Below are 112,567 nucleotides of genomic sequence, written 5' to 3'. Positions count from 1 at the left end.
GGAGCCTAGGGGAGTCGAACCCCTGACCTCTTGCATGCCATGCAAGCGCTCTCCCAACTGAGCTAAGGCCCCTTCCGGGTACTGCCGAAGCAGTGGGCGGACGTTTATGAGACAGCGCGCACGAGTGCAAGAGCAAATTTAGAAATCTGCAAAAAACTATGCGCCGTCTCTCGCTACGAAAAAGGGCGGCCAGTGGCCGCCCCCGTATCGGATCAGTTTTCGTCTTCCGACGACATGTCCTTGATGTCGTCGAGCGAAACATCATCATTGCCGTCGTCATCATCGTCCAGCAGATCGTCATCCAGGTCGACGTCGACATTGTCGTCATCATCCAGAACCAGATCATCCTCGGATGCGTTTTCGCGCGCTTTCTTGGTTGCCGCATCTTCGGCATCGGCGGCGATCATCCGGCTCTTGCCGGTTTCAAGTTCCACGATCTCGCCCGTGTAGGGGCTGACGATCGGGTCTTTGTTCAGGTCATAAAACCGCTTACCGGTGGTCGGACAAACGCGCTTTACGCCCCATTCTTCCTTGGGCATGTCAAATCCCCTTGATATCAGGTGAGTCGTCTAAAAGATTCAGTTCACCTGCCACAGGCGGCGGGTGCTGTCAAAGCCTTTGCGCGGAAGAGGACGGGATATGGGGGAACACGCTTTGCCGGGCAGGCCGCCAGTGCCGCTGACGCTGCGCAAATCCGCGCGGGCGCGACGGATCAGTCTGCGGATTTCCCAATTGGACGGACGAGTTACCCTGACTTATCCAAACGGCGTGCCCGAGGTCGAGGCGTTGAACTTCGCGCGTAGCAAGGAAGATTGGATCCGCCAGAACCTGGCGGGTCAGCCCGAGAGGGAAGACGTACGCGTCGGCGGCCTGATCCCTGTCGAAGGCGTTGAACGCCGAATCGTCCTGGCAACCGGTCGGCGCGTTCAGTTGGGCGCGGACACGGTGGCTGTCCCGGCAGGGGCTGAGGGGCGTCGATTGGCCCGCTTCCTCAAAGAACTTGCGCGGGATCGTTTGAGCGAGGCCTGTGATGACTACGCCGCCATTCTGGGCCGGTCCTATACGACCCTGTCGTTGCGGGACACGCGGTCGCGCTGGGGGTCGTGCAGTTCCCACGGGGGGCTGATGTTCTCGTGGCGCTTGATTCTGGCTCCGCCCGAAGTTCTGCACTATGTCGCTGCGCATGAGGTGGCGCATCTGGCGGAGATGAACCACTCGCCGGCTTTTTGGGCGCAGGTGGAGCGTATTTTCGGTCCCTATGATACACCGCGTCGCTGGTTGAGGGACAACGGAGCCGTGTTACATCGCTTCCGATTTGACGGGCCAGCGAGTTGACGTCACCGAATTTTGTGATCACATGAGGCCATGATAACGACACGGCCCACGGATTCGAGCATCGCAACGCATGATCGGGTCTATCGCACCCTGAGATCGCGCATCCTGCACGGAGAGATTGCCCCAGGCGAGGCTTTGACACTCAGGGGAATCGGCAAGGAATTCGGGGTCTCGATGACGCCTGCGCGCGAAGCGGTGCGCCGACTGGCGGCTGAAGGGGCTTTATTTTTGTCGTCATCGGGGCGCGTCTCGACGCCTGAACTGACAAATGACCGGATCGAAGAGCTGGCCGCCTTGAGGGCGCTGCTGGAGGTTGAGCTGGCCAGCCGTGCCTTGCCTCGGGCGCATATGGCGCTGATCGATCGATTGCAAAGCATCAATATGAACGTCGCCGAGATGGTGACCAAGCGCGATGCGGTGGGCTATATCCGAACGAACCTAGAATTTCATCGGACGCTCTACCTGCGTGCGCAGGCGCCTGCAATGCTGGCCATGGCGGAAACTGTTTGGCTTCAGCTTGGGCCGACCATGCGTGCGCTCTATGGCCGTTTGCGGCGCACCGAGCCACCGCATTACCACAAGTTGATCATCGCTGCGCTGAAAGCGGGGGACGAGCCGGGCCTGCGCCTCGCGGTCCGCTCGGACGTGACACAAGGCTTGCGGTTGCTGGTTAGCTAGATCGTTTGCGTTTGATTTGAATCGAAATACGCTGCTTCTCCCCACGGTCGACGCGCATTTCGATGATCTTACCTAAAGTGAAACGCAAAATGCTCTAGGCGGCCAATTGCCGAACGGCATTTTTGGCGGTCACTGTGACCGGTCTTTCTGGTTTGCGCGCACGGACTGCGCTACGCTAAAGCAAATCACAAACCAGAGCAGATTTCAGTCATGATCAATAGACGCAGTTTTTCAATCGGCCTCAGTGCGGCGTTTTTGGCGGCGTGCAGTGATGCAACCACACCGGCGCGCGCGCCTGCATCCCGAATGCAGCCTGTTTCCAATGCGGGCTATGATGCCTGGGTGGCCGGTTTCAAATCCCGTGCTTCTTCGCAGGGCATCTCACAATCCACGTTGAACCGCGCGTTTCAGGGGGCAGGCTATCTGCCCGGCGTGATCGAACGAGACCGCAATCAGGTCGAGTTCAAACGCTCGCTTGAGGACTATCTGGCCATCGCCGCCTCGGATGAGCGGATCAGCACCGGCAAACAGATGCTGCAACGCCATAACGGTGTTCTGTCGCAGATTGAGGCGCAATATGGCGTCGACAAAGAGGTCGTCGTGGCCGTCTGGGGGCTGGAAAGCCGCTACGGAGCACGCCGCGGCGATGTGCCTGTGATCTCGGCAACCTCGACGCTGGCCTATGACGGGCGGCGCGGTGCGTTTTTCGAAAAGCAACTGATCGCGGCCTTGCAGATCATTCAGGCGGGCGACACCTCGGCGGACAACATGACCGGCAGCTGGGCGGGCGCGATGGGGCATACGCAGTTCATTCCGACCTCGTATCTGGCTTATGCGGTCGATTTCACCGGTGATGGGCGACGCGATATCTGGTCCGAGGATCCGTCGGACTCACTGGCTTCAACCGCGGCCTATCTGTCGCGCGCGGGTTGGGTGCGTGGTCAGCCCTGGGGCGGAGAGGTCGGCACCGTTTCCGGCACGCCCGTCGCGGTCTTGCAGCCGCAGGTTCCCGGCCCAAAGATCGCCGTGTTCCGCAATTTCAACGTGATCAAGCGCTATAACAACTCGGACAGCTACGCGATCGGTGTGGGCCATCTGTCCGACCGAATCGCCGGAGGTGGCCCGTTCAAGGCGTCGTTCGGACCGGATGAAACAGGGCTCACGCTGGAAGACCGCAAAGAGCTGCAACGCCGCCTGACTTCGGCCGGGTTCGATACAGAAGGCGCGGACGGCGTGATCGGCAAGAAATCCGAAGCCGCGATCAGCGGTTACCAGCGCGCCAATGGTTTGCCGGTTACCGGCAAGCCTTCGGTTGAGCTGTTGCGCCGGTTGGGCGGCTGACGGTTTACGCCGCCAGCCCTTTTGAACCGATATCCAGGAACTTCTGACGACGGTCCTTGATCAGGGCCGCCGCATCCTTACCGTCCAGCTCTTTCAGCATGGCGGCGATGGCGGCACGGACTGATTCAATCGCGGCCGGACGATCCCGATGGGCGCCGCCCTTGGGTTCGGTGATGATGCGGTCGCAGACGCCCAACTTGTAAAGGTCCTGCGCGGTCAGGCGCAGTGCTTCGGCGGCCTCGCGCATCTTCTCGGCATCTTTCCAAAGGATCGAGGCGCAGCCTTCGGGAGAAATCACCGAATAGACTGAATGCTCCAGCATCGCGACACGGTTCGCCGTTGCAAAGGCTACAGCCCCACCAGATCCACCTTCACCGATGATGACAGAAACCAGAGGCACGCCGATTTTCAGGCACATCTCGGTCGAACGTGCAATCGCCTCGGACTGGCCACGCTCTTCCGCGCCTTTGCCGGGATAGGCCCCGGCGGTGTCAATCAGGGTGACAACGGGCAGACCAAAGCGCCCGGCCATCTCCATCAGGCGGACCGCTTTGCGGTATCCTTCAGGGCGGGCCATTCCGAAATTCCGTTCGATCCGCGATTTGGTGTCAGAGCCTTTCTCATGCCCTATCACCATCACCGGCTGATCGTTGAATCGGGCCAGACCGCCGATCACGGCCAGATCGTCGGCAAAGTTGCGATCCCCGGCCAGCGGAGTGAACTCGGTGAAAAGCTCTTTTACATAGTCCTGACAATGGGGGCGCTCGGGGTGACGTGCGACCTGACATTTCCGCCAAGGGGTCAGATCGGCATACAGCTCATCCAGCAGCTTGGCGGCTTTGGCGTCCAGAGCTGAGGCTTCCTCGGCCACATCCATCTCTTCATTGGCGCGGGCCAGGGCGCGCAGCTCTTCTGCTTTGCCTTCGATCTCGGCCAGCGGTTTTTCGAAATCCAGATACTGGGTCATGACGCCTCTCAACGCGGAAGTTCCCTGCTATATGACGTGTGGTCGCTTGGGATGCAACTCAGCAAGATTTGTGAGAGCAGATTATGCGACCACGATTGGGCAGAGAAGGAAGGGAAGCCAAATGGCAACCAGTTACTAGGACCGCATCCTGCGGGTGCTGACCTTTATCCACGATCACCCCGATAGAGATCTGTCGCTGGATGCGCTGGCCGATGTCGCCGCGATGTCGCGGTTTCATTGGCACCGCGTGTTCCGCGCTTTGACAGGTGAGACCTGTGCTCAGGCGGTGCGTCGGATCAGGCTGCACCGTGCTGCGGTCCAGCTGGTCCGGTCAGACAACTCGATGTCGCAGGTTGCGCATTCCGTTGGCTACCCCAACCCGAACTCTTTCATCCGGGCCTTTACCGAGGCTTATGGCAGCAGCCCCGCGGCCTTTCGCAAAGCCGGTCAGTTTCTGCCAGCCCATCCAAACTTCAAAACCGGAGGATATCCGATGCATCCCGTGACCACCCGAACCGAACCCGCCCGCCGCGTGATCGCCTTGCCGCACAAAGGCGCATATTCCGAAATTGGCAAAAGCTTTGAAGCATTCGGCGCTTTGTGCGAGTCTCGTCAGCTTTGGCCGCAGGTTGGCCCTGTGGTTGGAATTTACTTCGACAGCCCAGATGAGGTGCCAGAGGATCAGTTGCGCAGCTATGCCGGGGCCGAATTCCGTGGGGAATGTACCCCCGATGGGATGGAGGACGTGCAGATCGCCGGGGGAAAGACGGCTGTGCTGACCTACAAGGGGCCCTATTCAGGCTTGGAGGCTGCCTACCACAGTCTGTTCGGGAATTGGTTGCCTGAGTCAGGGGAAGAGCCAGCAGATCAACCCTGTTACGAGATCTACCTCAACGATCCGCGCGATACTGCGCCAGAAGATCTAGTAACCGAGATCTGCCTGCCGCTGAAGTGATCAGCTCGGCCACAACACCGGATAGAGCGAGGCCACAAGCAGGGCTGCCATTGTCCAGTTGAACACCACCAACCGGCGCGGATTCGTCAGGACCCGCGCCATTTGCTGCCCCAGAACCGTCCAGGTGCTGACTGAGGGTAAGTTGACCGCTCCGAACACAAGCGCAACGATGATGATGACATTGAAGGTCTGCCCTGGCGCATAGGCCGTCGTCGCGGTCAGCGCCATCGCCCAGGCCTTTGGGTTGACCCATTGAAAGGCGGCGGCCTGTAAAAAGCTCATCGGCGTGCCCACCTCAGCGCCTTTCTCGGCCGGAGCGGCATGCGCGATTTTCCACGCCAGATACAACAGATACGCGACCGAGGCTGCCTTCAGCACCGTGTAGCTGACCGGGTATTGGTTGAAAACCTGCACCAGACCCGCGCCAACCAGCAGCACCATGAAGGTAAAACCAAGCCCGATTCCCAGCATATGAGGAATCGTGCGCCGAAAGCCGAAATTGGCACCAGATGCCATTAGCATCAAGTTGTTCGGTCCCGGCGTAATGGACGAGACGAAGGCAAACGCGATCAGGGCCAGAAGGATGTCGTAGGTCATGCGAGGGATGTTTACCGCAAATGGCACAAATGAAATTGCGTTATTGTGCGTAAATGACCTAGTTTGGCAACTAATGACTAAGATGGATCGTATAAACCGCGAAATATTGCGCGAACTCTCGACGGACGGGCGCATCAGCAATCTTGAGCTGGCAGATCGTGTCGGGCTATCTCCCTCGGCCTGTTTGCGTCGCGTGCAAGAGTTGGAGAAGGCCGGAGTCATCACCGGATACCGCGCTGTTCTGGACCCGACCGCGCTGGGTAAGGGTTTTGTCGCCTATATCGGCGTTGGTCTGGGAGAGCATACAAAGGCAGCTCAGGAAGGCTTTGAACGGGCCTTGCAACGCGCGCCCGAAGTGGTTGAATGCCACAATATCACCGGTACAATAGAATATCTGTTGCGCGTGGAATGCGCGGACCTTCCTTCGTACAAGATTTTTCACACCGATGTGCTGGGAACACTGCCCCATGTCACGTCGATCACGTCATATGTGGTCATGGGTTCGCCCAAGGATTTGCGGAGTTGATCGAAGGTTTACGTCTTATTGGACGGGAATTTGACTCTAATTCCGCAAAATGCTTCGGTGCGGCCTGATAGATATCATATGGGGGAGGCGACATGTTTTCGCGAACGGCACTAATCTCAACCCTTGCGGTCCTCGCAGGAACGGCAAGTCTCGCGGCGGAAACGGCTGAGCTTGCTCCGGTGCAGACCGATGTGAAGCCGGGCTTGAATGTGGTCTATGCAGAAGCGCCGAAAAAGATCAAAAGCCTCGAGCAGGCGCAGGAGTGGATTGATACGATCGGCGTCGCTGCCGACCCGGTGCCCGCCTTTGATTTTCGCGATACCGAAGATGGTGATCCGGTCATGACAGCCTCGCAGCCTTACAATGTCGCGGCGGAGATCACCGGGCTGATCAGGATTGACGAACCGGGTATGTACCAGTTTGAGGTCTATTCAAACGATGGTGCGGAAACAAAGTTGGGCGGCCAGACCATCGGGTACTACGATGGCACCCAACCCTGCGAAGGCAACGGTGTTACCGAAGTCGAAATCCCCGAGGCGGGGTGGTACGAGCTGACCACTTTGTATTTCCAAAAGGGCGGAAGCTCTTGCCTGATGATGAAATGGGGCAAGGACGGTCAGGACCTCGAATGGGTCCCGAACGATATCTTCGGACATAACTGAACCAGAACAAGGCACCGTATTGGTGCCTTGAACCGATTTGGCTTAGCCGTTCGCTGCAATCAATTCGGCTTGGGCTACGATGACCTCGGCCTGTTTGATCGACGCGATGTCGACCAGACGGCCCTTGTATACTGTCGCGCCTTCACCATTGGCTTTGGCCTGTTCCATCGCGGCCAGAATTTCGCGGGCCTCACAGACCGCCTCATCCGACGGGGTGAAGACCTGATTGGCCAGCGCGATCTGCTTGGGGTGGATCGCCCATTTGCCGACCATACCCAAAGTGGCCGAGCGTTTGGCTTGCGCGATATAGCCCTCATCGTCGCTGAAATCGCCAAAGGGCCCATCGACTGGCAGAACGCCATGGGTGCGGCACGCGGCGACGATGGCGGCCTGTGCCCAATGCCACGGGTCTGACCAGTGTTTCTCACCGTCGCGCAGCATGTAGTAGTTCTCTTGCGTGCCGCCGATCCCGGTGGTTTGCATGCCCATGGACGCCGCAAAGTCTGCAGCACCCAGGCTCATCGCCTGCATTCGGGGCGACGACGCGGCGATTTCCTCGACATGGGCAATGCCAGCCGCGGATTCGATGATGACTTCGAACGAGATCGGTTTGGTCCGACCCTTTGCGCGCTCGATTGCGGTGACCAGAGCGTCCACGGCGTAGACATCCGCTGCGCAGCCGACCTTGGGGATCATGATCTGGTCAAGGCGGTCTCCGGCCTGTTCCAGTAGGTCCACCACATCGCGGTACCAATAGGGCGTATCCAGCCCGTTGATCCGCACGGACATGTATTTGTTGCCCCAATCGACGGTGTTCAGCGCCTTGATGACATTGGCGCGGGCGACGTCCTTGTCAGAGGGTGCAACCGAATCCTCAAGATCCAGGTTAATCACATCCGCAGCTGAGGCCGCCATCTTCGGGAACAGCTTTGTGTTCGAGCCAGGGCCGAACAACTGGCAACGGTTTGGTCGCGCCGGAGCGGCGGGTTGGATGCGGAAACTCATCGGGACCTCGCAAGAGTAATGAAGTTACGTTTTGGTTCTCGTTCGAGATATTAAATTGCGCAATGCGGCGCAAGGGTCATTGTGCAGATGCGGCAATGCGCACGCAGCATTTCTTGCGCAAGGCGCAGTTCGCGGGTGCTTAAAGTTTGTTCATTTTAAAAACTTCGAAGAATTTTGCGACCAGACGTCAAAATGCGCGAAAAAATATTGGTAAGGGGATGTATGTAGTGAAAATTCGCGAAACGCTCGTTCACGTGGTTCTTTAGTTTGGCGCGGAATTAAAGGAGTGCGACGCAATGATCGAGACACCGTATCTGTTGTTTTTGGGCGATGCGCCCGACCAGTTGGCCGCCAAAGTTGCTATCGGCATCCGTGATTGGCGTCCGGAAAATGCTGTAGGCCAGTACCGCATGGAGGGCTGCAAGGCCGATCTGGGTATGACCGATATGACTTTGGCCGAGGCCAAAGAGGCCGGTGCAAAGACGCTGGTTATCGGTGTCGCCAACCGCGGCGGCGTGATCAGCGAGGCCTGGAAAACCGTTCTGATCGAGGCGCTCGAAATGGGCTATGACATCGCGTCGGGCCTGCACAACCTTTTGCGGGACGAAGGCGATCTGGTTGCGGCCGCTCAGACCCACGGCTGCACCCTGCACGATGTGCGCGTGCCGACCGTTGGATACCCCATCGCAAACGGCAAGAAACGCAGCGGCAAGCGTTGCCTGGCTGTAGGCACCGATTGCTCGGCGGGTAAGATGTATACGGCGATGTCGATGGATGCCGAGATGCGCAAGCGCGGCATGAAATCCACTTTCCGTGCCACTGGCCAGACCGGTATTTTGATCACCGGTCAAGGTGTTCCACTCGACGCGGTTGTCGCGGATTTCATGGCGGGTGCGGTCGAATACCTGACGCCCGACAATGATGAAGATCATTGGGATCACATTGAGGGGCAGGGCTCTTTGTATCACGTGTCCTATTCGGGCGTCACCATGGCGCTGGTCCATGGCGGTCAGCCCGATGCGTTGATCCTGTGCCATGAGCCGACCCGGACCCATATGCGCGGCCTGCCCGAGTATTCGCTGCCGACGCTGCAGCAGCTGCGCGACACCGCCCTGCCTCTGGCGCGGGTTGGCAATCCTGCCTGTCAGGTCGTTGGCGTCTCGGTCAACACCCAGCACCTGAGCGAGGATGAAGCCACGGCTTATCTGGCCAAGGTCGAGGAAGAGATGGGCCTGCCCACCACTGACCCTTATCGCTTTGGTGCGGGGAAACTGGTGGATGCTCTGTCCGCTCTGTGATCAAAGAAACCCGACGGAGGATCGCCTCAGGCGGGCGTATTTTTGAAAAGATGAAGGAGCAGGCGCGTGCAGGTTGAGGTCTCTCGTGATGTGTTTCGGCTGGCGCAGGTGTTTACCATCTCGCGCGGGTCGCGAACCGAAGCAAAGGTTCTGACGGTTCGAATTTCGGACGGAACCCATCAGGGCTGGGGCGAATGCGTGCCCTACGCGCGCTATGACGAAACGCTCGAGTCGGTCGAGGCTGAAATCGCCGCGCTGCCTGCCGAGTTCACGCGGCAATCGCTGATGGACCTGCTGCCCGCCGGGGCCGCGCGGAACGCTGTGGACTGCGCTCTTTGGGATATGGAGTGCAAGCGTGCGGGCAAGCGCGCTTGGGACCTGGGCGGTCTGCCGGTTCCGGGGCCTGAAATCACCGCCTATACCCTGTCTTTGGCGACGCCCGACGCGATGCAAAAGCAAGCAGCAGAAAACGCGCATCGCCCGCTTTTGAAGATCAAGCTGGGTACTCCGGACGACATGCCCCGGTTGGAGGCCGTGCGCGCGGGCGCGCCGAAATCCAAGATCATCGTTGATGCCAACGAAGGTTGGTCGGCTGAGGTCTATGCGGATTTGGCACCTCATCTGGTACGGTTGGGCGTGGAATTGGTCGAGCAGCCGTTGCCCGCAGGCCAGGATGACGCGCTGATCGGCATGGAGCGTCCGGTGCCTGTCTGTGCAGATGAATCCTGCCATGACCGGACCAGCCTGCCCAAACTAAAGGGCAAGTATGATGTGGTGAACATCAAGCTCGACAAGACCGGTGGTCTGACTGAGGCTTTGCTGCTGCGCGAGGCGGCGTTGGCCGAGGGCTACAAAGTCATGGTCGGTTGCATGGTCGGCAGCTCTCTGGCCATGGCCCCTGCGACATTGCTGGCGCAGGGTGCGATGGTGACAGACCTTGACGGCCCGCTTCTGTTGGCCGAAGACCGCACCAACCCGATGATTTTTGACGACGCCGGAGTTCATCCGCCCAGTGCGGCACTTTGGGGCTGAGGAGACAACACATGACCCGCACCGTTTACGTGAATGGCGAATACCTGCCCGAAACCGAGGCCAAGGTATCCATTTTTGACCGTGGTTTCCTGATGGCAGATGCCGTCTATGAGGTGACCAGCGTTCTGGATGGCAAGCTGATCGACTTTGAAGGCCACGCGGTGCGCCTAAAACGTTCTTTGGACGAGCTGCAGATGGCTGAGCCTTGCACCAAGGATGAACTGCTGGAGATCCACCGCAAGCTGGTCGAGTTGAACGAGATTGACGAAGGTCTGGTCTATCTGCAGGTCTCGCGCGGCAGCGATGGGGACCGGGATTTTGTGTTCCCCTCCGCCGAAACCAAGCCGACGCTGGTTCTGTTCACGCAGAACAAGCCGGGATTGGCGGATAGCCCTGCGGCGCAAAAAGGCGCCAAGATCATCTCGATCGAGGATATCCGCTGGGGACGTCGTGACATCAAGACCGTGCAGCTGCTCTACCCGTCGATGGGCAAGATGATGGCCAAGGCTGCCGGGTGTGATGATGCGTGGATGATCGAAGACGGTCATGTCACCGAGGGCACCAGCAACAATGCCTATTTCGTAAAGAACGGCAAGATCGTCACCCGCCCGCTGTCGAATGAGATCCTGCACGGTATCACCCGCAAGGCCGTTCTGCGCATGGCTGCCGAGGCGCAGATGGAGGTCGAGGAACGCTTGTTCACCATCGACGAAGCGAAAGAGGCTGATGAGGCTTTCACCACCTCGGCCAGCGCCTTTGTCATGCCAGTGGTTGAGATTGATGGCGTGGCGCTGGGCGATGGCACCCCCGGCCCAATCGCCAAACGCTTGCGCGAGATTTATCTTGACGAAAGCCGCAAAGCGGCCATTTAAGCGCCAGATCAGCCTAGTTTGAAATGCTATGGAAGTAGCCATTTTGGTTGGCCGCAAAATAGGCCAACCAAACCGACCAAAACCTTAGCGTCGCTTTAGTTGTTGTTCAGGTTTCCGACCCGATCCACGATTTTTGCACAGTCTTTTCGGCTCTGACGCGCGCATGACGCGTTCAGACGTGCGATGACATTCGCAATTGCAGACGGGTAGAGGATCGACGTCTCGGCAACGATCGCCTCGAACAGCGCCTGATACTGTCGGTGATTGTTCACGCTGTAGTAGAAGGCGCGCGGAAGATAGGCCCTTAGTTCATCCTGAAGTTCCTTGTCGCCTTCGAATTGATCGGGCAGTTCACGGCCAGCCAGAGGAAAGTCCTGAGGCTCTTCCCCCGGCGTCACATCGAAATGCAGATAGGCGTTTTCGACATAGCGCGGCAGTAGCTTGCCGAAGCTTGGGTTCTCACGGCGGCACGTGACCGTCTGGGCCAGACCACCGAATTTGTAGAACTCTTCATTAACCCATTCGGAATCCCGATACGCGATGACCGTGAAGTCCAACGACACAGGGCCGCTTGCGGATTCCGTGCCGGTCCCGATTTCAGCGGCCAAAGTGCCGACATATTCTGTACCTGCAGCATTCAGCGCGACGTCGCCCAAGCCAAAGACTTCGATCGCCTTTAGTGACCAGTTTGGACTGTTGGCCGCCCACTCGGATGGCTTGGCTTCATACTCTGCCTTGGGGGCCTTTATGTCGGGCAGGACACTGCGCACAAGGCCGCAGCCCGTCGAAACTTCGGAGGCGTAGCCGTCGTGAATGATTAGGCGGGGGTGAACGCGATCCTTGACCTGAGTAGTGTAGCCGCGTGCCTCCAACTGATCGAACCCTTCCCGCGTGTGCACGATACGCAGTTCCGACTGTGGATTAAACAGCACGAGCTTGTCATCGTCGGCTTCTTCAATCTGGAATGAGAACCCGATCCCAACTTCAGCCTCAGAGGTGCAAGCCAGATCTCGGCATCCGGTGTAGGAATGGTGGGTCACCACATCTGTAGTGTCACGGTCGCTAAAGGCACCGTTTGAAAGCTCACCCTCCAGCACCACGACACGGATCCCGTTGTGCGTTGTGCCTGTTAGATACCCGGACCGTCCCGGCGTAGGTTCAAGATTGTAGACGATTGTCATGCCGGGCAAGAAGGTGGCGACCCTGTTGGCCTCTTTCTCTGCGCCAGAGTAGCTCTTTTTGCCTCTGGGTTCATTGTTGCCGATATTGGACAGCGCGAATGTCCCGCCCACGACCCAGCGCCCTCCCTCCGGGATGCCGTTTGAGGTTGTTTGGGCAAAACCCGTTGAGACCGAGCAGGTTAGAGTGAGAGCATAGACTGTATTTTTAATCATAAAAAATCTCATTTCTATCGGAAATTCTGCGCTATTTCGTCTAATGAGGCGCCAAAAGTGGACGCGAATACATCCAGAGCGGCCTGATCAATGTCCTCGGGTTGCGCCCGCATCGTGTTGGTCAGGGTTTCTAGGCTTAGAAGGTTATCGAAATCTTGGTCTGGATAATGAATCCTAAGCTCGAGATAGATCGAATTGAGTTCGGTCAGGAGGGCCGAAAACTCGCTCTGACAGGTATCAACGTCGACACTGCGCAGGCTTCGTGCGCAGTCGGTGGACATGTAAGCCTTTGTGAACCGCGTGGTCAGCATGGTCAGCTGATCATTTCGAAACGTATTCAGCGCATCGCGTTTCGATGCCACTTCGATCCGGTTGTCCACCATGGCGATCAGAAATTGAGCGAAGAACACGATCACAAGGCCTGAAAGCAAGGCTTTGAAGGTGATCTCGACCAGGCTTTGAACAAGCGACTCTTTCTTTCCGGTCCAGAACGACATGTCCGACCCCTTTGCCAAGACAGGTTTTCGTCACGCAGCCAGTTATGCTGGGATTGACGATTGGGACTCAGGTTCAGCAGAGCTGATATCTTGGGTTGCAGGCTGACGCCGGGGCCGTTGATACAGCCGTTAATGCAATTGCAGTTATTAAAACCACTGCAAAACACGTGCAAAAATTCCACGTCATTTCACGCTCCATAACACATTAAACAATATGACAAAGTTATCGGAAATCGCTCGATTCGTCAATTTTGGCAGGTTTTGAGCGGTGTGTGCCGCGCTGATCGCCTCGCCGCCGAACCTGGATATGTCCGCCTTGCATAGCTGCTAGACCGTAACTGGCGTTGTTGGCCGCATGACCTCTTCCTATCTGCTTGCTGTATCCAAAAGGAACACAAAATTTGCCGGGGAATACGCCTCGGTCTGAAAGGAAAGAAAATGGCACATACTGCAACACTCACCCCCTCGACCTTCAATTTCGGCGCACGCGTTTCCGCACTTATTGAACGCATCAAAGTCGCGCGGGCTCGGGCTGCCGAATACCAGCGGACCTACGCCGAACTGCAGCGGCTCAGCAATCGCGAGCTGGACGATATCGGAGTCCGTCGCTGCGATATCGCCGATATTGCGCACAAGCACGCTTACTGCGCCTGAACTCCCCCACCACTCACACGTGAAGAGGCGTCCTGCGGGGCGTCTCTTTTGCGTTTGGCGGGCCACGCATCCACGCACCACTTGCAACGCGGGCCACAAAGCTGTAGAGCGCCCCGGTGGCATTGCGCCCACGAGAATCAAAACCAAGAAACGCCGTGTTTGGCCCATCACGCTTCGGGGTCACATCCGGCTTAGGAGAAGCGATATGAAACTGAACGAATTGCGCGATAACCCAGGCGCCGCACCGAAACGGACCCGCGTTGGCCGTGGTCCAGGCTCCGGTAAAGGTAAAATGGGTGGCCGTGGTATCAAAGGTCAGAAATCCCGTTCGGGTGTGGCCATCAACGGCTACGAAGGCGGCCAGATGCCGCTGTACCAACGTCTTCCCAAGCGTGGCTTCAACAAGCCGAACCGCAAGGAATTCGCCGTTATCAACCTGGGCCTGATCCAGAAATTCGTCGACGCCGGCAAGCTGGACGCCAAAGCTGCGATCACCGAGGACGCTCTGGTTGCCTCGGGTCTGGTTCGTCGCAAGCTGGACGGTATCCGCGTTCTGGCCAAAGGCGAGGTTAGCGCCAAACTGAACCTGGAAGTGACAGGTGCTTCGAAAGCTGCCGTTGAGGCAGTTGAAAAAGCGGGCGGCTCACTGACGGTCACAAAAGCTGCTGCGGCAGAGTAAGCGCTTGTGAGCGGGCGAAGACCCGCTTACATAGAGCACTAAGTTTTCCCAGACGCCGCCCGAGCCGGAAAACGGTTCTGGGCGGTGTTTTCATAAGAGAGACCGATTTATGGTATCAGCAGCAGAACAAATGGCAGCCAATACAAGCTGGTCTGCCCTTGGCAAAGCCACCGATCTGCGCAACCGCATCCTGTTTACACTGGGTTTGTTGATCGTTTATCGCCTGGGCACCTTCATTCCGGTGCCGGGAATCGACGGACAAGCTCTTCGTGAATTCATGGAGCAAGCGGGGCAAGGCATCGGCGGCATGGTTTCGATGTTCACCGGCGGGGCGCTGGGTCGAATGGGTATCTTTGCCCTCGGCATCATGCCCTATATCTCGGCCTCGATCATCGTGCAGCTGCTGACATCCATGGTTCCCGCGCTCGAGCAACTCAAGAAAGAGGGCGAGCAGGGGCGCAAGAAGATCAACCAGTACACTCGTTTCGGTACTGTGGCGCTGGCCACGGTGCAGGCCTATGGTCTGGCTGTTTCGCTGGAATCGGGCGATCTGGCGACCGATCCGGGCCTTTTCTTCCGCATGTCGACCATGATTACTCTGGTTGGCGGCACCATGTTCCTGATGTGGCTGGGTGAGCAGATCACCGCGCGCGGCATTGGCAACGGTATCTCTCTGATCATCTTCGTCGGCATCATCGCCGAGGTTCCGGCCGCTCTGGCGCAGTTCTTTGCCTCGGGTCGTTCGGGCGCAATCAGCCCAGCCGTGATCGTTGGTGTGATCCTTATGGTCATCGTCGTGATCACGTTTGTCGTGTTCATGGAGCGAGCCCTGCGCAAGATCCACATTCAATACCCGCGCCGTCAGGCTGGTATGAAAGTCTACGAAGGCGGCTCCAGCCACTTGCCGGTCAAGGTCAACCCGTCGGGCGTTATCCCTGCGATCTTTGCCAGCTCACTGCTGTTGCTGCCGGTGACGATCTCGACCTTCTCGTCGGGTGCGGCCAACGGTCCGGTCATGTCGTGGCTGCTGGCGAACTTTGGCCCCGGACAACCGCTCTATCTGCTGTTCTTCGCGTCGATGATCGTGTTCTTCGCGTATTTCTATACGTTCAACGTATCTTTCAAGCCGGATGACGTGGCCGACAACCTGAAAAAGCAGAACGGTTTTGTGCCTGGTATTCGCCCCGGCAAGAAAACCGCTGAGTATCTGGAATACGTGGTCAACCGCGTTCTGGTTCTGGGTTCGGCCTATCTCGCGCTGGTCTGTCTGCTACCAGAAATCGTTCGGAACCAGTTTGCCATCCCGTTCTACTTCGGTGGCACCTCGGTTCTGATTATCGTCTCTGTAACCATGGACACGATCCAACAGGTTCAGAGCCACCTACTGGCGCACCAATATGAAGGGCTTATCGAAAAGTCCCAACTGCGCGGCAAAGGCAAGAAACGCGGCAGAAAGGGAGCTGCTCGTCGATGAATATCATTCTGCTTGGCCCCCCGGGTGCCGGTAAAGGTACCCAGGCGCGTCATCTGGTCGAAACACGCGGTATGGTGCAGCTTAGCACTGGTGATATGCTGCGCGAGGCCAAGGATAGCGGCACCGAGATGGGCAACCGTGTGGCCGAGGTTATGGCCAAAGGGCAGCTTGTGACCGATGAGATCGTGATCGGTCTGATCCGTGAAAAGCTGGACGCAGGTGCAGAGGGCGGTTTCATCTTTGACGGCTTCCCGCGCACATTGGCACAGGCCGACGCGCTGGGTGAGTTGCTGGACAGCACCGGCAACAGCCTGGACGCCGTGATCGAGATGGAAGTCGACGATGCCGCTCTGGTCGAACGGATCACCGCGCGTTCGACATGTGGCGGCTGTGGCGAGGTCTACAACGACATCACCAAGCCGATTCCCGCAGACGGCAAATGCTCCAATTGCGGCAAAGAGAATGACTTCAAGCGCCGCGCGGATGACAATGAGGAAAGCCTCAAGACCCGCTTGATGGAGTACTACAAGAAAACCTCGCCGCTGATCGGCTACTATTATGCCAAGGGTCAACTGACCAAGATCAACGGACTGGGCGAAATCGAAGAGGTTCAGGGCGCAATCGAAGCTGCCCTAAGGTAACACATCTTGACAATTGAATGCGTGCGTTTGACGAGGTATCACTTCGGACAACGCGCGCATTTTTTGTTGGGAGATAGCTATGAGCCTTTCGCTTAAATCGCTCGCGATGACGTCCGCTCTGACTATGGCAGCAATCGGTGCTTGTGCAGAACCGACGCCGGTGACCATCGACAACTTTGTCCGTGCGGCGACAGATATCGAATTTCGGAAGTACCTGGCGCAGTCCGGCGGCGTCAACACGCTGTTTCATATGCGTGAGCCGACACCGCTGGATATGCAGCCGACGATCCGCATGAATCGGGATACGCTCTATAGCATGGCCGTCGTCGATATCTCGGACGGCGCTGTGCTGACCGTGCCGGAGACGGGGGATCGCTATGTCTCGGTGCAGGTGGTCAATCAGGATCACTACGTTAACGATGTGTTTCTGGGCGGCGGCACCTATGAGCTGACGGTCGAGCAGTTCGATACGCCCTATGTTGCACTGTTGTTTCGGTACCTCGTCGACTCGGAGGACCCGGCAGACATAGCCGCAGTGACTGGGTTGCAGGACAGGGTCACGCTGCAGGCCAATTCCGCGCGTCCTTTCGACGAAGCGCATTACGACAAGGCTGCTTTTGATGAGGTGTTGGGCGCCGCGTTGGAGCTTGCCCGTTTCTCGCCAGACAGTACTGGCACATTCGGTTCGAAAGAGGCGGTTGACCCTGTGCGCCACCTGCTGGGAACAGCGTTCGGTTGGGGTGGCTTGCCAGAGGCGCAGGCCTTCTATCTGAACGTCGAACCGGGGCTGGAGCTGGGGGCGTACAAACTAGAAGTTCCCGCCGAAGTTCCAGTTGGCGCGTTCTGGTCGGTCAGCCTGTATAACGCGGCGGGGTTCTTTGAAGAGAACGATCTGGGTGTCTACGTGATCAACTCGGTGACGGGCGACAGCAACCCGGATGGCTCGATGACGGTGCATTTCGGTAGATGTGAAGACGGCCGTGTGAATTGCCTGCCGATCATGGAGGGATGGAACTATACCGTGCGTCTCTACCAACCCGCGCTCGAAGTGATCGACGGGACCTGGACCTTCCCTGAAATTGAGCTTGCGGAGTGAATTCGGGATCAATATGCGATCTGCGCTTGACGCGCGGGTCGCGCGACACTAATTGACGCTATCTCGGAAGAGAATCGAATTGTGCGCGGGTATTCCGTTCACATGATCATATCATAAAATGCTGAGCCCTCTGGCGACACTGCCACGGTTAGGCGTTGTGAAAAAAGGTTCTGGAGTTACGGAACCGCAACGAAAAGGAAAGTGACACGTGGCACGTATTGCCGGCGTAAACATCCCGACTGCAAAGCGGGTACCAATCGCCCTCACATATATCACCGGAATCGGCAACACCTCGGCCAAAGCGATCTGCGAAGCCGTGGGCATTGAAGCGACCCGTCGCGTCAACGAACTGTCCGACGCCGAAGTTCTGAAGATCCGCGAATTCATCGACGAGAACTTCACCGTCGAAGGTGACCTGCGTCGTGAAGTTCAGATGAACGTCAAGCGTCTGATGGATCTGGGCTGCTATCGCGGTCTGCGTCACCGCCGCAACCTGCCGGTTCGCGGTCAGCGCACCCACACCAACGCTCGTACCCGCAAAGGCCCCGCAAAGGCCATCGCTGGTAAGAAGAAATAAGGGAGGGTCTGACTGATGGCACGTGACAAGACTCGCGTTAAGCGCAAAGAGCGTAAGAACATCGCATCGGGCGTCGCCCATGTGAACTCGACCTTCAACAACACCAAGATCCTGATCTCGGACGTACAGGGCAACGCCATCTCGTGGTCGTCTGCCGGTACCATGGGCTTCAAAGGGTCGCGGAAATCGACGCCTTATGCGGCTCAGATGGCTGCAGAAGATGCAGGCAAAAAGGCGCAGGAACATGGCGTCAAGACGCTGGAAGTCGAAGTTCAGGGCCCCGGTTCGGGTCGTGAATCGGCTCTGCGTGCGCTGGCTGCCGTGGGCTTCAACATCACGTCGATCCGCGACGTGACTCCGATCGCTCACAACGGCTGCCGCCCGCCGAAGCGCCGCCGCGTCTAAGCGATTTCGAATTCAGCTGGGGCTGCGTTTTTGCGCGGCCCCAGCATGTCATTTTGAACCTCGGGCGTCTGCACCTTGTTGGTCATGGGGCGCGGACAGGAATGGAGGGATTACATGATCCACAAGAATTGGGCAGAATTGATCAAGCCGACCCAGCTGGACGGCAAGCCGGGCAACGACCCTGCGCGTCAGGCAACCCTGGTTGCTGAACCGCTGGAGCGTGGCTTTGGTCTGACACTGGGCAACGCTTTGCGCCGCGTCCTGATGAGCTCGCTGCAAGGTGCGGCCATCACCAGCGTTCAAATCGACAATGTCCTGCACGAGTTCTCCTCGGTTGCGGGCGTACGTGAAGACGTCACCGACATCATCCTGAACCTCAAAGGCGTGTCGCTGCGCATGGAAGTCGAAGGCCCCAAGCGCCTGTCGATCAATGCCAAAGGCCCCGCAGTTGTGACCGCTGGTGACATCAGCGAAAGCGCTGGCATTGAGGTCCTGAACCGCGATCACGTCATCTGCCACCTGGACGATGGCGCCGACCTGTTCATGGAGCTGACCGTCAACACCGGCAAGGGTTACGTCTCGGCTGAGAAGAACAAGCCGGAAGATGCACCCATCGGCCTGATCCCGATCGACGCGATCTACTCGCCGGTCAAAAAGGTTGCCTATGACGTTCAGCCGACCCGTGAAGGTCAGGTTCTGGACTATGACAAGCTGACCCTGAAGATCGAAACCGACGGTTCGATCACGCCGGAAGACGCGCTGGCCTATGCCGCTCGTATCCTGCAGGACCAGCTGTCGATCTTCGTCAACTTCGACGAGCCGGAATCGGCTGGCCGCCAGGACGAAGACGATGGTCTGGAGTTCAACCCGCTGCTGCTGAAGAAAGTCGACGAGCTGGAGCTGTCGGTCCGTTCGGCAAACTGCCTGAAGAACGACAACATCGTTTACATCGGCGATCTGATCCAGAAGACCGAAGCCGAGATGCTACGCACCCCGAACTTTGGCCGCAAGTCGCTGAACGAGATCAAAGAAGTGCTGTCCGGCATGGGTCTGCACCTCGGCATGGATGTCGAGGATTGGCCGCCCGACAACATCGAAGATCTGGCGAAGAAATTCGAAGACGCGTTCTAAGCGCGTCTTCACAAATGCCCGGGCTTCCGGGGACTGTATGGGCACTTCCGCCCCAAGGAGAGCCGCTGACACGCATCGCCGGCCAGACAAAGCAAAACGCAAGATAGGAACTGAAAAATGCGTCACGCACGTGGTTACCGCCGCCTGAACCGTACTCATGAGCACCGCAAGGCTCTGTTTGCCAACATGGCTGGCTCGCTCATTGAGCATGAGCAAATCAAAACAACTCTGCCCAAGGCAAAAGAACTGCGCCCGATCATCGAAAAGCTGGTCACTCTGGGCAAGCGCGGCGACCTGCACGCCCGTCGTCAGGCCGCAGCACAGCTGAAAGAAGACAAGGACGTCGCAAAGCTGTTCGAAGTTCTGGGCCCCCGCTATGCCGAGCGTCAGGGCGGTTATGTCCGTATCCTGAAAGCTGGCTTCCGCTATGGCGACATGGCTCCGATGGCGATCATCGAATTCGTTGATCGTGACGTCGACGCCAAAGGCGCAGCTGACAAAGCTCGCGTTGCAGCCGAAGAGGCCGCAGAAGAATAAGAAAGCCTATAGCTTTCAAAAAGAACCCCGTGTCCTCGACGCGGGGTTTTTCTTTGCGCAGTTGCAAATTGCTTGCATCGGCGCGACCAAAAATAGGCTTTCTCACACGGCGACCAGCTTACCGTCTTGCAATTCCAGCCTGTCCGGAGCCAGCGCATCGCGAAATGCAGGAGAATGGCTAACCAGAAGGATAGCCTGAGGCAGCGACTGCAGGATTTCGAGCAACCGCGCCTCGTTCTTCGTGTCCAGCGCATTGGTCGGTTCATCCAGTAGCAGTGCATGCGGCTCCATCGCCAGAACCGTCGCCAGCGTGATCAGACGCTTTTCGCCGCCTGACAGCTTATGCGTGGTCCGATCCTTCAGGTGCATGAGGTCGAGATTACCGAGAACACGATCTACAATCTCCAAGGCCTCGTCGCGCGACTTGCCGAGGTTCAGTGGACCAAAAGCAATGTCCTCGGCCACTGTGGGGCAGAACAGCTGGTCGTCAGGGTCCTGAAAGACAAGCCCGATATGGCGGCGCACCTCGTGGAAATCGGCCTCGGCCTGTCGTGGTTTGCCGAAGACGGTCACCGTACCCGAAGATGGCCGCTGCAGCCCAAGTGTGATACGCAGAAGCGTAGATTTCCCGGACCCGTTCGGGCCGGTCAGAGACAGGCGTTGTCCGGCCTCCAGCTGCAGGTTTGCACCGTTCAGAACCGGTGCTTGTCCGGGATAGGCAAAGCAGATGTCGTCCAGCGCGATGAGTGTCATGCGAATTCCACTAGGATCAGGGCTAGACAGAGGGCTCCAAGCCCGGCACCAAAGACAATATCACGTCGGTTGATGCTATAGTCTTGCAGCAACAGCATCTTGCCCGAAAACCCCCGACATTTCATCGCGCCGAGGATACGTTCGGAGCGTTCGATGGCTCGGACCAGCATCATTCCAACCAGATAGCCAAAACTGCGGTAGGTGTGCCAGTTGGTGCCGGGGCGGAAACCTCGGACTTTCATCGCGGCGCGGAGGCGTTGGTACTCCTCATGCAGGACGTCGATGTATCTGATGGTGAACATCAGAAGATGCACCAGTGTTTCCGGGCAGCGCAGCCGGTGCAGGGCGTAGCCCAGTGTGACAGGCTCCATCGTGCCGACCAGAACCATCACGGTCAGGATCACGGCATTGGCGGTCAGCGCGATTTCCACGGCTTTCCAGAGCCCCTCCCAGCTGGCCGGAAATCCCCAGACGGTAAACATCGGGTCGCCGGGCATGGTGAAGGGCAGAAGGACCAGCATAAAGATGATGAAACTGTCCATCATCGCCATCCGCTTGAGCGTCTTGCGCCAAGGTAGTCGGGACAGCACCAGCAGAGACAGCGCGATCATCAGCGCCGCGGCAAGGGCGGGCAGGGAAGATAGGGCAACCACAACCACCGCAAAGGCAACAGACATGACGATGCGCACGCGCGGGTCAAGCGCTGCGATCAACCCTTGTTGGCCGACCGTGCCAGCCTCAGCCAGGGTCCGTTCCTGTGGTCCCAGTACGTGTGCCATCAGCCTGCCAGTTTCCTCCGCGCCGCAAGGTAGAAGCCCAGCCCAAACAGGCCAAAGATGTATCCGATGCCGCCTAGAATGGTCTGGAGGTCATTATGTTCGCGATAGGCCGCGATTTCCCGGCGCAGGGGGCGTATTTCGTCACGCACGGCTGCCGCAATGGCCTGACGTTCCTCATCGCTGAGGGAGGTCACTGTGACGCCCTCTGAGGCGGGAGTTGGTGTAGGCGGCGCTGACGGCGTGTTCTGAACGGCGACGCCCATGATCTTGGCGACGTCCTCGGCGGGCATGGTGACCTCGGCCACGTGACCGGCGCCAAGATCAGCAAAGAAAGTATGGGCGACGGCTGCGGTGGGCGTGTAGATAAAGAACCCGTCTGCATCGGTTGTGGCTCGACCCAGCTCGACCCCGTTTGGATCGGTCACGACAACCTCGGTATCGGTCGCCATGGTGCCGTTGGAGAAGCCAATTTCCCCTTCGATCGCATCGCCGGATGCAAAGACCCCGGCAATCACCTTGTGGGCCAGCGCGGGCAGAGGGGCTGCGCATAGGGCCAGGATGAGGGCAAGCTGTCTCATGTGGCGGGCCTTGTCAGAAACAATTCGGGTTTGACCTTTCGCGCCAGCAGGACGGCGAAACCTGTCAGGACGGCCTCGATGATCATCACGGGGATATGGGCAAAGAAGACCAGCCTGGCGGCGGGGAGGAATTCGTCCCCGGACAGGGCCAGTGAGATGCCCACCATGACGGTCGTGGCCGCAATGGCAAAGGCGCCGCCTATGCCGCCCCAGATCGCGCCATGAACAGGTGAACCACGCCCAATCAGAGGCCGGAACAGCAGCCCCGCCAGAACGGCCGGAAAAGCGATGTTAAGCGCGTTGATCCCCAGCACCGTCAGCCCGCCGAAGCCGAAGAAAACGGCTTGAAGGAGCAGGCCCACAAACAAGGCCGGGAAGGCAGCCCAGCCGAGCAGAAGCCCGGCTAGACCGTTGAGGATCAGATGCACCGACGACGGCCCGATCGGAACATGGATCAGCGAGGCCACGAAGAAACTGGCCGCCAGCACCCCTGCTGTGGGGATGCGGTCCAGATCCAGCGACCTGAGGCCCATTGCGACCCCACCAGCGGCGGCAACGGCTCCGCCGATGACGACCGGGTTGGACAGGGCTCCGTCGACGATGTGCATCGGGGGTTACTCCATGTCCCAGGCGCGGATCCAAATCACCGCGTCCTGGCTCAGCTCTTTGCCTTCATGTTCGGTTTCAGGACCAGCACCGAGGGCGGCAAAGCCCCAGTAACCAGCTTTCGGCACACCGAAGGAAAAATAGCCATTGGCGTCAGAAATTGCGACAACAGCACCACCCGGCATCGGCGAAACGGTAGGCTCGGACGAGGCTTGGCTGTCAAAGCTGGGCTTGGCGGCCATGTATTCGATCTCGATCTCAGCGCCGGCAACCGGTTCGCCATTTGCCAGAACCTGACCGGTGAAGGTCGAGCCTGCGATGATGTTGTAGGGCTTGTTCAGAGGCACGATCTCGGTCGCCAGACCCGCGGGGTTCATCCAGTCGGTCGGCAGTTCGTTGCGGTTCAGGAACGCCTTCGTGATCTGTTGGATATAGATATCCTCGGCCTCTTCGTAATAGGGCTGAGGCACCGTGACCATCACGTAGTCGCCCGAACGCTTGACCGGAACAGATCCCTGTAAGGCCGCGCCTTCGTTTTCGGGGCTCGAAAACCGGATGGGCTCCAGCGTGTCCAGCAGGTCGGTCTTTTCGCCATTGTGGATCACGTAGAATTCCTGCGGCTTTTCCAGATCCATGACATGGCCGTTTTCAAACGGGTGCCAGAAGATCAGCTTGACCGGCACGTCGCCCGGCGCCTCGATCAGCGTGTCGGTGGTGTATTCCAGCAGAAAATGTGCGTGCGCCATCGCTGGAATCGCCAGCGCAGCCGCAGCCGTGCAAAATAGTTTCTTCACAAGGTCTTTCCTTCGTCCTTCGTGCCAACCCCGGCACGCTTTCTTTTTTGACATCGGGGAGATCGGGACCACGTACCCAAAATGAGGGTATCGGCCCAATGCACACCCCGGCATCGGTGACACACCCCTTCCGAGGGTGCATGTCCGGCAGGTCTCCTGACTTGCGGGTCAAAGCATGGGGCTGGCCTTCCCGGGTGGAACCCAGTGGCGTGTCAGCCCTGCTCTCCGCCTACAGTTGCGGGGGCAGTTGCGGCATTGGGTGGATTTGAATTCCCCGCACCGCATTCCCTTTTCTCCGGGCGAACCCGGAACCGGACATGAGGACGCTGATGGCAGAGATTCCCATCACCGGTCAATCTCTATTTAAGACTGTAGCGATAACATCTTGTCGATAGGATCGGATGTTCCTGTTCTGCCCGCTTGGTATTGAAGGCGCGCGTGTAAGCGACGACAAGAGGGTGCGCATGCCTGCACCGCAATCTGGACATCAGAATCAGATGCATGCATCCTGCGCCGCGTCAGACTCCGGCGTAGCGCGCTTGTGTTCGGCGCCCAATTCCCCACAAGCCCCGGAGGCCCAATGTCCGAGATCAAACAAGGCGACACCGTTCGCATCCACTATACCGGCACGCTGCTGGACGAGACCGTCTTTGACAGCTCGGACGGGCGCGATCCGTTGGAGTTCGTTGTCGGTTCGGGCCAGATTATCCCGGGTCTCGATAGCGCGATGCCAGGATTGGCTGTCGGCGACAAGAAGCGGGTCGAGATTGCCTGTGTCGACGCCTATGGCCCGATCAACCCGGCGATGCGGCAGGATATCCCGCGTGAGGGTATTCCGGATGACATCCCACTAGAGCCGGGAACCCAGCTGCAGATGCAGACCCCGGACGGTCAGGCGCTGCCGGTAACGGTTGTCGAGGCGAACGAGGCCACGGTGACGCTGGACGCCAATCACCCGCTGGCCGGGCAGGATTTGATTTTCGATATCGAGGTTGTCTCGGTGAACTAAAAGCTTGGGGTTTTAGCCCCAAAGCCCGTCAAGCGCTGCGCGGACCTGCGGTTGCGTGAAGAATACGAACAACACCAGCAATGTGGTCAGCGTCAAAAGCAGAACACGGGCGCGGGGGCTTAGGAACCCCGTCTTCCGTTTTGTCTGGGTGCCACGCGCATTGCTGGCAAGAATCTGGTCGGTTTTGCTCATGCCCATATCCCTGACGCCGAAAGATGGTCAAATCTTGGCGGCGTCAGGGAAAGATATGGTCACATGAAATCCGGCTGTGGCATTCCAAGCACGTGGAAACCGCCATCCACCCGGATGATCTCACCCGAGGTGCAGGCCCCCGCGTCCGAGGTCAGGTAAACCGCTGTGCCGCCAACGGCCTCCAGCGTAGCGTTCGAGCGCATCGGCGCATTTTGGTCGCAGAACTTGTAGGTCTTGCGCGCTCCGCCAATTGCAGCCCCGGCCAGGGTTTTCATCGGACCGGGCGAGATTGCGTTCACGCGGATGCCCTCGGGGCCGAGGTCGTTGGCCAGATAGCGGGTCGCCGATTCCAGCGCGGCCTTGGCAACGCCCATGACGTTGTAGTTCGGAACCACACGATTCGAGCCCTGGTAGGTCAGCGTCAGCAGTGAGCCACCATTGTCCTTCATCAGCGGATAGGCGCGGCGGGCGACCTCGATGAACGAGTAGGCTGACACATCCATCGAGTGCTTGAAATTGGCCCTTGTTGTGTTCAGAAACCGGCCTGTCAGCTCGTTCTTGTCCGAATAGGCGATTGCGTGGACGACAAAGTCGATGGTGGGCCAGCGTTCGCCCAACTCGCCAAAAGCGCGGTCCAGCGAGGCGTCATCGGTGACATCTGCATCCACCATGAAATCGCTGCCAAGGCTTTCTGCCAATGGCTGCAGACGCTTTCCGAACGCATCGCCCTGATAGGTGAAGGCCAGTTCAGCCCCCGCTTCGTGCATAGCCTTCGAGATACCCCAGGCAATCGACCGGTCATTGGCGACACCCATGATCAGGCCGCGTTTCCCTTTTAGAACATCCGACATCTCGTTCACCCGTTATACTTTGACAGGATCATGGATCCGTTCGTGCCGCCAAAGCCGAAGCTGTTGGTCATGACCGAATCCAAACCTGCATTTTCAACCACTTGAGTTGCAATTTCACCGGGCTGGATGCCTTCGGCTAGTGTGTCGACATTGATCGACGGTGTTATGAAATCATTGTCCAGCATGAGCAGGCAGAATATCGCCTCAAGCGCGCCGGCCGCGCCTTGTGCGTGCCCGGTCATCGACTTGGTGGATGAGATGGGCGGCACGTTGCCTTCGCCGAAGATGCGACGCACGGCTTCAACTTCGCCCACATCTCCGACCGGGGTCGAGGTGCCGTGCGCGTTGATGTAACCAACTTTGCGGCCTTCGGGCAGAGTCGACAGAGCCAGACGCATCGCGCGCTCACCGCCTTCACCGGACGGGGCCACCATATCATGACCGTCCGAGGTTGCGGCATAGCCGGTCACCTCGGCGTAGATCTTGGCTCCGCGCGCCAGCGCATGGTCCAGATCCTCAAGCACGACAATGCCGCCGCCACCCGAGATCACGAAGCCGTCGCGGTCCTGATCGAACGCGCGCGAGGCTTTCTGCGGAGTGTCGTTATACTTCGACGACATCGCGCCCATCGCGTCGAACAGGCAAGACAGGGTCCAATCCAGCTCTTCTCCGCCGCCTGCGAACATTACGTCCTGCTTGCCCAGCATGATTTGTTCTGCCGCGTTGCCGATGCAATGCAGCGAGGTCGAGCAGGCCGAGGTGATCGAGTAGTTGATACCCTTGATCTTGTAGGCGGTGGCTAGGTTCGCGGAAATCGTGGAGCACATGCATTTCGGCACGGCAAAAGGCCCGATCCGCTTGGTGGCACCGTTCTTCAGCACCGTCTGATGCGCGGTCAGCATCGCGCTGGTGGACGGTCCGCCGGATCCGGCAACCAACCCGGTGCGCGGATTGACGACCTGTTCCTCGGTCAGCCCGGAATCGGCAATCGCCTGTCCCATCGCGATATGCGCGTAGGCCGCACCTGGCCCCATGAAGCGCAGGGTACGTTTGTCCACGTGCTCGGACACGTCGATCTTGAGCGACCCGGCGATCTGGCTGCGAAAGCCATGTTCGACCATCTGCTCATTGGCCTCGATGCCGGATTTACCTGCTTTGAGCGAGGCGAGAACCTCTTCGGCATTGTTCCCGATCGAGGAGACGATCCCCAAACCGGTGACGACGACGCGACGCATATGCGTTCTCCTGTGTTCCGTTCCTGTTGGCGTAATGTCCGCTGGCGTCAGCTTTCGGACAGTGCAACCTTCATATCTTTGACTTGGTAAATTACTTCACCATCCGCTTCGACACGGCCATCCGCGACCCCCATGGTCAGACGGCGTGTTTGTACGGCTTTGGTAAAATCAACATAATAGGTCAGCATCTTGCGGTCCGGACGCACCATGCCGGTCAGCTTGACTTCGCCCACGCCCAACGCATAGCCGCGCCCCTGCCAGCCGCGCCAGCCCAGGTTGAAGCCCGTCAGCTGCCATAGGCCATCCAGACCCAAGCAGCCCGGCATGATCGGGTTGCCGGGGAAATGGCAGTCAAAGAACCAAAGATCAGGCGTGATGTCGAATTCCGCGATAACATGGCCTTTGCCATGTGCGCCTCCGTCACCTGAAACATCGGTGATCCGGTCCATCATCATCATCGGAGGGGCAGGCAACTGCGCATTGCCAGGGCCAAAAAGTTCGCCTCGCGCGCATTTCAGCAGATCCTCTTTGTCAAAACTGCTTGGGAATTGGGCCATTCTTGCCGCCTCTTCTGCCTTGGGTCTGTTCATTACATTTGGCCTCACCTAGCACCCGTATGCAAGGTCCTGCAAGAGCAGTGGCCGGATGATGTTGCGACCTAGCGGTCTTTGCGAATGAATTTCATTTGAAATTGGCATCCCTGCGCCCCTATATATATAAACAGCAAAAACGGGTATCGGATTCATGACACCTCAGAGCCGTAAGATAGCTACAGACTGGTTGGAGAGCGCCGGATTGCGTCCGACGCGACAGCGTGTTGCGCTGGCCGAGTTGCTTGTGGGCGATGGTCGTCACCGGCATGTCACAGCGGAAAGCCTGTTTGACTCGGCCAAGACCAAGGGCGATGCCGTTTCGCTTGCGACCGTCTACAATACGCTGCGCGCGTTCTGCGATGCGGGCGTACTGCAAGAGATCACGGTGGATGGGTCGAAAAGCTATTTTGACACCAACACCCATGATCACCCGCATTTCTATTGGGAAGACGAAAGCCGGCTGAGTGACGCACCGTCCGAAGAGTTGGTGATCCAGCGCCTTCCGCAGGCACCGGAAGGGGTAGAGATCGCCTCGGTCGACGTAGTTATCCGTCTTCGCAAGAAACCTCAGGTCTAGTTTCGGACAGCGCATCAAACAGGACACGTTCCGCTGAGGCCAATGTGGCTTCGACGGGGCCGGTCCCGTGGCGCGCCAAGACGACAGGCTCAGCAGCATCCTTGTCCAAAATTGGCAGGCGGGTCAGCATTCGATTGTCGTAGCTCGTCGAATTTTTTGGGCTGGCATAGCTGATTGCGATTCCTTCCCCATGGGCTGCGAGGCTGCGCTGAATCTCAAGCGTAGCTGCCCTGTGGGCGACTGTTGGGTTCAGGCCTTTGCGCCGAAAAAGGTTCAGGACGTGCTGCGCGGACAGCCCTTCTTTTGACAGGATCAGGGGTTCCTGTTCCAGATCAGCCAAAGTCACACTGTGGGCAGAAGCAAGCGGGTGATCAGGTGGGAGCAAGGCGTGCGGGACACTGTCGTACAGCTCTTGCCGGGTAAACCCTGTATCCATCCCAAGGTCATACGTGATCGCGATATCCGTCTGACCGTTGATCAGCCCGTCCAGCAAGCCCTCGAAACTGTCCACCCGATACGTGATCGTCACGTCGGGCAAGGCTGTTTGCAGACTGCGCAAGGCAGAAGCCAGATGAAACGGCGCCAGGTCAATGAAACAGCCCAGCCGCAGGTGTGAAGACCCGTGCGGCGCATCTGTCGGATTTTCGATCTGCGCGGCAGAGTGCAACAGCTTTTCCGCCTGTTCGATGAAAAGGCGGCCCTGAGGGGTAGTGGTCATCGCCGCCCCTCGTCGACGCATGAACAGCGGATATCCCAGAAGCGACTCAACCCGGGTCAGGGCCGTCGATAAGGCAGGTTGCGATACGTTCAGCGCGTGGGCCGCGGACGACAAGCTGCCATGGCGGCCGATGGCGCAGACATATTCGTATTGGCGCAGCGAGATATATAACATCACGTTAATTATTACTTCGAAAGATATGATTTGAACAGATGGCTTTGTTGTCCTTTAAACGGCTCAAGCACAAGGAGAACGCCATGCCACACCCTCTTGTTTCTCAGGACATGATCGACACCTACCAGGAAGACGGGGTTGTCCTGATAAAAGGGCTTTTTGCCGATCACGTGGACGCGTTGCGCGACGGGGTTGCCGCCAATATGACCGAGCCGGGACCCTATGCCTCGGACAACAAGAAAGTGGGGCAGACCGGGCTGTTCTTTGATGATTACTGCAACTGGACCCGTATCCCGCAGTTCCGCGAGGTGATCGAGACCTCTCCGGCAGCTGAGGTCGCGGCGGACCTGATGCAGTCTAAAACCGTGCAGATGTTTCACGACCATGTTCTGGTGAAAGAGCCAGGCACCTCGATGGCGACGCCCTGGCATCAGGACGGGCCGTATTACTTTGTCGAAGGGCAGCAGACGATCAGTTTCTGGTCGCCCTTGGATCCGGTGAAACAGGCCACCCTGCGCTGTGTTGCGGGATCACACAGGTGGGAGAAAGAGGTGCTGCCGACCCGCTGGGTGAGCGAAGAGGGATTCTTTGCTAATGAAGGCCAATACATTCCGGTCCCCGATCCGGATGCGGAAGGGATGAAAGTGGTCGAGTTCGAAATGGAACCCGGTGACGCGGTCGCGTTCAACTATCGTACTCTGCATGGGGCGCGAGGGAATCACTCGGACAGTCGTCGTCGGGCATTTTCACTCCGGCTGGTCGGGGATGATGCGCGCTATGTCGAGCGCCCGGGCCGCACGTCGCCTCCGTTTCCGGGGCATGACATGACGCCCGGTCAGCGTTTGCGGGAAGACTGGTTCCCGATGCTGCTGCAGCGATAGGGGGCTCTGCCCCCGCCGCCTGCGGCGCCTCCCCCGGGATATTTTCAGCCAGATGAAGAGCGGATCAGAACCACTGGCCGGGCTCGATCAATCCCAGATCGAGCAATTGGCGCGATGTCCATTCGAACGAGACGGAATTGTGCCAACGGAAGCTGGAGATGTCGAAGGCCGAACCTGCGTTGCTTTTCAGAGCTTTTGCCGCCCGGAATGAGCAGATCGCAGCCGTCAGGTTGTGGTGCCACGGACAGGCAAAGGTGTTGTATTCGGCCTCGCTGAACGTGTGGTCGGGCTTCAGAACCAGGTCTTTGCGGGTCTTGAATAGGGCGATTCTGTCAATACGGCGGCGTTCATAGGGGATGTGATCTTCGAACCGCCAGCGCAGGCCTCCGGACATGTCCAATTGGCGCTCGACCGGGCGGCCCGTGGGATCGTGGCGGGTGTGGGCATAGTAACCGGTGCTGTCCAGCATTGCCTGGTCACGGGCCACGCCGTTCGGGAACTGGGCCAGGTCACCCGCATAGAGGTCGATCACGTGGCACAACATTGCGCTTCGACGTTCCTCGGTGTGGAAGGCCAGCAATTCCCCTACGCTGCGTGTTTCGCAGAAAGGGTAAAACAGGTATTCGGCGTTGTAGCAGTAGTACATCCAGACGTTGGGTGCGGCTTTTGTGATGCGGTTGATCGCGTCGAACACCACGGTCCGGGGCGCGCATCTGTGCGTCACGCGATGTATCCGCGCGGACAGGTCCTCGCTGAGGGTGAATTCGGCGGGCATAAAGGCCACAACGGACTTGAAGCCGAGGCCTAGATGGTGGTGCAGCGTACTTTCGACCTCGGTCTCGTCTTCGGCGAAAATCAGGGCCACGGGACCTTTGGACAGGGCGGGTTGGCCTGAATTCAGAAAGCTGTCGAGGGATTCGTACTGCATCGCCGGTTTTCAATCGCGTCTTGCTGGAAAGTTTCGCCAAATTCGGGTAATTGCGCCGGCATTGCAAGCGGCGTTCGAAGCATATAGATGACGCCGATCCAGCGACTGCAAAGGCCCGATCCATGTCTGAACCCAAAAAGTTGTTTATCAAGACCTATGGCTGTCAGATGAATGTCTATGACAGCGAGCGTATGGCCGAGACCTTGGGCGGACAGGGGTATGTCGAGACAAAGTCGCCGGACGATGCAGACATGATTCTGCTGAACACTTGCCATATCCGCGAAAAAGCGGCCGAGAAGGTCTATTCCGAGCTTGGCCGGTTCAAGGGATTGAAGGCGGAAAAGCCTGATCTAAAGATCGGTGTAGCAGGCTGTGTTGCACAGGCCGAAGGCGAAGAGATCATGCGCCGTCAACCTCTGGTCGATCTGGTGGTTGGACCGCAAAGCTATCACCGTTTGCCGGAGATGGAGGCCAAGACCCGTGAAGGGGCCAAAGCTTTAGACACGGATTTCCCCGAAGAGGACAAGTTCGAAAAGCTCAAGAACCGTCCCAAGGCCAAACGCGGCCCGACGGCGTTTTTGACGGTACAGGAGGGTTGCGACAAGTTCTGCGCCTTCTGCGTTGTGCCCTATACCCGCGGGGCCGAGGTCAGCCGCCCGGCCGACCGCATCATTCGTGAAGCGCAGGATCTGGTCGAACGCGGCGTGCGCGAGATCACTCTGCTTGGTCAGAACGTCAACGCCTATCACGGTGCCGGTCCCAATGGCGACATGACGCTGGCCGGGCTGATCTGGGAGTTGAACAAGGTCGACGGGCTGGAGCGTATCCGTTTTACCACCTCGCATCCCAATGACATGGCAGATGATCTGATTGAGGCGCATGGTACCTGTGACAAGCTGATGCCTTACTTGCATTTGCCCGTGCAGGCGGGGTCGGATCGGATCCTCAAGCGGATGAACCGCAGCCACACGGCGGACAGCTATTTGCGCCTGATCGAACGTATCCGCGCTGCGCGTCCGGATATCGTGATGTCGGGGGATTTCATCGTCGGCTTCCCGGAAGAAACCGAAGAGGATTTCCAGGCGACTTTGGATTTGGTCGAGCAAGTCAAATACGGCTATGCCTACTCGTTCAAGTACTCGACCCGTCCGGGCACTCCGGCGGCGGAGCGCGCCCAGGTTGACCCGGCGGCGGCGGATGACCGCTTACAACGCTTGCAAGCCCTGATCACCAAGCATCAGCGCGAGATTCAAGATTCCATGGTCGGTCGCACTGTCGGCGTTCTGTTCGAGAAGCCCGGGCGGCTCGAAGGGCAAATGGTTGGAAAATCGGACTATCTTCACTCGGTGCACGTGGTTGGGTCTGACCTGAACGTGGGAGACCTGCGGAAGGTGCGTATCGTGAAGTCTGGCGCGAACTCTTTGGCCGGGGAACTGTTGCAATAAGGCGGTTATTTGCGGGCACGTCGTGCCAGTACGAATATATCTAAAATTTACCCTTGATTTATGAATTGGAACTATGTTCCGAGAGGAGCCAAGTTTTCTGATGGGCCTCGACCGCTTGCGGAAGGTTTGTTTTTGCCGATCACGAAAGTGGCGTCGATGGAGGGTATTGAGTGGCAGTTCTGAAGTGCAGAGGTCTCTGGTCTGTGTCGGTCGCAACTTTGGTTGCTTTTGGGGCCAGCGCGACGTGGGCGAGTGATCAAACGGGGGACATTTCTGATCCCGAGGTGATCAGTAACAAGCGCTTCAGCGACGATGTCAGCGCTTTTTATCTTGGTTTGACGGCAGGTTATGGCGGCGGGGGCGATGACCGGTTCGGCCTGACCACGCCAACCGATACTTTTGCAATCGGCGATCAGGACATCAGCGGAACCTATGGCGGTGTGCGTGGCGGCTGGCGCGGTGTCCTGCCGGCTCGGGGCGGTCGTGACTATGTATATGGATTTGAGCTGGGATATGATTTCGGATCGCTGGACGACAGTGTATCCACCGTAGTCGGCTCTGAGACGGTTCAAGGCGGGTCAGAAGTCTCGGATATTGTCACTTTGCGGTTTCGGAATGGCCTAACCAACCGCAGCGGGCGAATCCTTTATTTCGTCAGTGTCGGTTACCTTTGGGGTGACGTAGAGACGACAAACAGTATTTCCTCCACCACTGGCACGCAGTCGTTTGAGGCCTCGGATCGGCGCAACGGGTTCTCGCTCAGCATTGGTGCGGAACATTATCTGACGGAAGACTGGTCGATCACAGGTGAGTTTGAATACGTCCAGTTCGACTCCAAGGATATTGAATTCTCTTCGGGTTTTTCGACAAAATCCACACCGAACTATCGCGGTTTGAGGTTCGGTTTGAACTACAAGTTCTAAACCGGGGCAGAGCGTCTGATCGGCGCTTTTGTCATTGCCGCTCGAATTTTTGAAACTGTGGCTTGCACCCGGTCCGAGTTCTTGTCTACGCTCAACGTGAAACGCCAAGACAGGAGAACGGATTGGCCATCGGTGCCCTGACCCCACCGCAAGATGAGATGCCCCAGCGCGAGGCATTTGTAGAATTCCCCGACAACCGCTTGTTGATTGATTTATGTGGCGAATATGACCGCAACCTGACCGAGATCGAACAGAAGCTCTCGGTCCAGATTGTGCGCCGCGGCAATCAGTTGGTGGTGATGGGCGAAGAGGATTCGCAGAAAAACGCCATCGAGGTTTTGCAGGCCCTCTATACCCGTCTGGAAGGCGGGCGCGATGTTGAAGCCGCTGATGTGGACCGAGAGTTGCGAATGGGTGGCTCGGAACACGAGACCGGTAGTCGAGACGGCGACCAGCTTGAGATGTTCAAAGGCGGTACCGTTGAGATCAAGACCCGCAAAAAGCTGGTTGAACCCCGCACGGACGCGCAAAAAGCCTATGTGCAGTCGCTCTTCCAGAATGAACTGGCCTTTGGAATCGGCCCGGCGGGTACCGGTAAGACATATCTGGCCGTTGCCGTTGGCGTGTCGATGTTCATCGGCGGCCATGTGGACCGCATCATACTCAGCCGTCCTGCGGTCGAGGCCGGGGAAAAGCTGGGCTATCTGCCCGGCGATATGAAGGACAAGGTCGATCCGTATATGCAGCCGCTCTATGACGCGCTGAATGACTTTTTGCCCGGCAAACAGCTCGCCAAACTGATCGAGGAAAAGCGAATCGAGATCGCTCCGCTGGCGTTCATGCGAGGGCGGACGTTGGCCAATGCTTTTGTGGTGTTGGATGAAGCGCAGAACGCGACGACCATGCAGATGAAGATGTTCCTGACCCGTCTGGGCGAGGGCAGCCGCATGGTCATCACGGGTGACCGGTCTCAGGTCGATTTGCCGCGTGGGGTTCAATCCGGGCTGGCGGATGCTGAACGCCTGCTGAAAACGATCCCGAATATCAGCTTCAACTACTTCACTTCAAAAGATGTGGTGCGGCATCCGCTTGTCGCCGCAATCATCGAAGCGTATGAGGCCGATTCAGGGCGCGAGACAGGATAACTCAAGGCCCGACATCAGGCTTTGAGGCGACAGCATGAACCTTGAACTCACCGTGGAAGATGACCGCTGGAAGGGGCTGGAGCCTCTGTGTTCGCGCGCGGTTGAAGCGGTCCTGCACCATTGCGGGCTGGATCCAGATTTGTGTGAGGTCAGCCTGCTGGCCTGCGATGATACCCGAATAGCCGATCTGAACGCGGAGTTCCGGGAAAAGCCGACACCGACGAACGTTCTGAGCTGGCCCGCCGAAGACCTCGCAGCGGAAGTTGCGGGTGAAACGCCCGAACTGCCAGAACCCGATTTTACCGGCGAAATCGCGCTAGGGGATATCGCGATCTCATACGACACCTGCGCGCAAGAAGCTGCTGAGGCGGGCAAATCCATGTCTGATCACGTGACTCATCTGATCGTTCACGGAACGTTGCATTTGCTGGGGTATGATCACATTCGTGACCCCGATGCGACCTTGATGGAAGGGATTGAGGTCAAGATACTTGGCAAACTGGGTATCAATGACCCATATAATAGATGAAGCGGGTTATTTCACCCGATCAATTGGAAGAGGACAATGGGCGAAACAGACGGCAGTTCTAGGGCGGCGCAAAGCGCGCAGTCTGAGAATTTGGACATTGAAGAGAAAAGCGGTTTCTTTTCGCGGATTATGGATGCCATCTCAGGGGCCGAAGAGGAGCAAAGCGCTCCGGTCAACGGGCATGAAATAGCCGACAATCAACATCGCGGTATGGTTAACCTGCGTCGCAAGCGGGTTGAGGATGTCGCCATTCCGACCGTTGAAATCGTCTCGGTTCCCTCAACGATTTCCAAGGATGAGCTGGCGCAGGTCTTTCGCGAAAGCGGCCTGTCGCGGATACCCGTGTATGAAGGTACGCTGGATACGCCGCTGGGTTTTGTCCACCTCAAGGATTTTGCTCTAACCCATGGGTTCAATGGTGGCGGAGCCGAGTTCGACCTGACCTCGATGCTGCGCACGCTGCTGTTTGTGCCGCCCTCGATGCCTATCGGTGTTTTGCTGACCAAGATGCAGACCGAGCGTCGCCACATGGCGCTGGTGATAGACGAATATGGCGGCGTTGACGGGTTGTTAACCATCGAAGACCTGATTGAGCAGGTCGTCGGCGAAATCGCGGATGAGCATGACGCGCACGAAGATCAGCTTTGGTTGCAGGAAAAGCCGGGTTGCTACGTCGTTCAGGCCCGCACGCCGCTCGAGGATTTTGAGGCCGAGATCGGGCGCTCTCTGACCAGCCACGAGGATGTGGACGAGGAAGAGATCGAAACTCTGGGCGGTCTGGTCTTCATGCTTTCGGGCCGTGTTCCGGCGCGGGGTGAGGTTGTACTGCACCCCGAAGGCCCGGAGTTTGAGGTGATCGATGCCGACCCGCGACGCATCAAGCGTTTGCGCGTCATGTTGCCGGACGTCGCTGCATGATCCCTGTCCGGGGTTGGCCTTTCTGGCTTAGACTTGGTGCCGCAGCTGCCTTAGGGGCGCTGGGCGCTTATGGTCTAGCGCCGTTCGGCTACTGGCCGCTGACGCTGATTGCGCTGACCGTGATACCCGCGTTCTTTCTCGCCTGTAAAACCCGCGCGCGGGCCGCGTGGTTGGGCTGGGCCTTTGCCACCGGCTACTTTGCCCATGCGCTGAGTTGGATCATCGAGCCTTTCCAGGTGGACGCCGAGCGTCATGCGTGGATGGCCCCGTTTGCGCTGGTCTTTATGGCTGGTGGACTGGCTTTGTTCTGGGCGGCAGCATTCTGGGCGGCGCGGCGGGCTGATGCTCCGGCTGTACGACAGGCTGTGTTGCTGGCCCTGACATTGTCACTGGCCGAGCTTGGACGTGGCTATCTTCTGACCGGATTCCCCTGGGCCGGGGTTGCACAGGTCTGGGTCGACACGCCGGTTGCGCAACTTTTGTCTTTGATTGGCCCCTATGGGCTGGCTGCAATGACATTTGCGGTGACGTTTTCGCTTGGGGCCGTGATCTCGCAACCTGTAGCTCTCCGCTCGCTTCTGGTTCCGGTCGCTGGGTTCGCTGGTGCCGTCGTTCTTGCCGTGGTCTACGCCTCCAGCAGGCCGACCATTGAATATGGTGAAAACACTGTCCGACTGATTCAGCCGAATGCGCCTCAGCATCAGAAATGGGATCCTGCATATGCGCCCCTTTTCTTCGCTCGGCAGATCGAATTCACCGCGGCAGAGCCACGTCCCGACATGATCGTCTGGCCCGAGACTGCAATTCCGGCGTGGCTCAGCAGCGCCGATCCTTATCTTGAGGCCGCCACGGATGCAGCTCAGGGCGTTCCGGTTATTCTGGGCATTCAGCGAGGGGACGGCGCGCGCATCTACAACTCGATGATCTATCTGGATGAGAACGGACAGCAGACGGGCCTGTATGACAAGCACCATCTGGCCCCGTTTGGCGAATATGTCCCGTTCGGAAACCTGATGGCCCGGTTCGGAATTCACGGCATGGCCACAACGGCTGGTCATGGATTCAGTTCGGGGCCGGGGCCTGCGGTGATGCAGGCAGGTAAGCTGGGTCAAGCCCTGCCGCTGATCTGTTACGAGGCCGTCTTTCCGCAGGACGTCAACGGCGCGCCTGAACGCGCCGATTTCATCTTGCAGATCACCAATGATGCGTGGTTCGGAACCCGTTCCGGCCCTTACCAGCATCTTGCCCAGGCCCAGATGCGGGCGATTGAGCAGGGGCTGCCACTTATGCGGTCCGCCAACACCGGCATTTCGGGGATGATCGATCCTTTGGGTCGGATTACCGCATCGCTTCCTTTGGGGCAGGCGGGGTTCGTAGAAGCTGATCTGCCGCTGCCTCTTGCGCCAACCGTCTATTCCCGCATTGGGGACCTGCCCGTGTTGTTGGTCTCGCTCTTGTTGGCCGTGTTGTTGTGGCGCATGCCGCGGCCGCGCAGCACCTAGTTTCCGATTGACGCCATTTCGCAAGGCGCGTATGCCCTTGGTGCCTGTCACAACGGCTTCCTGGCGTGGCAGAGGAACTTCAATGGAGCACATTTATGTCCCGACAGAACTACACCTTTACTTCGGAATCGGTTTCCGAAGGGCACCCGGATAAAGTCTGTGACCGGATTTCGGACGCCGTACTCGACGCATTTCTGAATGAAGAACCCGAAGCGCGCGTGGCGTGCGAAACCTTTGCTACGACCGATCGGGTCGTCATCGGTGGCGAAGTAGGTCTGTCTGATCAGGAAAAGCTGCACGACTATATGGGGCGCATCGACGAGATCGCGCGCGCCTGTATCAAGGATATCGGTTACGAACAGGACAAGTTTCACCACGAAACAGTCGAAGTGACGAACCTGCTGCATGAACAGTCTGCTCATATCGCTCAAGGCGTTGATGCCTCGGGTGACAAGGATGAGGGCGCAGGCGATCAGGGCATCATGTTCGGCTACGCCACGACGGAAACACCTGCGCTGATGCCAGCCCCGATCCAGTATTCGCACGCGATCCTCCGTCGTCTGGCTGAAGTGCGTAAAAACGGCACCGAGCCTGCTTTGGGCCCGGACGCGAAATCGCAGCTGTCCGTTGTTTACCGCGATGGCAAGCCGGTTGGCGTCAGCTCGATCGTTCTGTCCACGCAGCATCTGGATGAAGCGCTGACCTCGGACGACATCCGTGCGATCGTCGAGCCCTACATCACCGAAACCCTGCCCGAAGGGTGGCTGAGCGCTGATACCGAATGGCACGTGAACCCGACCGGTAAGTTCGTGATCGGAGGCCCAGACGGAGATGCGGGCCTGACCGGCCGCAAGATCATCGTCGACACCTATGGCGGCGCGGCCCCTCATGGCGGCGGGGCGTTCTCGGGCAAAGACCCAACCAAGGTGGACCGCTCGGCAGCTTATGCCGCGCGCTACCTGGCCAAGAACGTGGTCGCCGCCGGCATGGCAGAACGCTGCACCATCCAGCTGAGCTATGCGATTGGCGTCTCCAAACCGCTGTCGATCTACGCCGACACCCATGGAACCGGCCAGATCGCGGACGCCGTGATCGAAAAAGCTGTTGGTCAGGTCATGGATCTGACGCCGCGCGGCATTCGTGAGCATCTGCAACTGAACAAGCCGATCTATCAGCGCACCGCAGCTTACGGTCATTTCGGCCGTGAACCCGCTGCCGATGGCGGCTTCAGCTGGGAACGCACTGATCTCATCGACGCCCTAAAAGCGGCGGTCTGATGCAAGACAAAAGGGGCGCGTCTCGCAGGATGCGCCCTTTCTCTTTTTCGAGATGCTCCGAGGGTCAGCCCCTTGTCACAAGACGCGCGCCACAGTAAGGGCACCGCCATGAGCAACCAGACACCCCAACGCCCCCGCAGAAACTTCTATGGCCGCTTCAAGGGCAAAACCCTGAAGCAAAGCCAGAAGACGTATCTGAACGAAGACCTCGATGCCCTGTCCCCCGGTGCTGTCGATTGGGAGACGAACCCCGAACGCCACCCGCTGGACCTCGACGCGCTGTTTGGCGGCAAGGATGTCTGGCTTGAAGTTGGCTTTGGCGGTGGTGAACATCTGGTGCATCAGGCATCTAACAACCCCGATATCGGGATCATCGGGGCCGAGCCATACATCAACGGCGTTGCCATGCTGCTTGGTAAGATCCGTCAGGCTGGGGTCGAGAACCTTGCCGTGCATCCCGGCGATGCGCGCGACCTGTTCGATGTGCTGCCCGAGGCCAGCATTTCACGCGCCTTCCTGCTTTATCCCGACCCGTGGCCCAAAACACGCCACCATCGCCGCCGTTTCGTGACGCCCGAGCATCTTGAGCCTCTGGCTCGTGTCCTGAAGTCCGGCTCGATCTTCCGCGTGGCCACAGACATTCCCGATTATGTACGCCAGACGCTTGAGGAAGTACCTCGCGCTGGTTTCGAATGGTTGGCTGAACGCCCTGCCGATTGGCGCGAGCCTTGGGGCGACTGGATCTCGACCCGCTATGAACAAAAAGCCCTGCGGGAAGGGCGGACACCGCACTATCTGACCTTCCGCCGGACGGAAGCCTGACCCGTTTCAAATTTCTGTAATCCTGCACGCTATGCTAGGCTGTGCGCGTTACGCGTTTTCAGCATAGCTTATTTCAAGGATTACGATGTCTGATATTCGGATTACCAACTGCCACACGCATCTGTTTCACTCGCGCCATGTGCCCGAGGACTATCCCTATCCGGCGCTCAAACCGTTCAAGAAGATGCCATGGTTGATCAAGGCTCTGGCTTTTGGTGCCAGACTGATCGGCCAGCTCGGCGTCGCCGATAAACTGGATCGGCTTTATCGCTTTCAGCAGGAGACGGATGAAGGCAGCCAGCGTGAGATTCTGGATAACCTGCAGCGACATTACCCCAGCAATACCCGCTTTGTCGTTTTGCCGATGGATCTGTCGGCCTTTGGCTTCGGCGCGCCTGAGGTGCCCCTGCGCGACCAGCACGACGAACTGGCGCAGTTGGCCACTGACCCTGAGGTTGGCCCCTCGGTGATTCCCTTCGCAACGATCGACCCGCGGGCTGATCCCAATGCCACAGAGCTGTGGCGCGCCATTGACGATCTGAGGTTTCGGGGGGTCAAGCTCTATCCTCGTTTGGGATTTGCACCGAATGACCCGGCTCTGATGCAGCATGTCTATCCGCGGTTGCAGGATGAGAACCTGCCTGTGATGTCGCATTGTTCGCGTGGCGGGGTTCAGGGGCGGTATCTTTCCGACTATTGGGCCGACCGCTATACAGAGCCTGAGGCGTTTATTCCGGTGATGCGGGCCTTTCCTGACCTTCGGATCTGTCTGGCACATTTTGGTGGGCAGCGAGACTGGCATGCCTACGTCAATCCCGATCACAGCGACCCTTTGGACGATGCATTCAACCGGAATTGGCTGAGATCCATCCGCACGATGATCGGCAGCGGAGACCACGATGGCCTGTGGACGGATATCTCCTACACTCTTTTCCAATTCGAAGACTATGCGCCGTTCCTGCGTTTGTTCTTGATGGGCGAAGATAAAGAAAGCGAACGCCTGCGGTCGCGCGTTTTGTTCGGCTCAGACTACTACATAACCCGGCAACAGGCATTGTCGGAAAAGGCGGTCTGTATCCGGTTGCGCAACGTTCTGGGCGAAGAGATCTTTCGCCAAATCGCCGAGGAAAACCCGGCAAAATGGCTGGGAGAGAGCTGAGAGGCACCCATCCCCTCATTGCCGCTGGACCAACTGGTCCCAATTCGCTAATCGGCATGGACTGATAGCGAAAACAGGAGCCCCCATGTCCGAACACGGCACGCCCATCCCGATGACCTCGCATCCCTGCGGCCCGTTGAACGGAACGGCTGAGGTGCCCGGCGACAAGTCGATCTCGCATCGGTCGCTGATCCTTGGCGCGATGGCGGTTGGGGAAACCAAAATCTCGGGCCTGCTTGAGGGCGAGGATGTTCTGGACACGGCCAAGGCCATGCGCGCATTTGGGGCCGAGGTGACGGACCATGGCGGCGGTGAATGGACAGTGCATGGCGTGGGTGTAGGCGGCTTTGCCGAACCCGATCAGGTGATCGACTGCGGCAACTCGGGCACTGGCGTGCGGTTGATCATGGGCGCGATGGCAACCTCTCCGATTACGGCGACCTTTACGGGTGATGCCAGTCTGAACAAGCGCCCGATGGCGCGGGTTACCGATCCGCTTGCACTGTTCGGCGCGCAGTCGGTTGGCCGTTCGGGCGGGCGCCTGCCGATGACCATCGTGGGCGCGGCGGATCCGACCCCGGTCCGCTACGAGGTTCCGGTTCCTTCGGCGCAGGTGAAATCAGCCGTTCTGCTGGCGGGGCTGAACGCCCCCGGCAAGACCATTGTTGTCGAGAAAGAAGCCACCCGTGACCACTCGGAACGGATGCTGGCCGGTTTCGGGGCCGAGATCACGGTTGAAGATACGGATGAGGGCCGCGTGATCACGCTGACCGGTCGACCCGAGCTGAAACCTCAGGTGATTGCCGTGCCGCGTGACCCGTCGAGCGCAGCTTTCCCGGTTTGCGCGGCGCTGATCACCCCCGGTTCGGACGTGCTGGTGCCGGGCATCGGTCTGAACCCGACCCGCGCAGGCCTCTTCACTACTCTGCGTGAGATGGGCGCGGACCTGACCTATGAAAACGAACGCGAAGAGGGCGGTGAGCCCGTTGCCGATCTGCGTGCCAAATACTCGCCCAACATGAAGGGGATCGAGGTCCCGGCCGAGCGAGCAGCCTCGATGATCGACGAATACCCGGTTCTGTCTGTGGTGGCGGCAAATGCGACCGGTACTACGATGATGGGCGGTGTGAAAGAGCTGCGCGTCAAGGAAAGCGACCGGATCGACGCGATGGCGCGCGGCTTGCGGGCCAACGGCGTGACCGTGAATGAAGGCGACGATTGGTGGTCGGTCGAAGGGCTGGGCATCGGCAACGTCCCCGGCGGCGGCACCTGCGAAAGCTTTCTGGACCACCGGATCGCGATGTCCTTCATGGTGATGGGCATGGGTGCGAAAAAGCCCGTCTCGGTCGATGATGGCGGCCCGATTGCAACCTCGTTCCCGATCTTCGAGCCGCTGATGGCCTCGCTGGGTGCCAAGGTCGAACGGACATGAGCTTTACCGTCGCCATTGATGGCCCAGCGGCGGCGGGCAAGGGGACGATCTCAAAAGGCGTCGCGGCGCATTTCGGGTTTGCGCATCTGGATACGGGGCTGCTGTATCGAGCGGTGGGACGGCGCGTGTTGGATGGGATCGAACCCGTCGCTGCGGCCCAAGCCCTGACAGCAGAGGAACTGGAGCAAGGCGATCTGCGCACGGCTGAGATCGCGCAGGCGGCCTCGAAAGTTGCTGTCATCCCCGAGGTACGGGCCGCGCTGGTTGATTTCCAGCGTACCTTTGCCCGACGTGCGGGCGGCGCAGTATTGGATGGGCGGGATATCGGGACGGTGATTTGCCCTGAGGCCGAGGTAAAGCTGTTCGTAACCGCCAGCGCCGAGGTTCGGGCCGAACGCCGGTTTTTGGAACTCAGCGCCAAGGGATCAGATGTAACGCGTGATCAGGTCTTGGCCGATGTGCGCGAACGGGACGCGCGGGATGCGGAGCGTAGCACCGCTCCTATGAAACCCGCCGAAGACGCTGTTCTGCTGGACACGTCCGAACTGAGCATCGACGACGCTTTTACAAAGGCCGTCGAAATCATCACACAGAAAAGGCCCGCAACGTAACTGCGGGCCGTTGTCTGAGCGGATCAGAGTTCGCCGACGGCGATGCTCTTGATGTTTGCCCACTGGTCATCAGCGGTTTTGGCAGTGCCAACCACGTCTTTCAGGAAGGCGGCGCGGGTTTCTGCGTTCAGGAACAGGAACAATTTGCCGTCCGCGATCAGGTATTGATCCGGGTCCCCGTCGAACTTCTTGCCTACCGAGACACCGAACGAGCAGAAGCCGCCATGCTGGGGCAGGTAGGCCGCCGGGTTGGCCTCGAACGCCTCGCGGTTTTCGGCGGTGGTGAAGTAGTAGGACGCGCCATCATAGGTGGCAGAGTGGGTGGCAAAACCCTCAATCGGGTTGCCGCTGGTGACCAGCGCGACCAGATCCACCCCATGCGCGGCGAGCGGCGCACCAGCCGCCGAGATGCCTTTGGAGACATTGATTTCATCCGCAGCAAAGGCCGGGGCCGACAGAGCAAGCGCAGCAACAAAAGCAGTGAAGACGAGCGATTTCATTTGAGTCATCCTTTCATTTTCAGATCCGGGCTGAGGTATCCCTCCGCCGATGTGACATAGTTAGGACAGGAGTTTTGTACGCGTAATCGCAGATAGGTCGTGAAACTGTGCAGATCGTTCAAACATCCGGATCACACGCAAAAACACTTCACACAGCTTTGTTTGGCCAGTGACCCGGTTGCTTTCTAAGGTAAAGGGGCAACTATGGGAGTGGCCGCATGATCCGACTAGCTGTGATTTTGTTCCTCATCGCCGGCAGCGTGAGCGCGCAACAGGCCGTACCGCCCGTGCCTGAGGGCGAACCTCCGATGACGTATGAGCGGTTGGGCACGATCCTCTTTGCGCTTGATCCGGAGACGCAGCCCAGCGGGCCAGGATTCCAGATCACCATTGCGGATGTGCCGGTTCTAGTGATCACCGATGTAGTGGCCGATCGAATGCGCGCTATGGTGCCCATCAGCAGCACGGCAGATCTGTCTGCGGAGGATCTCCAACGGATGATGCAGGCCAATTTCGACAGCACGCTGGACGCGCGTTACGCGATTGCCAACGGAACCCTTTGGGCCGTGTTCATCCACCCTCTGTCGCCGCTGAAAAAAGATCAGCTGATCTCGGGCCTGGCGCAGACGGTGAACATCGCAAACACCTATGGCACTCTGTATTCGGGCGGAGCGGCTGAGTTCGGCGGGGGTGACAGTGGTGACCTGCAACGTGAGCTGATCGATGATCTTCTGAAAAAGGGCGAAGAGATCTGAAGCCAGAATGTGATCGGCTGTAAATTCGTGCGGAAGATGCCACCCGATAGCCATTAAATATCTGTTGTAGAATGACAAAAATAGCGGTTCGACAGGACCCTAGCCAGATGTAACAAAACTGTTATGCTCCCCTCACAAGCAATAAAGGGAAGGCCGCCGGAAACCTCCAAAAAAGGGGGAAGTGGCCACAAAATTCCCTAAGCCAACAGGGACAGACGAACATGACCAAACGTTTGCGCAAAATCACCATCGTGGGTGGTGGGACCGCGGGCTGGATGACCGCGTTGATTTTGGAGATGGTGCTGTCGCGCACCTCAGCGCCCAAGGATCGCCCACGTATCTGCCTGATCGAAAGCCCTAATATCTCGACCGTCGGTGTGGGCGAGGCAACGGTTCCCAGAATGCCGGTCACACTCAGGCAAGCGGGCATTTCCGAGCGGGACTTTTTTCGCGAAACCAATGCCTCATTCAAGCTGGGCGTGAAGTTCTGCAATTGGAACAAGGACGCCAAGGGCAATCGCATCGACTATGTGAACCCGTTTGCCCATGGTCAGATGCTGGAGGGGCTGGAGACGGCCGAGTATTTCCTGCGTTTTGGCAATGGGGATCGGGATTTCACGCAGTCCATCTCGCCGCATGATGACCTAGGGCGGCTGTGCAAAGGCGCACGGCCCTTGGGGGCACCGGAATTCGAGCAGCGATTTGGTTACGCCTATCACCTGGACGCTGTAAAATTTGCGGGCATGCTGACCAAGGTCTGCACCAAGCGCGGTGTTGAGCATATTCGGGATGAGGTGCAATCGGTCGAACTGGATGAGCAAGGCAATGTCAGCCACCTGATGCTGGAGCGGAAAGGTCGTCATGACATCGAAATGGTCATTGACTGCACCGGGTTCCGTGGGTTGATCATCAATCAGGCCTTGGGTGAGCCATTCATGGATTACTCGGACTATCTGCCGAATGACCGGGCCATGGCGTTGCAGGTCGAACATCCGGATCCGGAAAAGATCGAAAGCCTGACCCGCTCAACCGCGCTTGGGGCAGGGTGGACGTGGCGCGTGCCTCTCTTCAACCGCGTGGGCACGGGCTATGTGTTCTCATCCGCGCACCGGACGGATGATCAGGCGGCAGATGAATATCTTGAGTGGCTGGGCGACAGCGGCAAGGGTCTGACACCGCGCGTGATCCCTATGCGCGTTGGGCGCGTGCGTAACGCATGGGTCAAGAACTGCGTGGCAATTGGCCTGTCTGGTGGGTTCATCGAGCCGTTGGAAAGCACCGCGATCCACATGATCGATCATGCCGTGCGCTGGTTTGCCGAGCATCTGCCGACGCCGGACATCGAACCGGCCTTGCGGACACGCTACAACCGACAGATGGACAAGCTCTATAACGAGGTGTTGGAGTTCATCTGTCTGCACTACCGCCTTGGTAACCGCACCGATGACCAGTATTGGATCGACGCACGGACCGAAATGAAACTGCCTGACAGGTTGGCCGAGAACCTTGAACTCTGGCAGCATCGCTTGCCGATGGAGCATGATATCGAGTTCGTCTCACTGTTCGATCATCGCGTCTATCAGACGGTTCTGTTGGGCAAACAGGTCTATGATACTGGCTACGGCGAAGGTATCCGCGACCGTCTGCGCCCATTGAAGAAACCGATCTGGTTCCATTGGTGGAAGGGCGCGCGCATGCACCTCAATGAGATTCTGCAAACAATGCCGGATCACAAAACGCTTCTGCGCGATATTCGGGGTGAGCTGAAGAAGCCAGCTTTTGGCAAGGCGGCTGCAGTGAAGCCCACTGTGGCCATGCCGGGCGCAAAGCCAGCTCCGGTTGTGGTTCAGAACATGCCGAACCTGGCCGAAATCCAAAGCGGTGCGAAGGACCTGCAATTGTTCTAGGGCGCTTAGGATTGGGCAAAGCAATCTTCGACACCCGTTGCGGTGCCGTGATTTAGGCTTTGCCCTTGCGTATCTGGCTGAAACAGCCTATACGCGCGCTGTCTGAACAAGGGCGGTTAACGTCCGGATGACGTATCTGAGCAGGGCCGGGTTACCTCGGCCCTTTGTGTTTGTGTAGTCAGATGCGCACCGGGTCACGCCCTAAGACATCATGAAACAAGACCGGCGGAGACAACCGCTCGGCCAGCAAAAACGTATGTAAAGGAAAATGACGCCACATGGCTAACGCATCCATGGAGGAATTCGAAGCCCTCCTGAATGAAAGCTTCGAAATGGACACACCCGAAGAGGGTTCTGTTGTCAAAGGTAAGGTTTTGGCGATCGAAGCCGGCCAAGCCATCATCGACGTAGGCTACAAAATGGAAGGCCGCGTTGATCTGAAAGAATTCGCAAATCCCGGCGAAGCCCCTGAAATCGCTGTAGGCGACGAGGTCGAAGTTTACCTGCGCGCCGCAGAAAACGCCCGTGGCGAAGCCGTCATCTCGCGCGAGATGGCCCGCCGTGAAGAGGCATGGGACCGTCTGGAAAAAGCATATGCCGACGACCAGCGCGTCGAAGGTGCAATCTTTGGTCGCGTCAAAGGTGGCTTCACCGTCGATCTGGGTGGCGCAGTTGCGTTCCTGCCCGGCTCGCAGGTTGACGTTCGCCCCGTGCGCGACGCTGGCCCTCTGATGGGTCTGAAGCAGCCGTTCCAGATTCTGAAAATGGACCGCCGCCGTGGCAACATCGTTGTGTCGCGCCGCGCTATCCTGGAAGAATCGCGTGCCGAACAGCGTGCCGAAGTTATCGGCAACCTGTCCGAAGGTCAGACCGTCGAGGGTGTTGTTAAGAACATCACCGAATACGGTGCATTTGTTGACCTGGGCGGCGTTGACGGCCTGCTGCACGTCACCGACATGGCATGGCGCCGTGTAAACCACCCGTCCGAGATCCTGACGATCGGCGAAACTATCAAGGTTCAGGTCATCAAGATCAACAAAGAGACCCATCGCATCAGCCTGGGCATGAAGCAGCTGCAGGAAGATCCGTGGGATTTGGTTGCTGCGAAATACCCGCTGGGCTCGGTCCATCAGGGTCGCGTTACCAACATCACCGACTACGGCGCGTTCGTCGAGCTGGAAGCCGGTGTCGAAGGTCTGGTGCACGTGTCCGAGATGTCCTGGACCAAGAAAAACGTCCACCCCGGCAAGATCGTTTCGACCAGCCAGGAAGTCGACGTCATGGTTCTGGAAATCGACGGCGCCAAGCGTCGCGTATCTCTGGGCCTGAAGCAGACTCAGCGCAACCCATGGGAAGTGTTTGCAGAAACACACCCCGAAGGCACCGAGGTCGAAGGCGAAGTCAAGAACATCACCGAATTCGGTCTGTTCATTGGCCTCGAAGGCGACATCGACGGCATGGTTCACCTGTCCGACCTGTCCTGGGACGAGCGTGGCGAGGATGCGATCCAGAACTACCGCAAAGGCGATATGGTTTCGGCCGTTGTCTCGGAAGTTGACGTTGAGAAAGAGCGTATCTCGCTGTCGATCAAAGCCTTGGGCGGTGACAAGTTCGCCGAAGCCGTGGGCGGCGTGAAGCGTGGCTCGGTCATCACCGTTGAAGTCACCGCGATCGAAGATGGCGGCATCGAGGTCGAATACGAAGGCATGAAATCGTTCATCCGTCGTTCGGACCTGAGCCGTGACCGCGCCGAACAGCGTCCTGAGCGCTTCAACACCGGCGACAAGGTCGACGTCCGCGTCACCAATGTCGACAGCAAGACTCGCCGTCTGGGTCTGTCGATCAAGGCACGCGAGATCGCCGAAGAGAAAGAGGCCGTGGAACAGTACGGTTCCTCTGACTCGGGCGCGTCGCTGGGCGATATCCTGGGTGCAGCGCTGAAATCCGGCGACTAAACCCAGTCTCTGACCCGATACAAATCAACGGCCCCGTACATGTGTGCGGGGCCGTTTTTGTTGCGAATCAACAAGTTCCCAAACTGGGCGCTAAAATGTACATAATATGTGCATGAACGAGATTTTGGGTGTTCAAGCCAAAAATCATGCGAGTTTGCCCGAAATAGCAGCTACAACACACAGAGTTTACGTTCCCCCGAACCGGGTTTTTTTCTATACTGTCCAGAACACTAGAGATGGTAAACCGGTCGCCTGGGAGGGTAGCGCGCATGATCCGTTCTGAATTGATTCAAAAAATTGCTGACGAAAACCCGCATTTGTATCAACGCGATGTCGAGCGGATTGTGAATACAGTTTTCGAGGAAGTCACCGACGCGATGTCGCGCGGTGACCGCGTCGAGCTGCGCGGGTTTGGCGCGTTCTCGGTGAAAAAGCGCGACGCCCGCGTGGGTCGCAATCCGCGCACCGGCGAAACTGTGCAGGTCGAAGAAAAATGTGTGCCGTTTTTCAAGACGGGTAAGTTGCTTAGGGACCGATTGAACGGTAAAGCCTGACCTTATGATGCGCTACATTCGATATGCTTTTCTGGGGGCACTGGGGATCATCTTGGTCTCGGTCTCCCTTGCCAACGTAGAATCCGTTGAACTCAAGCTGATGCCCGACCCTCTGGCCGAGCTGCTGGGTTTCAACCTGTCTACCTCGCTACCGCTGTTTCTGGTGGTGCTGGGCGGCGTTGTGGCCGGTCTGGTCATCGGGTTCCTGTGGGAATGGATGCGCGAGCATAAGCATCGTCGCGATGCGACCGTCAAAAAAGGCGAAGTGCGCAAGCTTGAGCGCGAGGTCAAGAAGCTCAAGAAGAAGCAGAATGAAGGCAAGGACGAGGTTCTCGCCATTCTGGATGAGGCAAGCTGAGCCAAAGCAATGCCTGATGTGTCTGTCAAAATCTGCGGTTTGACCGCCCCTGATCACGTGCGCGCTGCTGTTGATGCAGGCGCGCGGTATCTGGGGTTCAACTTCTTCGCCAAATCCCCCCGCTATGTCTCGCCCCAGCAGGCCGCCGAGTTGGCGACCCATGTGCCGGCGGGCGTGGCCAAGGTGGCGTTGGTGGTGAATGCCTCGGATGAGGTGCTGGACGACATCACGCAGAACGCTCCGTTCGATATCTTGCAACTGCACGGGGGCGAGTCGATTGAACGCGTGCAGCAGATCAAGGACCGGTATGGTTTGCCGGTGATGAAGGTGATCGGGGTGGCCGATGAGGCTGACCTTGCCACCATTGATGCGTTTAGTGAGGTGGCGGATCAGCTGCTGATTGACGCCAAGCCGCCAAAGAATGCTGTTCTGCCCGGAGGCAACGGCTTGGCTTTTGACTGGCGTCTGCTGGCGGGGCGCAAATACTGGCGCAAGCCGTGGATGCTGGCCGGTGGCCTGACCCCTGACAATGTGGCCGAGGCGATCCGTATGACGGGCGCGCGTCAGGTTGATGTCGCATCCGGCGTCGAAAGCGCGCCGGGAGTTAAAGATGCCGCCCTAATGAAGGCATTTATCGACGCGACGCAGTGATCTGATCTCGTATTCGCGCCGTATCTCTCGACGGAGGGGTACAAAACATGCTGGCGGCAATAGGCGGCGTTTCTCTGAAACACTGGTACAACGCGCCAGAGTTTTTCTGGCGAGCAGGGCAGGCCTTGCGGCAAGCGCGGGGCGATCCGCTATGCCTGCATGCGGCGACTTTCCGTCAAGACGGTCTCTATTTCTCGCTCAGCGTCTGGCACGATATCGAGGCGATGCTGACCTTCGCCCAATCAGGCCCGCACCGTCGCCTGATGCAGGAGGCGAGCCGTTTGGCAGATGTGAACCAGTTCCACCATTTCCCTTGCATAGGGGTCCCAACGACTGAGCAAGCGCTTGAGCTTTGGCGGCATCATACCCTGGCTGCCGAATGAGGCGTTTTGCCCATGGCAAAACCTGCCGCTACCTCCTATGAACAAGGGATACGACGCGGGAGACTTCCATGGCCAACGATCTTTTCAATTCCTTCATGTCCGGCCCTGATGAACAGGGGCGTTTTGGCATTTTCGGTGGGCGTTTTGTCAGCGAGACGCTGATGCCGCTGATCCTGTCGCTGGAAGAGGAATATAACAAAGCCAAGGATGATCCGACGTTCTGGGCCGAGATGGATGATCTGTGGGCGAACTATGTGGGCCGCCCGTCGCCTCTGTACTACGCCGAGCGCCTGACCGAGCATCTGGGCGGGGCGAAGATTTACCTCAAACGAGATGAGCTGAACCACACCGGCGCGCATAAGATCAACAACGTGTTGGGCCAGATCATTCTGGCGCGCCGCATGGGCAAGACCCGGATCATCGCGGAAACCGGGGCAGGTCAGCACGGCGTGGCCACTGCCACTGTCTGCGCCAAGTTCGGCCTGAAGTGTATCGTCTACATGGGCGCCCATGACGTGCAGCGCCAGGCTCCGAACGTGTTCCGCATGCGCCTGCTGGGGGCCGAGGTGATTCCCGTGACCTCGGGCCGTGGGACGCTGAAGGATGCGATGAACGACGCACTGCGCGACTGGGTGACCAATGTGCGCGACACGTTCTACTGCATCGGCACCGTGGCCGGTCCGCACCCGTACCCGGCTATGGTTCGCGATTTCCAATCGATCATAGGTAAAGAAGCCAAAGAGCAGATGATGAAGGCCGAGGGCCGTCTGCCCGACACGATCATCGCCGCCATTGGGGGTGGGTCGAACGCGATGGGCCTGTTCTATCCGTTCCTCGACGACAAAGAGGTGAATATCATCGGCGTCGAAGCGGGCGGCAAAGGCGTGAACGAGAAGATGGAGCATTGCGCTTCATTGACCGGTGGTCGTCCGGGCGTGCTGCATGGCAACCGCACCTATCTGCTGCAGGATGATGATGGCCAGATCCTCGAAGGCTATTCAATCTCGGCCGGTCTGGATTATCCGGGCATCGGACCTGAACATTCCTGGCTGAACGACATCGGTCGCGCCAACTATGTCGCGATCACCGACAAAGAGGCGCTTGAGGCGTTCCAGCTCTGCTGTGCCACCGAAGGCATTATCCCGGCGCTGGAGCCCAGCCACGCGCTGGCCCATGTAATGAAGATCGCACCCGATCTGCCGAAAGATCACCTGATCTGCATGAATATGTGCGGACGCGGTGACAAGGACGTGCAGACCGTGGCGAAATATCTAAACTTCGATATGTCGGATACTGAGGGCCGCTCGGCGGATTGAGCTCGGACAGACCGGAACAGACAGAACCGGCCTCAAGAGCGGGGCCGGTTTTCTTTGTCTTTCGTGAAGACCGGCTCGACCTGCGGCGGTGCCATTCCGCTCGTATGATGTCTTCGTGGTCCCCGTCCGCCCTTAATTGGCGCGCGCTGCGTGTTGGCGCAGGATGTCCAGCGGCACGATCTCAAGCGCCCGCTGATGCGTGGCCTCAAGATGGACCTTGGGCGCACAGCCTTCGTCATGCGCCTGAAGGAAGCGACCGGCACAGAGACACCAGCTGTCCCCGGGGTTGAGGCCCGGAAAGTTGAACTCGGGCCGAGGGGTGCTGAGGTCGTTGCCAACGTATTTCGAATAGGCCAGAAACTCAGCCGTCATGACAGCGCAGACAGTGTGGCTGCCCTGATCCTCAATGCAGGTGTTGCAGGCCCCATCCCGGAAGAACCCGGTCACAGGGTCTTTCGAGCAATCGGCCAAGACGCCACCGAGAACATTGATGCTGTCTTCTTTCTGCATGAGGCTCACCCTACAGGCTTTGCGCGATACTGCGGAACATTTCGACATTCTGTTCGTTGACGCCCGGATCACGGAATTTGCGATCCGCACCGGTTGTCATGATCAGAACGCCACGAGGCTGGTCGAAATACATATATTGCCCATAGACCCCGCGGGCCAGAAATTCTCCTTCATGCGCGCCAACGGGGATCCACCACTGATAGCCGTAGCCGATTTTTCCCGGCTCGGTCGGGGCGCTGGGCCAGGTTGATTCCTTGATCCACTCTGCGGGCACCAGCTGTTCGCCGTCATGCTCTCCGCCCTGTAGGATCACCTGGCCGAAGCGCGCAAAATCGCGCGTGGTGAAATTCAGACCACCCAGTACAAAAGCCACGCCAGCCCCGTCGGCGACATAGTAGCCGTCACGTTCCAGCCCCAGGGGCTGCACGATTTTCTCGGTCATCAGCTCCGTGACGCTGCGCCCGGTGGCCCCCCGGATCACCATGCCGATGACATGGGTGTCGATCGACACATACTGCCAGCTCTCTCCGGGTTCGATGAAGCTGTCCTGTAGCGCGATGGTGAAATCATCCAACTCACCGCCAAGGGCCAGTACGCGACCCATTCGGTTGATGTCAGAGTTCGGGTCAAAATAGTCCTCGTCAAAGACCACCCCGCTGGCCATGTTCAGCACATTGCGGATGGAGGCGGTCTCATAGGCGCTGCCGGTCAGGTTGGGCGCGTATTTCACCACCGGATCATCAAGCGATGTGATCGCGCCTTCGTCCAGCAGAATCCCCAGAAGCGCCGAAAGATAGCTTTTGGCCACCGACCAGGAGATGCGACGATCGTCGGGACCTGTCCCCAGATAATATTCCTCGAACCGGATCTGGCCGTCCTGCATCACCAGAAGCGAGGTCACCGCGCGATCCTCAATCCAGTCATCGGTCCCTTCGGGCAGGTCAAAGCCGGGGCCGTAGGGCAGCTCCCACGTTGGGCCGTTGCCTCGGGGCAGATTGGCGGTTAGGAAAGCCTCATCCATATGGGAGAAGTTGTGGACGATCTTCTCTTCGGAAAACAGAGAGTTCACGGCCAAGAGGCGTTGAATTTCTTCGCGTTTCCAAACGCCGACAACCACTGCGGCCAGGACCAGTGCCAAGGTGATCCGCAACACCCATTTGAACAGAGCTTTCATGAAATGCCTCCCTCTTGGTTGATATAGGAGCGCGAGACGCCGCATTCCGCAATCAAGACCTTACGGCACCAAGGGCGCAGGCTATTTGAACTTGTCCAGCAGCTTTTGCATGGCCGAGCGGTTATCGTCTTCGGGCACAGGCTTCGCCTCGGGTTTTGGGGCCGATTTTTCGGGCTTTGGCGAGGTGGAGGAGCGGGGCGGCGCAGTACGCAAAGCAACGGCATTCATGAACTTGCCCCCGTCACCATCCGCAAGATGACCCGCGCCGTCTGCAACGCCGCGCAATACGTCTTCCAGCCAGTCCCCATCGGCCTTGGCAAAGTCACCCAGAACATAGGGCGAGACCATCTCTTTCCGTCCGGGATGCCCGATGCCCAATCGCACCCGATCATAGGCCGGGCTGATATGCTCATGAATGGATCGCAGCCCATTGTGCCCGGCATGACCGCCGCCCGCCTTGACCCGTACTTTGCCGGGCGCAAGGTCCAGCTCGTCATGAAAAACGGTCACGTCGGTTGAGTCGAGCTTGTAGAACCGCATCGCCTCGCCCACGGATTGACCCGAGCGATTCATGAAAGTCTGCGGCTTGATCAGAATCACCTTTTCGCGCCCAAGACGCCCTTCGGCAATCTCGGCCTGAAACTTGGATTTCCAAGGGCCAAAACCGTGATCATCGGCAATCCGGTCCAGCGCCATGAAGCCGATATTGTGGCGGTTTCGGGCATATTTCGATCCCGGGTTCCCCAATCCGACAAATAGCTTCATGCCTCAATCCTCTTTCGCATGCCTTCAGCGCAGAGGGGTGATGGCATGAAATGGCATCCGTTTTCCAGCCCGATGGCAAAAGAAAACGGGGCCCGATGTTGGGCCCCGTTTCACAATCCGACAATTCGAGTTCGGATTTATTCTTCAGCTTCTTCCTGGCCGACGACTTCTACTTCGTCCGCGGCCACTTCTTCGCCTTCTTCGTCGTCGCTGGTCGACAGACCGGTCGGTGCCGAAACGTTGGCGATCACAAAGTCACGGTCGATGGTCGGCTTGGTACCAGCGGGCAGGTCAACCGACGAGATGGTGACAACGTCGTTGATCTCCATGCCTGTCAGATCAACGGTGATCTTCTCAGGTATGTCGCCAGCGGTGCACATCAGTTCGACTTCCGGACGGACAACGGTCAGAACGCCGCCCTTCTTGATGCCGGGGGCCGCTTCTTCGTTGACGAACTCAACCGGGATGAACAGCGCGATCTTGGTGGTCCGGCGCAGGCGCATCAGGTCCAAGTGGGTCGGCAGGTCTTTGACGACGTCACGCTGAACGTCACGGCAGATGACGCGTACGTCTTCGTGGCCTTCAACCTTCAGGTTCCACAGGGTCGACTTGAACCGGCCTGCTTTCAGGCGCTTGAACAATTCGTTGAACGGGATCTTGATTGCCAGCGGATCTTTGTCGCCACCAAATACAACGCCCGGAACCATGCCTTCGCGGCGGGTCTGACGAGCGGCGCCCTTGCCTGTCCCCGTCCGTTCCAGAGCTACGAGATCAGGAATCTCTCCAGCCATGATATATTCTCCAATGTTAGGGCGGGCATCCTCCAAGGCTGTATGCCCGCGTGAAGCCGCGTCCTTAGCTTGTTTCTTACGGTTTGGAAAGCGGTATTTTGCGAGGCTCTGCCTCGCGCTCCGAGGTATTTTCAAACAGAAGAAGATGCGAAGCGTCCGTTGCTTCTTCTGTTCAAAAAATACCTTGGGGTGGTCGCCGCTTCAGGGCGGCGGGGGCAGCGCCCCCTAGGGCGGTTCAGCTTTGCCAGCGCCCGCCGAAATCTTCGGGTACAAGTAGGTTATGGCGACCCAGATCTGCGACGTTGCGCTCGCCGCACAGGGCCATCGTGGTATCAAGCTCCTTCTGAATGACGCCCAAGGCGGTCGTCACGCCAGATTGACCCATCGCGCCTAGCCCGTAGACGAAAGCGCGGCCGATATAGGTGCCCTTTGCCCCCAGTGCCAAAGCCTTGAGGACGTCCTGACCCGAGCGGATGCCGCTGTCCAGATGCACTTCGACATCGCCGCCGACAGCGTCCATGATCTCGGGCAGAATGCGGATTGAACTCAGCGCACCGTCCAGTTGGCGGCCCCCGTGATTCGACACAATGATAGCGTCCGCCCCAAGTTTGGCCGCCATCTTGGCATCTTCGGCGTCGAGTATGCCTTTCAGAATCACTTTGCCGCCCCATTGCTCCATCAGCTTTTCGACCTTTGCCCAGTCGAGGCTGGGGTCGAATTGCTCAGCCGTCCACGCGCCCAGGGATGAGGCGTCAGAGATACCTTCGACATGGCCGACGATGTTGCCAAACTCACGCCGCTTGGCTTGCAGCATCTCGATGCCCCAAGACCATTTCGTCATCAGGTTTGCGATGGTTTTGGGTGTGAGTTTCGGCGGAGCGGAAAGGCCGTTTTTCAGGTCTTTGTGGCGCTGTCCCAGAATCTGCAGATCCAGCGTAATCACGAGTGCGGAGCATTTGGCATCCTTGGCCCGCTGGATCAGGCGGCTGACGTAGTCTTCGTCTTTCATGGTGTAGAGCTGGAACCAAAACGGCTTGGAGGTGTATTCCGCCACATCCTCGATCGAGTTGATAGACATAGTCGAAAGTGTGAAGGGCACGCCGAATTCCTCGGCAGCTTTGGCTGCCTTCATTTCCCCGTCCGCGTGTTGCATGCCGGTCAGCCCGACCGGGGCAAGCGCAACGGGAAGTGCCACGTCCTCTCCAATCATCTGCGACGCGGTCGACCGATCCGCCATATCCACAGCCACCCTTTGGCGAAGGCGGATTTTCTCGAAGTCCGAGCTGTTTTCGCGAAAGGTCTGCTCGGTCCAGCTGCCGCTTTCCGCGTAGTCGTAGAACATGCGCGGCACACGGCGTTCGTAGATCCGGCGCAGGTCTTCAATCGTCGTAATCACGGGCATGTTCGGGAACCTTCCTTGAGTTGTCCCGAACTGTGTAACCGGCAAGAGGGCAGTTTCGCAACGCTATCACGAGATCAAAAAACCGCGGCTGTCCCATGTCAGCCGCGCCTCAAAAGCAGCCTGATCGTCAGGGCTTATGCGGAATGGGCACCATCCGCGAGGGACTTCACGAAATCCAGCACCTCGGCCACTGGCTTGCCCGCGCCGATCTGGCTGACGATGGCCGACCCAACAACAGCCCCATCCGCGACTGAGGCGATGGCTTGCGATTTCTCTGGCGTGTTGATGCCAAAGCCAACGATGACCGGCAGGTCGGTGGCGGATTTGATCCGGGCGACTTCAGGGCCGACATTGGTGGCCTGCGCCTCCGCCGCTCCGGTGATTCCGGTGATCGAGACGTAGTAAACAAAGCCCGAGGTGTTCTGCAGCACGCGGGGCAGGCGTTTGTCGTCGGTGGTTGGTGTCGCGAGGCGGACGAAGTTCAGACCAGCGGCTTGTGCGGGCAGGCAAAGCTCCTCGTCTTCTTCGGGCGGCAGGTCGACGACGATCAGGCCGTCGATGCCCGCATCTTTGGCATCTTCTAGAAACGCGTCGACGCCACGGCTGTAGATCGGATTGTAATAGCCCATCAGAACAATCGGGGTCGTGTCATCGGTTTCCCGGAACGCGCGCGCTAGATCGAGCGTACGCTGCAGCGTCATACCGCCATCCAAGGCGCGCTGGCCTGCAAGCTGAATCGTGGGCCCGTCCGCCATCGGATCGGTAAAGGGCAGGCCAAGCTCGATCACATCCACGCCCGCACCCGGCAATCCTTTGACGACCTCAAGCGAGGTTTCATAGTCTGGGTCTCCTGCCATCACATAGGCGACAAAGGCCTTTTTCCCCTCGGCTTTCAGAGCGGCAAACTTGGCGTCGATACGGGTCATGGCATGTCCTTGCAGTCAGGTTCGGACCTGATGTGCAGAAAGTTTTGCCGAAAATCAATCCCGCCGCGGCCGCAAACCTTCAGAACGCGAAGTGATAGCGGAAAAGCAGGGCGTTGACGCCCGGATTATCCTCTTGCGTGCTGGCGTTGGATTTGTGGGTGATCGCCAGCGACACCTTGTTGCCATTGTCCAGTGTGTAACCCACCCCAAAAAGACTGCGGATCTGAAAGCTGCCACCCAGATCGTTCAGCTCGTCGGCTTCGGAAAAGTAGCCTGGCATAACGCTGCCTTCCAGAAACCAGCGGTCGTTCAGAGAATAGAGGCCAACCAGACCCGCGCCGATATGGGTATCGCCCGCTTCGTCGATCGAAAGGGCTGCGCCCCAACCAACGCTGAACCGGGTGGCCTGATGAAACGGACGGTGCTGGTATTCCAGAGCGATAAGCGCATGATCGTCCGAGTCGCTATCCGAGAAATCTGCGAAACCAGCCCCTAGAATAATGGACTGGGCATGCGCCATGCCGGCGCTTATGGCCAGAACAGCCGACAAAGCGAGGATTTTCTTCATAGGAACATTTCCGTTTGGTCTTCGATGTTCCTATTCACGTGCTTATTCCCGGTGCCTGTTTTCAATGCACCCACGAACACAACAGTGGAACAAAAAAGTGAGACCAGCGTGAGGGTGAAGGGCGCCCATCACCCACATTTGCTTGCGCATTCACCCCGACCCGCCTAGAAGCAGCCGCGAAAAGCATCAGGAGACCGTCATGGGCTTTAAAATGGGAATCGTGGGTTTGCCGAATGTGGGCAAGTCGACCCTCTTCAACGCGCTGACCAAAACCGCAGCCGCTCAGGCCGCGAATTTCCCGTTCTGCACCATCGAGCCCAATGTGGGCGACGTGGCTGTGCCTGATGACCGGTTGGACAAACTTGCGGCGATTGCGGCCTCGAAGCAGATCATCCCGACGCGGATGACCTTTGTGGATATCGCCGGTCTGGTGAAGGGGGCCTCGAAAGGGGAAGGGCTGGGCAACCAGTTTCTGGCCAATATCCGCGAGACTGACGCCATCGCCCATGTTCTGCGCTGTTTCGAAGACGGTGATGTGACCCATGTGGACGGCCGGGTCGATCCGGTTGCCGATGCTGACACGATCGAGACCGAGCTGATGCTGGCTGATCTGGAAAGCATCGAAAAGCGCCGCGCCAATCTGGTGCGCAAGCTGAAAGGCAATGACAAAGAGGCGCAGCAGCAGGACCGTCTGCTGTCTGAGGCGCAGGAGATGCTGGAAAACGGCAAGCCCGCGCGTCTTGTTGAGGTCTCGGACGAAGACGCCAAGGCGTGGAAGATGCTGCAACTTCTGACGACAAAACCGGTTCTCTACGTCTGCAATGTGTCCGAGGAAGAAGCCGCCGAGGGTAACGAATACTCGGCCAAAGTCGCCGAAATGGCCGCCGCGCAGGGGAACGCGCACGTCATCATCAGCGCCAAGATCGAAGAAGAGATCAGCCTGCTGGAAGAGGACGAAGCCGAGATGTTCCTAAGCGAAATGGGTCTGGAAGAACCCGGCCTCGATCGTCTGATCCGCGCCGGTTACGATCTGCTCAAATTGGAAACCTATTTCACCGTCGGCCCGAAAGAGGCCCGCGCTTGGACTATCCGCACCGGCACCGCAGCGCCGCAGGCAGCAGGCGTCATACACGGTGACTTCGAGAAAGGCTTCATCCGCGCCGAGACCATCGCCTATGACGACTACATCGCCGCCAACGGCGAACAGGGTGCGAAAGAGGCAGGCAAGATGCGGGCTGAGGGTAAGGGCTACATCGTCAAGGACGGCGATGTGATGCATTTCTTGTTCAATACTTGAGCATCAGCACCTTCACTACTCGAATGCTTGAGTGCCATTGAACGAGCATCTGAGCCACTACCGCTTTTAGCCCTAAACGGTCCTTCTGTTCGGCTTCCATCGCTCAAACCTATTGTACCTTACAACGCACCAGCATGAGGCGATGTATCCAAATACTCTAAGACTGCGGAGTGGTCATGCCAGGATGTTTACCGATACGGAGTTACGTCAATCTTTGTCGCTGGGTTCAAATCATCGTTCGGGTCAGTAAAGACGCCTTCTGGAAAGGACACTGACATGGGCCGATCTGTCGTGTCCATGCAAAGCATGTGATTGTTGTCCCCGTCACCCAGGTTGGCCAGCGCGAGCGGCTTCACTTCACGACGGGTCCCATCGGGTGCCTCGACGGTGATAGTGTATAGATCGCGTTCTGACTCACCTGGTTCGCTGCCATCCTTCAGCGTCACACCCCCTTCCCACGTTACACGGATCGCCTGAACGACGCCTTCGGTCGGGCAGAGGCTACCCCTTACGCGACGCGGGCCCAAAGTGCCGACTAATGTCCAGTCCTCCACGACTTCGGCCAAAACAATCGATGGTCCGTCTTCTAAGGGTATCACCGATGCATTAGCTCCCTGAAAATCAAGCATGCCGTCGATCGAATGCAAATGTCCGATAACGTCAACCCTAGCCGGTGGGTCGATTTCGGCGGGTCCCAATTGCCCTATCAAAAGAACCGTGCGCAACTCACCTGGGTCTGTAGCTGGGAGAACGGACGCGCAGTGCATCTTCCCCGACGCGCCTGACCGAGTTGTGACTTTAAAATCCCCGGCCTGCATAGTCGCGATGTCTATCTCAGTAGAAAAGATCACTGGCATTCCGGTGTTGCCCTCAGACCCCCTGCAAATCACATTTGAGACGCGTGGAAGTGCGTCAAGCCCGTGGAAGGCCGAGAGGAGTTTGGCGGATTGTCCGTTCGCTTCTCTAGGCAGGCCAGCATCTGGCGTCGTATCAATGAGGTCGCGATTGGATATGTTGTCAGTCCACGACCCCGGTCCATACATAGTGAACCAAACAACTCCGGCGCTGATTGCCACCGTTACACCTAGCAAGCCGGCGATGATGGTCCGCTTCGAAATGCCCTTGATCACACAAGTTACCTCTGCAAGTTGTGGGTCGAGGATTCAATTCTTACCGTAAGCTTCATGTCCAAAGAAGAAGAGTCTGGTAAGAAACCACAAGCGTAGCGAAGCAAGCTCAATGGGTAGCGAGAATTTACTCGTCTAAGCTTCAGCTGGGCAGAACCATCGTCAATAGCGTCGACCGTATCTACACAACTGAACGGCCTGAAAATGGCAGCTTCGTCCGCGCTATTGATTTTCAATACAAGCCCGGCGCAGGGCAGGTTCGTGCCACCGAACGGAGTTGCCAAGTGTATCAATTATCCTGCCAAGTTGGCGAACTACTGGAACACCGAGACTCCGGGCGTGAATTTGCCTTTTCGGATCATGTTGACCAGTTCAATCCCATTAAAAGCGGATGCCGCAAGGTTAAATAACTGGAGACCCAATGTTGGTTTTCTATTTCCAGAGAGAAGAGCAAACAGCCAAACCGAGGGATCAAACACCTTTCCCTCCATTCTTGTCTCACGCATCTGCCTGTATCAAATCACTAGCCTTCTCTCCGATCATGATGGCGGGCGCATTGGTGTTACCACTGACGATTTCCGGCATGATTGAGCAGTCGGCCACACGCAGGTCTGCTATACCATGTACTTTTAGTTTTGCATCTACGACCGATGCTTCGGTGCTTCCCATCGCGCAAGTGCCGGTTGGATGATAGATGGATGCGGTGTTTGATCTTACCCAGTCCAGCGTGCCTTCATAGTCGTCGCAACTCAGCTGAGCCGTTGGCCGAAATTCCTCTGAAATCTTTGAGGCCAAGGGATTATGCTTGGCTATTCTGCGGGCGATGTTCACTCCGTCAACAATGGTGCGGCAATCCGTTTCCGTGGACAGATAGTTCGGTATAATTTTGACATATTTAGATGGATCCGGGCCGTTCAAACGTAGCTCTCCCCGGCTTTCAGGGCGCAGTTGGCAGACCGACATGGTGAAGGCTGAGAACGGATGAACACCCTCGCCAGGGCTGTCGGCGGACCAGGGCTGAACGTGAAACTGGATATCGGGCGTTTCGACATCCTCGCGCGTTTTCATGAAGCCGGTAGCAAGGCTGGCGGCCATGGTCATAGGGCCTGCACGGAACAGTGCGTATTTCAGGGCGATACGAGCCTGATTGAACAGGCTGCGGACTTCATCATTCAGTGTCGGTTCATTGCATTTGAACACTAATCGAGCCTGCAAGTGGTCCTGCAGTCCTTTGCCAACACCAGGCAAGGCGTGCAGGGGTTCGATACCGTTTTCCTTCAGGTGGTCTGGGTCTCCGATCCCTGAAAGCATCAGGATCTGCGGCGAGTTTATCGCTCCGCCGGACAGAATGATTTCGCGCCGGACGGTCAGAGTTTTCTCTGTTCCAGAGCGATCCCGGTACACTAGGCCGGTTGCTTTCTTTCCGTCCAGAACCACGCGCGTTACGAGCGCGTTTGTAAAGATGTTTAGGTTTTGGCGATCCCGAATGGGTTTCAGATAGGCAACGGCTGCACTGCACCGGCGGCCATTGCGGGTAGTCAGTTGGAAATACCCCACCCCCTCTTGTTCCGCGCCGTTGTAGTCTGGGTTGAACGGATAGCCCGCCGCCTGCGCTGCGGCCAACCACGCGTCACAGATCGGGCGTTGAATACGCATATTGGATACGGACAAGGGCCCACCTACGCCATGGAACTCGTCTTCACCTCGCTCTTGGTCCTCGCAGCGCTTGAAAAGGGGCAGGACATCGTCCCAGCCCCAGCCCTCATTGCCCATTTGCCGCCAGCGATCGTAGTCCTCTTTCTGTCCACGCACGTAGAGCAAACCGTTCAATGAGGATGACCCGCCCAGCACTTTACCACGTGGCCAGTCGATGGATCGACCGTTCAGCCCAGGATCAGGTTCGGTGCGATAACACCAATCCACTGATGGGTTGTGCATGGTTTTGAAGTAGCCAACGGGGATGTGAATCCATGGGTTGGTATCGCGGCCACCTGCCTCTAGCAGTGCAACGGTCGTGTTAGGATCAGCGCTCAGCCGGTTGGCAATGACGCAGCCCGAAGACCCGGCGCCCACAACCGCATAATCCACTTCCATGACTGCCTCCTCCTCACGCCGTCGAAAAAACTCTATGCAAGATGCAAGAAATATACTAGCCTTTTTTGATACAAAACGTCTCAATAATTGCGATCAGGGAGGTAAGCAATGGAGATCGGTAAGAAACTAAGTGGGATTTCGCGGCGGGATTTCTTCCGCGTGGCGGGCCGTTACGGTATGAGTTCTACTCTGCTGGCAGCCGGTGGGTTCGGTGGAGCGATGAGCTTGGCCAACCTGGCGCAAGCGGCTGAATCCACGTATGAAAAACGGTTCTCAAAAGAGCCCAAGCATACGCTGAAGTTTGGCGCTTCAGGCTTCAACACTCGCAACCTTCTGATCGAACGCGCCGGGGCCATCGAGTTCGCGCGCGATCTGGAAGAGCGCACAGATGGTGAGATTCGGATCGAGTTCATCGGCGACAACCAGATTTGTGGTCAGCTCAGTTGTGTTGAAAAAACCCAGCAGGGAATCGTCGATATCTACGCCGCGTCGACCCAGAACTCGGCTGGTGGCGCGCCTTATCTGAACGTGTTGGACTACGCTTATATGTTCCCAAGCCGCGCGGCGCAGTACCATTTCTTCTACAGCCCCGCGAGCCAGCGCATTCTCCGCGACCCCCTGGAGAAACGGCATGGGCTGAAGTTCCTGTTTACCCATTGCGAACTGCGCGGTCTGCAAATGGGCTCGACCTTTGCGGACAAGCCCACAGTAACCAAACTGGAAGAGCTGTTCGGCACCAAGAACCGCGTGACCGGCACGCAGTTGGGCCGGATTGCAATGCAGTTGCTGAATCTGAACCCGGTTCCGGTGGCCTGGGAAGAGACGTTGGACGCTCTGAAAACAGGTCTGATTGACGGGGCCGAAACTTGGGCCTCTGCTGTGGCTTACGCCAATATGGCGCCGGTGGTATCGCAGTCGGTGAACCTGAAGTTCTTCTGCGGCACAGAGCACACCTCGATGTCCGCCAAGGTCTTCGACAGCCTCGGCGGCGAGTTGCAGGACGCAGTGATGGAGTCTTCCTACTTCACTCAGGCGTTGATCCAAGGTGCGAATGAGGCTGCGTTGTTGAACACTGTTGGCTTCTCGGAGCCGCAGCTTCCCAACACGATCTTTGCCGAAAACGGTGTCCGCCCGGCCTTCCTGCCGGACGATCAGATCAAACTGGCCGAAGAGATGTGCGCCCCCAACTATAACCCTGAGCCTTGGGCACAGTGGCGTGAACGCCTGAATAAATGGGCTGGCGGCATCGATACGTATCAGGAGATCTACGACATCGCGCGTGAAATTCCGGCCGATACCCTGCCGGAAAATGTCGAGCCGCGCCGTTGGTGGATGGGCCAAGCCTGATAAGCTTATGTGAACCGGCCCTCAAACGGGCCGGTTCCAAAAAAACACACCGACTGGGAGGACGGGGTACATGTCGTTATGGGCAGACATAGGCGCGATCTTCAGCGCCTTTCTCAGCCAGGATTCGTTCGAGATTCAATCCGCTCTGGAATCTGACGCTGCTTGGGTTCTGGGTGCATTGGCCTCTGCACTCGGCGGGTTTCTGGTCATGCTGATCTATCGAAAGGTGCCCTTCATAGAACGCCATCTGGAACGATCGGTGATGGTCTATTCCTATCTTGCCATTGCACTGATCATCTTCTGGGGTGTGATCGACCGCTTCGTGTTTAACGACCAAGAGCCATGGTCAACGACCATTCCACCCCTGCTATTTATGGTCATGGCGTGGTTCGGGGCGTCTTACAACGTACGCCTTCGCACGCATCTGAGTTTCAGTGAATTCCGCACCGCAATGCCGAGGGCAGGGCAACTCACTTGCCTGATCCTTGATGCGGTATTGTGGTTTATTTTCGCGGTGATCGTCATTGTCACCACAACCCGACTGGTCGCCCTGTCTGCGTCAAATTTCCAGATCGTACTGGGTACCGATAACGTCATGCAGTGGTGGTTCCTTCTGGCTGCACCGCTGTCTTTCTTCTTGATGGTCGGGCGGGTGTTTCAAAACCTCGCGGATGATCTGCACAATTGGAAAACAGGCGAGCCGCTCATCAAGCAGGCTGTGATCGGAGCAGACTAATGACAGATGGAACTATGGTCACACTGATCTCGCTTGGGGTCACTTTTCTCTTCATGCTGGGCGTGCCGGTTCTGCTGGTCATCGGCTACTGGGTTATTGGTTGTTCGTTTGTCCTTGGCTTGACGCTCGACAATATGGGCGCGGAGTTGCTGAACGTCTTCAACAAAGGTTTCGCCTTGCTGGCGATGCCGCTGTTCATTCTGACAGGAGACTTGATCAACAAATCCGGCATCGCGCGGCGGCTCAGCGATTTCGCCTATGCCTGTCTGGGTTGGATACGCGGCGGGCTGGCGATGGCCTCTCTAGGGGCATGCGGGTTGTTCGCCGCTATCTCGGGCTCGAACTCGGCCACGACCGCCACCATCGGGTCCATGTTGCACCCGGAGATGGTCAAGGGCGGCTATGATGAGCGGTTCAGCGCAGCCACTGCGGCGGCGGGGGGCACGGTGGGGATCATCATTCCGCCGTCGATTATTTTCATTGTCTATGGGTTCCTGATGAACCTGCCGATTTCGGAGCTGTTCGTCGCGGGTATTCTGCCCGGTGCGTTGATGGTTTTTGGTATGCAGTTTGCCTGCTGGATCATCTGCCGAATGAACGGTTGGGGCCACTTGATCCCGCTTCAACTGAACCGGGTGCTGAAAACCGCGTTCGGCGCATGGCTGGGTTTCTTCGCCATCGGGCTGGTTCTGTGGGGTATCTATACGGGAAAATTCTCCCCGACCGAAGCGGCTGGCGTGACAGTGGGCTTCTGTGTGATCGCCGGGTTGGTCAGCTATCCGATCAACCGGATCATGGGCGCACGGAACGATATTCCGCCGACCGAAAAAAGCTATGCTGAGATGTTCGTGGTCGAAGGCTTTACGATCCCCGAGATCCCCTCAATTGTGATCCGGTCAGCCCAGATCACAGGTATCCTTGCCCCGCTTATCGCAATTTCAGTGGTGATGCAGCAAATCCTGTCGCTGCTGGGGGCGCAAGAAACCATTGGGAACTTTGTAACCTCAATGGGCGGCTACCACGCGGTTCTATTTACCTCGATGGTGATCGTCTTCTTTTCCGGTATGGTGCTGGAAAGCTTGCCGGTGACGATCATCCTTGCGCCAATCCTCGCGCCGATCGCGGCCTCGGTTGGGATAGATCCGATCCATTTCTCGGTGATCTTCCTGGTGGGCGCGTCTATCGGCTTTATCACTCCGCCCTACGGTTTGAACCTCTATGTGGCATCGGGAGTGACCGGCGTACCCTATTTCCGGCTTTTGCGATACACGGTGCCCTATCTGGTGGCTTTGCTGTCGGTATGGATCTTGGTGTCGCTTGTGCCCGATCTGGCCTTGATCCTGCTGCCAAATAACTAGAATGTTGCGGGATGGCCGAGACGGAAACACAAGACAAAGAAACTCAGATCCCGACCAACCTGCGCCTTCTTCTCATCCTTGAGGAGGTGGCGCGGCGCGGGGTCGCCGTCAAACCATCGGACCTAATCGAGACATTGGGACTGGCCAAGCCCACAATCCACCGCCTGCTGCAAACCGCAGAGGCCGAGGGTTTTCTGCAACGAGATCTGGATGGCCGCTCATTTGGTCCTGGGCACAGGCTGCGGTCGCTTTCGGTCAATACCATGTCTGCCGAACACCTGCGCACGGCACGTTTGGCGATCTTGCGCAGCGTCGCCGAAAACGTTGGTGAGACTTGCAACTTAGCCATCCCAGACCGCGAAGGGATGATCTACCTCGACCGGGTTGAAACGAAATGGCCGCTACGCATTCAATTGCCCATCGGTACTCAGGTGCCCTTCCATTGCACAGCTAGCGGCAAGATGTACCTGTCTACTCTGCGTCAGAAGACGTTGGATGGGTTTCTCTCGGCAGGCAATTTACGACCTCAAACCGAACAATCCCTAACGAACCCCAAAGCACTACGCGAGGAAATCCGCGGAATCGCTGAAAACGGTTACGCGACAGATGATGAGGAATTCATGGCCGGAATGACGGCCATCGCTGTGCCCGTTCGTGATGGACAGGGTAGATTGGTAGGCACACTTTCAGTGCATGCTCCAACACAACGTCACGACGTCAACAGCCTATTGTCCTTTCTGAACATCCTGCAAAAAGGAGCAGGTGAGCTCTCCGAAATGTTAGCTAGCTGATTTCTGCTTTTCACTATGGTCAAAGCTTTCGCCAAATCAGAAAAAAATGATCTTTTCAAGTCGGCTCAAGAAATCAGTTATCCGAGTAGTATCATCCGCCGCGTCAAGGTCATTCGGATCGTACAAAAGGGTGGGGCTATCGCTAACTGATATTACCATTGCGGTTGACGCTCTCCCTCAGGTTTTGTGATCTCGGGGAAGTATTGGTTGCATCGGAAGCGGATGTCTGTGCATTGGGGAATGCTCGCTCATGAATCAGATGGCAAGCCGTCATAACCAGTGTCACGTCCCCATTTGCTTGGCACGGCAAGGACGAAGAGTTGGTCTCGAAATCCAAAAACGGTCGTTCAAGTACAAAGTGGGAAGGGCGGCAAAGTCCGTTTCTCTGACATTCAGTTACCATCTCGAGGAGTTTGCCTGCTAGTACTTTGCCTTGCATAGTCGCGCTACGCTGAGATTCCCGTCGGATTACGCGTTTCTGCGGATTGAAAACCCGCTAGTATTGTTTGTAGCCTGCCGTCCGAGAAACCCTTCCATGATCGAAATCCGAGACCTCCAACTCCTCAGTGCCCTCGCGCGGCATCGGCATTTTGCCAAAGCGGCTGAGGAATGCGGGATTTCCCAGCCCGCCTTCTCGATGCGCATTCGAAATCTTGAGGACCGGTTGGGCGTTTCGATTGTCCGGCGCGCCAATCGGTTTCAGGGTCTGACCGAAGAGGGTGAGATGATCGTCCTGCGCGCGCGGCGCATTCTGGATGATGCCAAGGCGCTGGAGCAGCAGGTGCAGGCCGCAAAGGGTGAGATCACCGGAACGTTGATGCTGGGTGTGATCCCGACCGCCATCGCCTTTACCGGACGACTGACGAAACATTTGCGTAAAGCGCATCCGCGGATCGTAACCCGGATCGAGACCATGTCGGCCTCGGCCATTCAGCATCGGCTGGACGAAGGCAGCCTGGATGCGGGCGTGACCTACGGCGACAGTATCGGCACCGATTTGCGGCAGGTGCAGCCTCTTTACGAGGAAACCTATGTCCTACTGGCCCCTGCGCATATGGTCAAGGACACCGGCCCGATCCCTTGGGCCAAGGTCGCTGATTTCCCCCTCAGCCTGCTGGTTCCGCAGATGCAGAACCGGCGTATTCTGGATCGGATCTTTCTGGATCAGGGGCTGCACCCGGATGTGGTGGCCGAAACCAGCGGCTTTACCGCCTCGATGGTGATGGCGCGTGAGGGGTTGGCGGCCACTGTGGTTCCGCGTGTTCTGCTGCGATCTCTGGGCGATCTGAAGGGGACCAAAGTGCTGCCCTTGATTGACCCCGTGGTCAGCAAACCGATTTGCCTGGCGACCCTGATCCGAGATCCGGAATTGCCAACGGTCGAGGCCCTGAGGGCGGTTGTGACGTCTTTGCGGTGATAAGGTGTCGTTATCGTGCGATTGTGTAAGACGATTTGACGATATCCTCCTCTGATGAGACACGGAGCCTCAATCGGAGGGCATCATGGCACCATTAGATACCAAGCCATCAGGCGCACCCAGGGGCGTTTGGAAGTCAGGTAAAGGCAAAGGGCGGCACACGCCCAAAGGCCGTCAGTTTACAGATGAGGCACAGGCGGAGATTGCGCGCCTGTTGGGGGATCGCCCGCGCCGCCGCGATCTGCTGATCGAATTTCTGCATTTGATTCAGGATGCGCACGGCCATATCGGCGCCGACCACATCGCCGCCTTGGCGGTTGAAATGCGCATCGGTCAGGCAGAGATCTATGAAACTGCGACCTTTTATGCCCATTTCGATGTGGTGAAAGAAGGCGAGACGCCTCCTCCGGTGTTGACGATCCGTGTCTGCGATTCTCTGTCTTGTGAGATGGCCGGTGCGCAGCAATTGCAAAAAGCGCTAGAAGATGGGCTGGACCCTGCCGAGGTTCGTGTTGTCCGCGCCCCTTGCATGGGCCGCTGTGACACCGCTCCGGTGCTTGAGATTGGCCACAACCACATCGACCACGCGACCCCCGAAAAGGTGCAGGCCGCAATTGCAGCGGGTGACACCCATGCGCATCTGCCTGACTATGAAACCTTCGCTACCTATGAGGCCGAAGGTGGCTACGCCAAGCTGAAAGAACTGCGCGACGGTGGTGATTGGGAAAAGGTGCAGGAAGACGTCCTGTCCTCGGGCCTGCGCGGTCTGGGGGGCGCGGGCTTCCCGTCGGGCAAGAAATGGGGCTTTGTTCGCATGAACGAAGGCCCGCGTTATCTGGCCGTGAATGGCGACGAGGGCGAACCCGGTACATTCAAGGACCGCTATTATCTGGAGCGTACGCCGCATGTCTTCCTCGAAGGCATGTTGATCGCCGCTTGGGCGGTTGAGGCTGAGACCTGCTTTATCTATATGCGCGACGAATATCCGGCGGTTATTGAAATCCTGACCCGCGAGATTGCCGCGCTGGAACAGGCCGGAATCGTCGAGCAGGGCTACATCGACCTGCGCCGGGGTGCCGGTGCATATATCTGCGGTGAAGAATCCGCGATGATCGAGTCGATTGAGGGCAAAAAAGGCCTGCCGCGCCACCGTCCTCCGTTCGTGGCGCAGGTTGGGATCTTTAACCGCCCGACGCTCGTGCACAATGTCGAGACTCTGTACTGGGTCACCAAAGTTTGCCGTGAAGGGCCGGAATGCCTCAACAGCACGGAAAAGAACGGCCGCAAGGGCCTGCGCAGCTATTCGGTTTCGGGCCGCGTGGCGCAGCCGGGTGTTTACCTGTTGCCCGCGGGTTCGACCATTCTGGATGTGATTGAGGCCGCCGGAGGCATGGCCGAAGGGCAGACCTTCAAGGCCTATCAGCCGGGCGGGCCATCCTCGGGACTGCTGCCTGCATCAATGGACGACATCCCGCTGGATTTCGACACATTGCAACCACATGGCACATTCATCGGCTCTGCCGCCGTGGTGGTACTGTCCGATCAGGATACCGCGCGTGATGCGGCGCTGAACATGTTGCGCTTCTTCGAGGATGAAAGTTGCGGCCAATGTACGCCCTGTCGGGCTGGCTGCGAAAAGGCGGTCAAGCTGATGCAGGCCGACAAGTGGGATCAGGACTTGCTGGAAGACCTGTGTCAGGTCATGGGCGACGCCTCGATCTGCGGTCTGGGGCAGGCCGCTCCGAACCCGATCCGCCTTGTCATGAAACACTTCGCTGACGAAATCTGAGGGGAGACAGAGCCATGCTAGACGCAAGCCCAACCAAGACCGTCACCTTCAACCTGAATGGCGAAGATGTCACCGTGCCCGAGGGCTGGACCATCTGGGAAGCCGCTAAGGGCCAGGGGTTCACCATCCCGCATCTGTGCCACAAACCGCAGCCGGGCTATCGCCCGGACGGCAACTGCCGCGCCTGTATGGTTGAGGTGGAAGGCGAGCGCACGCTGGTCGCCTCGTGCATCCGCCCTGCCGCAGACGGTATGGTCGTCAAGACCGACAGCGACCGGGCCGAGAAATCGCGCGCCATGGTCATGGAACTGCTGGTTGCCGATCAGCCCGAAGAAGCCCATGACACCTCCAGCCATTTCTGGGACATGGCCAAGCTGAACGATGTCAACGACAGCCGTTTCCCGGCGAAAGAGGCTGAAAAGATCCCGCTGCTGGATGACAGCCACGTTGCGATGCGTGTCAATCTGGACGCGTGTATCAACTGCAACCTCTGCGTCCGTGCCTGCCGCGAGGTGCAGGTAAACGACGTGATTGGCATGGCTGGTCGCGGCCACACCGCGCAGGTGGTGTTCGATCAGAACGATCCGATGGGCGATTCAACCTGTGTCGCTTGCGGTGAATGTGTTCAGGCCTGCCCAACCGGCGCGCTGATGCCCGCGACTGTGCTGGACGACCAACAGCGCGGCGACAGCAAGGATTACGATAGCGAAACCGAAAGCGTCTGCCCGTTCTGCGGTGTGGGCTGCAAGGTCTCGCTGAAGGTCAAGGACGGTAAGGTCAAATATGTCGAGGGCATCAACGGCCCCGCCAACGAAGGCCGTTTGTGTGTCAAAGGCCGTTTTGGTTTCGACTATATCCACCACCCGCACCGCCTGACCACGCCGCTGATCCGGCGTGAGGACGCGCCTGAAAAGGGTCTGAACGTCGATCCGGGCAACCTGTCGACCCATTTCCGCGAAGCGACCTGGGAAGAGGCGATGGACCTGGCCGCCACCAAGCTGATGGCCCTGCGCGAAGAAGACCCGCGCAGCGTTGCGGGCTTTGGCTCGGCCAAATGCACCAACGAAGAAGCCTATCTGTTCCAGAAGTTCATCCGACAGGGGTTCCGCCACAACAACGTCGACCACTGCACCCGTCTGTGCCACGCCTCGTCCGTTGCGGCCCTGATCGAGAACGTGGGCTCGGGCGCTGTGACCGCGACCTTCAACGAGATCGAAAACGCGGACGTGGCGATCATCATCGGCTCGAACCCGATCGAGAACCACCCCGTCGCGGCGACCTACTTTAAGCAGTTCGCCAAACGCGGCGGCAAGCTGATCGTGATGGACCCGCGCGGCGTCGGCATGCGCAAGTTTGCTGACGAAATGCTGCAATTCCGTCCGGGGGCCGATGTCTCGATGCTCAACGCGATCATGAACGTGATCGTCGAAGAAGAGCTCTATGACAGCCAGTACATCCACCGCTGGACCGAGAACTGGGAAGCAGAGAAAGAGCATCTGCGCCAGTTCACGCCCGAGGCGATGTCGCCGATCTGCGGTATTGAGCCCGAGCAGCTGCGCCGCGTCGCGCGCACCTTTGCGCAGGCCAAGGCCGGCCTGATCTTCTGGGGTATGGGCGTCAGCCAGCACATTCACGGGACCGACAACTCTCGTTGCTTGATCAGCCTTGCGTTGATGACCGGCAATGTGGGCAAACCCGGCGCGGGTCTGCACCCTCTGCGGGGTCAGAACAACGTGCAGGGGGCCTCGGACGCCGGTCTGATCCCGATGTTCCTGCCGGACTATCAGTCGGTCATGGACGATGACATCCGAGCCAAGTTCAACAGTGTTTGGAATGACGAGCGTGACTTCTCGAACGAGAAGGGCCTGACCGTCACCGAGATCATTGATCAGGCCTATGCGGGCAACATCAAGGGGATGTATATCCAGGGCGAAAACCCGGCCATGTCCGACCCCGATGTTGGTCACGCGCGCGATGCTCTGGCCAAGTTGGAGCTGATGATCGTGCAGGATATCTTCCTGACGGAAACGGCGAACTATGCCGATATCATCCTGCCTGCCTCGGCGCTCTATGAGAAGAACGGCACCGTGTCGAACACGAACCGTCAGGTGCAGCGTGTGCGTCCGGCTGTGACCCCTCCGGGTGAAGCGCGGGAGGATTGGAAGATCACCGTCGAGCTTGGGCAACGCATCGGGCTGAACTGGGATTACACCGACGTGTCGCAGGTCTTTGCCGAGATGAAGCTGACGATGGCGTCGCTCAACAATATCACGTGGGACCGGCTTGAGACCGAGACCATCACCTATCCGTCGCTGTCCGAGACGGACCCGGGTCAGGCGATTGTGTTCGGTGATGGCTTCCCACGTGCGGACGGCAAGGCACGGTTCACTCCGGCCAGCGTCATTCCGCCGGATGAGGCCCCGGATGACGAATACCCGATGATCGCCACCACCGGTCGTCAGCTGGAGCATTGGCACACTGGGTCGATGACTCGTCGCGCCAAGGTTTTGGATGCGGTTGAGCCTGAGGCGAACTGCTCGATGAACCCGCGGACGCTGAAACTGATGGGGATAGAGCCGGGCGAGATGATCCGCCTGACTACGCGTCGTGGCTCGATCGAGATCATGGTGCGTGCCGACCGTGCGATTGCCGAAGATATGGTGTTTATCCCGTTTGCCTATGTCGAGGCAGCGGCGAACATCCTGACCAACTCGGCCATCGACCCCTATGGCAAAATCCCTGAGTTCAAGTTCTCGGCAATCCGGGTTGAAAAGATCGAAGACGCCATCGCGGCAGAGTAAACTACACTCCAGACACCCGGAAAAGGCGGCCCATTGGGTCGCCTTTTTCGCGTCTTGACAGCGGCTTACACGCGGCCAACCCTGTCACCGTCATTCATGATGGAGTTGCCGATGCCCCGCCGTTTCGTCGATTTGTCCGTTCCGCTGGAAACCGGGATTGTGTCAGACCCGCCGATCATGCTGCCTGAGATCGAGTACATGACCCACGATCAAACGGCCGAGCAGGTCATGTCGTTCTTTCCCGGCCTGAAAAAGGATGACCTACCTGGCGGAGAGGGTTGGGCTATCGAGCGATTGCAAATCGCGACCCATAACGGGACCCATCTGGACGCGCCCTATCATCATCATTCCACAATGGACAAAGGTGAGCGGGCGATCACCATCGATGAGGTGCCGCTGGAGTGGTGCATGAATCCCGGCGTTAAACTGGATTTTCGCGATTTCGAGGATGGCTATGTGGTCACAGCAGCGGATGTCGAAGCTGAGCTGAAACGGATCGGTCATACGCTGAAACCGTTGGATATTGTAGTCGTCAACACCTCTGCCGGGACGCAATATGGCCAGCCCGACTATCTGATGAAGGGCTGCGGTATGGGGCGCGAAGCAACCCTTTATCTGACAAAACGCGGCGTGCGCGTCACAGGCACGGATGCCTGGAGTTGGGACGCGCCCTTCCCGTTGACCGCACAGGAATATGCGGAAACCAAAGATGCCTCGATCATCTGGGAGGGGCACCGCGCCTCGATGGAGATAGGCTATTGCCACATGGAGAAGCTAACCAATCTCGAAACCCTGCCCGCGGCGGGGTTTGAGATTTCTTGTTTTCCCTTCAAGATCAAAGGCGCGTCGGCCGGGTTCATTCGCGCTGTCGCGATCTTTGAGGACTCCGAGGAGTGAAAATCACCAACATGTCGCAAGATACACAACCCCTTGGCGGCCATGATGGCCCGTATGATGCACCGATCGAAATCCACAGCTTTGCTTTGCAGCCGGACTGGATCGACTACAACGGGCATATGAACGTCGGCTATTATGGCGTTGCGTTCGACATGGCCTTTGAACGTTTGCTGGTCGATCATCTGGGTCTCGGTGAGCCGCAGGTCGCCGCGATGGGGCAGGGGCCTTATGTGCTGCAGTCGCATATGCAGTTCCTGCGTGAGGTCACTCCGGACATGACGATCCACTTTCGGTTTCGGCTGCTGGATGCAGATCAGAAACGAGGGCACTATTTCGGGCAGATGGTTTCAATGCCGGATGAAACGGTGTGTGCCACGCAAGAGGTGCTGTTCATAAATGTCAGCCACGCGACGGGGCGGTCTGCGCCTTACCCGGATTGGGCGGTCAGGCGGCTCGCGCGGATGGTCGCCGATCACAAGGCGCTTCCCGCGGCACAACAAATCGGCCAGCCGATTGGTATTCGCCGAAAGTAGTCTGGTTAGTAGTCGCGCTCGAAAAACAGCCCGATCCCGGTTTCTCCGCGCCCGTCAACAGTGCCCCGGACAGTGAAGCTGTCCGTGACGTCCAGGTTCAGGTTCACCTCGGTATCGCCGTCTGTGTTGACGGTGAAGTCCGTGTACAGATTGTCCCCAAGATATGCTCCTGCGCCAAAGCGGCCCGCGCCGCCTTCGGTCGCACCGATATCCACCGTGTCAACACCTGTCGAGTCTCGCAGGCCCTTGGTCGCATCACCTCCGGCCCCGCTTAGTTGTGCCAGAGAGGCCGCCATCTGTGCGATGACAAAAGGTGAGAGTTCCGAGAACCTATTGCCAAATAGAAGCATGGCCAGCGCCTCTTCGGTCGGGCGTTCGGGGTCCGAGAAAACATTGACTTCGGGCGAATCCAAAGGTCCGGCGATCTCGATCGTGGCGGTCCCGTCCGATGTGCTGCTCGAAGATTCGAACTCGATATAGGGCGTCAGGTCGCCTTGCAGCGTGACGATCCCTTTGGTCAGGGTCAGCCTGCGCCCCAGAATGTCCAGATTACCGCGCAGCAGTTCGATCTGGCCCGAAGGGACAACCGATGTCGTTGTGCCACCGATGGAGATGTTCCCACCCAGTTCCGCGTTTACGCCGCGCCCCCTTACAAAAACGGCTTTGGGGGCCAGCAGACTGATATCCAGCGCAATGCGCGAGTTGCTTTTGCTTTGCTCTTCCTTCGGGATCAGCTGCGCCCGTTCGCGGGTGACATAGCCCAGACGGCTTTCGTTGATATGCTGTATTTCGGGGATCGGAGCTGCCCCGACGGCACCCGATGCAGCGGCGAGGTTGATGTTGGTTTCGCCAAATGTGATCTGCCCCGCCAGGCTGCTATTGCCTGTCAGAGCGCCCGCCAGCACGATTTGACCGTTCAGCGTGGTCTCGTAGAGCAGCTGGTCGGTCAGCACGAGGTTGTTCAAGGTCGTCGTGATCTGAGCGTTGAACGGCGGGGTCAGGTCAACGGGTCCGCTGACGGTGAACCCTCCGCCAGCGCGCATGGCCCCGTTCATCGATATCGTGGCGCGGCCTTGGGCCAGATCGACCGACCCGCCAATCCCAGTGATAGTTTGTCCTGCAGTCGGGATCGCAAAGGACGTGCCCGAGGTTGTGATCGTCCCCGTCAGTGCCTCCAGCCCGGGCTGACCCTTGAGCGCCAGATTGTATCGGGCCGAGCCTTCGATCTTGTTGGGCGTGATGAATGCATTGGCGATACCCAGATTGATCCCACCTTGGGCAGTTACATCTGCCAGACCCGTACCCTCATCGAACGTGCCAGACAGCTCTGTGCTGAGATCCGCGGGGCCTGTCGCGTTTGACGAAATCGTCCAGACTCCATTGTCGCGTTTCGCAGTACCTTCGGCCGACATCGTTCCGGGGAAGTCCGGTACAAAGCGTTCGATCCGGTTGAACTTGGCGTCGTAGTCCAGATCTGCCGAGCCATCCGTCTCAACCGTTCCGACAACGTTTACATACGAGCTGTCAGGTCCTTGCAGACGTGCGGTGCCTTCGAGCCCCGACTGAGTAGGCGCGACATTGCCATCCAGTTTCAAAGGACCGGACAACGTAGTGGAAAGGCGGCTGAGGTCATCCAACATCGCCGAAAAGTTCAGCCCGCCTGATTCACGATCAAGCTGGCCCGAGGCATTTGCCGTCAGCGCCGTCCCGTTTAGCCGGAACGTGCGGATGTTCATACCGGCATCAGTGTTTTCGGCATCCACGTTCAGAGTCGTGCGACCCGAAACCAGCGCGTCCAACTGGTCGATCCCAGTGCGGATGTCATTGGCCTCGACCGTGCCCTGCACATCGAACAGCTTGCTGCCCATAGCGCCTTTGCCCTGCATATCGGCCTTCACAGACCCGGCCAGATCACGCCCCGCAAGGCCTGAAAACAGCGATAGGTCGGGCACGTTCGCCTTGGCCTGCCCGTCAACGGCCAGATCACCGGTGGGATCCGTGATCGTCGCGACGGCCTCGGCTATCAGAGCGCGGCCGTTGATCGTAGCCTGACGAATCTCGATCTGCTCTTGCGACAGTGCTCCATCGAACTCGATTGAGGTCTGACCAGCCAGAAGCGGATCCAAATCATCCATCCCTGTCTTGATATCCCGCGCCGTCACGCTGGCCGTGCCGTCAAACTCCAGCGTCTGGACCGTGCCTTTGCCGTTCAGACTGGCCTGCACCGAACCGCCCAGATCACGCTTGGCGAGGCCCGAGAAAACCGACAAGTCCCGCGCGCTGACCGTGGCTTGCCCGTCAATGGACAGGTTCCCATCGGGTGTCGTCACGGTGCCTGCCGCCTGTGCCCGGGCGGCATCTGCGATCAACGTGAAGTCCCGGATTGTCACGCCGTCCGAGCCGCGTTTTGCGTCCAGTGTGATCGTGGTCTCGCCCGCAATCACCGGATCGATGTCGTCTCTCCCCGTGGACAGATCGCGGCCTTTGACGGTGACTTTCCCGTCAAAACTGCGCTCCAGCGGCGACCCGCTGCCTTCCACGGTGGCCGAGACCTCTCCGCCGAGGTCAAGCTTTGCCAGATCCGAGAACCGCGAAAGGTCGGAGGCGTCAAGCTTCGCCGACCCGTCGATGTTCAGGCCGCTGGTCAGCCCGCTGATCAGCGCGTCGAGATCAAGTGTGTAGTCCGCCCCGATCAACTCGAACCCGGATAGGTTCAGCGTTTGGTCGCTGCCATATTCAAACACGCCGTCCAGCGTGATCCGGTCGCCTATCGCCGTGTTCAGAGCAGGATCTGACAGATCTAAGCCGTCAAGCGCGGCTTGCAGGTCACCATCCACGCTGAGGGCATCCCCCTGTTCCAAGCTCCCCTGAGCCGCGATTTGCGCACGCCGCAAGCTGATTTGATCTGTGGTCAGCCCATTGGCCGTCAGGCTCAGGTCCCATAGATTGCCGTTCTGCTGGTCAAACAATGCCGAGATTTGAGCTGCCTCGATCGAAGTGCCCCCGCCTGACACAGGTAAGACCACTTTGTCGCCCTCAGGTGGGGTGATGCGGCCCTGCAGAGCGGCCAGTTGCAAGGTGCCGCCCGAGGCCAGTTCCAACTGACCTTCCAGTTTCAGTGCCTGAGACGTGAATTCCAGATCATTGATGTTCAGCGCGCCTTCCGGCTGGGTCTGGCCATCGACAAAGAGGCGCGTGTCGGAGCCAAAGAACACATCCATATCGCTGGCGACAAAGGGCGTCAGGTCACCGCCCAGATCGGCGGTGAACGCGATCCCATCCGCTGCACCGCTTTCGGCGGCACGCAGACGCACCTGACCCGACACACGCGGCTGGTTGTCACTGCTCAGACTGATATCTGCGGTGAAGTCTGTAACCGGGCCAGAGCCTTTGGCCGTCAAACCAATGGGAGGGCTGTCGGGGATTTTCAGCGCGGTTGAGATGAGACCGCCCGAGGCTTCGACAACACTCAGGTCCAAATCAATCTGACTACTGGCGTTCTGGAAGCCGGCTTTGAGGGTGATTTCGTCTCCGGCGCGGTCCAGGCGGGTGATGTCGAGGCTGGTATCCAAGGTTCCATCGGCCAGCGACAGGTTGCCGGAGACGTTCAGGTCAGCGGCGACGCCGATCAAGGGCTCGCCCAAGGCCAGTTCATTAATCCGAAGCTCTCCGATTTCAATGGCAACGGGCAGTTCGGGCAGTTGGAACGGTGTGGTCTCGGCCGAAGGGGGGGGAGCCTCCGTGGTTGTGGTGCCAGGGGCACGGGCAATGTTGATTTCCTGAGCGATCAACGCGTTGACCGAGAACCGCCCCCGGATCAGCGCCAGACGGTTCCAGTCAAGCTCGGCATCCTTGATGGTCAGCCAGACGCCTTCATCATCGGCCACCGTGATCTCGGCAATGGTGGCACGGGAACTCAACGCTCCTTGTAGGCCCGTGACGGTGACGTTCTGGTCATCACCCGAAAGCGTATCCTGCAGGAACCGCTCGATCATGCTGCCGCCTTCGTCCTCTTGGGCGAGCAGGGCTGGGGGCACACAGATCAGCGTGCCGATCAGCAGCGGATATGCGAGGTAGCGTTTCAAAATGCCTGTCCAATCCCGATATAGAATTGCAGCCCGTTGCCGGTATCGCCCTGAACTGGGTAGGCCAGATCAAAGCGTAGTGGTCCGAATCCCCCCAGATCATAGCGCACACCCAGACCGGCACCGGCGTGATTTTCGGCATCGCTGCCGATGAACGAAGATGTATCCACGGTACCGTAGTCGTAGAACCCGACCAGCGACAGGCTTTCGGTGATTTTACCGCGTACCTCGCCGGAAAAGCCCAGAAACGATTTGCCGCCTGCGATGCCGGTACCTACCGGAATACCGAGGCTTTCAAACGGTTGCCCGCGAACGGTTCCCGCACCGCCCGAGAAGAACAGGAAGTCCGGCGTTACCCCATCCGCTGACGGGCCGATGACTGACCCTATTTGAACGCGCCCGGCCAAGACCAGTTTTCCGCCAGTACCCAGACTGGTGTAGGCCCGTCCGTCTCCGAAGAGGCGAATGCCACTTTCGGTTCCGGAGAGCCCGGCGAAGGGAGTGGCCTGCGCGTCCAGGTAAAACCCGCGTGTTGCACTGATCTTGCTATCGCGCTCGTCCCATTCTGACCGAAAGGGGATTATGAAGTATCGGAATTTTCGCCCATCTCCGTAGGCGTCATCGGCATCGGACCACTGAAAACCGACAGACGCTTCGGCATAGAGCCTGTCTGAAAACGTGCGCCGCGCACCATAGGCCAGTGAGGCTACGGTGACGTTGTAGTTTTCCGTGTTGCGTCGTTCCAGCAGAGCGTTCCAGAACGTGTTGTCGTCGGGTCCTAGTCGGTCAGGTTGGTCCAGCCTTAGACCGATCCGCCCGTCCAAATCCTCGGCCCCGCCGATATTGCGCAGGGCGGCCTCAAATCGTAGCCGCTCGGCCCGGCGAAAAACGTTACGGTGGGTCCATGTGGCCGTCACATCCAACCCATCGCGAGAGGCCAGTTCGACCCCGAAGGTCAGGCGGCGTTTAGGCAAGTCTTCGAAGGTGGCATCGAAATCCAGTGTGCCGTCGGGGTTGGGGGTTTCGCGCTCTGTGATCGAGACAACGCTGAAGGTACCGGTCCTGCGCAGGCGCGTCCCGACTTTCTGGATTTTGGCGGGAGAGTAGACCTCGCCGCTTGGGAAGCCTGCGATATCTTCGATGGAACGGTGTTTGACGTCAGTGTCGCCCTTGATGAACATTCTGCCGAAAGTCAGGCGACGCCCCGGGTCCAGATCAATCTGTGCGTCCAGTTGGGCCTGCGCATGGCGGGCGATGATGGTTTGGTTCGCAAGTTCGGCCTTTGCGTGACCAGCGTCTCTCCACCCCTGCACCCCGGCCGAGGTTGCCTGTTGGATTGCCCCCGTAGTGGCCAGTTTGCCCGGCGCGAACTCTTCCGGCAGCACCGTGTCCGGTGCAACGGGCTGTACGATTGCTTTGCCGAACCGGAAGCTTGGGCCAGTTTCGACGGTGATCACGGCGCGGTTGATTTGCGCGGGAACGCTAAGGGTGCTGAGGTCCGCGGCCTCTTTGCCGTCGAGTTTGATGCTAACCACGGGGCTGAAATAGCCCTCGTCGTACAGAATCTGGACAATGGTGCGATAATCGGACAGGGCGGCCGAGAGGATTTCGAGAGGTGTGTCCAGACCACGGGAGTCAGCGGTCGTGACGGACGAAGTCTCCTCAATGCGTTCTCTTAACTCTTTTGAGGCCCCTGGTGCGACAAGACTGGTTTCAAGGGCCATCAGGCCGGTTGGGGCCAAAGCTGTCATTGCGGCCAAAAGCCAACCCGTCAGACGGCGTTGCGGTCTGCTGCCCTGCATCAAATGGCTCCAACTGCCTCAACTCGAATACTATTCGACCGCGCTGTCGGATCGCGGTCGATTAAATTCATGTTAGAGCATTTGAGGCCGTTCAGGAAAAGGCTTTTGATGTGTGGCTAGTGAATAAGGTCCGCAATTGTGTTGCGTCGGGGTCGACGGCTTGGGGCGGCTCCCGCCCGGTTTGGTCGCATCGTAGATGCACTCAACCCGGTTGGGCTAGGCAGCGCGCGGGGCGCGCTGCGGTTGCGACGGGTCAGGTGGCGGTCATCAGGCGGGCGACGTCCAGCATACGTGCGGAGAAACCCCATTCATTGTCGTACCAGCCAAACACGCGGACCTGGTTCGCGCCGACCATGCGGGTCTCTGGTCCAGCGATGACCAGCGACTCGGGACGGGCGCGCAGATCGGAGGAGACCAACGGCATATCGGTCGATCCCAGAACAGGCGACGCGTCGATGCGATCGCGCAGAGCCTTGTCGAAGGTCTCTGCGTCAAGGCTGCGGTCCAGTGTGACAATCAGATCGATGGCCGAAACACTGGCCGTTGGCACCCGTACCGCCGCGCCTGAGATGCGCCCGGCCAGATGCGGCAGTACGACGTCGATCAGGTGGATGGCGCTTGACGTGGTTGGGACCATCGACAGCGCACCTGCGCGCGAGCGGGCAAGGTCACCGCGTGGGGCATCCACCATCGGTTGGCTGTTTGTGTAGCAGTGGATGGTCGTCATGTGGCCCGCGGTGATCCCGCCGATGTCATCCAGAACCCGGACCAGAGGCGCCAGCCCGTTGGTGGTGCAGGAGGCGTTCGAGACAACATGCGCGCCGCCTAGTTGATCCTCATTGGCGCCAAGCACAACGGTCACCTCGGCGGCTGGAGAGGGGCCGGAGATCAACACTTTGCCCGCCCCGGCGGCCAATCCACGCCGTGCCACGTCGGATGTCCGCGCGATGCCGGTGCAGTCCAGCAGGACATCCACGCCGGACAGATCGATATTCGCCAGATCAGAGCTGTGGGTCATGGGGATGGCCTGCCCATCCACGACCAACGCGCTGTTTCCTTCAGCGACCTCTCCGGCATAGGGGCCGAAGGTGCTGTCGTATTTGAACAGGTAGGCGCAGGTTGCCAGCGGTGCGATGTCGTTGATCAGCACCAGCTCGATATCCGATCCCTGCGGCAAGGCCAGAACCTGCCGCAGGATCGTGCGGCCAATACGGCCGAATCCATTGATCGCGAGTTTCATGCGCAAGCTATGGCAGGCGTCTCAGGCGACCTCAATGAAAGTATTGTACCAATTTCAGTTGCAGCTGACCTGCGAGAAAAACTGGCCCGAGATGTTCTGATACATGCTGGCCACGATGGGTCTGCAGCCGGTGGCCTGCTGAATCGCGGCAATGGCCTGCAGGGTCCGCAGGCGCGGTGGCGGGCCGAACGGGTTGAGGTTGTTGTTGTCCCGCGTGGCGCGGTAGATCACCGGCTCTTCAGCGACTTGGGTGACCGCCCATGTGCGGCTGAGGACCACGACGGACTTGGTCTCTTCCTTGGCGATGGCAGGGGCGCTTGGCGCGACGGTCAAAGTGGCAACCGCGGCCAGGGCCAGAAGGGGCAGGCGCAGGGTCATAATGCAAACTCCTACTTTCAAATGAGAATTTCCCTGATTTCACCAGATTTAGGCGCTGCTGTGAACCCTTTCGGGTCAAATTCGCAGAACCTTTGCACGTTTCAGTCGCTCAATTTGGATTTTCTGAAGGTGCAACTGCTCGGGGCTTGGCCCGGCCCGCGCTCGGGTATATCCTTGAGGGCAAATTGATTTCAGTCATGTGAGGCACAGATGAAAGCCCGGATTTCTTTGGTTTTGGCAGCTGTAGTTCTGACGGTTGGGGCGGTTCAGGCCAAACCTCTGTCACGGATTATTGCAGAAACGGGCCTCAGCCCGCAGGATTTCGAAGTGTTGAGCGCGGCCTCGACCGCGTTGCTATCCAGTGGTGCTCCGGCCGTTGGGCAAGAACGCGCATGGACCAATGATGCAACCGGTTCAAAAGGCACCGTGCGGATCGCTGCGGTACAGGGGAATTGTGTCTCGTTGCAGCATTCCGTCGAACCCGGCGGAGAAGAGCAGAACCGGCAGATTCGAACGCGCCGGTGCAAGGACGCCAACGGGAACTGGTTGCTGACACCCTGATTCGCTTCAATAGCCCCTGCCTCGGTCGATTTCATGCAGCAGCGGCTTGCCCGAGGATAGCCGTTCGAAATTCCTGGCCACGTCTGCAAGTGCATCCCCCAGATGCCAGCCCGAGACATGGGGCGTGATCGTCACGCCGGGATGCTGCCAAAGAGGACTGTCCTGCGGTAAAGGCTCCTGAGAGGTGACGTCCAGAACGGCATGGCCGGGTGTGCCTGCGTCCAATGCAGCGATCAATGCGGTCTCGTCAATCAGATCGCCGCGCCCTGCGTTCAGCAGATGGCTGCCGGGCTTCATCGCCGCCAATATGTCGGCACCAAACAGTCCAACGGTTTGCGGGGTCGAGGGTAAGATGGCGCAGACGTAGTCGCACTGACCAAGCAGTTCAGGCAGGGCATCCTGACCGTGCAGGCAGGTCACGCCGTCAATTTGCTTGGGTGACCGGCTCCATCCCATGACCTGGAAGCCAAGGCCTTTCAGCATGAGGGCCGAGCGCGTGCCGATCGTACCAAGCCCCAGTACACCGACCTTTGTCTCTGACGTGATGCGCGGCGCTTTGGGGGACCATTCGGACCGGCGCTGGGCGGCTTCGTAGTCTCCCAAATGGCGCTGGGCGCGCAGGATATGGGCCAGAAACCACTCGGCGATTTCTTGTGCCGGGGCGTCCGGCCTCAGGCGTGCGACGCGGATATGATCGGGCAATTTGGGATTGCCGACGATGGTTTCCACGCCAGCGCCCAGTTTCTGCACCAGTTTGAGGTTGGGCAGGCGCTCAATATGCGCATCCTGTAGTGTGCTGACCGCCACCATGGTGATTTCAGTCGGATTCCCGATCGTGTCCGGGGTGCGGACATCAGCGTCGGGCGACTGGTGCAGAACCTCTTTGGCCAAATCCGCATCGCTGATCCAGTTGGACAGGCCGGTTTCGATCAAAAGTGCCATGGGTGCCTCATGTATTGGAAATAGATGGAGGTGACGTTCCGTCACGGAACTGGACAGGGTCCGGGCAGCTAAGCCATTCTTCAAGCGAAGGTAAAGCCCGAACCGATGGGCAACGGAGGAGCGTTAATGAACATGTCATTCGGTCTGCGCGAGGAAAACCGCGCCCTTTTGCAGCGTGTCGCAGATATGATCCGCGATGAGATCATGCCGCTGGAAGAGGAATATCAGGCCGAAATCGGCAAGGGCGACCGTTGGCAATATACAGACCGTCAGGCGGAAATCCTTGAGGGGTTGAAAGCCAAGGCCAAAGCGGCCGGGCTTTGGAATTTTTGGCTGACCGACAGCGAAAAGGGCTTTGGTCTGACAACGGTTGAATACGCCTATTTCGCTGAAGAGATGGGCAAGACGCCTCTTGGGGCCGAGGTATTCAACTGCTCGGCCCCCGACACCGGAAACATGGAGGTGTTCGAGCGTTACGGCACCGAGAAGATGAAAGAGCAATGGCTGAAGCCTCTGCTCGAAGGTCAGATCCGCTCGGCCTATTTGATGACCGAGCCGGACGTGGCCTCATCTGACGCCACAAATGTGTCGATGTCCTGTGTGCGGGACGGGGATGACTATGTTCTGAACGGTGAGAAATGGTGGTCTTCGGGTGCGGGTGATCCACGCTGCAAGGTTTACATCGTGATGGTCAAGACAGGGGGCGAGGATCAGCCGAAGCATCAGCGCCAGTCCATGATCGTGGTGCCGTCTGATGCATCGGGGATAGAGGTTCTGCGGCCCATGGAGGTCTATGGTCACGACGATGCACCCCACGGACATATGCACATCCGGTTCACCAATGTCCGTGTCCCCGCTGAAAACATCTTGCTGGGTGAAGGGCGCGGGTTCGAAATCGCGCAAGGTCGGCTGGGACCGGGTCGCATTCACCACTGCATGCGCGCCATCGGGCAGGCCGAAAGCGCGCTTGAGCAGATGTGTAAACGGTCGCTGCAGCGTGAGGCGTTCGGCAAGAAGCTGGCGCAGCTTGGGGCCAACTATGACATCATCGCCGAATGCAGGATGGAGATCGAAATGGCCCGTCTGCTGTGCCTGAAGGCAGCGTGGTATATGGATCAGGGTGACGCAAGGGCGGCCGCGCCGTGGATCAGCCAGATCAAGGTGATCGCGCCTCAGGTCGCGCTGAAGGTGATTGACGAGGCGGTGCAGATGTTCGGGGCGCAGGGGATCAGTCAGGATACCCCGCTGGCCAATGCTTGGACCCATGTACGCACGTTGCGCCTTGCCGATGGACCGGACGCGGTACATCGCCGTCAGGTCGCGCGTGCGGAGCTTAGGAAATACACTCAGGAAAAGGTCTGACGCCCCGGATGGCTACTTATGATTTCGAAGATCTCTCCTATTTTTATCAGCGAGAGGACGGGGTTTTTGTCGGCAATGACCCGGCGCGCGGTCCCTGGTCGGCGGAGCATTGTCACGCAGGGCCGGTGAGCGGCCTGATCGTGCGCGCGGCTGAAACCGAGGTCGGGCCCGAGAAGATGCTGACTCGCTTGACCGTTGATCTGCTGCGCCCTTTGCCCCTTGCCGGGCTGCGCGTGGCGGCTGAGACCACGCGCCATACCAGAACTCTCGCGACCACGTGGGTGACGGTGCATGATCTGGACGACACCCTCTGTGCAACGGCAACCACGATGCATTTGGTGCGTCGGGATTTGGGCGATGTGCCCAATGTCGAAACGCCGCCACTGCGCTTCGAAGATGCGGTCGAAGGCCCTTTCCCGATCGGAGAGCTGCGGCATGAACTGCCCGGATTCGCACATTATAGCGACATCAGATACGGGGCGGGGGACAGGCACGGAGTAGGGTCGAAAACCGTGTGGATGCGGACCCCGAACCTGTTGGAGGGCGAGGTGCAATCCCCCATCCAATCGCTCTGTGCCTTGGGGGATTGCGGCAATGGAATCTCATGGAATGCCCCAACGGCTGAGATGGGGTTCATGAACACCGATCTGACCATCAACATCCACCGGGAGCCCACCTCGGACTGGTTGGCCTCGCAATCAATTTCACATTGGCAGCCCTCAGGAATCGGGATGTCGCAGTCGGTGCTGCATGACAGGCAGGGGCCTGTCGGAACGGCCCTACAAACGATTGTTCTGTTCCCGCCCAAGTGATCGGTCGGCCAGTTTCTGCATCGAGACCGGAAATCGCATTGCCGATGCGTACTTCGACGCCTATCTTGCCCTTATGCGATGGTTGTTCCCATTCCTGACCTGCTGCCTGCCGATCCCGGCCTTGGCCCACCCGCATGTATTCATTGACACGGGGTTGGAGTTCATCGTGGACGAGGCCGGACAGCTGACTCATGTCCGCGTGACCTGGGCCTATGACGAGCTGTTCTCGCTGCTGCAACTGGAGGACATGAGGTTGGATCAGGATGGTGACGGCGCGCTGACCGATAGTGAGCAGCAGTTCCTGACCGGTTTTGATGCGCAATGGATGGAAGGCTATAACGGTGATCTGGTTGTGACCGCCAGCGGTGCCCCGGTTGCCTTGTCTGGCCCGTTGGAGCCGCATGCCACGACCGAAGATGGTCGCATCGTCACCACCCATCTGCGCGCTGTCGAAGGCGGATCTGTCCCGGCCGAAGCGATTTCGGCAAAAGCCTTCGATGAAACCTATTACACCGCCTACGACGTCACCCGTCCGGTCACCGTGTCCGGCCCGGCGACTTGTCTGCTCGAACGGATTGATCCGGATATCGACGGCCAATTGGCGCAGATGCAGGCCTTTCTCCTGACCCTGGATGCAGAATACGACCTTGAGGAAAACGATATCCCGCTTGTCGGCGAAAGCTTTGCGACCGAGATTTTGATTTCATGTCCAAATACCTGATTGTTCCCGTCGCTATCGCCTGTGGCCTGCTTTTGTGGTTCTGGGGCAGCGGCGGGTTTGACAGCCTAGCTGCTTGGGCGGCTGGCGAACAACGCGAATTCCAGAACCAGATCGCGCGTGCCCTTCGGGCGGCCCGCGCCGAACAACCTCAGGCGGTGGCAACACTGCTAACCGTTTGTTTCGCCTACGGGTTCTTTCATGCCATCGGCCCAGGGCACGGTAAGGTCCTGATCGGAGGCTACGGTCTGGGCCGTCAGGTCGCCTTCTGGCGCTTGTCGGCGATCAGCGTGCTTTCGAGCCTCGGGCAGGCCGTAACAGCAGTTGTTCTGGTCTATGCCGGGGTTCTGATATTCCAGTTGTCACGTGAGACACTGGTGGGCACGACAGAGCAGGTTATGGCGCCAATCAGCTATGCGGCCATCGCGGCCATTGGTTCGTGGCTGGTTTTTCGCGGGATGCGCAGTTTCGCGCGACGGTCCCGCAGCGATGCCGCGCATGGGCATTCTCACGACCATGAGCATCACCACGACCACCACCATGAGGAACACGAGCACCACCATCATCATCACCATGATGAGGTCTGCTCGGATTGCGGCCATCGCCATGGCCCCAGCGCGGAAGAGGTCGCCAATGTCGGGTCACTGCGTGAGGCGCTCGTGCTGATCGCGGGCATCGCTGCGCGCCCCTGTACCGGGGCATTGTTCGTGCTGATCCTGACCTGGCAGATGGGAATCGCCATGGTCGGAATTGCCGGAGCTTTCGCGATGGCGCTGGGCACCGCGACTGTCACAACGCTGGTCGGCTGGACGTCCTTTGGCCTGCGGGGTGGGTTGCTTGCCTCGGCCTCGGCCACCCGATTTGCGTCGATACTGGCCCCGACCATCGAACTGGTGGCAGGGCTAGTGATTGTCGTGATTGCCAGCGGCCTGTTGTTGCGCGCGATTTAAAGCGATCTAGAAAACCGGATCAGGGTAACCGACCCGTGCCAGATACAGCCCTTGCGGCGGGCAAACCGGCCCGCAGGCGGCGCGATCTTCGGCCTCTAGCGCGTCGCGCACATCCTCGGGTGACCACGACCCCGCGCCAACACGTTCAAGCGTTCCTACAAAGCTGCGCACCTGATTGTGCAGGAATGACCGCGCCCGAACGTGAAAATGCACCTCGGGGCCGGAGAAACCCTGCACCTGCTCCACCCGCAACTCATCCAGAGTTTTCACAGGGCTGGCCGCCTGACAGATCGAGGATCGGAAAGTGGTGAAATCATGCCGCCCGATCAACATATTCGCGCCCGCCTGCATAGCCTCGACATCCAACTGATGGTTGATCTGCCAAACCTGCCCTGTGTCATGGGTCGCAGGCGCGCGGCGCATTAGAATGCGGAACAGGTATTGACGCTCAACCGCCGTAAAACGCGCGTGCCAGTCATCATCGACCCGCGCAGCCTGAACAATCGCCACCGGCTGCGGCTTGAGGTGATAGTTCAACGCCTCGGACAAACGGAACGGATCCCACTCCTTGACCAGATCGCAATGCGCCACTTGCCCAAGCGCATGCACACCCGCATCGGTGCGCCCGGCGGCGGCAATGGTGTGATCGCCCGGCTGGATGCGGGATAGGGCCTGTTCGATGGCCCCTTGAACTGAGGGCAGCTCTTTCTGACGTTGCCATCCGGCAAACGGCTCCCCTTGGTATTCGACTTTCAAAGCATATCTGGGCATGGGCCGCTGGTAGCGCGCGGCGCGCGAACGGGCAAGAGGGCGAAAGCGCTGGCATGTCCGGCAGCGGCTACCTATCTTGGGCGAAACGATTATTGCGGGGCGACAATTTGGTCATCTCATCCCTGGCAGACAGTCTTGTGCGCGGCGTCGAATCCATCGGCGACAGCGTGTCCGAGACGTTTTTCGAGCCGGTCATCCGTCTGGGCGTCACTGGTCTGGCGCGCTCAGGCAAGACGGTTTTCATCACGTCGCTGGTGGCAAACCTGCTGGACCGGGGCCGCATGAGCGGCCTGGTTGCGCAGCAAGAGGGGCGCATCAACGCGGCCTACCTGCAACCGCAGCCGGACGACACGGTCCCGCGGTTCGACTACGAATCTCACCTCTCCGACCTCACAGGCCCACAACCGCACTGGCCCGAAAGCACACGCGCCGTGTCCGAGCTGCGCCTGTCGTTCAAGGCGCGACCGGCCGGATTGCTGGCAGGGCTTCAGGGACCGCGCACCGTTCATCTGGACATCGTGGACTATCCCGGCGAGTGGCTTCTGGACCTCGCGCTGCTGGACAAATCCTACGCGGACTGGTCGCAGGAGACGCTGTCGCGCATCGAAAGCCGTCCCGAGGCGGCCGAGTTTCTGGCGCAGGCCCGTGGCACCGATTTGACAGCGGAGCATGGTGAGCCCACCGCGCAGGCTCTGGCCGCTGCGTTCACGACCTATCTGAACACCGCGCGGGACGCTGGTTTCTATGATTGCACGCCGGGTCGTTTTCTGTTGCCGGGCGATCTGGCAGGCTCTCCGGTTCTGACCTTTGCGCCTTTGCCAGTCTCCGACCCCTCGCGCCGTCGCACCCTGCAGCGCGAGATGGAGCGGCGCTATGCGGCCTATAAATCTCAAGTGGTGAAGCCGTTTTTCCGCGATCATTTCTCACGCATCGACCGTCAGGTTGTGCTGGTCGATGCGTTGGGCGCAATCCACAAAGGTCCGCAAGCGGTCGAGGATATGCGCCGCGCCATGGGCGATATCCTCTCGGCCTTCCGGCCGGGCCGTAACGCGTGGCTCAGCCAGTTGTTGCTTGGCAAGCGGGTCGAGCGCATTCTGTTTGCGGCCACCAAGGCCGACCACCTGCACCACACGCAACACCCGCGCCTGACCGCAATCATGGAGGCTCTGACCCGTGAGGCGCGCGACCGGGCGAGCTTCGCTGGTGCTGAAACGGCGGCCCTGTCGCTGGCCTCACTGCGTGCCACGACAGAAGAAATGCGCAGCCACAACGGAACGGAATTGCCCTGCGTCCGGGGCACCTTGCTGGACAGTGGCAAACAAGCCGCGTTCTACCCCGGAGAGCTGCCGGATGATCCATCCCATCTGCTCGGCCCGGCCCGGAACGGGGCCGAGGCTTGGCTTGGCGACGACTATGGTTTCATGTCCTTCGCTCCCGCCCAGTTGACCCTGCGCTCCGGCGACGGCCCGCCGCATATCCGGTTGGATCGGGCCGCGCAGTTTCTGATCGGAGACCGGCTGTGACGGTTACCCTCCGCCCCGCCCGCAGCACCGATGCCGGTGCGACCGGGGAAATCCTGCATGGGTTTTCGCGCGAGAATGACTGGATGCCCGACCTCCACAGCTGCGCTGAAACCATCGCTTTTTGCGGTCGTATGATTGATCAAAGCTGGGTTACCGTTGCCGAGGTATCGGACATAGTGGTTGGATTTTTGGCCCTGAACGGAACGGATGTGCATTCACTGTATTTGACGCCCGCCGCGCGCGGGCAGGGGATCGGCAAGCGGTTGCTCGATCATGCGAAGGCGCAGCACTCGCGGCTGACGCTGTTTGCATTTCAGGCCAACACCGGCGCGTGCAGGTTCTATGAACGCAACGGCTTTGCCGAGGTCGCCCGAAGCGAGGGGGCGGACAACGATGAAAACCTGCCTGACATCAAATATGTCTGGCGTAGTGAAGGGGCAGAGAATGGCTAAAGGCCCGGTTCTGATCGATCTCGAAGCAGACGAACCCGCCGCTGACGTGGCCAAGGCCCCTCCGGTGCCCGATCTGGCGGTACCTCAAGGGCAGGCCATGCAAAGCGCGGCGCGATTTGCCGCCCGCAAACCCTCGGCCTTGGCGCGTTGGTTCTGGGGGTTGGCGCTGGCGGTAGTCGGGGCTGCGATTTCGGTCGCCGCTTGGGACTTCGCGACCTCACTGATCGCTCGCGCGCCCATTCTTGGGTGGGGTGTCACCGGTTTGATCGGAGCGTTGGTCCTTGTCGCACTGATCATCGCCGTCCGTGAACTGGCCGCAATTGGCCGCCTGTCCCGCGTCGACGGATTGCGCCGTGCGGCGGATGAGGCCTTGGCGGATGCCGATCTGACCAAGGCGCGCGAGGTCGCGACCCGCCTGATTGCATTTTACAAAGGCCGGGATGAGACCAAATGGGGCCGTGATCGGCTGTCCGAGCGAATGTCAGAACAATTCGACGCCTCAGGCCTGTTGGCTTTGGCCGAGGATGAGCTGCTGACCCCGTTGGACGCCGCCGCCAGTCGCGAGGTTGAGGCTGCAGCCCGTCAGGTGGCCACGGTCACGGCTTTGGTACCTCTGGCCCTTGCGGATGTGGTCACGGCCCTTGCGGCCTCGTTGCGGATGATCCGGCGGGTAGCCGAGATCTATGGCGGGCGGGCAGGGTTTCTGGGCAGCTGGCGCCTGACGCGCGCCGTTTTCGTGCATCTGGTGGCGACCGGTGCGGTGGCCGTCGGCGACGACTTGTTGGAGCCTGTTCTGGGTGGATCGGTCCTCAGCAAATTGTCGCGCCGCTTTGGCGAAGGTTTGGTGAACGGTGCCCTCAGCGCCCGAGTCGGAGTGGCCGCGATGGAGGTGTGTCGACCTTTGCCTTTCTCTGATCGTCACAAGCCGTCGGTCCGCGTGATGATCAAAAGGGCGTTGCAGGGGCTGTTCAGTAAGACTTGATCTGACGCAAAGCGGGATGGCATGCCATTCGTCACAGTGAATGTGACAGAAAGCGAGCCATGACAGATCACGGTCACAGCCAGCAGGAAATCGAACAGAGAATTAGCGACCCGCCCGGGCGGGGCGTTTTGCGTGACATCGTGTATGGGGGCATAGACGGGTCGGTCACCACATTTGCGATCGTTGCGGGCGTTGCAGGTGCAGGGTTGTCGTCGTTCGTAATTGTCGCTCTGGGCTTGGCCAATGTGCTGGCCGACGGGTTTTCGATGGCCGTTGGCAACTATTCAGGCACCAAGGCTGAATTGGACAATATCAAACGCATTCGAGCCATCGAAAAGCGCCACATCGCGCTCTACCCAGATGGCGAACGTGATGAGGTGCGCGAAATCCTTGCGCAGAAAGGTTTGTCCGGGCAGGTGTTGGAGGATGCGACAGAGGCTATCACCGCGGACCGCGAAAACTGGATCAACCTGATGATCGAGGGCGAATACGGGCTTGGCAGCGTCGATCCGCATCCGGTGAAGGCTGCGATGGCCACGTTTCTGGCCTTTCTGGTGGCCGGGATGGTTCCCTTGCTACCGTTTCTGCTGGCTCTGGACAACGCTTTTACTCTCTCTGTCTGCATGACCATGGGGGTGTTTTTCGCCATCGGAGCGCTGAAAAGCCGGTGGTCGCTGACCCCGTGGTGGCGCTCGGGGCTTGAGACGTTTGCCATCGGCGGTGCAGCGGCCATGATTGCCTATTTCGTGGGGTCGTTGTTTCACCCTTAGCCCGATGATGTAGCGCCATTCGTCGCATGGGTCGGAGCCTCTGGACCATCGGGCATGGGCGGCTTATAAGCGCCCCCATGTATGACCGGATGGCCATCATTATTCGAATTATATCCCCGGCGCTCTGACCCTCTGAGACGCCGGGCAAAGGTGTTTGAGACTTCGCACCGACCGCTTCGATCCTAGTACGACCAGATCATCCAAAGGACGCCCCCAATGTGCGCCGACACGATCCAGACACCTGACTACAAAGACACGCTGAATCTGCCCAAGACTGAATTCCCCATGCGCGCCGGATTGCCCAAGCGCGAACCCGCATGGCTGGAACGTTGGGAAAAGATTGGCGTCTATGACCGCCTGCGCGAGAAAGAAGGCCGTAAGCCTTTCACCTTGCATGACGGCCCACCCTACGCGAACGGCCACCTGCATATCGGCCACGCGCTGAACAAGACGATCAAGGACATGATCGTACGGTCCCATCAAATGATGGGTTTCGACGCGCGCTATGTGCCCGGCTGGGACTGTCACGGTCTGCCCATCGAGTGGAAGATCGAGGAACAGTACCGCAAGAAGGGCAAGAACAAGGACGAGGTGAACATCGTCGACTTCCGTCAGGAATGCCGCAAGTTCGCTGAAGGCTGGATCGACATCCAGCGCGAAGAGTTCAAGCGCCTGGGTATCACTGGCAACTGGCCCGATCCCTACATCACGATGGACTATCATGCCGAGGCCGTGATCGCGGATGAGTTCATGAAGTTCCTGATGAACGGCACGCTCTATCAGGGCTCGAAGCCGGTTATGTGGTCGCCCATCGAGAAGACCGCTCTGGCCGAGGCCGAGGTCGAGTATCACGACAAGGAAAGCTTCACCATCTGGGTGAAGTTCAAGGTCGTGAATGCGGGCGATCTGGATGACGCATTTGTTGTGATCTGGACGACGACCCCGTGGACCATGCCGTCGAACAAAGCAGTCGTGTACGGCAAAGACATCTCGTACGGCCTCTACGAAGTCACCGGCGCGCCCGAGGAATGCTGGGCCGCCGTAGGTGACAAGTTCCTGCTGGCCGACAATCTGGCCGCCGATGTACTGGGCCGCGCGCGTCTGAACGACGACCAGTGGACTCGTGTCCGCGACGTGACCAGTGATGAGTTGGCAGGCGTGCAACTGACCCACCCGCTGGCCGGGGCAGAGGGCGGCAATGGCGAATGGGACGACATCCGTGATTTCCGCGCCGCTGACTTTGTGACCGATACCGAAGGCACCGGGTTCGTCCATTGTGCGCCCTCGCACGGGATGGAGGAATTCGAACTCTATCGCGATCTGGGCATGTTGGAGCAGGTCATTACTTACAATGTGATGGACGACGGCTCGTTCCGCGCTGATCTGCCGTTCTTTGGCGGCAAATACATCCTGTCCCGCAAGGGTGGTGAAGGTGACGCGAACAAAGCGGTCATCGACAAGCTGGTCGAGGTTGGCGGCTTGCTGGCGCGTGGTAAGATCAAGCACAGCTATCCGCATTCGTGGCGCTCGAAAGCTCCGATCATCTATCGCAACACGCCGCAGTGGTTTGCATCCGTAGACCGCAAGCTGGACGACGGCATGGGCGAGATGGGCGACACCATCCGCGAACGCGCCCTGCGGTCCATCGACGAGCTGGTGAAATGGACGCCGCAGACAGGCCGTAACCGTCTGTATTCGATGATCGAGGCGCGCCCGGACTGGGTTCTGTCGCGTCAGCGCGCCTGGGGTGTGCCGCTGACCTGCTTCACCAAGAAAGGTGCTTTGCCAACCGACGCGGATTACCTGCTGCGCAATGCCGATCTGAACGCGCGCATCAAGGCGGCGTTCGAGAAAGACGGCGCGGATATCTGGTACACCGACGGGTTCAAAGAGAAGATCCTCGACGGCATCGCCAATCCGGATGACTACGATCAGGTCTTCGACGTGTTGGACGTGTGGTTCGACTCTGGGTCCACCCATGCCTTCGTTCTGCGCGACCGTGAGGACGGCACCGAAGACGGCATTGCGGACGTCTACATGGAAGGCACCGACCAGCACCGCGGTTGGTTCCATTCGTCGATGCTGCAGGCCTGCGGCACCAAAGGCCGTGCGCCCTACCGCAACGTGGTGACCCATGGTTTCACGCTGGATGCCAAGGGCAACAAGATGTCCAAATCTCTGGGCAACACCATCGTGCCGGAGGAGGTCGTCAAGCAATATGGCGCCGATATCCTGCGTCTGTGGGTGGCTCAGACCGACTATACCGCCGACCAGCGGATCGGGCCGGAAATCCTGAAGGGCACCGCCGACAGCTATCGCCGTCTGCGCAACACCATGCGGTTCATGCTGGGATCATTGGCCGATTTCACCGAGGCCGACCGCGTTGCGCCCGAGGATATGCCGCGTCTGGAACGCTGGGTTCTCAGCCGTTTGGCCGATCTGGATGAACAGGTGAGAAAGGGCTATGCAGAGTTCGATTTCCAAGGCGTTTTCAGCGCGGTCTTCACCTTTGCCACGGTTGATTTGTCGTCCTTCTACTTCGACGTCCGCAAGGACGCGCTGTATTGCGACGGCGATAGCCTGCGCCGCCGTGCGGCCCGTAACGTGCTGGATATCCTGTTCCACCGCCTGACCACATGGCTGGCGCCGGTTCTGGTCTTCACCATGGAAGAGGTCTGGCTGGAGCGGTTCCCCGGCGACGACAGCTCGGTCCATCTGGTGGACTTCCCGGAGACACCGGCCGATTGGCGTGATGCCGCGTTGGAAGAGGCCGTTGCCAAGGTCCGTCGTGTACGCCGCGCGGTGACCGCCGCGCTGGAGGTTCAGCGTCAGGACAAGGTGATCGGATCGAGCCTCGAGGCTGCTCCGATCGTGCATGTCGAAGATCAGGACACTGTTGCGCTGTTGGCGACTTTTGATGTGGACGATCTGTGCATCACCTCGGGACTGACTGTCTCCAAGGACCCGGCCCCTGCCGAAGCCTTCCGCGTGCCCGAGATTGAGGGCGTTGGTGTGGTATTCGAAAAGGCGGAAGGCGACAAATGCCAACGCTGCTGGAAGATTCTGCCCGACGTTGGACGGCATAGTCATGCGGGCGTCTGTGGGCGCTGTGATGAAGCGCTGAGCTAAAGCACTTCTTGAGTGTTGTAAGCGGAGTCTTTTGCGAGGCTCTGCCTCGCGCTCCGAGGTATTTTTGAACAGAAGAAGAGGCGAGCGCGGCGCGTTATGGGTTGCGCTTTGCCTGCAAAGACTGGCAGCCTTCGGTCATGCCGATGATTGCTGTACAGACCCAGTTCGGGTGTCTTGGGGTTGAGGAACAGGACGGGGCGATCACGCGTCTTGTCTGGGATGGCGTGAGCGACGGGCCCGAGACGCCTTTGTTGCGTGAAGCAGCGGCACAGCTGACGGCCTATGACGAAGGGCGGCTTGAGCGGTTTGATCTACCTTATCATGTTTCAGGGTCCGAGTTTCAGCGGCAGGTCTGTGATTTGATGTACGCGATTCCGCTTGGCGAAACTCGCACCTATGGGGATATCGCCAGGGAACTGGGTCAGCAGCCTCAGCCGGTGGGGCAAGCCTGTGGGGCGAACCCGATCCCTGTCATCATTCCGTGCCATCGTGTTCTGGCTGCCAATGGGTTGGGCGGGTTCTCGGGCGACGGCGGGGTTGAGACCAAAGTGGCTCTGTTGCTGCACGAAAAGGCGGCGGGTCTGTTGATCTGATCGGTGAAAACCTGTTGCATTCCAACGTCTCGAGCCTCACCTTGTTTCAAAAGGAGAGTTCGAAGGATCCCATTGAATGACCGACCAAGCAGAACGCGCCGCAGAAAAGAAAGCCATTATTGACCGTCTGATGTCTCTGGAGGCGCAGGAACTGGCCACGGCCCAGGCGCATTACGACGCCTTTTTGAAAGATGCCCAACTGGATGACCGAGAAGGGCATGACAAGGATGATATCGCCGCGTCGCGCGAGAATGCGGACCTTGCTGCGGCGTTTGACGCGCCGGTGCATGCGCATCATGCCAAGATCGACGTGATCGAGAACACCAATTTCGGTATCACCGATACTGTTCAGCCTGGCGCGGTCATCAAGTTCAACAATCGCCGTTTTGTTGTCTGCGTCTCGACCACTCGGTTCGACGTGGACGGCAAGACCTATATGGGTATCTCAACCCAGAGCCCGATTTATCTGGCCATGATTGGCCTGCAAGCGGGCGACGTCTTCACCCATAACGGGACTGAGTTTGAGGTTCAGGACGTTTTGTAATCCGCGCTTTTGCGTTGCGGAATGATCTGCTGCGCAATGCCTGCGAAAACCAGATACAGGCTGGTCACAACCAGCCCCCAATGCGCCCAGCTTTCCGGGTGGAAATCAACCCAGGCCGCCCATCCTGCAAAGAAGGTCCAGGCCAGTGCCATGGGCAGGGTCACGCTGCGCCAACGCTCGGTGCGGACGGGGTGGACGAATTTCAGAGGCAGGAACATGGCTATAGCCAAAAGGGTTACCAGGACAAGGCTGACCCAGAAGTTCGGCTCGAGCGCGAAGATCACAATGACGAACATGTTCCAGCATCCAGGGAAGCCAGAGAATGAGTTGTCCTTGGTCTTCATCCGCGTGTCGGCAAAGTACATGGCGCTGGCGAATGTGATGACGATGATCGCAAACCATCCGGTCCAGCCATCCATCAAGCCGGATTTGAACAGCGCGTAGGCCGGTATGAACACATAGGTCAGGTAGTCGATGATCAGATCCAACAGGACACCATCAAATTCGGGTGCGTTTTTCTTGACGTGATAGTGACGTGCCAGGGGGCCGTCGATGCCGTCGACGATGAAGGACACCACAAGCCACAGATACATCAGGCTCCATTTTTCATCCACGGCCGCCAGCATGGCGAGCATTGCGAAAACGGCTCCGGTTGCGGTGAAAAGATGAACGGCAAGCGCTTTGAATCTAAGTGTCATGCCCGTGTCATGAAGGATGTGAGGGGCAGATGCAAAGCAAAAAGACAGTTTGGTTGCAAGGACATTGAGGATGCCGTGCTTTTGAACCTCAGGCCTTTGGGTGGGCGCGGTTGTACACCTCCATCAGGCGGGCAGTATCGACGGCCGTGTAGGTCTGGGTGGTGGATAGAGAGGCGTGGCCCAGAAGCTCTTGAATCGCGCGCAGGTCCCCACCGGCTGAGAGCAGATGCGTAGCAAAACTATGCCGCATGGCATGTGGCGTCGCGGTCGCGGGTAGGCCGAGTTGCATGCGGGCCTTCGACATAACCTCTTGTATCACGCGGGGATTTAGCGCTCCGCCCCGGACACCGCGAAACAGGGCAAGGTTGTCTGATTTCGGGTGCGGGCAGAGTTGGAGATAGTGGTCCACCGCTTCGCGCGCGGCTGGAAGAACCGGGACGATCCTTTCTTTGTCGCCTTTGCCTGTAATGCGCAGGGTTGCCGGCAGCGGGGCATCTGCACCGGTCAGAGACAGCGCCTCGGAAATGCGCAATCCGCAGCCGTACAGCAGCGTGACAACAGCCACATCACGGGCTGAGATCCAGTCATTGCTGGATTGCAACTCGACCGTTTCGATCATGGCGCGGGCTGCGTCCTCGGCCAGAGGGCGAGGGAGTTTTTTGGTGAATTTTGGCGCGCGGGTCGAAAGGACGGCAGTGGGTTCGAAGCCTTCACGCTCGGCCAGCCAGCGGTAGAAGCTTTTGACGGCTGACAGTTTTCGCGCCAGAGAGCGCGCGCCCACACCGCTTTGGCGCTGATCGGCCATCCATGCGCGCATGTCCGAGACGGTGATGCGTTCGAGCGCGGCGATGCCCTGACGGTCTCCGTGGTGGAGGGTCATGAAGGAGAGGAAATCGGTGACGTCCCCGCGATATGCGGTTTGGGTGTTCTGAGACCGTCCCGCCAGTGCGCCCAGGCTCTCCAACCAGTGTTGGAGGGCGTCTCGGCAAGCTGGCGAGATCAGGCTCACGACAGCCAGTGGCGCATTGAGCGTTCGAACACGCCAGCAAAAAACGACAACAGATCGGTGCCAAGTTGCGGCGTGAAGTGCCTCGGGTCCGAGGCCCCCATGACAATCAGACCGGGCAGGCGACCGGATCCGAGATCTAGCTTCAGGCAAGCTTCGGACCTGAGTTGAGCGGCAAGAGTGCCAAATACCCGTTGGTTGGGCTTCTGAATTTCGCGCAAGATGACGTCGCGCGCAGGACCGCCGCGATCATAGGTTAGGTATTGGTCGACAAAACCCGGTTCGACGACGGTCAGCGTGCCGCCCAGTTTGTCGATGGCGGGATCGTCCATAAGGGCGGTGGTTTCCAAAACCAGTGTGATGCGTTGGACCCGCAGGATTTCGGCAACATCCTCGCCAAGCACGCGCAGGAAGTCTTCGAACTCAACCGGTTCTAGAAGACGCAGAATGGCGCGGTGGACTTGGTTGGTCCCGGCCAGGTTTTCGTAGGCTGCGGCGATGACGGACCGGTGCGTGTCTTCCAAACGGTCCAGTCTGGCTTCGAGCCGTTGCATGGCGATGCCGCGCAGGTCGATAACGTTGTCGCCTCGGGCCTGTTCATTGGCGTCTACCAGTGCCTGCATCAGATCTTTATCATCCAGCAAAGCATCAGGCTTGGCCAGAATCGCGGCTCGGAGGTTGTCCTCGAGTTTTGGGTTGCTGCTCATATCCCGTCCGGTCGTTTTTTTGTTTTGGCGGCTTATAGCACGCCCAACCGGACTTGCCTTGGAAAAAATGCACGCATGAATGGATTTCATTTTGCGCTGTGTCCGAAGCGCTCCCGCCCGCTTGGCGCCGATCAGAGATCAGCCCCGCACAGTTGGGCCGGGCACGGTGCCTGTTGGCACCGCGCGGTCGTACAAAGGGTCAGAGGATTTTCTGACCAGTTTTGGCCCAGTCTGCCAGGAAGGTTTCCAGACCTTTGTCGGTCAGCGGGTGGTCGGCTAGTTTCTTGATCACGGCGGGCGGTGCGGTGATCACGTCGGCACCAATGCGCGCGCTGTCGGTCACGTGATTCACGGTGCGGATCGAGGCGGCGAGGATTTCGGTCTCAAACCCGTAGTTGTCATAGACCTGACGGATATCGGCGATCAGATCCATGCCGTCGAGGTTGATGTCGTCCAAACGGCCAATGAAGGGTGAAATGAAGGTCGCGCCCGCCTTGGCTGCCAAAAGGGCCTGGTTCGTCGAGAAGCACAAGGTCACGTTGACCATCTGGCCTTCGTCGCTGAGGGTTTTACAGGTTTTCAGGCCGGCCCATGTTAGCGGTACTTTGACCGCGATGTTCGGGGCGATCTTGGCCAGCTTGCGGCCTTCGGCGATCATGTCGTCGGCCTCGGTGGCGACAACTTCGGCGGATACGGGGCCGTCGACCAGATCACAGATCTCTTTGGTCACTTCCAGAATGTCGCGGCCGGATTTCAGGATCAGCGAAGGGTTGGTGGTGACGCCGTCCACCATGCCCAGGTCGTTCAGTTCGGCAATGGCGTCGATCTCGGCAGTGTCTACGAAGAATTTCATGCGGGCAGTCCTTTGATGGGTTGGCCTTGGTCGCGGATGGCTTTACCTCAAAGAGACCCCTGCTGGAACCCCCTGCATAGGATATGCTGTGAGCGCTAACGGATTTTTCGACGAAGGAGAGCTGGTTGCGGTGCTGACAACCCAGCCGCTGGACCGGACGTTGGATTACAAAGCGCCCGAAGGTGGGTGCTTTCTGGGTGCGTTTGTCGAGGTGCCATTGGGGCCGCGCAAGGTGCTGGGCGTGGTTTGGGGGTCCGGGCAGGGCGGGTTCGATCTGGCCAAGGCGCGGTCCGTGATCCGGGTGCTTGAAGTTGCGCCCATGCGCGAAGAGATGCGGGTGTTTCTGGGGAAAGTGGCGGATTACACGCTGACACCGATGCCTGCGATGCTGCGCCTTGCAACCCGCGCGCCGGGCCTGGGGGATCCGCCTTCGATGCGCAAAGTCTACCGGCTGGGTACGTCTGAACCGGATCGGATGACCGATGCCCGCACCCGGGTGCTTGAGGTGTTGAAAGAATATGGCGGGCTGGCCTTCACCTTAAAGGAACTGGCCGAGCAGGCCGGGGTAACGACCTCTGTTGTCAAAGGGTTGGTCAAACTGGGCGCGGTTCGGGAAGAGGACAGCCCGCGCGATTTGCCCTACCCCCATCTCGATCCCGAGTTGCCCGGCAAAGACCTTACCGAGGATCAGGCGGCAGCCGTGGCGCGACTGCAGGCTGGCCAGCGGACCGGCACCTACGGCACAACGCTGCTGAAAGGTGTGACCGGTTCGGGCAAGACCGAGGTCTATCTGGAGGCTGTCGCCGAAGCACTGCGCATGGGGCGGCAGGCGCTGGTTCTGCTGCCCGAGATTGCGCTGACGGCCGAATTTCTAACCCGCGTCGAGGCCCGGTTCGGTGCCCGCCCAGCCGAGTGGCATTCAGGGGCCACAATGACTGAACGCCGCCGGGTCTGGCGGATGGTCGGGCAGGGCGATGCGCAACTGGTCGTGGGAGCGCGCTCGGCCCTGTTCCTGCCGTTTCGAGATTTGGGTCTAGTTGTGGTCGATGAGGAACACGACACCTCATATAAACAGGAAGACGGCGTGCACTATAGCGCGCGAGACATGGCGGTTCTGCGCTCGGCCATTTGCGGCGGGCGAGTGATTCTGGCCAGCGCGACGCCCTCGTTGGAAAGCTGGGCTAATGCCGAGGCGGGCAAGTATGAGCGGCTGGATCTGACCTCGCGCTTCGGGGCGGCGGTTCTGCCCGAGATGAAGCCCATCGACATGCGCGCCGAGCAGATGCAGCCGGGGACGTGGATTTCTCCGTCCTTGCGGCAGGCGGTGCGGCAACGGATCGAAAAGGGTGAACAGTCACTGTTGTTCATCAACCGTCGCGGCTATGCGCCAGTGACCTTGTGCCGGGCTTGCGGGGAACAGATTGCCTGCGATCACTGCGACGCGCGGATGGTCGAGCATCGGTTCCTCAAGCGCCTGATGTGCCATCAATGCGGCGAGACCAAACCGATGCCAGATACTTGCCCGTCTTGCGGGGTCGAAGGGAAACTGGCCCCGGTCGGCCCGGGGATCGAACGGCTGGCGGAAGAGGCCGAGGCGACGTTCCCCGAGGCCAAGATCGCAATGCTCAGCTCCGATCTGTTCGGCTCGGCCCGCGCGTTGAAGGCCAAGATCGAAGAGATCGCCGAGGGCGACGCCGATATCGTCATCGGCACGCAGCTGGTGGCCAAGGGGCATAACTTTCCCAAGCTGACGCTGGTGGGGGTCATTGATGCCGATCTTAGCTTGCATGGTGCGGATTTGCGCGCGGCTGAGCGGACGTTTCAATTGATGCGGCAGGTGGCGGGACGTGCTGGGCGCGCGGATAAGCCGGGGCAGGCGCTGTTGCAGACGTTTCAGCCCGAGCATCCGGTGATCCGCGCCATTCTGTCGGGTGATGAGGAAGGCTTCTGGAAAGCCGAGGCCGCCGGTCGCCAAGCCGCTGGTGTGCCGCCCTACGGGCGTATGGCGGGGATCGTGCTGTCTGGCCCCGAGGTCGCTCCGGTCTTTGATATCGGCAACGCGATGGCGCGTAATGATGCGCCGTTGCGCGAGATTGGCGCTCAGGTCTTTGGTCCGGCCCCTGCGCCGATTGCCCGCATCCGGGGCAGGCATCGAGTACGCCTTTTGGTCAAGGCCCCCAAGGGTGCGCCCATTCAGGACGCCATCGCCCGCTGGATCGCGCCTCTGCGCCTGAAAGGGGATATCCGCCTGACCGTCGATATCGACCCGCAGAACTTCTACTAACCTCTGCATAGGCGCAGAGCGGATGTGCGCCGGGATCTCTCCTCTCGCCAAAGCGCAAAAATCGGCGTAGAGGGAGTCGCATGTTGAAACCAATGCCACTTTCCGAGGCGCAAAGCCTGCCGTTTTGGCGTCGCCCGATCACGTTGCTGTTCATGATGGCGCTGACCATGCCCATTGCCTTCAATGGGTGGAGCGCGCTGTTGAACAACTTCGTCATCGAAGTGGCGAATTTCGATGGCGCAGATATCGGTTTGCTGCACACGGTGCGGGAAATACCGGGTTTTCTGGCCGTCGGCGTGATCGCTGTGATCATCTTTGTGCGCGAACAGGTGTTGGCCATGATCTCGCTGATGATGCTGGGTGTGGCGACGGCGGTGACTGCGTGGTTCCCAAGCCTTGGCGGGCTGTTGTTCGTAACACTCTTCAGCTCGATCGGCTTTCACTACTACGAGACGGTCAACCAGTCGCTGCAGTTGCAATGGCTTCCAAAGGACCGTGCGCCGCAGATTCTGGGATGGCTTGTGGCGATGGGCTCGGCGGCGACGGCGGTGGTCTATGGGTTGATCGTCCTAACGTGGGATCGGTTCGACCTGTCCTACAACTTCGTCTTCATGATGGCAGGCGGTGCGACAGCGCTGTTGGCTCTGTTCTGCCTATTGGCCTATCCGCAATTTGACGCGCCGACGCCGCAGACCAAAAAGCTGATCCTGCGCAAACGCTATTGGCTGTATTACGCGCTGCAATTCATGGCAGGCGCGCGCCGTCAGATATTTGTGGTGTTCGCAGGCTTCATGATGGTTGAGAAATTTGGGTTCGAGGTGCACGAACTCACCAGCCTGTATCTGATCAACCTTGTGATCAATATGGCGGCGGCTCCGATGCTGGGCAAAGCGGTGTCCAAATTTGGCGAACGCCGGACATTGATCTTTGAATATGCCGGGCTGGCGATTGTTTTCGCGGCCTATGGTGGAATCTACTGGTTTGGGTGGGGCGTGGTTCTGGCGGCGACCCTCTATGTGATCGACCATGTGCTGTTCGCACTGGCTTTGGCCCTGAAAACCTACTTCCAGAAAATCGCTGATCCCGCCGATATCGCTCCGACGGCCGCTGTGGCGTTTACCATCAACCATATCGCCGCGGTGTTCCTGCCCGCGCTGCTTGGGCTGCTTTGGGTGGCCTCACCCGGTGCAGTGTTCGCGCTGGCGGCGGCGATGGCGATGATCTCGCTTGCTCTGTCTCTGTTGATCCCGCGCCATCCTGAGCCGGGCAATGAGACCATCCTGACCAAATACGCGCCGGCCCCCGCCGAATAGGCGCAAGAGCTTGACCTTGGCGGGCCCACGCCCTACGCGCTGTCCTGACCCAGACAGGAGGCCCCTATGCCCACATTCACCGCCCTTACCACGCTGACCGGCAAAAAACCCGCCGAAGGTCTTGGTGAAGCGATGGAGCGTCTGGATCCCGAACCCACTGGCGTTGGCGTATTTGAGGTCGAAGATGGCTCGGGCCTGTGGGAAGTTGGCGGGTATTTCACCGAAGCCCCCGATGAGACGGCGCTGGCCGTACTGGCCGCGGCCTTTGAGGCCAAGCCCTTTGTGGTGTCCGAGCTGCCCGAAACCGATTGGGTCGCCCATGTGCGCCGCGAGCTGGCCCCTGTCGAGGCAGGTCGTTTCTTTGTCTATGGCAGCCACGACGCCGGCAAGCTGCCCGAAGGCCGTATCCCCTTGTTGATCGAAGCCGCGATGGCCTTTGGCACCGGGCACCACGGAACCACTCTGGGCTGTCTGAAGGCGCTGGACCAATTGCTGGACAAAGGGTTCTCGGCCAGAAAGGTCGCCGATATCGGGTGCGGAACTGCGGTACTGGCCATGGCGGCTGCGCGCGTTTGGGAAGGGGACATCATCGCCAGTGACATTGATCAGGTTGCCGTCGATGTGGCTGAAGCGAACCTGAAGGCCAACGGCATGTCCGGTCAGGTTCACTGTGTCGAGGCCGCTGGCTTCGATCACCCGGACCTGAACGCCCATGCGCCCTATGATCTGATTTTTGCCAACATTCTGAAGGGTCCGCTAGTCGCTCTGTCGCCGGAAATCTCGGCGAATCTGCGGGCTGATGGCTTTGCGATCCTGTCGGGAATCCTGAACGAACAGGCCGATGATGTGGTGAATGTTTATTCCCAGAATGGCTTCAATCTGCATCATCGAGGTGAGATTGGTGAATGGACGACGCTAATCTTAAGTAAACAGGGCTAAATCGGGGCCATTTACAGGAGTTTTCTAGAGTCGCGCCACGTTTTTGTCGCAATCTATGCTTACCCTTTTTTAATCATTTTGATGGGGGGCGGTTTTGTGGAGGCTGCCATGGCGGGAAAACAACTGGAATTTGATCAGCGCGTTCAGCGCCTGAACAAGAAGCACTCGAAACTCAGTAAAGGCTATCGCGCAACGATGCGCAAAGATGGCTTGGTGGTGATGAAGCCGCAAAGGGTTCGCTCAGCGGTTCCGGCTAAAGTATTGGTGTTTACCCTGCTTGCGGTTTTTGCCTTCAAGGCGTTTCTTTTGTCCAGCCTCGGCCCCTCAGGATATCAATACCGCATCGACAGCCTGAAAGAGGGCACACAGGTCGAACAGGCAGGCGCTTGGATCATGCAGATCGACCCGGTTTCACAGTTCCTCTCGGTTCAGCTCAACAAAGTTCTCTACTAAGCACCAGCTGAAACAGAAAACACCGCGGCCTTTCGGCTCGCGGTGTTTCTTTGCGCCCCACAGGGAGGAGAAAGGGGCGTATGATGCGGAGGTCGTCTTACCGGCGGCCTTCGGCGATAACGTCGATGTCGCCGCGGCACAGCCCGATATCATCCAGTTCGCGGTCGCTCAGACCGGTCAGCACGTTGCGTGTTACGCGGGCGTCATTCCAATCGACGGCGGCATGTGCAACCGATGTGAAAAATGCGCCGATACGGCCAACGAGGCCGAATGAGCCAGTGGTGGCGATGCGGGTCGAGTCCAGTGCAGCCATATCCTGTTTCCTTCTGGTTTGTGTGAACATTTGATCTTGCGATCTGAGCGGCATCTAGTGTCGAAGATTTGCCCGCGCAATAGCATTTTTTGCATGTGTCCTATGCAGTTTTTGCAACGCTTGCCGAATCTGTAAGCACCTTAAAAACATGGTTAAAATAGGTTCACAAAAGTGTCGATTTCAGACTTTCCGAAGTCGCAAACCGTCCTTTGTGTCGCGCGCAGGATGGCGGCGTCGTTTTCAGACTTAGGGTCAATTCGCTTGGAAAATGTTCACGCTTCGTGCTATCCGTTGAAAAAAGATCACAAAACCCGAGCGGGCTGAGGCGAAGCATGCGAATTCTGGGCATTGATCCGGGGCTTAGGACCCTGGGATGGGGCGTCATCGAATCAAATGGCAGCCGGTTGAGCCACGTTTCGAACGGTTTGTGCAAATCTGACGGGGATGATCTGGGCGAGCGACTGCTTTCTCTGCACAATCAAATTGTCGAGGTCATCGCCGAATACAGGCCCGACCAAGCTGCGATTGAGCAGACTTTCGTGAACAAGGATGGTGCCGGGACGCTGAAACTGGGTCAGGCGCGGGGCGTGGCCTTGCTGACGCTGGCACAGGCCGGGCTGCCTGTGGGGGAATATGCTCCGAACCGGGTCAAGAAAACCGTCGTTGGCGTTGGGCACGCCGAGAAAGAGCAGGTCCTGCACATGGTCAAGCTGCAGTTGCCTGGGTGTTTGCCCAAGGGCGCGGATGCGGCGGATGCATTGGCAATCGCAATCTGTCATGCGTATTACGGCAAGACACAACAGCCGCGTGTGAAAGAGGTGAGGGCATGATCGGTAAACTGGCAGGGCGTCTAGACTATCGCGCCGCAGACCACATCTTGATCGACGTGCGTGGCGTGGGTTACATCGTCTATTGCTCGGACAGGACCATGGCTGCGTTGCCAGGCGTGGGTGAGGCAGTCTCGATCTATACCGACATGGTCGTGCGTGAAGATCTGATGCAGCTTTATGGTTTCCTCTCCCTGATCGAAAAGGAATGGCATCGACTATTGTGTTCGGTTCAGGGCGTCGGGGCCAAGGTCTCGCTGGCTATTCTAAGCGCGTTGGGGCCGGATGGTGTAAGCCGCGCGATTGCTCTGGGCGATTGGGGCGCGGTGAAGGCTGCCAAGGGTGTGGGCCCGAAGACAGCGCAGCGCATCGTGCTGGACCTTAAGGACAAGGCGCCGGGCGTTATGGCGATGGGCGGCACCGTGACCGAGGCGATGGATGGCCCCGCGTTGGAAGTTGTTGAAACCGTCGAGCCGCAGCCAGCACCGAAACGGACCGCAAAACGGGCCTCGGGGTCGGCGGTGGCCTCTGCGGGGGCGTTGTCGGCCTTGTCGAATTTGGGATATGGCCCATCCGAGGCGGCCTCGGCCGTGGCGGAGGCGGCGGCCAATCTGCCTGACGCGGGCGAGGCTGAATTGATCCGCGCGGCGCTCAAGCTGCTGGCTCCGAAAGGGTGATTGAATGGTAGACGCCGATCCCACGCTGCGGCCTGACCCTCTACCTGAGGACAGTGACCGCGCCCTACGGCCGCAGGGGCTGGATGAGTTCATTGGTCAGGCCGAGGCGCGTGCAAACCTGCGCATCTTCATCCAATCCGCCAAGCAGCGCGGCGAGGCGATGGATCATACGCTGTTCCATGGTCCTCCGGGTTTGGGGAAAACCACGCTGGCACAAATCATGGCGCGCGAGTTGGGCGTGAATTTCCGTATGACCTCTGGTCCGGTTCTGGCGAAGGCGGGCGACCTGGCGGCGATCTTGACCAATCTGGAAGCGCGGGATGTGTTATTTATCGATGAAATCCATCGCTTGAACCCGGCGGTCGAGGAAGTTCTCTATCCTGCGATGGAAGATTTTGAGCTGGATTTGGTGATTGGCGAAGGTCCAGCGGCGCGTACCGTTCGGATTGAATTGCAGCCGTTTACGCTGGTTGGAGCCACCACGCGGATGGGTCTGCTGACCACGCCGCTGCGCGACCGTTTTGGTATTCCGACCCGGTTGCAGTTCTACACGGTCGATGAGTTGCACGAGATCGTCACGCGCAACGCGCGCAAACTGGGCGCGCCAGCAGACGACGATGGCGCGCGTGAGATTGCGCGCAGGTCGCGTGGGACGCCTCGGATCGCGGGTCGTTTGCTGCGGCGCGTGGTGGATTTTGCCATCGTCGAAGGCGACGGGCGGATTACGCGCGAATTGGCCGATGGGGCGCTGACTCGCTTGGGTGTGGATCATCTCGGGTTGGACGGCGCGGACCGTCGGTATCTGAAACTGGTCGCTGAGAACTATGGCGGTGGTCCGGTTGGGATTGAGACGATGTCGGCGGCCTTATCGGAAAGTCGCGACTCGCTTGAGGAAGTGATCGAGCCCTATTTGCTGCAGCAGGGACTGATCCAACGCACGCCGCGCGGGCGGATGTTGGCGCAGAAGGCGTGGACGCATTTGGGTATGGCTGCACCAAAGGGGCAGAGCGATCTGTTTGGTTGAAGGCATCACCCAGAAATTTTAATCCTTCGGTGAGAGCATTGTTAAAATGATGAAAGGCTGGGCGTGACACCGGAAGAGATCGAGGCGCTGTTTACGCGCGAAAGCGGAGAGTTCCTTTTTGCGCGTTGGGGTCGCCCTATCGTACCGATCGTTTTCGGTGTCGAGGATGAGACGCTGGCAACCGTCAAAGGCGCGTTCGAGGCCGTGGTGACGCTGGCCGGTCATAAGATGGCCGAGACGGACCCAGAGCTGGGCGCCAATTGCATGGTCTTTTTCTTCCGCGACTGGCAGGAACTGCTGGAGGTTCCGGATCTGGATCGTCTTATCCCCGATCTGGCACCTTTGGTTGAGCGTCTGGTTGCGTCGGACGCCAATCAGTACCGCATCTTCAGGTTCGAAGAAGACGGCGCGATCCGCGCGGCCTTCGTATTCCTGCGTATGGACAAGGAACTGTCCAAAGTCCCGGCCAAGACTCTGGCGCTCAGTCAGGTGGTGCAGACCATTCTGCTCTGGTCGGATACGGCGTTTCGACAGCAATCGCCTCTGGCTGTGGCAGGTGAGGCGACGATCCTGCGCCCGGATATCGCGGGCCTGATCCGAGCCGCTTACGATCCGATTTTGCCTGGGTCTGCGCAGGATGCCTCGTACGCGCTTCGCCTGTTTGCCCGGTTGGAGCCTCCGCAATGAAGCACATCTTTCCGGTTCGCGTTTACTATGAGGATACCGACATGGGCGGTGTCGTCTATCACGCGAACTACCTGCGTTACATCGAACGTGCGCGCTCGGACTGGGTGCGCCGTTTGGGCAATGACCAGAACGCCATGCGGGATGAGGGGATCGTCTGGGTCGTACGACGGGTCGAGGCGGACTACCTGTCGCCCGCCAAGTTTGATGACGAACTGATCGTCGAAACAGAAGTGACCGAGATTTCCGGCGTGCGCCTGACCATGGCGCAGCTTGTGAAACGGGGTGAGACTGATATTTTCCGCGCTTCGGTCACGGCGGTTTGCATCAATAAAGACGGCAAACCGATCCGCCTCCCGGCAGAGATTCGCGCATTGATGTAACATTTTCGCAGCCCGGGGTGGTTCTGTTGGCTTTTCAACCCCAACTGCGTTAGCGTTTGGCAAAACAAGGCCAAACAAACGGCCATCAGGCAAAAAAGAGCAGGTTCATGGAAGCTGAAACGCTGGCGCTGGCGCAGGAGATCGATTTCTCCATGTGGGGGCTGTATGCCCGCGCGACCTTTATCGTAAAACTCGTGATGCTGATGCTGATAGCGGCGTCGATCTGGTCTTGGGGCATCATCATTCAGAAACTCATCAACTACCGCGCGGCCCGACGTGAAGCGCAGAAGTTTGATGAGAGCTTTTGGTCTGGGAACCCGCTGGATGAGCTGTTTGAGCAGATCGGCTCGCAGCCCGATGGCAGTTCCGAGAAGATTTTTGCGGCCGGCATGATCGAATGGCGCAGGTCGCACCGCACAGATGGCGGTTTGATCGCCGGGGCGACGGCTCGGATCGACCGGTCCATGGATGTGGCAATCGCGAAAGAGGCGGAGACACTGCAGAAAGGTCTGCCGATCCTGGCGACCGTCGGCTCAACCGCTCCGTTCATTGGCCTGTTCGGCACAGTCTGGGGCATCATGAACGCCTTTATCGAGATCGCCGAGCAGCAGAATACGAACCTCGCCGTTGTGGCCCCCGGCATTGCCGAGGCGCTGTTGGCCACTGGTTTGGGGCTGCTGGCCGCGATCCCGGCAGTGATTTTCTACAACAAGCTTAGCGCGGATAGTGACCGGATTGTCGGAGGGTATGAGGCCTTTGCCGATGAATTCGCCACCATCCTATCGCGCCAGTTGGACAGCTAACCATGGGGGCAGCGGTTCAGCAAAGCTCGGGCGGGAACGGACGCAGGCGCGGACGGCGGCGCGGTCGCGCTCAGCCTATGGCTGAAATCAACGTCACGCCTTTTGTCGACGTCATGCTGGTGCTGTTGATCATCTTCATGGTCGCAGCACCTCTGCTGACCGTTGGTGTGCCGGTTGATCTGCCGAAGACTGCCGCAAGCGCCTTGCCTGGTGACAGTGAGGAACCACTTAGCGTCACGCTGACCGCTGATGGCCGTATTCAGATCCAGACTACGGATATCGCGCGCGACGAACTGATTGGGCGGCTGCGCGCCATCGCGGCAGAACGCAGTAGTGACCGTGTCTTCTTGCGGGCCGATGGCACCATCCCCTACGCGCAAGTGATGCAGGTGATGGGTGCGTTGAATGCGGGCGGGTTTTCGAATGTGGGTCTGGTGACGGATACCGGCGGGCCGACGCTGGACGATGGGTAAAGGTGGGGTCGCGCGGTGGATACCGGCACCAAGATTTCAGCGATTGCGCATGTCAGCCTGATCGGTTGGGCGTTGTTCGGCGGCACCTTCCGGTCCGAGCCGCTGCCGACACAAGTGCAGGATGTTTCCGTGATTTCGGCTGAGCAATTCGCAGCGCTCACGGCGCAACGCGACGCGCCTGAGCTGCCGGAGTCTCCGGGTACTCTGGAACAACCCGACGCGCCGGAACCTGAGGTCAGCACCCCCGAGGTGACACCGGAAGAACAACCACGTCCTGAACCGGTGACGCCCGCAGAGCCGGAGCCCGAGACTGTCCCCGAAACGGTCGAGGTTCCGCCCGAGCCTGAGCTACCCGAAGAACCTCCGACATTGACGGAACCGGAAACGGCCGCCTTGCCGGTGCCGCCGGGACCTGAAGCGCAACCCAGCCCAGCCGAGCGTGTTGCCCCCGAGGCTATCGCGCCGCCTCCGCCCGAGGCAGAGCCGGATGAGGTGCAAACGCCCCCGGTTTCCTTGGACGAAGGCGCTGAGACGCAGCAAGAACAACAAGATCAGACGGCCCCGGAAGAAGCCGCACCTGAGATCGTGACTGAGGCCGAAGAGACCAACGAGCCAGCGCCTCTGACCTCTCCGCGTCCGCGTGTGCGGCCCAACCGTCCTGAACCCACGCCTGAGGTTGCGGAAACCCCCGAACCGGCCCCGGAAACCCCCACGCCCACGCCCGCACCGGACAATAGCGACGCCATCAATGATGCTTTGTCCGAAGCCTTGGCGGGCGGAACGGAACCCTCCGGCCCACCGCTCACCAGCGGTGAAAAGGACGCGATGCGCGTTGCGGTCTCGCGGTGCTGGAATGTCGGATCGCTGTCGACCGATGCGCTGAACGTAGTGGTGACGGTTGCGTTCTCGCTCAATCGTGATGGCACGATTATCAGCGAGAGCATTCGTTTGCTGAATAGCTCTGGCGGTGCTTCGGGTGCCGAAAATCAAGCTTATCAGGCGGCCCGACGCGCAATTTTGCGCTGTGGCGCGCGTGGATATGATCTGCCTGCTGACAAATACGATCACTGGCAGGATATTGAGATTACATTCAATCCCGAGAGGATGCGGATCAAATGATGAAACTTCTGACCAGCCTCTTTCTTGGGCTGACCCTCGTGTCGGCTCCGGTTTACGCTCAGAACAGCCCCCTGCGGTTGGAAATCGACGAAGGCATCATCGAGCCGATGCCCTTTGCGGTTCCCAACTTCGTGCCCGATGGCCCGGCAGCGACGCAGTTCGCCAACGATATCTCGCGTGTTGTTGCGGCGGATTTGACCGGAACGGGGTTGTTCCGCGAAATCTCATCAGATGCGTTCATCAGCCGGGTCAGCAGTTTCGACGCCCCGGTCCAGTTTGCAGATTGGAAAGCGATCAACGCACAGGCATTGGTGACAGGTGCGGTGAATGTCTCGGGCAAGCGGCTGACGGTTCGGTTCCGGGTCTGGGATGTGTTCTCGGGGCAGGAGCTTGGAAACGGTCTGCAGCTGGCGGGCACCACGGATGGTTGGCGGCGCATGGCGCATAAGGTTGCAGATCAAGTTTACAGCCGTATCACCGGTGAAGGTGCCTATTTCGATAGTCGCGTTGCTTTCGTTTCAGAAAGCGGTCCGAAGAACCAGCGCCTCAAACGGTTGGCGATCATGGATTATGATGGGGCCAATGTTCAGTACATGACGGATAGTGCGGCCATCGTTCTGGCCCCTCGCTTTTCGCCGACTGGCGAGCAACTGCTCTATACCAGCTACGAAAGTGGCAGCCCGCGGATCTACATTCTGGATGTCGGTCGTGTGCAGCGGCGCGAGCTGCGGACGCAGGACGGTACTATGAGCTTTTCACCGCGTTTTTCGCCGGATGGGCGGTCGATTGTGTATTCGCTAATTCAGGGCGGCAATACCGATCTGTGGCGGATGGATCTGGCCTCGGGTCAGAGTACGCGCCTGACCAACACGCCTGCGATCGAAACCGCGCCCAGCTATTCGCCGGACGGCAGCCAGATTGTGTTTGAAAGCGACCGTTCAGGCACGCCGCAGCTTTATGTGATGGCGGCAAACGGAGGCGAAGCGACGCGGATCAGCTTCGGTCAGGGACGGTATGGTACGCCGGTCTGGTCGCCGCGTGGTGATCTGATTGCGTTTACCAAGCAGAACAAAGGTCGGTTCCATATCGGAGTGATGCGCACCGATGGCAGCGAGGAACGCCTGCTGACATCGTCCTTCCTGGACGAAGGCCCGACCTGGTCGCCAAACGGCCGCGTCATCATGTTCACCCGCGAGACGCAGGGCGCAAGTGGACGGGCGACGCTCTATTCCGTAGATATCTCGGGTCGGAACCTGCGCCCCGTGCGGACGCCGGATGGCGGCAGCGATCCGTCCTGGGGGCCATTGCAGAATTGATCGCCGCCACTGCGCGGCAAAGTTCACAAGAAACCGTCGCTGTGATAGACAGGCGGCAACAAACAAAAGAACGAGGCACTTGAGATGAACGTATTGGGCAAAATCCTGGCCTTGGGCGCGCTGAGCGTGGTCGCGGCCTGTACCAACAATGATCCTTCGGCTTTGGGTGGCAGCGGCGCTGGTGGTAGCGGCTCGATTGTCGCGGGCTCTCCTAGCGATCCGCGCTCGCCCGCTTATTTCCAGCAGACGGTCGGGGATCGTGTTCTGTTCGCGGTTGATCAGTCCACCCTGTCGCCGCAGGCGCAGACCGTTTTGCAAGGGCAGGCGGAATGGCTGCTGGCCAACCCGGATTACGTGGCAACGATCGAAGGTCACGCGGATGAGCAGGGCACGCGGGAGTACAACCTTGCGCTGGGCGCACGCCGGGCCAATGCGGCGCGCGAGTACCTGATTTCGCGTGGCGTGGCGGGCAACCGTCTGACGACTGTCAGCTTCGGCAAAGAACGCCCGATCGAGATTTGCAGCACCGAAGATTGCTATTCCCAAAACCGCCGCGCGGTGACAGTGCTGACTGGTTCAACCTTGGGGTAAGACGATGAGAGTTGCAGGATGGGTTCTGGCCGCAGTTGTGGCAACAGCGGGCGTGGCGCAAGCGCAGGATCAGCAGACCCTGGCGGATATCCGGCAGGAGCTGACCGTGCTTCATGTCGAGATACAGCGCCTTAAGCGTGAGTTTTCGACCACCGGCTCTCCCGCGCCGAACCTGTCTGGTAGCTCGATCCTTGAACGTGTGGATGCGATTGAGGCCGAACTGCAGCGCCTGACCCGTCAGACCGAGCAGTTGAACCAGCGCGTTCAGAACATCGTGACCGACGGCACCAACCGGATAGGAGATCTTGAGTTCCGACTGGTAGAGCTGGAAGGCGGCGATTTGTCAAAACTGGGTGAGACCTCCACCTTAGGTGGCGAAGGGGAATCCACCGCTGCGGTAACACCCGCGCCGACGGAGCCGAACACGTCGGACCAGGGCGAGCTGGCCGTTGGCGAGCGAGCGGATTTCGACGATGCGTCGCAGGCGCTGGCCGATGGTGACTTCCAGACAGCTGCCACGATGTTCGCGCAATTTGACACCTCTTATCCCGGTAGCCCGCTTGCGCCCGAGGCGCATTTGAACCGTGGCAAAGCGCTCGAAGGGCTCGGGGATACGCGCGAGGCCGCACGTGCATTCCTCGCCAGCTTCACCGGAGATTCCGAAGGAGCTGTGGCGCCCGAAGCTCTGTTCGAACTTGGCGCTGCTTTGGGTCGCTTGGGCCAGACCGATCAAGCCTGTATCACCTTGTCCGAGGTTGGCGTGCGTTTCCCGGCCTCGGGGCAAGCCACTAGTGCGGTGCAGGAAATGGCCTCTTTGGGGTGTTCTTGACGCCGCCAGTCGACACACTGACAACAGACCTGCGCGCCCGGTTGCCTGAACGGTTGCCGGAGCGTCTGGGCATTGCGGTCTCGGGCGGAGGGGACTCTGTCGCACTTATGCACCTTTTGCACCGCATTGCGTCGGATGAGGGGGTGGAGCTATTCGCCGCCACGGTCGACCACGG

The 112,567-nt window shown here is 58.9% G+C and carries 116 protein-coding genes, 1 tRNA gene and 2 riboswitches (2 of these 119 cut by a window edge); of the genes, 78 read left to right on the top strand and 39 right to left on the bottom strand.

What is annotated here, in order from left to right; genetic code table 11:
* Positions 1–72: transfer RNA gene (locus ACR0NO_RS07870), tRNA-Ala, on the bottom strand; it reaches 4 nt to the left of the window's first position.
* A gap of 140 nt (positions 73–212) precedes the next feature.
* Positions 213–539, bottom strand: a complete 327-nt coding sequence (locus ACR0NO_RS07865; RefSeq protein WP_170377607.1) for a TIGR02300 family protein — start codon at positions 537–539, stop codon at positions 213–215.
* 100 nt (positions 540–639) lie between these two features.
* Between ACR0NO_RS07865 and ACR0NO_RS07860 the strand changes: the two genes are divergently transcribed.
* The 3 genes from ACR0NO_RS07860 (at position 640) to ACR0NO_RS07850 (ending at position 3,354) form a co-directional block, all read left to right on the top strand.
* Entirely contained in the window at positions 640–1,335 is a 696-nt protein-coding gene (locus tag ACR0NO_RS07860; protein WP_480723537.1) for a M48 family metallopeptidase, read from the top strand.
* Positions 1,336–1,365: 30 nt separating this feature from the next.
* Positions 1,366–2,013 carry a GntR family transcriptional regulator gene (locus ACR0NO_RS07855; protein ID WP_170377611.1) on the top strand — a complete coding sequence of 216 codons (648 nt, stop codon included), beginning with the start codon at positions 1,366–1,368 and terminating at the stop codon, positions 2,011–2,013.
* 210 nt (positions 2,014–2,223) lie between these two features.
* Positions 2,224–3,354 (top strand): lytic murein transglycosylase, encoded by a 1,131-nt coding sequence (locus tag ACR0NO_RS07850; protein WP_480723536.1) that lies wholly within the window; start codon positions 2,224–2,226, stop codon positions 3,352–3,354.
* 4 nt (positions 3,355–3,358) lie between these two features.
* Here ACR0NO_RS07850 and ACR0NO_RS07845 read toward each other — a convergent pair whose 3' ends face one another.
* Positions 3,359–4,321 carry an acetyl-CoA carboxylase carboxyltransferase subunit alpha gene (locus ACR0NO_RS07845; protein WP_170639227.1) on the bottom strand — a complete coding sequence of 321 codons (963 nt, stop codon included), beginning with the start codon at positions 4,319–4,321 and terminating at the stop codon, positions 3,359–3,361.
* A gap of 145 nt (positions 4,322–4,466) precedes the next feature.
* Between ACR0NO_RS07845 and ACR0NO_RS07840 the strand changes: the two genes are divergently transcribed.
* Positions 4,467–5,276, top strand: coding sequence for an AraC family transcriptional regulator (locus tag ACR0NO_RS07840; RefSeq protein WP_480723616.1), 810 nt, complete (start codon positions 4,467–4,469; stop codon positions 5,274–5,276).
* Here the strand turns inward: ACR0NO_RS07840 and ACR0NO_RS07835 are convergent, their stop codons facing one another.
* Complete coding sequence (locus ACR0NO_RS07835) at positions 5,277–5,873, bottom strand: LysE family translocator (protein ID WP_170472147.1); 597 nt, start codon at positions 5,871–5,873, stop codon at positions 5,277–5,279.
* A 73-nt stretch (positions 5,874–5,946) separates the two neighbouring features.
* On the opposite strand from ACR0NO_RS07835, the gene ACR0NO_RS07830 reads away from it, so the two are divergent.
* Positions 5,947–6,399, top strand: coding sequence for an Lrp/AsnC family transcriptional regulator (locus tag ACR0NO_RS07830; protein ID WP_480723535.1), 453 nt, complete (start codon positions 5,947–5,949; stop codon positions 6,397–6,399).
* Between the two features lie 92 nt (positions 6,400–6,491).
* Entirely contained in the window at positions 6,492–7,061 is a 570-nt protein-coding gene (locus ACR0NO_RS07825) for a PA14 domain-containing protein (RefSeq protein ID WP_480723534.1), read from the top strand.
* Between the two features lie 42 nt (positions 7,062–7,103).
* On the opposite strand, the gene ACR0NO_RS07820 is transcribed toward ACR0NO_RS07825, so the two are convergent.
* The gene (locus ACR0NO_RS07820; protein WP_480723533.1) at positions 7,104–8,066 is read right to left on the bottom strand and encodes an L-malyl-CoA/beta-methylmalyl-CoA lyase; all 963 of its coding nucleotides are present in this window, start codon (positions 8,064–8,066) and stop codon (positions 7,104–7,106) included.
* 296 nt (positions 8,067–8,362) lie between these two features.
* On the opposite strand from ACR0NO_RS07820, the gene dgcN reads away from it, so the two are divergent.
* The 3 genes from dgcN to ACR0NO_RS07805 all read left to right on the top strand — a co-directional run bounded on the left by dgcN (position 8,363) and on the right by ACR0NO_RS07805 (position 11,268).
* Positions 8,363–9,364: an N-acetyltransferase DgcN gene (dgcN, locus tag ACR0NO_RS07815; RefSeq protein ID WP_170691032.1), complete on the top strand. Its 1,002-nt coding sequence runs from the start codon at positions 8,363–8,365 to the stop codon at positions 9,362–9,364.
* Between the two features lie 66 nt (positions 9,365–9,430).
* Positions 9,431–10,396 carry an N-acetyl-D-Glu racemase DgcA gene (gene dgcA / locus ACR0NO_RS07810; RefSeq protein ID WP_480723532.1) on the top strand — a complete coding sequence of 322 codons (966 nt, stop codon included), beginning with the start codon at positions 9,431–9,433 and terminating at the stop codon, positions 10,394–10,396.
* Positions 10,397–10,407: 11 nt separating this feature from the next.
* A complete protein-coding gene (locus tag ACR0NO_RS07805) occupies positions 10,408–11,268 on the top strand; it encodes a D-amino-acid transaminase (protein ID WP_170766377.1) in 861 nt (286 codons plus the stop codon).
* A 95-nt stretch (positions 11,269–11,363) separates the two neighbouring features.
* On the opposite strand, the gene ACR0NO_RS07800 is transcribed toward ACR0NO_RS07805, so the two are convergent.
* Entirely contained in the window at positions 11,364–12,662 is a 1,299-nt protein-coding gene (locus tag ACR0NO_RS07800; RefSeq protein ID WP_170639236.1) for a hypothetical protein, read from the bottom strand.
* A gap of 14 nt (positions 12,663–12,676) precedes the next feature.
* On the bottom strand, positions 12,677–13,159 hold the full coding sequence (locus ACR0NO_RS07795; RefSeq protein ID WP_170555672.1) for a hypothetical protein: 483 nt from the start codon (positions 13,157–13,159) through the stop codon (positions 12,677–12,679).
* A gap of 438 nt (positions 13,160–13,597) precedes the next feature.
* On the opposite strand from ACR0NO_RS07795, the gene ACR0NO_RS07790 reads away from it, so the two are divergent.
* From ACR0NO_RS07790 to rplQ, 9 genes are all read left to right on the top strand, one after another.
* On the top strand, positions 13,598–13,813 hold the full coding sequence (locus tag ACR0NO_RS07790; RefSeq protein WP_170639237.1) for a DUF1127 domain-containing protein: 216 nt from the start codon (positions 13,598–13,600) through the stop codon (positions 13,811–13,813).
* A 205-nt stretch (positions 13,814–14,018) separates the two neighbouring features.
* On the top strand, positions 14,019–14,492 hold the full coding sequence (gene rplO / locus ACR0NO_RS07785; RefSeq protein WP_170377635.1) for a 50S ribosomal protein L15: 474 nt from the start codon (positions 14,019–14,021) through the stop codon (positions 14,490–14,492).
* A gap of 109 nt (positions 14,493–14,601) precedes the next feature.
* Complete coding sequence (secY, locus tag ACR0NO_RS07780; RefSeq protein WP_170555668.1) at positions 14,602–15,966, top strand: preprotein translocase subunit SecY; 1,365 nt, start codon at positions 14,602–14,604, stop codon at positions 15,964–15,966.
* Entirely contained in the window at positions 15,963–16,607 is a 645-nt protein-coding gene (locus tag ACR0NO_RS07775; protein WP_170377639.1) for an adenylate kinase, read from the top strand. Before secY ends, ACR0NO_RS07775 begins: the two co-directional genes overlap by 4 nt.
* A gap of 79 nt (positions 16,608–16,686) precedes the next feature.
* Positions 16,687–17,703: a DUF1254 domain-containing protein gene (locus tag ACR0NO_RS07770; RefSeq protein WP_480723531.1), complete on the top strand. Its 1,017-nt coding sequence runs from the start codon at positions 16,687–16,689 to the stop codon at positions 17,701–17,703.
* A 208-nt stretch (positions 17,704–17,911) separates the two neighbouring features.
* Complete coding sequence (rpsM, locus tag ACR0NO_RS07765) at positions 17,912–18,280, top strand: 30S ribosomal protein S13 (RefSeq protein WP_170377641.1); 369 nt, start codon at positions 17,912–17,914, stop codon at positions 18,278–18,280.
* 15 nt (positions 18,281–18,295) lie between these two features.
* A complete protein-coding gene (rpsK, locus tag ACR0NO_RS07760) occupies positions 18,296–18,685 on the top strand; it encodes a 30S ribosomal protein S11 (protein ID WP_008757289.1) in 390 nt (129 codons plus the stop codon).
* 114 nt (positions 18,686–18,799) lie between these two features.
* Positions 18,800–19,816 (top strand): DNA-directed RNA polymerase subunit alpha, encoded by a 1,017-nt coding sequence (locus ACR0NO_RS07755; protein ID WP_170377644.1) that lies wholly within the window; start codon positions 18,800–18,802, stop codon positions 19,814–19,816.
* Between the two features lie 117 nt (positions 19,817–19,933).
* Positions 19,934–20,353: a 50S ribosomal protein L17 gene (gene rplQ, locus ACR0NO_RS07750; protein WP_170334079.1), complete on the top strand. Its 420-nt coding sequence runs from the start codon at positions 19,934–19,936 to the stop codon at positions 20,351–20,353.
* 102 nt (positions 20,354–20,455) lie between these two features.
* Here the strand turns inward: rplQ and ACR0NO_RS07745 are convergent, their stop codons facing one another.
* The 5 genes from ACR0NO_RS07745 to ACR0NO_RS07725 are packed head-to-tail and all read right to left on the bottom strand — an operon-like array spanning position 20,456 to position 23,863.
* Positions 20,456–21,106 (bottom strand): energy-coupling factor ABC transporter ATP-binding protein, encoded by a 651-nt coding sequence (locus ACR0NO_RS07745; protein WP_480723530.1) that lies wholly within the window; start codon positions 21,104–21,106, stop codon positions 20,456–20,458.
* Positions 21,103–21,885, bottom strand: a complete 783-nt coding sequence (cbiQ, locus tag ACR0NO_RS07740; RefSeq protein WP_480723529.1) for a cobalt ECF transporter T component CbiQ — start codon at positions 21,883–21,885, stop codon at positions 21,103–21,105. The genes ACR0NO_RS07745 and cbiQ overlap by 4 nt, the downstream gene beginning before the upstream one ends.
* Positions 21,885–22,463, bottom strand: coding sequence for a cobalt ABC transporter permease (locus ACR0NO_RS07735; protein WP_480723528.1), 579 nt, complete (start codon positions 22,461–22,463; stop codon positions 21,885–21,887). Before ACR0NO_RS07735 ends, cbiQ begins: the two co-directional genes overlap by 1 nt.
* Positions 22,460–23,071, bottom strand: coding sequence for a cobalt transporter CbiM (cbiM, locus tag ACR0NO_RS07730; protein ID WP_170639241.1), 612 nt, complete (start codon positions 23,069–23,071; stop codon positions 22,460–22,462). The genes ACR0NO_RS07735 and cbiM overlap by 4 nt, the downstream gene beginning before the upstream one ends.
* Positions 23,072–23,077: 6 nt before the next feature.
* A complete protein-coding gene (locus ACR0NO_RS07725; RefSeq protein WP_480723527.1) occupies positions 23,078–23,863 on the bottom strand; it encodes a DUF4198 domain-containing protein in 786 nt (261 codons plus the stop codon).
* Between the two features lie 129 nt (positions 23,864–23,992).
* A riboswitch (cobalamin riboswitch) is annotated at positions 23,993–24,194 on the bottom strand.
* 249 nt (positions 24,195–24,443) lie between these two features.
* On the opposite strand from ACR0NO_RS07725, the gene ACR0NO_RS07720 reads away from it, so the two are divergent.
* Positions 24,444–24,872, top strand: a complete 429-nt coding sequence (locus ACR0NO_RS07720; RefSeq protein ID WP_170377657.1) for an FKBP-type peptidyl-prolyl cis-trans isomerase — start codon at positions 24,444–24,446, stop codon at positions 24,870–24,872.
* A 12-nt stretch (positions 24,873–24,884) separates the two neighbouring features.
* Here ACR0NO_RS07720 and ACR0NO_RS07715 read toward each other — a convergent pair whose 3' ends face one another.
* From ACR0NO_RS07715 to fabA, 4 genes are read right to left on the bottom strand one after another with little or no spacing between them, the layout of a single operon-like run.
* Positions 24,885–25,064: a hypothetical protein gene (locus tag ACR0NO_RS07715; RefSeq protein ID WP_480723526.1), complete on the bottom strand. Its 180-nt coding sequence runs from the start codon at positions 25,062–25,064 to the stop codon at positions 24,885–24,887.
* Positions 25,065–25,123: 59 nt separating this feature from the next.
* On the bottom strand, positions 25,124–25,915 hold the full coding sequence (locus tag ACR0NO_RS07710; RefSeq protein WP_170462396.1) for an enoyl-ACP reductase FabI: 792 nt from the start codon (positions 25,913–25,915) through the stop codon (positions 25,124–25,126).
* A 5-nt stretch (positions 25,916–25,920) separates the two neighbouring features.
* Entirely contained in the window at positions 25,921–27,150 is a 1,230-nt protein-coding gene (gene fabB / locus ACR0NO_RS07705) for a beta-ketoacyl-ACP synthase I (protein ID WP_170477712.1), read from the bottom strand.
* Between the two features lie 47 nt (positions 27,151–27,197).
* Positions 27,198–27,707 (bottom strand): bifunctional 3-hydroxydecanoyl-ACP dehydratase/trans-2-decenoyl-ACP isomerase, encoded by a 510-nt coding sequence (fabA, locus tag ACR0NO_RS07700; protein ID WP_480723615.1) that lies wholly within the window; start codon positions 27,705–27,707, stop codon positions 27,198–27,200.
* A gap of 187 nt (positions 27,708–27,894) precedes the next feature.
* Here fabA and irrA point away from each other — a divergent pair, with 187 nt between their 5' ends.
* Complete coding sequence (irrA, locus tag ACR0NO_RS07695; protein ID WP_170378119.1) at positions 27,895–28,320, top strand: iron response transcriptional regulator IrrA; 426 nt, start codon at positions 27,895–27,897, stop codon at positions 28,318–28,320.
* Here the strand turns inward: irrA and ACR0NO_RS07690 are convergent.
* On the bottom strand, positions 28,289–29,212 hold the full coding sequence (locus tag ACR0NO_RS07690; protein WP_480723525.1) for a LysR family transcriptional regulator: 924 nt from the start codon (positions 29,210–29,212) through the stop codon (positions 28,289–28,291). The two genes, irrA and ACR0NO_RS07690, sit on opposite strands and share 32 nt — an antisense overlap.
* An 83-nt stretch (positions 29,213–29,295) precedes the next feature.
* On the opposite strand from ACR0NO_RS07690, the gene ACR0NO_RS07685 reads away from it, so the two are divergent.
* Positions 29,296–30,093, top strand: coding sequence for a phytanoyl-CoA dioxygenase family protein (locus ACR0NO_RS07685; RefSeq protein WP_480723524.1), 798 nt, complete (start codon positions 29,296–29,298; stop codon positions 30,091–30,093).
* 64 nt (positions 30,094–30,157) lie between these two features.
* Here ACR0NO_RS07685 and ACR0NO_RS07680 read toward each other — a convergent pair whose 3' ends face one another.
* On the bottom strand, positions 30,158–31,021 hold the full coding sequence (locus tag ACR0NO_RS07680; RefSeq protein WP_480723523.1) for a hypothetical protein: 864 nt from the start codon (positions 31,019–31,021) through the stop codon (positions 30,158–30,160).
* 122 nt (positions 31,022–31,143) lie between these two features.
* On the opposite strand from ACR0NO_RS07680, the gene miaB reads away from it, so the two are divergent.
* The 11 genes from miaB (at position 31,144) to cmk (ending at position 42,784) form a co-directional block, all read left to right on the top strand.
* The gene (gene miaB / locus ACR0NO_RS07675; RefSeq protein WP_480723522.1) at positions 31,144–32,466 is read left to right on the top strand and encodes a tRNA (N6-isopentenyl adenosine(37)-C2)-methylthiotransferase MiaB; all 1,323 of its coding nucleotides are present in this window, start codon (positions 31,144–31,146) and stop codon (positions 32,464–32,466) included.
* 170 nt (positions 32,467–32,636) lie between these two features.
* Complete coding sequence (locus tag ACR0NO_RS07670) at positions 32,637–33,389, top strand: outer membrane beta-barrel protein (RefSeq protein WP_170472115.1); 753 nt, start codon at positions 32,637–32,639, stop codon at positions 33,387–33,389.
* A gap of 122 nt (positions 33,390–33,511) precedes the next feature.
* Entirely contained in the window at positions 33,512–34,534 is a 1,023-nt protein-coding gene (locus ACR0NO_RS07665; RefSeq protein ID WP_480723521.1) for a PhoH family protein, read from the top strand.
* Positions 34,535–34,568: 34 nt separating this feature from the next.
* A complete protein-coding gene (gene ybeY, locus ACR0NO_RS07660) occupies positions 34,569–35,063 on the top strand; it encodes an rRNA maturation RNase YbeY (protein ID WP_170555645.1) in 495 nt (164 codons plus the stop codon).
* Positions 35,064–35,099: 36 nt separating this feature from the next.
* Positions 35,100–35,981, top strand: coding sequence for a hemolysin family protein (locus ACR0NO_RS07655; RefSeq protein ID WP_480723520.1), 882 nt, complete (start codon positions 35,100–35,102; stop codon positions 35,979–35,981).
* Positions 35,978–37,483 carry an apolipoprotein N-acyltransferase gene (gene lnt, locus ACR0NO_RS07650; protein WP_480723519.1) on the top strand — a complete coding sequence of 502 codons (1,506 nt, stop codon included), beginning with the start codon at positions 35,978–35,980 and terminating at the stop codon, positions 37,481–37,483. Before ACR0NO_RS07655 ends, lnt begins: the two co-directional genes overlap by 4 nt.
* A 41-nt stretch (positions 37,484–37,524) precedes the next feature.
* Positions 37,525–37,573, top strand: a riboswitch (SAM-SAH riboswitch).
* Between the two features lie 5 nt (positions 37,574–37,578).
* A complete protein-coding gene (metK, locus tag ACR0NO_RS07645) occupies positions 37,579–38,760 on the top strand; it encodes a methionine adenosyltransferase (RefSeq protein ID WP_425083920.1) in 1,182 nt (393 codons plus the stop codon).
* Between the two features lie 108 nt (positions 38,761–38,868).
* Positions 38,869–39,582 carry a tRNA (guanine(46)-N(7))-methyltransferase TrmB gene (trmB, locus tag ACR0NO_RS07640; RefSeq protein ID WP_170555630.1) on the top strand — a complete coding sequence of 238 codons (714 nt, stop codon included), beginning with the start codon at positions 38,869–38,871 and terminating at the stop codon, positions 39,580–39,582.
* An 85-nt stretch (positions 39,583–39,667) separates the two neighbouring features.
* Positions 39,668–40,741, top strand: coding sequence for an amidohydrolase family protein (locus ACR0NO_RS07635; protein ID WP_480723518.1), 1,074 nt, complete (start codon positions 39,668–39,670; stop codon positions 40,739–40,741).
* Between the two features lie 85 nt (positions 40,742–40,826).
* Positions 40,827–42,173, top strand: coding sequence for a 3-phosphoshikimate 1-carboxyvinyltransferase (aroA, locus tag ACR0NO_RS07630; protein ID WP_480723517.1), 1,347 nt, complete (start codon positions 40,827–40,829; stop codon positions 42,171–42,173).
* Positions 42,170–42,784 carry a (d)CMP kinase gene (gene cmk, locus ACR0NO_RS07625; RefSeq protein WP_480723516.1) on the top strand — a complete coding sequence of 205 codons (615 nt, stop codon included), beginning with the start codon at positions 42,170–42,172 and terminating at the stop codon, positions 42,782–42,784. The genes aroA and cmk overlap by 4 nt, the downstream gene beginning before the upstream one ends.
* A 23-nt stretch (positions 42,785–42,807) precedes the next feature.
* Here cmk and ACR0NO_RS07620 read toward each other — a convergent pair whose 3' ends face one another.
* Complete coding sequence (locus tag ACR0NO_RS07620) at positions 42,808–43,284, bottom strand: YHS domain-containing (seleno)protein (RefSeq protein WP_480723515.1); 477 nt, start codon at positions 43,282–43,284, stop codon at positions 42,808–42,810.
* 218 nt (positions 43,285–43,502) lie between these two features.
* Between ACR0NO_RS07620 and ACR0NO_RS07615 the strand changes: the two genes are divergently transcribed.
* The 8 genes from ACR0NO_RS07615 (at position 43,503) to trpB (ending at position 51,163) form a co-directional block, all read left to right on the top strand.
* On the top strand, positions 43,503–44,039 hold the full coding sequence (locus ACR0NO_RS07615) for a hypothetical protein (RefSeq protein WP_480723514.1): 537 nt from the start codon (positions 43,503–43,505) through the stop codon (positions 44,037–44,039).
* 221 nt (positions 44,040–44,260) lie between these two features.
* On the top strand, positions 44,261–45,946 hold the full coding sequence (locus ACR0NO_RS07610; RefSeq protein ID WP_480723513.1) for a tryptophan halogenase family protein: 1,686 nt from the start codon (positions 44,261–44,263) through the stop codon (positions 45,944–45,946).
* A 278-nt stretch (positions 45,947–46,224) separates the two neighbouring features.
* Positions 46,225–47,901, top strand: a complete 1,677-nt coding sequence (gene rpsA / locus ACR0NO_RS07605) for a 30S ribosomal protein S1 (RefSeq protein ID WP_170377709.1) — start codon at positions 46,225–46,227, stop codon at positions 47,899–47,901.
* A 269-nt stretch (positions 47,902–48,170) separates the two neighbouring features.
* Positions 48,171–48,455 carry an integration host factor subunit beta gene (gene ihfB, locus ACR0NO_RS07600; protein WP_008758048.1) on the top strand — a complete coding sequence of 95 codons (285 nt, stop codon included), beginning with the start codon at positions 48,171–48,173 and terminating at the stop codon, positions 48,453–48,455.
* A 7-nt stretch (positions 48,456–48,462) separates the two neighbouring features.
* The gene (locus tag ACR0NO_RS07595; protein WP_170378121.1) at positions 48,463–48,813 is read left to right on the top strand and encodes a lipopolysaccharide assembly protein LapA domain-containing protein; all 351 of its coding nucleotides are present in this window, start codon (positions 48,463–48,465) and stop codon (positions 48,811–48,813) included.
* A 9-nt stretch (positions 48,814–48,822) separates the two neighbouring features.
* Positions 48,823–49,464, top strand: a complete 642-nt coding sequence (locus ACR0NO_RS07590) for a phosphoribosylanthranilate isomerase (protein WP_480723512.1) — start codon at positions 48,823–48,825, stop codon at positions 49,462–49,464.
* Positions 49,465–49,511: 47 nt separating this feature from the next.
* Positions 49,512–49,847 (top strand): DUF3291 domain-containing protein, encoded by a 336-nt coding sequence (locus ACR0NO_RS07585; RefSeq protein WP_170640475.1) that lies wholly within the window; start codon positions 49,512–49,514, stop codon positions 49,845–49,847.
* A 68-nt stretch (positions 49,848–49,915) separates the two neighbouring features.
* Positions 49,916–51,163, top strand: a complete 1,248-nt coding sequence (trpB, locus tag ACR0NO_RS07580) for a tryptophan synthase subunit beta (RefSeq protein ID WP_170520461.1) — start codon at positions 49,916–49,918, stop codon at positions 51,161–51,163.
* Positions 51,164–51,295: 132 nt separating this feature from the next.
* Here trpB and ACR0NO_RS07575 read toward each other — a convergent pair whose 3' ends face one another.
* From ACR0NO_RS07575 to ACR0NO_RS07545, 7 genes are all read right to left on the bottom strand, one after another.
* Positions 51,296–51,673: a DUF2237 domain-containing protein gene (locus ACR0NO_RS07575; protein ID WP_170555609.1), complete on the bottom strand. Its 378-nt coding sequence runs from the start codon at positions 51,671–51,673 to the stop codon at positions 51,296–51,298.
* A 10-nt stretch (positions 51,674–51,683) separates the two neighbouring features.
* Positions 51,684–52,847 carry a serine hydrolase domain-containing protein gene (locus ACR0NO_RS07570; protein WP_480723511.1) on the bottom strand — a complete coding sequence of 388 codons (1,164 nt, stop codon included), beginning with the start codon at positions 52,845–52,847 and terminating at the stop codon, positions 51,684–51,686.
* 81 nt (positions 52,848–52,928) lie between these two features.
* Positions 52,929–53,612 (bottom strand): aminoacyl-tRNA hydrolase, encoded by a 684-nt coding sequence (pth, locus tag ACR0NO_RS07565; protein WP_480723510.1) that lies wholly within the window; start codon positions 53,610–53,612, stop codon positions 52,929–52,931.
* Between the two features lie 137 nt (positions 53,613–53,749).
* Positions 53,750–54,403, bottom strand: coding sequence for a 50S ribosomal protein L25/general stress protein Ctc (locus ACR0NO_RS07560; protein ID WP_170472082.1), 654 nt, complete (start codon positions 54,401–54,403; stop codon positions 53,750–53,752).
* 235 nt (positions 54,404–54,638) lie between these two features.
* The gene (locus ACR0NO_RS07555) at positions 54,639–55,805 is read right to left on the bottom strand and encodes an alpha-hydroxy acid oxidase (RefSeq protein WP_480723509.1); all 1,167 of its coding nucleotides are present in this window, start codon (positions 55,803–55,805) and stop codon (positions 54,639–54,641) included.
* 134 nt (positions 55,806–55,939) lie between these two features.
* Positions 55,940–56,731 (bottom strand): tryptophan synthase subunit alpha, encoded by a 792-nt coding sequence (trpA, locus tag ACR0NO_RS07550; RefSeq protein WP_480723508.1) that lies wholly within the window; start codon positions 56,729–56,731, stop codon positions 55,940–55,942.
* 79 nt (positions 56,732–56,810) lie between these two features.
* Positions 56,811–57,299 (bottom strand): acyloxyacyl hydrolase, encoded by a 489-nt coding sequence (locus ACR0NO_RS07545; protein WP_480723507.1) that lies wholly within the window; start codon positions 57,297–57,299, stop codon positions 56,811–56,813.
* A 199-nt stretch (positions 57,300–57,498) separates the two neighbouring features.
* Here ACR0NO_RS07545 and ychF point away from each other — a divergent pair, with 199 nt between their 5' ends.
* A complete protein-coding gene (gene ychF, locus ACR0NO_RS07540) occupies positions 57,499–58,596 on the top strand; it encodes a redox-regulated ATPase YchF (RefSeq protein ID WP_170676968.1) in 1,098 nt (365 codons plus the stop codon).
* Positions 58,597–58,784: 188 nt separating this feature from the next.
* Here ychF and ACR0NO_RS07535 read toward each other — a convergent pair whose 3' ends face one another.
* Positions 58,785–59,726, bottom strand: a complete 942-nt coding sequence (locus tag ACR0NO_RS07535) for a hypothetical protein (protein ID WP_480723506.1) — start codon at positions 59,724–59,726, stop codon at positions 58,785–58,787.
* 495 nt (positions 59,727–60,221) lie between these two features.
* Positions 60,222–61,817, bottom strand: a complete 1,596-nt coding sequence (locus tag ACR0NO_RS07530) for a GMC family oxidoreductase (protein ID WP_480723505.1) — start codon at positions 61,815–61,817, stop codon at positions 60,222–60,224.
* 108 nt (positions 61,818–61,925) lie between these two features.
* Here ACR0NO_RS07530 and ACR0NO_RS07525 point away from each other — a divergent pair, with 108 nt between their 5' ends.
* The 9 genes from ACR0NO_RS07525 to ACR0NO_RS07485 all read left to right on the top strand — a co-directional run bounded on the left by ACR0NO_RS07525 (position 61,926) and on the right by ACR0NO_RS07485 (position 73,486).
* On the top strand, positions 61,926–63,164 hold the full coding sequence (locus tag ACR0NO_RS07525; protein ID WP_170380876.1) for a TRAP transporter substrate-binding protein: 1,239 nt from the start codon (positions 61,926–61,928) through the stop codon (positions 63,162–63,164).
* Between the two features lie 70 nt (positions 63,165–63,234).
* Complete coding sequence (locus ACR0NO_RS07520; RefSeq protein ID WP_480723504.1) at positions 63,235–63,900, top strand: TRAP transporter small permease; 666 nt, start codon at positions 63,235–63,237, stop codon at positions 63,898–63,900.
* Positions 63,900–65,258, top strand: coding sequence for a TRAP transporter large permease (locus tag ACR0NO_RS07515; RefSeq protein ID WP_170380872.1), 1,359 nt, complete (start codon positions 63,900–63,902; stop codon positions 65,256–65,258). Before ACR0NO_RS07520 ends, ACR0NO_RS07515 begins: the two co-directional genes overlap by 1 nt.
* A gap of 11 nt (positions 65,259–65,269) precedes the next feature.
* Positions 65,270–66,049 carry an IclR family transcriptional regulator gene (locus tag ACR0NO_RS07510; RefSeq protein WP_170639271.1) on the top strand — a complete coding sequence of 260 codons (780 nt, stop codon included), beginning with the start codon at positions 65,270–65,272 and terminating at the stop codon, positions 66,047–66,049.
* A 535-nt stretch (positions 66,050–66,584) separates the two neighbouring features.
* Positions 66,585–67,466, top strand: a complete 882-nt coding sequence (locus ACR0NO_RS07505; protein ID WP_480723503.1) for a LysR family transcriptional regulator — start codon at positions 66,585–66,587, stop codon at positions 67,464–67,466.
* 85 nt (positions 67,467–67,551) lie between these two features.
* On the top strand, positions 67,552–69,255 hold the full coding sequence (locus tag ACR0NO_RS07500; RefSeq protein WP_480723502.1) for an NAD(P)H-dependent oxidoreductase subunit E: 1,704 nt from the start codon (positions 67,552–67,554) through the stop codon (positions 69,253–69,255).
* Positions 69,256–69,269: 14 nt separating this feature from the next.
* A complete protein-coding gene (gene fdhF, locus ACR0NO_RS07495) occupies positions 69,270–72,056 on the top strand; it encodes a formate dehydrogenase subunit alpha (protein WP_480723501.1) in 2,787 nt (928 codons plus the stop codon).
* Positions 72,057–72,167: 111 nt separating this feature from the next.
* Positions 72,168–72,953, top strand: a complete 786-nt coding sequence (locus tag ACR0NO_RS07490) for a cyclase family protein (RefSeq protein ID WP_480723500.1) — start codon at positions 72,168–72,170, stop codon at positions 72,951–72,953.
* Positions 72,950–73,486: a thioesterase family protein gene (locus ACR0NO_RS07485; protein WP_480723499.1), complete on the top strand. Its 537-nt coding sequence runs from the start codon at positions 72,950–72,952 to the stop codon at positions 73,484–73,486. Before ACR0NO_RS07490 ends, ACR0NO_RS07485 begins: the two co-directional genes overlap by 4 nt.
* Positions 73,487–73,491: 5 nt before the next feature.
* On the opposite strand, the gene ACR0NO_RS07480 is transcribed toward ACR0NO_RS07485, so the two are convergent.
* From ACR0NO_RS07480 to ACR0NO_RS07465, 4 genes are all read right to left on the bottom strand, one after another.
* Entirely contained in the window at positions 73,492–77,571 is a 4,080-nt protein-coding gene (locus ACR0NO_RS07480; protein ID WP_480723498.1) for a translocation/assembly module TamB domain-containing protein, read from the bottom strand.
* Entirely contained in the window at positions 77,568–79,373 is a 1,806-nt protein-coding gene (locus ACR0NO_RS07475) for an autotransporter assembly complex protein TamA (RefSeq protein ID WP_480723497.1), read from the bottom strand. Before ACR0NO_RS07475 ends, ACR0NO_RS07480 begins: the two co-directional genes overlap by 4 nt.
* 253 nt (positions 79,374–79,626) lie before the next feature.
* Positions 79,627–80,613, bottom strand: a complete 987-nt coding sequence (locus ACR0NO_RS07470) for a type I glyceraldehyde-3-phosphate dehydrogenase (RefSeq protein WP_480723496.1) — start codon at positions 80,611–80,613, stop codon at positions 79,627–79,629.
* A gap of 54 nt (positions 80,614–80,667) precedes the next feature.
* Positions 80,668–80,991, bottom strand: a complete 324-nt coding sequence (locus tag ACR0NO_RS07465) for a hypothetical protein (RefSeq protein WP_170472050.1) — start codon at positions 80,989–80,991, stop codon at positions 80,668–80,670.
* Between the two features lie 210 nt (positions 80,992–81,201).
* Here ACR0NO_RS07465 and ACR0NO_RS07460 point away from each other — a divergent pair, with 210 nt between their 5' ends.
* Positions 81,202–81,552, top strand: coding sequence for a hypothetical protein (locus ACR0NO_RS07460; protein ID WP_480723495.1), 351 nt, complete (start codon positions 81,202–81,204; stop codon positions 81,550–81,552).
* Positions 81,553–81,558: 6 nt separating this feature from the next.
* Here the strand turns inward: ACR0NO_RS07460 and ACR0NO_RS07455 are convergent, their stop codons facing one another.
* The gene (locus ACR0NO_RS07455; protein WP_480723494.1) at positions 81,559–82,494 is read right to left on the bottom strand and encodes a 2-hydroxyacid dehydrogenase; all 936 of its coding nucleotides are present in this window, start codon (positions 82,492–82,494) and stop codon (positions 81,559–81,561) included.
* 126 nt (positions 82,495–82,620) lie between these two features.
* On the opposite strand from ACR0NO_RS07455, the gene ACR0NO_RS07450 reads away from it, so the two are divergent.
* The 4 genes from ACR0NO_RS07450 to ACR0NO_RS07435 all read left to right on the top strand — a co-directional run bounded on the left by ACR0NO_RS07450 (position 82,621) and on the right by ACR0NO_RS07435 (position 86,336).
* The gene (locus ACR0NO_RS07450) at positions 82,621–83,856 is read left to right on the top strand and encodes an acyl-CoA dehydrogenase family protein (protein ID WP_480723493.1); all 1,236 of its coding nucleotides are present in this window, start codon (positions 82,621–82,623) and stop codon (positions 83,854–83,856) included.
* Between the two features lie 8 nt (positions 83,857–83,864).
* A complete protein-coding gene (locus tag ACR0NO_RS07445; RefSeq protein WP_480723492.1) occupies positions 83,865–84,668 on the top strand; it encodes a thioesterase family protein in 804 nt (267 codons plus the stop codon).
* A 73-nt stretch (positions 84,669–84,741) separates the two neighbouring features.
* Positions 84,742–85,389: a DUF1007 family protein gene (locus tag ACR0NO_RS07440; RefSeq protein WP_170640439.1), complete on the top strand. Its 648-nt coding sequence runs from the start codon at positions 84,742–84,744 to the stop codon at positions 85,387–85,389.
* Positions 85,374–86,336, top strand: a complete 963-nt coding sequence (locus ACR0NO_RS07435; protein ID WP_170377758.1) for a HoxN/HupN/NixA family nickel/cobalt transporter — start codon at positions 85,374–85,376, stop codon at positions 86,334–86,336. The genes ACR0NO_RS07440 and ACR0NO_RS07435 overlap by 16 nt, the downstream gene beginning before the upstream one ends.
* A 6-nt stretch (positions 86,337–86,342) precedes the next feature.
* Here ACR0NO_RS07435 and truA read toward each other — a convergent pair whose 3' ends face one another.
* A complete protein-coding gene (truA, locus tag ACR0NO_RS07430) occupies positions 86,343–87,107 on the bottom strand; it encodes a tRNA pseudouridine(38-40) synthase TruA (protein ID WP_480723491.1) in 765 nt (254 codons plus the stop codon).
* 107 nt (positions 87,108–87,214) lie between these two features.
* Here truA and ACR0NO_RS07425 point away from each other — a divergent pair, with 107 nt between their 5' ends.
* The 7 genes from ACR0NO_RS07425 to ACR0NO_RS07395 all read left to right on the top strand — a co-directional run bounded on the left by ACR0NO_RS07425 (position 87,215) and on the right by ACR0NO_RS07395 (position 95,100).
* Positions 87,215–88,630: a YcjX family GTP-binding protein gene (locus ACR0NO_RS07425; protein WP_480723490.1), complete on the top strand. Its 1,416-nt coding sequence runs from the start codon at positions 87,215–87,217 to the stop codon at positions 88,628–88,630.
* Positions 88,627–89,082 carry an N-acetyltransferase family protein gene (locus ACR0NO_RS07420; RefSeq protein WP_480723489.1) on the top strand — a complete coding sequence of 152 codons (456 nt, stop codon included), beginning with the start codon at positions 88,627–88,629 and terminating at the stop codon, positions 89,080–89,082. Before ACR0NO_RS07425 ends, ACR0NO_RS07420 begins: the two co-directional genes overlap by 4 nt.
* Complete coding sequence (locus ACR0NO_RS07415; protein WP_480723488.1) at positions 89,075–90,064, top strand: YcjF family protein; 990 nt, start codon at positions 89,075–89,077, stop codon at positions 90,062–90,064. Before ACR0NO_RS07420 ends, ACR0NO_RS07415 begins: the two co-directional genes overlap by 8 nt.
* Before the next feature lie 59 nt (positions 90,065–90,123).
* Positions 90,124–90,834: a VIT1/CCC1 transporter family protein gene (locus ACR0NO_RS07410; RefSeq protein ID WP_170462298.1), complete on the top strand. Its 711-nt coding sequence runs from the start codon at positions 90,124–90,126 to the stop codon at positions 90,832–90,834.
* A 216-nt stretch (positions 90,835–91,050) separates the two neighbouring features.
* A complete protein-coding gene (gene ileS, locus ACR0NO_RS07405; protein ID WP_480723487.1) occupies positions 91,051–93,963 on the top strand; it encodes an isoleucine--tRNA ligase in 2,913 nt (970 codons plus the stop codon).
* Positions 93,964–94,100: 137 nt separating this feature from the next.
* The gene (locus tag ACR0NO_RS07400) at positions 94,101–94,556 is read left to right on the top strand and encodes a methylated-DNA--[protein]-cysteine S-methyltransferase (RefSeq protein WP_480723486.1); all 456 of its coding nucleotides are present in this window, start codon (positions 94,101–94,103) and stop codon (positions 94,554–94,556) included.
* 76 nt (positions 94,557–94,632) lie between these two features.
* Entirely contained in the window at positions 94,633–95,100 is a 468-nt protein-coding gene (locus ACR0NO_RS07395; RefSeq protein ID WP_170377775.1) for a hypothetical protein, read from the top strand.
* Here ACR0NO_RS07395 and ACR0NO_RS07390 read toward each other — a convergent pair.
* The 4 genes from ACR0NO_RS07390 to fsa form a co-directional block, all read right to left on the bottom strand.
* Positions 95,085–95,798, bottom strand: coding sequence for a CDP-alcohol phosphatidyltransferase family protein (locus ACR0NO_RS07390; protein ID WP_170472024.1), 714 nt, complete (start codon positions 95,796–95,798; stop codon positions 95,085–95,087). The genes ACR0NO_RS07395 and ACR0NO_RS07390 overlap by 16 nt on opposite strands.
* Before the next feature lie 88 nt (positions 95,799–95,886).
* A complete protein-coding gene (locus tag ACR0NO_RS07385; RefSeq protein ID WP_480723485.1) occupies positions 95,887–96,807 on the bottom strand; it encodes a tyrosine recombinase XerC in 921 nt (306 codons plus the stop codon).
* Complete coding sequence (locus tag ACR0NO_RS07380) at positions 96,804–97,511, bottom strand: DUF484 family protein (protein ID WP_480723484.1); 708 nt, start codon at positions 97,509–97,511, stop codon at positions 96,804–96,806. The genes ACR0NO_RS07385 and ACR0NO_RS07380 overlap by 4 nt, the downstream gene beginning before the upstream one ends.
* 199 nt (positions 97,512–97,710) lie before the next feature.
* Positions 97,711–98,364, bottom strand: coding sequence for a fructose-6-phosphate aldolase (fsa, locus tag ACR0NO_RS07375; RefSeq protein WP_050603155.1), 654 nt, complete (start codon positions 98,362–98,364; stop codon positions 97,711–97,713).
* An 88-nt stretch (positions 98,365–98,452) separates the two neighbouring features.
* Between fsa and ACR0NO_RS07370 the strand changes: the two genes are divergently transcribed.
* The 4 genes from ACR0NO_RS07370 to ACR0NO_RS07355 all read left to right on the top strand — a co-directional run bounded on the left by ACR0NO_RS07370 (position 98,453) and on the right by ACR0NO_RS07355 (position 103,353).
* Positions 98,453–100,648: a primosomal protein N' gene (locus tag ACR0NO_RS07370; protein ID WP_480723483.1), complete on the top strand. Its 2,196-nt coding sequence runs from the start codon at positions 98,453–98,455 to the stop codon at positions 100,646–100,648.
* A gap of 80 nt (positions 100,649–100,728) precedes the next feature.
* A complete protein-coding gene (locus ACR0NO_RS07365; protein WP_170477551.1) occupies positions 100,729–101,961 on the top strand; it encodes an MFS transporter in 1,233 nt (410 codons plus the stop codon).
* A 66-nt stretch (positions 101,962–102,027) separates the two neighbouring features.
* Positions 102,028–102,900 (top strand): 50S ribosomal protein L11 methyltransferase, encoded by an 873-nt coding sequence (locus tag ACR0NO_RS07360; RefSeq protein WP_480723482.1) that lies wholly within the window; start codon positions 102,028–102,030, stop codon positions 102,898–102,900.
* Between the two features lie 108 nt (positions 102,901–103,008).
* Positions 103,009–103,353 carry a hypothetical protein gene (locus tag ACR0NO_RS07355; RefSeq protein WP_170472014.1) on the top strand — a complete coding sequence of 115 codons (345 nt, stop codon included), beginning with the start codon at positions 103,009–103,011 and terminating at the stop codon, positions 103,351–103,353.
* A gap of 97 nt (positions 103,354–103,450) precedes the next feature.
* On the opposite strand, the gene ACR0NO_RS07350 is transcribed toward ACR0NO_RS07355, so the two are convergent.
* Entirely contained in the window at positions 103,451–103,666 is a 216-nt protein-coding gene (locus tag ACR0NO_RS07350) for a DUF1127 domain-containing protein (RefSeq protein ID WP_170472013.1), read from the bottom strand.
* Between the two features lie 332 nt (positions 103,667–103,998).
* On the opposite strand from ACR0NO_RS07350, the gene ruvC reads away from it, so the two are divergent.
* From ruvC to tilS, 12 genes are all read left to right on the top strand, one after another.
* Complete coding sequence (ruvC, locus tag ACR0NO_RS07345) at positions 103,999–104,496, top strand: crossover junction endodeoxyribonuclease RuvC (RefSeq protein ID WP_170377793.1); 498 nt, start codon at positions 103,999–104,001, stop codon at positions 104,494–104,496.
* Positions 104,493–105,170, top strand: coding sequence for a Holliday junction branch migration protein RuvA (gene ruvA, locus ACR0NO_RS07340; protein ID WP_480723481.1), 678 nt, complete (start codon positions 104,493–104,495; stop codon positions 105,168–105,170). The genes ruvC and ruvA overlap by 4 nt, the downstream gene beginning before the upstream one ends.
* A 4-nt stretch (positions 105,171–105,174) precedes the next feature.
* Complete coding sequence (gene ruvB, locus ACR0NO_RS07335; protein WP_480723480.1) at positions 105,175–106,194, top strand: Holliday junction branch migration DNA helicase RuvB; 1,020 nt, start codon at positions 105,175–105,177, stop codon at positions 106,192–106,194.
* A 63-nt stretch (positions 106,195–106,257) separates the two neighbouring features.
* Positions 106,258–106,881 carry a hypothetical protein gene (locus tag ACR0NO_RS07330; protein ID WP_480723479.1) on the top strand — a complete coding sequence of 208 codons (624 nt, stop codon included), beginning with the start codon at positions 106,258–106,260 and terminating at the stop codon, positions 106,879–106,881.
* Positions 106,878–107,261 carry a tol-pal system-associated acyl-CoA thioesterase gene (gene ybgC / locus ACR0NO_RS07325; RefSeq protein ID WP_170472006.1) on the top strand — a complete coding sequence of 128 codons (384 nt, stop codon included), beginning with the start codon at positions 106,878–106,880 and terminating at the stop codon, positions 107,259–107,261. The genes ACR0NO_RS07330 and ybgC overlap by 4 nt, the downstream gene beginning before the upstream one ends.
* 107 nt (positions 107,262–107,368) lie before the next feature.
* A complete protein-coding gene (gene tolQ / locus ACR0NO_RS07320) occupies positions 107,369–108,064 on the top strand; it encodes a protein TolQ (RefSeq protein WP_170377803.1) in 696 nt (231 codons plus the stop codon).
* Positions 108,065–108,066: 2 nt separating this feature from the next.
* The gene (tolR, locus tag ACR0NO_RS07315) at positions 108,067–108,537 is read left to right on the top strand and encodes a protein TolR (protein WP_480723478.1); all 471 of its coding nucleotides are present in this window, start codon (positions 108,067–108,069) and stop codon (positions 108,535–108,537) included.
* A gap of 15 nt (positions 108,538–108,552) precedes the next feature.
* Complete coding sequence (locus ACR0NO_RS07310) at positions 108,553–109,656, top strand: energy transducer TonB (protein WP_480723477.1); 1,104 nt, start codon at positions 108,553–108,555, stop codon at positions 109,654–109,656.
* A complete protein-coding gene (gene tolB, locus ACR0NO_RS07305; RefSeq protein WP_170489481.1) occupies positions 109,653–110,972 on the top strand; it encodes a Tol-Pal system beta propeller repeat protein TolB in 1,320 nt (439 codons plus the stop codon). The genes ACR0NO_RS07310 and tolB overlap by 4 nt, the downstream gene beginning before the upstream one ends.
* Positions 110,973–111,056: 84 nt before the next feature.
* Positions 111,057–111,563 carry a peptidoglycan-associated lipoprotein Pal gene (gene pal / locus ACR0NO_RS07300; RefSeq protein WP_480723476.1) on the top strand — a complete coding sequence of 169 codons (507 nt, stop codon included), beginning with the start codon at positions 111,057–111,059 and terminating at the stop codon, positions 111,561–111,563.
* Positions 111,564–111,567: 4 nt separating this feature from the next.
* On the top strand, positions 111,568–112,392 hold the full coding sequence (gene ybgF, locus ACR0NO_RS07295; RefSeq protein WP_480723475.1) for a tol-pal system protein YbgF: 825 nt from the start codon (positions 111,568–111,570) through the stop codon (positions 112,390–112,392).
* Positions 112,383–112,567, top strand: partial view of a tRNA lysidine(34) synthetase TilS gene (tilS, locus tag ACR0NO_RS07290; RefSeq protein WP_480723474.1) — the 5' portion only. Its footprint extends 1,075 nt past the window's final position; the window shows 185 of its 1,260 coding nt (coding positions 1–185); it begins with the start codon at positions 112,383–112,385; the stop codon falls past the right edge of the window. Before ybgF ends, tilS begins: the two co-directional genes overlap by 10 nt.

Source organism: Ruegeria sp. CL3, from assembly GCF_056536505.1.
This window is presented reverse-complemented; position numbering and strand designations above follow the sequence as displayed.

Coding starts and splice junctions, on each gene's coding strand:
- ACR0NO_RS07865 (WP_170377607.1), bottom strand. CDS start 539: ATGCCCAAGGAAGAATGGGGCGTAAAGCGCGTTTGTCCGACCACCGGT.
- ACR0NO_RS07860 (WP_480723537.1), top strand. CDS start 640: ATGGGGGAACACGCTTTGCCGGGCAGGCCGCCAGTGCCGCTGACGCTG.
- ACR0NO_RS07855 (WP_170377611.1), top strand. CDS start 1,366: ATGATAACGACACGGCCCACGGATTCGAGCATCGCAACGCATGATCGG.
- ACR0NO_RS07850 (WP_480723536.1), top strand. CDS start 2,224: ATGATCAATAGACGCAGTTTTTCAATCGGCCTCAGTGCGGCGTTTTTG.
- ACR0NO_RS07845 (WP_170639227.1), bottom strand. CDS start 4,321: ATGACCCAGTATCTGGATTTCGAAAAACCGCTGGCCGAGATCGAAGGC.
- ACR0NO_RS07835 (WP_170472147.1), bottom strand. CDS start 5,873: ATGACCTACGACATCCTTCTGGCCCTGATCGCGTTTGCCTTCGTCTCG.
- ACR0NO_RS07830 (WP_480723535.1), top strand. CDS start 5,947: ATGACTAAGATGGATCGTATAAACCGCGAAATATTGCGCGAACTCTCG.
- ACR0NO_RS07825 (WP_480723534.1), top strand. CDS start 6,492: ATGTTTTCGCGAACGGCACTAATCTCAACCCTTGCGGTCCTCGCAGGA.
- ACR0NO_RS07820 (WP_480723533.1), bottom strand. CDS start 8,066: ATGAGTTTCCGCATCCAACCCGCCGCTCCGGCGCGACCAAACCGTTGC.
- dgcN (WP_170691032.1), top strand. CDS start 8,363: ATGATCGAGACACCGTATCTGTTGTTTTTGGGCGATGCGCCCGACCAG.
- ACR0NO_RS07805 (WP_170766377.1), top strand. CDS start 10,408: ATGACCCGCACCGTTTACGTGAATGGCGAATACCTGCCCGAAACCGAG.
- ACR0NO_RS07800 (WP_170639236.1), bottom strand. CDS start 12,662: ATGATTAAAAATACAGTCTATGCTCTCACTCTAACCTGCTCGGTCTCA.
- ACR0NO_RS07795 (WP_170555672.1), bottom strand. CDS start 13,159: ATGTCGTTCTGGACCGGAAAGAAAGAGTCGCTTGTTCAAAGCCTGGTC.
- ACR0NO_RS07790 (WP_170639237.1), top strand. CDS start 13,598: ATGGCACATACTGCAACACTCACCCCCTCGACCTTCAATTTCGGCGCA.
- rplO (WP_170377635.1), top strand. CDS start 14,019: ATGAAACTGAACGAATTGCGCGATAACCCAGGCGCCGCACCGAAACGG.
- secY (WP_170555668.1), top strand. CDS start 14,602: ATGGTATCAGCAGCAGAACAAATGGCAGCCAATACAAGCTGGTCTGCC.
- ACR0NO_RS07775 (WP_170377639.1), top strand. CDS start 15,963: ATGAATATCATTCTGCTTGGCCCCCCGGGTGCCGGTAAAGGTACCCAG.
- ACR0NO_RS07770 (WP_480723531.1), top strand. CDS start 16,687: ATGAGCCTTTCGCTTAAATCGCTCGCGATGACGTCCGCTCTGACTATG.
- rpsK (WP_008757289.1), top strand. CDS start 18,296: ATGGCACGTGACAAGACTCGCGTTAAGCGCAAAGAGCGTAAGAACATC.
- ACR0NO_RS07755 (WP_170377644.1), top strand. CDS start 18,800: ATGATCCACAAGAATTGGGCAGAATTGATCAAGCCGACCCAGCTGGAC.
- rplQ (WP_170334079.1), top strand. CDS start 19,934: ATGCGTCACGCACGTGGTTACCGCCGCCTGAACCGTACTCATGAGCAC.
- ACR0NO_RS07745 (WP_480723530.1), bottom strand. CDS start 21,106: ATGACACTCATCGCGCTGGACGACATCTGCTTTGCCTATCCCGGACAA.
- cbiQ (WP_480723529.1), bottom strand. CDS start 21,885: ATGGCACACGTACTGGGACCACAGGAACGGACCCTGGCTGAGGCTGGC.
- ACR0NO_RS07735 (WP_480723528.1), bottom strand. CDS start 22,463: ATGAGACAGCTTGCCCTCATCCTGGCCCTATGCGCAGCCCCTCTGCCC.
- cbiM (WP_170639241.1), bottom strand. CDS start 23,071: ATGCACATCGTCGACGGAGCCCTGTCCAACCCGGTCGTCATCGGCGGA.
- ACR0NO_RS07720 (WP_170377657.1), top strand. CDS start 24,444: ATGTCCGAGATCAAACAAGGCGACACCGTTCGCATCCACTATACCGGC.
- ACR0NO_RS07715 (WP_480723526.1), bottom strand. CDS start 25,064: ATGAGCAAAACCGACCAGATTCTTGCCAGCAATGCGCGTGGCACCCAG.
- ACR0NO_RS07710 (WP_170462396.1), bottom strand. CDS start 25,915: ATGTCGGATGTTCTAAAAGGGAAACGCGGCCTGATCATGGGTGTCGCC.
- fabB (WP_170477712.1), bottom strand. CDS start 27,150: ATGCGTCGCGTCGTCGTCACCGGTTTGGGGATCGTCTCCTCGATCGGG.
- fabA (WP_480723615.1), bottom strand. CDS start 27,707: ATGGCCCAATTCCCAAGCAGTTTTGACAAAGAGGATCTGCTGAAATGC.
- irrA (WP_170378119.1), top strand. CDS start 27,895: ATGACACCTCAGAGCCGTAAGATAGCTACAGACTGGTTGGAGAGCGCC.
- ACR0NO_RS07690 (WP_480723525.1), bottom strand. CDS start 29,212: ATGTTATATATCTCGCTGCGCCAATACGAATATGTCTGCGCCATCGGC.
- ACR0NO_RS07685 (WP_480723524.1), top strand. CDS start 29,296: ATGCCACACCCTCTTGTTTCTCAGGACATGATCGACACCTACCAGGAA.
- ACR0NO_RS07680 (WP_480723523.1), bottom strand. CDS start 31,021: ATGCAGTACGAATCCCTCGACAGCTTTCTGAATTCAGGCCAACCCGCC.
- miaB (WP_480723522.1), top strand. CDS start 31,144: ATGTCTGAACCCAAAAAGTTGTTTATCAAGACCTATGGCTGTCAGATG.
- ybeY (WP_170555645.1), top strand. CDS start 34,569: ATGAACCTTGAACTCACCGTGGAAGATGACCGCTGGAAGGGGCTGGAG.
- ACR0NO_RS07655 (WP_480723520.1), top strand. CDS start 35,100: ATGGGCGAAACAGACGGCAGTTCTAGGGCGGCGCAAAGCGCGCAGTCT.
- lnt (WP_480723519.1), top strand. CDS start 35,978: ATGATCCCTGTCCGGGGTTGGCCTTTCTGGCTTAGACTTGGTGCCGCA.
- metK (WP_425083920.1), top strand. CDS start 37,579: ATGTCCCGACAGAACTACACCTTTACTTCGGAATCGGTTTCCGAAGGG.
- trmB (WP_170555630.1), top strand. CDS start 38,869: ATGAGCAACCAGACACCCCAACGCCCCCGCAGAAACTTCTATGGCCGC.
- ACR0NO_RS07635 (WP_480723518.1), top strand. CDS start 39,668: ATGTCTGATATTCGGATTACCAACTGCCACACGCATCTGTTTCACTCG.
- aroA (WP_480723517.1), top strand. CDS start 40,827: ATGTCCGAACACGGCACGCCCATCCCGATGACCTCGCATCCCTGCGGC.
- cmk (WP_480723516.1), top strand. CDS start 42,170: ATGAGCTTTACCGTCGCCATTGATGGCCCAGCGGCGGCGGGCAAGGGG.
- ACR0NO_RS07620 (WP_480723515.1), bottom strand. CDS start 43,284: ATGAAATCGCTCGTCTTCACTGCTTTTGTTGCTGCGCTTGCTCTGTCG.
- ACR0NO_RS07615 (WP_480723514.1), top strand. CDS start 43,503: ATGATCCGACTAGCTGTGATTTTGTTCCTCATCGCCGGCAGCGTGAGC.
- ACR0NO_RS07610 (WP_480723513.1), top strand. CDS start 44,261: ATGACCAAACGTTTGCGCAAAATCACCATCGTGGGTGGTGGGACCGCG.
- rpsA (WP_170377709.1), top strand. CDS start 46,225: ATGGCTAACGCATCCATGGAGGAATTCGAAGCCCTCCTGAATGAAAGC.
- ihfB (WP_008758048.1), top strand. CDS start 48,171: ATGATCCGTTCTGAATTGATTCAAAAAATTGCTGACGAAAACCCGCAT.
- ACR0NO_RS07595 (WP_170378121.1), top strand. CDS start 48,463: ATGCGCTACATTCGATATGCTTTTCTGGGGGCACTGGGGATCATCTTG.
- ACR0NO_RS07590 (WP_480723512.1), top strand. CDS start 48,823: ATGCCTGATGTGTCTGTCAAAATCTGCGGTTTGACCGCCCCTGATCAC.
- ACR0NO_RS07585 (WP_170640475.1), top strand. CDS start 49,512: ATGCTGGCGGCAATAGGCGGCGTTTCTCTGAAACACTGGTACAACGCG.
- trpB (WP_170520461.1), top strand. CDS start 49,916: ATGGCCAACGATCTTTTCAATTCCTTCATGTCCGGCCCTGATGAACAG.
- ACR0NO_RS07575 (WP_170555609.1), bottom strand. CDS start 51,673: ATGCAGAAAGAAGACAGCATCAATGTTCTCGGTGGCGTCTTGGCCGAT.
- ACR0NO_RS07570 (WP_480723511.1), bottom strand. CDS start 52,847: ATGAAAGCTCTGTTCAAATGGGTGTTGCGGATCACCTTGGCACTGGTC.
- pth (WP_480723510.1), bottom strand. CDS start 53,612: ATGAAGCTATTTGTCGGATTGGGGAACCCGGGATCGAAATATGCCCGA.
- ACR0NO_RS07560 (WP_170472082.1), bottom strand. CDS start 54,403: ATGGCTGGAGAGATTCCTGATCTCGTAGCTCTGGAACGGACGGGGACA.
- ACR0NO_RS07555 (WP_480723509.1), bottom strand. CDS start 55,805: ATGCCCGTGATTACGACGATTGAAGACCTGCGCCGGATCTACGAACGC.
- trpA (WP_480723508.1), bottom strand. CDS start 56,731: ATGACCCGTATCGACGCCAAGTTTGCCGCTCTGAAAGCCGAGGGGAAA.
- ACR0NO_RS07545 (WP_480723507.1), bottom strand. CDS start 57,299: ATGAAGAAAATCCTCGCTTTGTCGGCTGTTCTGGCCATAAGCGCCGGC.
- ychF (WP_170676968.1), top strand. CDS start 57,499: ATGGGCTTTAAAATGGGAATCGTGGGTTTGCCGAATGTGGGCAAGTCG.
- ACR0NO_RS07530 (WP_480723505.1), bottom strand. CDS start 61,817: ATGGAAGTGGATTATGCGGTTGTGGGCGCCGGGTCTTCGGGCTGCGTC.
- ACR0NO_RS07525 (WP_170380876.1), top strand. CDS start 61,926: ATGGAGATCGGTAAGAAACTAAGTGGGATTTCGCGGCGGGATTTCTTC.
- ACR0NO_RS07520 (WP_480723504.1), top strand. CDS start 63,235: ATGTCGTTATGGGCAGACATAGGCGCGATCTTCAGCGCCTTTCTCAGC.
- ACR0NO_RS07515 (WP_170380872.1), top strand. CDS start 63,900: ATGACAGATGGAACTATGGTCACACTGATCTCGCTTGGGGTCACTTTT.
- ACR0NO_RS07510 (WP_170639271.1), top strand. CDS start 65,270: ATGGCCGAGACGGAAACACAAGACAAAGAAACTCAGATCCCGACCAAC.
- ACR0NO_RS07505 (WP_480723503.1), top strand. CDS start 66,585: ATGATCGAAATCCGAGACCTCCAACTCCTCAGTGCCCTCGCGCGGCAT.
- ACR0NO_RS07500 (WP_480723502.1), top strand. CDS start 67,552: ATGGCACCATTAGATACCAAGCCATCAGGCGCACCCAGGGGCGTTTGG.
- fdhF (WP_480723501.1), top strand. CDS start 69,270: ATGCTAGACGCAAGCCCAACCAAGACCGTCACCTTCAACCTGAATGGC.
- ACR0NO_RS07490 (WP_480723500.1), top strand. CDS start 72,168: ATGCCCCGCCGTTTCGTCGATTTGTCCGTTCCGCTGGAAACCGGGATT.
- ACR0NO_RS07475 (WP_480723497.1), bottom strand. CDS start 79,373: ATGCAGGGCAGCAGACCGCAACGCCGTCTGACGGGTTGGCTTTTGGCC.
- ACR0NO_RS07470 (WP_480723496.1), bottom strand. CDS start 80,613: ATGAAACTCGCGATCAATGGATTCGGCCGTATTGGCCGCACGATCCTG.
- ACR0NO_RS07465 (WP_170472050.1), bottom strand. CDS start 80,991: ATGACCCTGCGCCTGCCCCTTCTGGCCCTGGCCGCGGTTGCCACTTTG.
- ACR0NO_RS07460 (WP_480723495.1), top strand. CDS start 81,202: ATGAAAGCCCGGATTTCTTTGGTTTTGGCAGCTGTAGTTCTGACGGTT.
- ACR0NO_RS07455 (WP_480723494.1), bottom strand. CDS start 82,494: ATGGCACTTTTGATCGAAACCGGCCTGTCCAACTGGATCAGCGATGCG.
- ACR0NO_RS07450 (WP_480723493.1), top strand. CDS start 82,621: ATGAACATGTCATTCGGTCTGCGCGAGGAAAACCGCGCCCTTTTGCAG.
- ACR0NO_RS07445 (WP_480723492.1), top strand. CDS start 83,865: ATGGCTACTTATGATTTCGAAGATCTCTCCTATTTTTATCAGCGAGAG.
- ACR0NO_RS07440 (WP_170640439.1), top strand. CDS start 84,742: ATGCGATGGTTGTTCCCATTCCTGACCTGCTGCCTGCCGATCCCGGCC.
- ACR0NO_RS07435 (WP_170377758.1), top strand. CDS start 85,374: ATGTCCAAATACCTGATTGTTCCCGTCGCTATCGCCTGTGGCCTGCTT.
- truA (WP_480723491.1), bottom strand. CDS start 87,107: ATGCCCAGATATGCTTTGAAAGTCGAATACCAAGGGGAGCCGTTTGCC.
- ACR0NO_RS07415 (WP_480723488.1), top strand. CDS start 89,075: ATGGCTAAAGGCCCGGTTCTGATCGATCTCGAAGCAGACGAACCCGCC.
- ACR0NO_RS07410 (WP_170462298.1), top strand. CDS start 90,124: ATGACAGATCACGGTCACAGCCAGCAGGAAATCGAACAGAGAATTAGC.
- ileS (WP_480723487.1), top strand. CDS start 91,051: ATGTGCGCCGACACGATCCAGACACCTGACTACAAAGACACGCTGAAT.
- ACR0NO_RS07400 (WP_480723486.1), top strand. CDS start 94,101: ATGCCGATGATTGCTGTACAGACCCAGTTCGGGTGTCTTGGGGTTGAG.
- ACR0NO_RS07395 (WP_170377775.1), top strand. CDS start 94,633: ATGACCGACCAAGCAGAACGCGCCGCAGAAAAGAAAGCCATTATTGAC.
- ACR0NO_RS07390 (WP_170472024.1), bottom strand. CDS start 95,798: ATGACACTTAGATTCAAAGCGCTTGCCGTTCATCTTTTCACCGCAACC.
- ACR0NO_RS07380 (WP_480723484.1), bottom strand. CDS start 97,511: ATGAGCAGCAACCCAAAACTCGAGGACAACCTCCGAGCCGCGATTCTG.
- fsa (WP_050603155.1), bottom strand. CDS start 98,364: ATGAAATTCTTCGTAGACACTGCCGAGATCGACGCCATTGCCGAACTG.
- ACR0NO_RS07365 (WP_170477551.1), top strand. CDS start 100,729: ATGTTGAAACCAATGCCACTTTCCGAGGCGCAAAGCCTGCCGTTTTGG.
- ACR0NO_RS07360 (WP_480723482.1), top strand. CDS start 102,028: ATGCCCACATTCACCGCCCTTACCACGCTGACCGGCAAAAAACCCGCC.
- ACR0NO_RS07355 (WP_170472014.1), top strand. CDS start 103,009: ATGGCGGGAAAACAACTGGAATTTGATCAGCGCGTTCAGCGCCTGAAC.
- ACR0NO_RS07350 (WP_170472013.1), bottom strand. CDS start 103,666: ATGGCTGCACTGGACTCGACCCGCATCGCCACCACTGGCTCATTCGGC.
- ruvC (WP_170377793.1), top strand. CDS start 103,999: ATGCGAATTCTGGGCATTGATCCGGGGCTTAGGACCCTGGGATGGGGC.
- ruvA (WP_480723481.1), top strand. CDS start 104,493: ATGATCGGTAAACTGGCAGGGCGTCTAGACTATCGCGCCGCAGACCAC.
- ruvB (WP_480723480.1), top strand. CDS start 105,175: ATGGTAGACGCCGATCCCACGCTGCGGCCTGACCCTCTACCTGAGGAC.
- ybgC (WP_170472006.1), top strand. CDS start 106,878: ATGAAGCACATCTTTCCGGTTCGCGTTTACTATGAGGATACCGACATG.
- tolQ (WP_170377803.1), top strand. CDS start 107,369: ATGGAAGCTGAAACGCTGGCGCTGGCGCAGGAGATCGATTTCTCCATG.
- tolR (WP_480723478.1), top strand. CDS start 108,067: ATGGGGGCAGCGGTTCAGCAAAGCTCGGGCGGGAACGGACGCAGGCGC.
- tolB (WP_170489481.1), top strand. CDS start 109,653: ATGATGAAACTTCTGACCAGCCTCTTTCTTGGGCTGACCCTCGTGTCG.
- pal (WP_480723476.1), top strand. CDS start 111,057: ATGAACGTATTGGGCAAAATCCTGGCCTTGGGCGCGCTGAGCGTGGTC.
- ybgF (WP_480723475.1), top strand. CDS start 111,568: ATGAGAGTTGCAGGATGGGTTCTGGCCGCAGTTGTGGCAACAGCGGGC.